Genomic DNA, 113,728 nt, shown 5'->3' with positions numbered 1-113,728 from the left:
GGGCAGGAGCTGGACACCTACGTGAAGAAGCAGGTCGCCGACTACAAGACCCTGGCCCGGGAATTCGGCCTGATCCAGTAACAAGAACGCTGCACGTCCTTGTGGGAGCGGGTTCACCCGCGAATGCGTCAGATCAGACGTCGCTGCTGTGACAACTGGCGCTTTCGTGGGTACACCCGCTCCGACAGGGTGCGCGTCGTCCCGAACCCTACCGAGGATGTCTTGATGATCCTGCAACGCATTTTCGCCCTGGCACTGCTGGCGGTGTGCGCGGCCCTGGCCGTGATGGCCTGGCCGTATCAGGCCGCATTTTCCTACGAACCTGTAGGCCCACGCGCCTACCCCCTGCTGATGCTCGGCCTGATGGGCGTGGCCCTGCTCTACCTGGCCTTTCGCCCAACGCCCATCGTGCACAAGGACGACGAGCCACCGCTGGACCGTGAAACCCTGGTCAAGATCAGCGCCTGCGTCGGCCTGCTGATCGTGTTCGCCAGCACGTTCGAGTCGCTCGGCTTCATCCTCAGCGCCGTGCTCGTCGGCGTGCCCATGGCGCGCCTGTATGGCGGGCGCTGGCTGCACAGCCTGATCGTGGTAGGCGCCATGAGCCTGCTGCTCTACTGGCTGTTCGACCGCGTGATGGATGTGCCCCTGCCCCTCGGCCTGCTGGACGTACTGGAGAACTGACACATGGATACCTTGAGCTACCTGGGCCAGGGCTTCGGCGTCGCCCTGAGTCCGTACAACCTGGTCACCGCCTTGACCGGCACCCTGATCGGCACCGTGGTCGGTCTGCTGCCGGGCCTGGGCCCGATCAACGGCGTGGCACTGCTGATCCCCATCGCCTTCGCCCTGGGCCTGCCGCCTGAGTCTGCGCTGATCCTGCTGGCCGCGGTCTACCTGGGCTGCGAGTATGGCGGACGGATCAGCTCGATCCTACTGAACATCCCCGGCGAAGCCTCCACCGTGATGACCACCCTCGACGGCTACCCCATGGCCCGACAGGGCTTGGCCGGCGTGGCCCTGTCGCTGTCGGCGTGGAGCTCGTTCATCGGCGCCTTCATCGCCACCTGCGGCATGGTGCTGTTCGCCCCGCTGCTGGCGAAATGGGCAATCGCCTTCGGACCCGCCGAATACTTCGTACTGATGGTGTTCGCCATCGTCGCCCTGGGCGGCATGGCCGGCGACAAACCGCTGAAGACGTTCATCGCCGCGCTGATCGGCCTGTTCCTGTCCAGCGTCGGCATCGACGCCAACAGCGGCGTTTACCGCTTCACCGGCGACAGCGTGCACCTGGCCGACGGCATCCAGTTCGTCGTGCTGGTACTGGGCCTGTTCTCCATCAGCGAGATCCTCCTGCTGCTGGAAAAAACCCACCACGGCCACGAAGCGGTCAAGGCCACCGGACGCATGCTGTTCAACCTCAAGGAAGCCGCCTCGGTGTTCATCGTGAACCTGCGCTGCGGCCTGCTGGGCTTTGTCATGGGCGTACTGCCCGGTGCCGGCGCGACCCTGGCCAGCGCCGTGGCCTACATGACCGAGAAACGCATCGCCGGCGACAAGGGCACGTTCGGCAAGGGCGACGCCCGCGGCCTGGCGGCCCCGGAAACCGCCATCGGCGCCTCCTGCTGCGGCGCCCTGGTGCCGATGCTGACCTTGGGCGTACCGGGTTCGGGCACCACCGCCGTGATGATCGGCGCGCTGACCCTGTACAACATCACCCCTGGGCCGCTGCTGTTCGAACAGCAACCGGACATCGTCTGGGGCCTGATCGCCTCGCTGTTCATCGCCAACATCATGCTGGTGATCCTGAACATCCCGATGATCCGCATCTTCACCCGCATCCTCGCGGTACCGAACTGGGCCCTGGTGCCGGTGATCGCCATCATCACCGGGATCGGCGTGTACGCCGTGCATGCCACCACCTTCGACCTGTTCCTGATGGTCGGCATCGGCATCATGGGCTACATCCTGCGCAAGCTGGATTTCCCGCTGTCGCCAATCCTGCTGGGGTTCATCCTGGGCGGGCTGATGGAGCAGAACCTGCGCCGTGCACTGTCGATCTCCAACGGCGAGTTGGGCATCCTCTGGTCGAGCCCGATCAGCATGGCAGTGTGGGTGCTGACCCTCTGCATGCTGACCCTGCCGTTGCTGCGCATCTGGCGTAAACGCAGCCTGCAGCGCCGGGCGATGGCCGATGCCTGATCGGTCGTTGCCGCTGTTCTGGGCCACCGGGCTGGTCGGTCTTGCTGGCGGGTTTCTTGCCAGCAAGGTCGGCTGGCCTTTGCCGTGGATGGTCGGCTCGCTACTGGCGATCATACTGATGCGCTGCCTGACGCCCTGGCAGCTGTCGGAGATCCCCAACGGTCGCAAGTGCGGGCAGTGGATCATCGGCATCGGTATCGGCCTGCACTTCACCCCGGCGGTCATCGAGCAGGTGGCCAGCCACTTTGCCCTGATCGTCTTCGGGGCCCTGATCACCACGTTGTCCGCCGCAATCAGCGTCTGGCTGCTCAGGCGCACCGGTGAGGACCGCGCCACGGCGTTCTTCGCCAGCATGCCGGGGGGCTCGGGGGAGATGGTCAACCTGGGCGCGCGTAATGGCGCGGTGCTCAGCCAGGTGGCTGCGGCCCAGAGCCTGCGGGTGCTGGCGGTGGTCCTGTGCGTGCCGGCGCTGTTCAAGTTCCTGCTCGGCGATGGCGTGCCACTGACCCATGTGGGCAGCGTCAGCTGGGGCTGGCTGGCACTGATCGCGCCGCTTGGCGTGTTGGCCGCGTTGATCTGGCAGCGCCTGCGCCAGCCCAACCCCTGGCTGTTCGGTCCACTGCTGGTGGCCGCTGGCGTGAGCCTGGCCGGCAACCTGCAAATCGCCTTGCCGCCCGGAGCGAGCCAGATCGGTCAGTGGCTGATCGGCAGTGGCCTGGCCTGCCACTTCAATCGGGCGTTCTTTCGCCGGGCGCCGTCCTTCCTCGGACGGACCTTGCTGGCGACCTTCCTGTGCATGTTGATCGCCGCCAGTGCGGCGTGGGTATTGAGCGTGATGACGCAACTGGACCTGCGCTCACTGACCTTGGGGATGATGCCAGGCGGTATCGCCGAGATGAGCCTGACGGCCGAGACCTTGCAGCTATCGGTGCCGTTGGTGACGGCGCTGCAGGTGATGCGGCTGTTGTTCGTGCTGTTTCTGGCCGAACCGTTGTTCCGGCGCTGGAACACGAGCCGAGCGTGACGGCGTGCAAACGTCTTCGCGGGTAAACCCGCGCCCACAAGACTGATCGCCAACCCTGTGGGAACGGGTTTACCCGCGAAGAAGACAACGCGCTTTTCAGAGTGGCGGCAAGGCCCAATCGATGGGCGCCAGCCCACGCTGCTCGAGGAAGCTGTTGGTCCGGCTGAAATGCCCGCAACCGAAGAAGCCCCGATACGCCGACAATGGCGACGGGTGAACCGACTTGAGCACCAGGTGCCGAGTGCCGTCGATCAGTTTCTGCTTACTCTGGGCATGAGAGCCCCACAGCAGGAACACCACATTCTCGCACTGCTCGCTGACCACCTGGATGACCCGATCGGTGAACGGCTGCCAGCCCGCGTTGGCGTGGGAGGCGGCGTTGCCGCGCTGCACGGTCATGGTGGTGTTTAGCAGCAATACGCCCTGCTCTGCCCAGCTTTGCAGGTAGCCATGGCTGGGGATGGGCAGATTGAGGTCGCGGTGCAGTTCCTTGTAGATGTTCACCAGCGACGGCGGCGTGGGCACGCCTGGTTGCACCGAGAAGCACAGGCCATGAGCCTGACCGGGGCCGTGGTAGGGGTCCTGGCCAAGGATCACCACCTTCACCTTGTCCAGCGGCGTGGAATTGAGCGCGTTGAAGATCAGCGGCCCCGGCGGGTAGATCTCCTTGCCAGCCGCATATTCCTCACGCAGGAACTCACGCAGCTTGTGCATATAGGGTTGGTCGAACTCGGCGCGCAACGCAGCCTTCCAGCCGGGTTCGAGTTTGATGCGATCGTCGTCAGTCATGGGGCCATCCGTAAACAATGGCGCGACACTAGGTAAGCCGTCCGGCCTTGTCAATCGATCCGACCGACGACCGTCATGATCGCCTGAGGGGTCCATACTTGTGCGATGACTACATGAGGTCGCCCATGTCCATTCAATGCGAGGTACTCACAGGCGCCGATGGCGCGCGCATCGGCATCGCCACCCTGGATGCGCCCAAGGCGCTCAATGCCCTGAACCTGCCAATGATCGAGGTGCTCGACGAGCGTCTGCACGCCTGGGCCAGCGACCCGGGTATCGTTTGCGTGCTGCTGCGTGGCAACGGCCCCAAAGCGTTCTGTGCCGGCGGCGATGTACGTGCGCTGGTTCAGGCCTGCCGCGACCATCCCGGCAGCGTGCCGCCGCTGGCGGCCACGTTCTTCGCCGCCGAATACCGGCTCGACTATCGCCTGCATACCTATCCCAAGCCCCTGCTGTGCTGGGGGCATGGCCACGTGCTCGGCGGGGGCATGGGTTTGCTGCAGGGTGCGGGGATTCGCATCGTCACCCCCAGCAGCCGGCTGGCCATGCCGGAAATCAGCATCGGCCTGTATCCGGACGTCGGCGCCAGCTGGTTCCTCGCCCGCCTGCCCGGAAAGCTCGGCCTGTTCCTTGGGCTGACCGGCGCACCGATCAACGCCCGCGACGCCCTGGATCTTGGCCTGGCCGACCGCCTGCTGGGCGAGCATCAGCAAGAAGCCTTGATCGAAGAGTTGCTGCAGTTGAACTGGCAGGAACAAACCGCCCTGCAACTGAACAGCCTGCTCAAGGCCGAACAGCACCGGGCCTGCGCCGACCTGCCCGAACCCCAGTGGCTGCCACGCCGGGCGCTGATCGATGAGCTGCTCGATGTGGCCGACCCTGCCGCTGCCTGGCGCGCGTTAGCCGATTTGAGCCGACATCACGACCCGCTGCTGGCCGAGGCCGGTCGCCGTCTGCACGAGGGTTGCCCGCTGACCGCGCATCTGGTGTGGGAACAGATCCGCCGAGCCAGGCACCTGTCACTGGCCCAGGTGTTCCAGATGGAATACACCATGAGCCTGAACTGCTGCCGCCACCCGGAGTTCAGCGAAGGCGTGCGCGCCCGCCTGCTGGACAAGGACAACCAGCCGCACTGGCACTGGCCGGACATCACCCAAGTGCCGGCCGCAGTGGTCGAGGCGCATTTCGCCAAGGTGTGGGAAGGGCGTCACCCCCTGGCTGATCTGGGGTGAAGCCCGCGCCTGCAGGCAGTGCGAGGGCCTGTTGCGCGCGGGCTTGGTCACGCGATCGGGCTTGGGGTCAATGATCAACGCCGCCAGTTACGGCCGTTGTCCCCATGTCCGTTATCGGGTCGCCGGTTGTTGTCCCCACGGCCATTGGAGTGCCAGCGGTCATTCTGAGGGCGGCGATTGTCGTTTCGGTAGTCATGACGGTCCCGATCGCGCCCATAGTCATAGCGCTGGCGATTGCCATAGTCGTTGCGCGGATTGCCATGCCATTGGTTCACCTGATGCCCCGGGTAAGGCCGGTAGTGGGGCGTGGGCGCCGGGCGGTAGTAACGAGGTGCGGGTTGATAGTAGCGAGGCGCGCTCTGGTAATAGCGCGGCTGGGTGATGTAGTAACGATCCTGACGGTAATAGCCCGGATAGTAGTCGCGGTCGTTCGAGTAATAGTCCGAGCGGTAGTGGCCCGAGCGGTAGTAACCGCCGTCCTCGTAGTAGGGGACGCAGGCGCTGGTGAGCAAGGCCAACAAGGCGATCAGCAGAATTCGTGGGTACATGGCGGCCTCCTGGACCGCGGGAGTGCCCGACACAGCGGCGCTGGCGAGCGTCGATGAACAAATGCATCCATCGACACCCAATAAGACCGTTGCGCCGGGGGCCAGTGCCATTTTCGCAATAAATTGAAACAGGTTGCCGACCACCGGAAACACCCTGTAGCCATTACCGGTAGAATGCCCTCACGTACACGCCGGGATCGAACCATGAACGACAAACAGCGCTGCCCCGCCTGTGGCGCCCTCAACCAGTGCAGCCTGGCTGATCCACGCACCGCCACGCAGCCCTGCTGGTGCTTCGCGGTGGCCATCGACCCCGCCGTGCTGCAGGCGCTGCCCGACGAACTGCGCGACCAGGCCTGCCTGTGCCCGCGCTGCGCACAGGTCGATGATCAGCTCAAGGCAGCGCGTCCCACGCCAAGCCGTTAGACTGCGCCCCTTTTTCGAACAGCCCGCCGCCATGCGCCTTGATCGCTTTCTCGCCAACCTGCCCTGTTACAACCGCCAGCAGGTCCGCCTGCTGCTGGTGCAACGGCGCGTGCGCGTGGATGGCCTGGCGGCCACCGACCCTCGCCAAGAGGTGCGCGAATTCAGCCGGGTGGAAGTGGACGAGCAGGTGCTCCAGGCCGGTCGCCCGGCGCGCTACTTGATGCTGCACAAGCCCAGCGGCTGCGTCAGCGCGACCCACGATCCGCAACACCCCACCGTGCTCGACCTGCTGCCGGCCGAACTGCGCGAGGACCTGCACATCGCCGGCCGCCTGGACTACAACACCACCGGATTGATGATCCTGACCAACGACGGTCAATGGTCGCGTCGCCTGACCCAGCCCAAGACAAAGCTGCCAAAGATCTACCACGTCCAGACCGAAGACGAGATCGGCGAACACTACGTGACCAAGTTTCGCGAAGGCTTTTACTTCGCCTTCGAAGACCTGACCACCCTGCCCGCCCAGCTGGACATCCTCGGCCCACGCCAGGCGCGACTGGCGATCGTCGAAGGCCGCTACCACCAGGTCAAGCGCATGTTCGGGCACTTCGACAACAAGGTGGTGGGGCTGCACCGGGAGCGGATGGGCAGTATCGGCCTGGATCCTGCATTGGCACCTGGTGAGTTTCGTGAGCTGACGCCGGAAGAAGTCGCCTCGGTCTGAAATCTGCGGCCCTGCATAGAGCGGTATAGACAGGTTCACCGCATCGATTTTCCCGTGACATCCCCCAAACGGCACTTGCGAGATCCCAACCCTGCTGCTTGAATCAAACTCGTCGGTCCGCATGTGACTTATCAGTCACGCTCGCAGTCCAAGACGCCTTTTGCCGGTCACCCAGGGTCTCGATGCCCCGGGACACGGCAAACCGCCCACCTAGAACAAATACCGTCGACGACCGTGCCATGGATCGACAAAAGGGCTCCCGGTTTCTCTTCCAGGCGTATGCCTACCTGTCATAAACAACGTGCACCCTAGGTCACGCGAATACCCTTTTTGCGCCAGGAGTCGATGACATGAGGCCAGAAATCGCTGTGCTTGATATCCAAGGTCAGTATCGGGTTTACACGGAGTTCTATCGCGCGGAAGCAGCCGAGAAGACGATCATCCTGATCAACGGATCGCTGGCCACCACGGCCTCTTTCGCCCAGACGGTGCGCAACCTGCACCCGCACTTCAACGTCGTGCTGTACGATCAGCCCTATGCCGGCAAGTCCAAGGCGCACAACCATCAGGAACGGCTGATCACCAAGGAGACCGAGGCGCACATCCTCCTTGAGCTGATCGAGCACTTCCATGTCGATCACGTGATGTCGTTCTCCTGGGGCGGTGCCTGTGCCCTGCTGGCGCTGGCGCACCAGCCGAGCCGGGTGAAGAAGGCGGTGGTCAGCTCCTTCTCGCCGATCATCAACGAGCCGATGCGCGATTACCTGGCGCGCGGTTGCCAGTACCTGGCCGCCTGCGACCGCTACCAGGTGGGCAATCTGGTCAATGACACCATCGGCAAGTACCTGCCGTCGCTGTTCAAGCGCTTCAACTATCGCCATGTGAGCAGCCTGGACAGCCATGAGTACGCGCAGATGCACTTCCACATCAACCAGGTGCTGGATCACGATCTGGAGCGAGCCCTGAGCTCGGCGCGCAACATCGACATCCCGGTGCTGTTCATCAACGGCGACCGTGACGAATACACCACCGTCGAGGATGCGCGGCATTTCAGCCAGCACGTGGGCCAGAGCCATTTCAGCGTGATCCGCGATGCCGGTCACTTCCTGGACATCGAGCACAAGAGCGCGTGCGAGGACACCCGGGCGGCAATGCTTGGCTTCCTCAATCCAACTCTGCGCCAACCCCGTCAACGCAGTCACTACGTACAGGGGCAGCATGCACTGGCTATCTGAGTGGTTCGGCGACGTCTAGCCCTTGTAGTCATCCGGGCTACACGTCGCCGACAGGCCTTTTTGCACACCCAGGCTTCTCATGACGGGCGTGTTCTGGTAAAAATGTCGGCCTCTGAAGCGGGTATAGTTTATTGGTAAAACTATAGCTTCCCAAGCTATTGAGGAGGGTTCGATTCCCTCTACCCGCTCCACCTCTGCTCTAACTCGTTGATTTTTCGAAAGTTCAATGAGCTCAGAGCCCGCAGTCGCGTGAGTCCTCCTACAAAGGGCTCATACCTTGGCACAGCGCAATAATCTCTACCGCCGTCCGAGCGGAATCTATGTCCTTCGCCTGACCGTCCCGGCACGCTTTCGCCTGGTGAAATGCACCTGGTGACGCCGATGCGCTGCCAGCCATGCTTTCACTTTATCGGTCTTGTGTGTCGCATAGCTGCCCATCACCAGATGGATGGGAATGTCCTCTGATACGTTGGCGTCCACTTCTTAGCAGTGTTGGGCGGGGCTTTTCGTTAACGCTTTAGGATAAGATCAATAAATTGTTAGCGTTTTTGAGCCTCCGTTAAAGGATTTCCATCATGCAGGTCGGTTTAAAGGCTCTCGCTGCGCAGTACGACATCTCATTGGCGCAACCCCTGCGCGTCGACTCCACGATCGGTGCAAGTCGCATGAGCCGCGACACCGGGGACCAGATCGAGAATCGCTATCCGGCGGCGTACCGCCCAAGTGACGACTTTGCCGGCCATTTCGAGTTTGGCCTCAAGTACGAAGAAATCCATCTGGAATTCTTCGCACGTCTGTTCGCCGTGACCGGCCCGCAGCCGATCGAGGCCTGGTGCAGGAGTGAGCCTTTTGGCCAGTACGCCCGCCGTACGGGCTTCCTCTATGAGTGGTTGACCGGGCGGCAACTGGACGTACCAGACGTAACCAACGGCGGCTACATCGACGCCATTGCAGCTGACCACTATCTCACCCGGACGGAGCCGAAACGCGTACGCCGCTGGCGCGTCAACAACAACCTGCCGGGAACTGTGGACTTTTGCCCTATGGTTCGCCGTACGCCGGCGATTCAGGAGGCGCTTCAGTTCGATCTTGGCGCCGAACTGAACGAACTGGACCGAACCTACGGCGCCGACATTCTTCTGCGGACAGCCAGTTGGCTGACCTTCAAGGAGTCACGCGCGAGCTTCCTGATCGAGAAGGAAGCGGACCAGGCAGACCGTATCCAACGGTTTGCCCACGTCATCGCCCAGTATTGCGGCCATATCCAGGACCCGCTGAGCGACAGGAGCCTGCACACGTTGCAAGCCGCAATCCTGGGCCACGATGCGTTCGGGCTCGGACTACGGCGCTCTCCGGTCTTCGTGGGCCAGGCCACTATGCGGGAGAACATCGTGCACTACATCGCGCCGCATTTCGACGACCTGGCGTCGATGCTTGAAGGCCTGAATGCGTTTGAGCAAGCAACGCGAGGAGCCGAGTCGCTTGCCCGTGCGGCGGTGCTCGCCTTCGGATTCGTCTACATCCATCCGATGCGAGATGGCAATGGGCGGATCCATCGCTTCCTGATCAACGACACCCTTGTTCGCGACAAGGCCATGCCAGACGGTGTGATCTTGCCAGTCTCGGCCACCATCACGAGTTCGGCCGAATTCCGCTCAGGCTATGACCGTGCCCTAGAGGTGTTCTCTCGCCCATTCATGCGACGGTACGCGACCTCCTATCGCTTTGGTGAGGTACTGACCTATGAGGACGGTACACAGAGCAATTTCATCTTCGATGACTACGACAATGCGCGATTTGCGTGGCGGTACCCGGACCTGACCGAGCACGTGATGTACACCGCTCGCGTCGTCGCACATACGGTTCGGGCGGAAATGGCCGAGGAAGCCAAAGTCTTGATGGTCTTCCAGCGTGCGCTGGAACAGCTCAAGGATGTCGTCGAGATGCCTGACCAGGACGCCAATCGAATCATTCGGTCCGTCAAGGAGAACAACTGGACGATTTCAGGAAAGCTCAAAAAGCAGTACCCCCAACTAGAGGACGAACGCCGGGCCACTCGCATAGTGGAGGCAGTCCGATCCGCATTTGAATATTGGGAAGTCAACGACGCTGGCGAGTGACGTCGTCTGGTCCGGTGTCACTTCGAGAACGCGGCTCTTGAAGTGACGTTCTAACGGCGCCGAGGTCCAAGAACCTTTCCCCAACTGTTCCGAATGAATCCGTCGGACTTCTGGAAGTAGACAGCCCAGAGGAGTGATGAGCCTCCGTTTTGCCTGCCCAAAACGTTAATTCTTGATAAAAAACGTTAACGTAGGAAGCGATCCACGCTAAAACGCTAACGGAGACTATCCTTCTTGCGCAGGAACGATGTAAATAAAAAAAGGCATGCCGGTGAAGGCATGCCCAAAGAACGGCGCCTGGATTACGCTGTGGGGCCAAGGCACCGCTGACTCAAGGGTGGTGCGCCGCGCCCTCAGGCGCCCTGGGTTTCCTGCCAGGCGTCATACAGGTCCTTGCCGCTGTCGCGCGCGGGCAGGTACACAAGCTTCATTTCACGCTCCTCCAGCGGACGGGCGATTTCCACATAGCCACGCTCGGCAGACAGATCGTACGGTTCGCCGTCCTCGTTGGAGTAGGCGTAATAGACCTTGCTGACACCAGCCAGGTACATGGCGGTCAGGCACATCGAGCAGGGGTAGCCGCTGGCGTAGACCACCGAACCACTCAGGTCGGTGCTGCCCAGGGCTTTGGCCGCGGCGCGCACCGCCTGCATTTCGGCGTGGGCGCTAGGGTCGCAGGTGGTGTCCACCTCATTGACCGAACGGGCAAGCACCTGGCCGTCCTTGACCAGTACGGCGCCGAAAGGCCAGTTCTTGCGCTCGCGCACGTTTTCCATGGCCAGGCGGATCGAGTCGATCAGGTAGGTTTCGCTGTTGGACATCTGTACGTCTCCTTTCGTGAGGTGGGGTTAGCTGCCGCGGTAGGTCGAAAAACTCCACGGCGAGCAAATCAGTGGCACGTGGTAGTGCTGAACGGGGTCGAACACCGTGAACCGCACCGGCACCACGTCAGTCAGTGCGACCTGGTCCTTGAAGTGCGCGCCGATGGCAAACCGCAGTTCGAAGTCCCCTGCCCTGGCCGCCTCGGCAGCCAGCATGGGGGCGTCGGTGCGCCCGTCGGCGTTGCTCACGGTACGGTTGAGCAGCTTCGGCGGCGTGCTGCCCAGGTCGTAGAGTTCGATCGGCACGCCGGCGATGGGCTTGCCCGTGGTGAGGTCCAGTACATGGGTGCTGATGCCTGCCATACGCGTCTCCAGATCAAGTAAGTAGGGGCCGGGACGAAGACTGACCTAGCTGCCGCGGTAGTAGCCGTAGTTCCAGGGCCCGAACTGCACAGGCAGGTGCAGGCGCTCAGCGGTACTGGTGATGCGGAAACGGACCGGCACCTTGGAGAGGAACGAAGGCGACGGCAGTTGCGCGCCCTTCATGCGGTAGTAGTCGTCGATGTGCAGCAGCAACTGGTAGTCGCCCACCTGGTAGCTGTCGTCGATCAACAGCGGCGCTTCGGTGCGGCCGTTCTGGTTGATCACCAGCTTCTGCAACAGCACCGCACGGTCCTGTTCCATGCGCGAGAACTCCACCTGAAGGCCGGTGGCGGCCGAGCCGTGGTAGGTGTCGAGGATATGGATGGTCAGCCGCGGGCTGACCCCATGCAGTGAAATCGGCCCGGCAGCCTGCGCGGGTTGTGCGCCCGCCTGGGAAGTGGCGAGGCCCTGGCGAGCCACCAGCAGGCCACCGGCCATGGCCAGTGTGCCCAGGACGAACTGCCGACGATTGGGATACCTGTTGTCACTCATGGATCAACCCTCCTTGCGACGCGCTTGAGCGATACCCACGATCACCAGCAGCGCAGCCAACAGCTCGATGGCGGCCACCAGGTACAGGCCCGGGGCAAGGCTGCCGGTGGCGTTCTTGATCAGCCCCAGCACATAGGGCGCGCCAAAGCCGGCAAGGTTCGAGACCGAATTGATCAGGGCCACGCCGATGGCCGCGGCGCTGCCGGCCAGGTACAGGTTGGGCAACTGCCAGAACACCGGGATCGCGCTCATGGTGCCGGCCAGCGCCAGGATCATCGCGGCCACGATCAAGGCCGGCATCACACCGGTGATGCCCAGCAGCGCCGCCATCACGGCCATCGCCACGGCGCCGACCGCCGCCGGTACGGCGAAGTGCCAGCGCACCTCCTTGTTGCGGTCCGAACGCGCGCCGTTGAGGATCATCCCGGCGGCGCCGAAGACGTAGGCGAACGCGGCGATCCAGCCAATCACCATGGTCGAGCCGAAACCTGCGTCACGGATGAGCGTCGGAATCCAGAAGGTCAGTGCCGAGTTGGCGCACAGCAGGCAGAAGAAGATCGCGATCAACAGCCAGACCTTCGGATTGCGGAACAGCTCGCGCCAGTCGTGCCCACGCTCGCCCAGCTCGCGGCGGTCTTTTTCCAGGACGTTGCCCAGCACCTGCTTTTCAGCGGCGGTGAGCCATTTGGCCTGCTCGGGGCGATCGGTCATGTAGAAGAACGCCACGATACCGGCCAGCACCGACGGGATGCCTTCGATCACGAACAGCCACTGCCAGCCATGCTGCCCGGCCACGCCGTCCATCGACGTCATGATGCTGCCGGCCAATGGCCCGCCGAGCACACCGGCGATGGCCGATGCCGACATGAAGGTGCCGAAGGCCTTGGCACGGCGAGAGCTGGGGTACCAGTAGGTGAGGTAGAGGATGATGCCCGGGTAGAAGCCAGCCTCGAAGGCGCCGAGCAAAAAGCGCAGGATGTAGAACTCGGTGGGGGTGGTGACGAACGACTGCAGGATGCAGATGATCCCCCAGCCGATGGTGATGCGCATGATGGTCTTCTTGGCGCCGATCTTCTGCAGCAAGGCATTGGACGGCACTTCGAAGAAGAAATAGCCGAGGAAGAAGATACCGGCACCCAGGCCGTAGACTGCTTCGCTGAATTTGAGCGAGTCGAGCATCTGCAACTTGGCGAAGCCGATGTTCACCCGGTCCAGCCAGGCCAACACCCACAGGATGCACAGGAAAGGAAGCAGCCTCCAGGAGACCTTGCGATACACGGCGTCTTCGGCACTGGACGTCGTGGGGCTATGGATTGACGCGTGCTGTTCGGTGACAGACATGGGTGACTCCTGCAAGGAATCGACCTACCAAAACCGGGAATGCGGCGCTTGGCAGCGCCTGCATCATCGGCTTTGAGGGCCGTATTTTTGTTGTGGACCTCCACCATAGGCCAGCATCAGGCGCACCAACATCGCTGGAGCGTTATAGGCCCCATAGCAAACACTTGGTGTTTCAGGTTTGAAGCCGTCTGTAGGACATGGCCGCTGTCTCACGGCCGCTTGCACAGGTGCTTGGCATTGCCGCTCGCGCGGCGCTGCCAGTAAAGTGAATTCGATAACAAGAACTTGCCCATTGCAGGAGCACCATGCGTAGCGATGAACCCTTGGACACCTACCTGCTACGTGTCCTGTGTACCCTGGTCGAGGAGCGTAGCGTTTCCCGTACCGCGATCCGCATGAACCAGTCCCAGCCAGCCCTGAGCACCGCGCTCAAGCGGTTGAGAAAGCTGTTCGGCGACCCGTTGTTGATCCGCGAAAAGAACGAGATGGTGCCGACCGAGCGCGCCCTGCAACTGGTGCAGGACGCCCAGGTCGCACTCCATGCGCTGGAAAAGATGCTCACCGCCGACGAAGCGTTCGAGCCGCTGCGCTCCGAACGCACCTTCACCATTGCCATGCCCGATTACCTGGCACCGCCGTTTCTCGCGGACCTGGTCCGGCGCTTTCGCCAGGCCGCACCCAAGTCCAGGCTGGTGACGCTGCCACTGGGTGCTGACTACGACTACGAGAAGGCCTTGTCCGAAGGCCAGGTGGACCTGGTGATCGGCAATTGGCCGACACCCCCTGAGCACTTGCACATGACGGTGCTGCTCGAAGACGAAGTGATCTGCCTGATGGCCCGGGACAACCCGCTGGCCAAGGCCGGCAGGCTTACGCCCGAGAGCTACATCAATGCCTCGCACCTGGTGCCCCTGCCCTACTCCAGCTCCCAGCGCGGAGTGGTGGAAAGCACGCTGGCCACCCTGCGCCTGAGCCGGGGCAAGCAAGTGTCCTGCCCGTATTTCACCCTCGCGCCGTACCTGGTGGGCGAATCGGACCTGATCCTGACCACCGCCCGGCATTTCGCCGCCTACTACGCCCGGCGCCTGCCGCTGGTCATCCAGCCTGCGCCTTTCGATTTCCCGCTGATGCGCTTCTATGCGCTCTGGCATCCCAACAAGCACCGCTCCAACGCCCATGTCTGGCTGCGCGGGCTGCTCAACGAAAGTGCCGGCGTGCTCAAGGCGATCGGCGCCAGCGCCTAGGCCAGGGAAGGTGGGCAGAATGCGTCGATTGTTATACGGCCCATAGAGCCAACCCCCTGTCGGGAGTGAAAACGGGGTTCCTATACTCAGGCCTCGTTTTCGGCTTCCTCAGGATTACTTTCGACCATGTCCCAGACCACCCCGCAAGCCACCCAACTCGCCGCGATCAATGCCATGGACAAGGCGCAGTTCATCCAGACGCTCGGCGATATCTTCGAACACTCGCCCGATGTAGCCGAACACGCCTGGGAGGCCCGGCCGTTCGCTACCGTGCAGGCGCTGCACGAAGCCATGATGGCGAGCATCAGCGCGAGAGACGTCGAGGCGCGCAAAGCCTTCTTCGACCGCCACCCGGAACTGTCCGCCGAGGCGGTACGCGGCGGCGGGCTGACCAGCGCCTCGGTCAGCGAACAGACCAGCGCCGGCCTGGATGCGCTGTCCCACGAAGAGGAAACCCAACTGCAGCAAATGAACCGCCAGTACCGCGAGCGCCATGGTTTCCCGTTCATCATCTGTGTGCGCCATTACACCAAGGCCGGCATTTTCTTCGAGCTGGAAAACCGCGTCGCACGCGAAACGCCGTTCGAGCTCGACTATGCCCTGAACCAGATCAAGGCCATCACTCGCGGGCGTCTGAACCAGCGCGTGGCGTGATCGCCAATCTGCCGTCGTGCTGAAAACCCGGGGGCTGCTATGCAGCCCTTTCGCGGCGCAAGGTCGCTCCTACCCATCCGGCGCGATCGTGGGAGGGTCCGCTGCGCGGCGCGTCGCAGGCTCCGCCAGCCTGCAGATTCCAAGCGCCCACACGCCAGTGGCGATGCTTGTCCACCTCCACGCCCCCGCGTTCCTTGACCTAGCCCATAGCCATCATCGGCCCAATCAGCTTGAATACTGCCCGTGGGAATCCGCTCGCAAGCGAAGCGGCTTCAGGACACTTATGCTGATCAGCATCCCGAAACATTTCCAAGGACGCGTACATGTTTCTCTCCCGCTGGCTACCGGGCCTGGCCAACCTGCTGCACTACCGCCGCGAATGGTTCCACGCTGACCTTCAGGCAGGGCTGTCAGTGGCCGCGATCCAGATCCCCATCGCCATCGCCTACGCCCAGATCGTCGGCCTGCCGCCCCAGTACGGGCTGTATGCCTGTGTGCTGCCGATGATCGTCTATGCCCTGGTCGGCAGTTCTCGCCAGCTCATGGTCGGCCCGGATGCCGCCACCTGCGCCATGATCGCCGGCGCCGTTGCGCCGCTGGCCATGGGCGACCCGCACCGCATCGCCGAGCTTTCGGTGATCGTCACGGTGCTGGTGGGCGTGATGCTGATCGCCGCCGGCGTTGCGCGGGCGGGCTTCATCGCCAGCTTTTTCTCGCGGCCCATCCTGATCGGCTACCTCAACGGTATCGGCCTGAGCCTGATCGCCGGGCAGATGAGCAAAGTGGTCGGGTTCAAGATCGAGGGCGACGGATTCATCCTCAGCCTGGTCAACTTCCTCCAGCGTCTGGGCGAGATCCACTGGCTGACCTTGGCCATCGGCCTGGTCGGCCTGGGCCTGCTGATCTGGCTGCCGCGACGCTACCCGCGCCTGCCGGCTGCGTTGGTGACCGTAGCGGTGTTCACCCTGCTGGCCGGGCTGTTCGGCCTCGACCGTTTCGGCGTCGCCATTCTCGGCCCGGTGCCGGCGGGCATGCCGGAGCTGGCCTGGCCGCAAAGCACCCTGGCGGAGAGCAAGAGCCTGCTGCGCGATGCCCTGGGTATCGCCACTGTCAGTTTCTGCAGTGCCATGCTCACCGCCCGCAGCTTCGCCGCCCGTCACGGCTATGCGATCAATGCCAACCACGAGTTCGTCGCCCTCGGCGTGAGCAACCTGGCAGCGGGGGTTTCCCAGGGCTTTGCCATCAGCGGCGCTGACTCGCGCACCGCGGTCAACGACATGGTCGGTGGCAAGAGCCAGCTGGTCGGCATCATCGCCGCCCTGGTGATTGCCTTGATTCTGCTGTTCTTCACCGCGCCCATGGCGTGGATTCCCCAGGCCGCCCTGGGCGCCGTGCTGCTGATGGCCGGCTGGGGGCTGATCGACGTGAAGTCCCTGGGCAAGATCTACACGCTCAGCCGTTTCGAGTTCTGGCTGTGCCTGCTCACCACCGCCGGCGTGCTCGGCCTGGGCGTGCTGCCGGGGATCATCTTCGCTGTGACCCTGGCCATCCTGCGCCTGCTGTACAGCATCTATCAGCCAACCGATGCCGTGCTTGGCTGGCTGCCGGGCGTCGAAGGCCAGGTCGACGTACGCCATCACCCCGAAGCGCGCACGGTACCGGGCCTTGTGGTGTATCGCTTCGACGACGCGATCCTGTTCTTCAATGCCGACTACTTCAAGATGCGCCTGCTCGACGCCGTGCAGGGCGAGACCAAGCCCCAGGCCGTGCTGTTCGACGCCGAGGCGGTGACCAGCATCGATGTCAGCGGCATCGCCGCCCTGCGCGAAGTGCGCGACACCCTTGCCGCCCAGGGCATCTACTTCGCCATCGCCCGCGCCCGCGGCAACTTCCTGCGCATGCTGGTGCGCTCGGGTATGGCACGGGAAATGGAAGAGAAGCTGCTGTTTGGCTCGGTGCGCGCAGGGATACGGGCGTACCGGGTGTGGCGCAACCGCACACGCCGACAGCCCGCACTCGAATCGTAAGCGGTTCATGGACGGCCCAGGCATTCGCAAGAGAGAGGCGCGCGTCCCGCATCAAGGCTACGGCATGCTAAAGTCCTGCGCGTTTCTCGCCTTGCCAATGGACCAGCCATGCCCTCTCTCGACGCCCATCTGCCCTCCTGGCAGGCGCTCAATGATCGCCACCCTTGCACCGCCCTGTTGCTGGGCAATGGCGCCAGTCGCGCCGTGTGGAAGCCGTTCGGCTATTTCTCGCTGTTCGAGGAGGCCCAACGGGTTCGTCACAAGGCCTTAGGCGTGAGTGACCAGGCGCTGTTCAAGTCACTGGGCACCGAACTGTTCGAGCCGGTGCTCAGCACCCTGAACACCACGGTGCGCGCCAATGCCGCGCTGGCCATCAACTCCACCGCGCCGCTGAATCGCTACTATTCGATCAAGGAAGCCCTGATCCACGCCACCCGCGCCGTGCATATCCCCTGGGCACTGATGCCGAGCAACACCCTGGCGACGATCAACCAGGCCCTGCGCAGCTACCGCAACGTCTACACCAGCAACTACGACCTGCTCCTGCCCTGGGCCGTGAGTCAGGCGCCTGAAGGTTTTGCCACGCTGTTCGACGAGCAGGGCTTCTTCGATGTGCGTCGCACCGCTAGCGAAGGCACCCGCGTCGTTCACCTGCACGGCGGCCTGCACTTGCTCAAGCTGCCCGACGGCACCACCCGCCAGCGCAGCGCCGAGTGCGCCGAGCTGCTCGATGGCTTTGCCGTGAACATTCCTGGGGAAGTGCCGCTGTTCGTCAACGAAAGCCGCAGCAAGGAAAAACTGCGCGCCATCCGCGCATCGGACTACCTGTCGTGGGGGTTGGGCCAACTGGCCGGGGAGCGCGAGGGCCTATGCCTGTTCGGCCAGCACCTGGACGCCAGCGATCAGCACCTGCTCGAGGCCATTCGCCAGGCCCGGCCCGCGCACCTGTCGATTGCCATCCGCCCCTTGAGCGAGGCGTCGATCATCAACCAGAAACAGCATTTCATGCAGCGCTTCGCCGACCTGCCAGGAACGCCCGTGCACTTCTTCGATGCCGCCAGCCACCCGCTGGGCAACCCCGCGTTGGCGGTTGCGGTGCCGGCGGAACACATTCGGCGCAGGTAGCGACGAAAGCCAGGGCGTCGCAGCCCTGGTAGGTCATAGGGCGATCAGCCCATCCTGGCGCAACAACGTCTCCAGGCAATGCTCCTTGACCCCATAGAACGCCTTGAGCTGCTCGATCTTCGCCAGCAGCGCGGTGTTGTCCGCAGCCTGCCGACGCTTGACCGCCAGGATCATCTTGTTCTTGTTGGTGTGCTCCAGCGAAATGAACTCGAACACCTTCGTCTCATAGCCGCAGGCTTCAAGGTAGAGGGCGCGCAGGCTGTCGGTGAGCATCTCGGCCTGCTGGCCCAGGTGCAGACCGTATTGCAGCATCGGCTGAAGCAGGCCAGGACTGTGCAGTTGCGGGCGGATCTGCTTGTGGCAGCACGGCGAGCACATGATGATCGCCGCGTTGCAGCGGATACCGGTGTGGATGGCGTAGTCGGTGGCGATGTCGCAGGCGTGCAGCGCGATCATCACCTCGATGGCCTCGGGCACCACGCTGCGCACGTCGCCGCATTGGAACTCAAGCCCTGGATGTTCCAGTTTCGCGGCGGCGGCATTGCAAAGCTCGACCATGTCCGGGCGCAACTCGACGCCGGTTACCTGGGCTTCACGGGACAAACTGTTGCGCAGGTAGTCGTGCATGGCGAAGGTCAGGTAACCCTTGCCCGAGCCGAAATCGGCCACTCGCAGGGCCTGGTCCGCCGCCAGCGGCGCGCTGGCCAGGGCATGATCGAAGACTTCGATGAACTTGTTGATCTGCTTCCATTTGCGCGACATCGACGGAATCAACGCGCCCTGGGCATCGGTCACGCCCAGATCGCGCAAGAACGGCCGCGACAGCTCCAGGTAGCGCTTCTTCTCCCGGTCATGGGCCACCGCAGTCTGTTCACGGGCAGGCTGGGCGACATGACGCTGGAGCATTGGCTTGCCTTTCTTGCTGAAACCCAACTGCACCTCGCCCTCGGCGGTGAACAGGTGGGCATTGCGAAAACTCTCGGGCAACAGCTCGGCCACCAGCGCTTGGGCTTGCTCCAGCGGCAGGTTGCGGGTGATGTCACGGGTCTGGTGACGATAGACCAGCGACAGGCAAGGCTGCCCCTTGACCACCAGGGGCTTGGCGATGATCCGCTGAAGGGTCTGGTCGGCGCCGACATGGCGCGCCAGCACCAGCTTGGCCAGGGTACCGGCCTGCAAGGCATCGGCCAGCAAAGCCAGGAACTGGGCACGCGCATCCGGCGCGGTGGTAGCGGAGGGAGTGGCGGACATGGGGGTGGGTGCCTCGAATCGCGGGGGGCGCATAGCGCGCAATGGCCGGCATTTTACGTCGATGCCCGGCCAGCGCGAAGCCTTTATCGATGGACGCGGCTCAGTCCAGGATCACCAGGCGGTTGGGCAGTTCATTGCGCGCGAAGGTCGGCGGCACGTGTTCGCTGAGCAGCTCGCCACACGCCTCGATGCAATCGACGAAACCCTGCAGGGTCTGGCCCTGGCACACCTGTTCGGTAAAGCGGGCGATGATGGCTTCCCATGGCTGCTCCGGCAGGTGCCGGGCAATGCCCTCATCGACCAGGATCTCCACGTGCCGCTCGGCCTCGCTGACGAAGATCAGCACCCCGGTGGCGCCGGCGGTGTGTTGCAGGTTGAGTTCGAGAAATTGTTGCCGCGCCAGGCCCGAGGCGCGGCGCTGGCGCAGCAGGCGGGGTACCAGGCGGCTGGCCAGGCGCGGGTTGCGCAGCAACAGGCACAGGCTGACGAAAGTCAGCACCTGGACCACCAACAAGCCGCGGACATCGGGCCAGCCCAGGGCCAGGTGCGCAAGGCCTGGTATCGCCAGCGCCAGCAACGCCGCCCACAGCAGCGGCAGGTAGGCGTAATCGTCAGCGCGCCGCGCCAGCACGGTCACCAGCTCGGCATCGGTGCGTTGCTCGGCCCGGGCGATGGCCTCCGCAATCTGGCGCTGCTCATATTCGTTGAAGACAGTCATGCCTTGGGTCTCTCGATCGTTCTTATTGTTGTTGTCCCGACAGCCGGTCGGCGGGAAGTGTATCTCATGATGCCCGTCATATAAGGCATAATCCGCCGCTGCATTGGACCAGGCAGGGCCGATCAGCCACGTGAAGCCCGGCGAACTGTACAACAATAGCCGCCAAGAAAACTCCGGCCGCGCACGTACCACCCTGGATACGGCACAGGCCACGACAATGGAATTGATGATGAAACTGTCTTTGCTGGGCCTGGCCATGGGCCTTGCCAGTCAGGCGGCACTGGCCGCCACTTCCGCACCGCCCCTGCAAGACAAGCAGGCCTTCATCGAGCACCTGATCGGCCAGATGACCGAAGCCGAGAAAATCGGGCAGTTGCGCCTGATCAGCATCGGCCCGGAAATGCCCCGCGAGAAGATTCGTGAAGAAATCGCCGCCGGCCGCATCGGCGGTACCTTCAACTCGCGCACCGCTCCCGAGAACCGGCCGATGCAGGACGCCGCCATGCGCAGCCGCCTGAAGATCCCGATGTTCTTCGCCTACGACACCATCCATGGCGAGCGCACCATCTTCCCGATCGGCCTGGGCCTGGCTGCGACCTGGGACATGGACGCTGTGGCCAAGGTCGGCCGCACCTCGGCCATCGAAGCGGCCGCCGACTCCCTGGACATGACCTTCGGGCCGATGGTCGATATCGCCCGCGACCCACGCTGGGGCCGCACCAGCGAGGGCTTCGGCGAGGACACCTACCTCACCTCGAAGATCGGCCAGGTGATGGTCAAGGCGTTCCAGGGCACCAGCCCGGCCGAGCCCGACAGCATCATGGCCATCGTCAAGCACTTCGCCCTGTACGGCGCAGTGGAAGGCGGGCGCGACTACAACACGGTCGATATGAGCCTGCCGAAAATGTACAACGACTACCTGCCGCCCTACCGCGCCAGCCTGGACGCCGGCGCAGGTGGGGTAATGGTGGCGCTGAACTCGATCAATGGCGTACCCGCCACCTCCAATACCTGGCTGATGAACGATCTGCTGCGCAAGGAGTGGGGCTTCAAAGGCGTGACCATCAGTGACCACGGCGCCATCCAGGAGCTGATCCGTCACGGCGTCGCCCAGGACGGCCGCGAAGCCGCCAAGCTGGCGATCAAGGCCGGCATCGACATGAGCATGAACGACACCCTCTATGGCGAGGAACTGCCCGGCCTGCTCAAGTCCGGCGAAGTGACCCAGGCCGAGCTGAACCAAGCTGTGCGCGAGGTGCTCGGCGCCAAGTACGACATGGGCCTGTTCAAGGACCCCTACGTGCGTATCGGCAAGGCCGAGAACGACGTCAAGGACTACTATGCCGACAGCCGCCTGCACCGCGCGGCCGCCCGTGACGTGGCACGCCGCAGCCTGGTGCTGCTGGAGAACCGCGAGCAGACCCTGCCGCTGAAGAAGGCCGGCACCATCGCCCTGGTCGGCCCCCTGGCCGACGCACCGATCGACATGATGGGCAGCTGGGCCGCCGACGGGAAACCGGAGCACTCGGTGACCGTACGCGAAGGCTTGCGTCGCGCGCTCGAGGGCAAGGCCAAGCTGGTCTACGCCAAAGGCTCGAACGTCACCGGCGACAAGGCCATCTTCGACTACCTGAACTTCCTCAACTTCGCCGCCCCCGAGATCGTCGACGACCCGCGCCCGGCCGCCGTGCTGATCGACGAAGCGGTCAAGGCCGCCCAACAATCGGATGTGGTGGTGGCAGTGGTCGGCGAGTCCCGCGGCATGTCCCATGAATCCTCCAGCCGTACCACCCTGGAAATCCCGGCGGTGCAGCGAGACCTGATCAAGGCACTGAAGGCCACCGGCAAGCCGCTGGTGCTGGTGCTGATGAACGGTCGCCCACTGTCGCTGGCCTGGGAGCGTGAGCAGGCTGACGCCCTGCTGGAAACCTGGTTCAGCGGCACCGAAGGCGGCAACGCCATCGCCGATGTGCTGTTCGGCGACTACAACCCGTCCGGCAAGCTGGCCATCACCTTCCCGCGCTCGGTCGGGCAGATCCCGATGTACTACAACCACATGCGCATCGGCCGCCCCTACACCCCGGGCAAGCCAGGCAACTACACCTCGCAGTACTTCGAGGAGCCCAACGGCCCGCTCTACCCGTTCGGCTATGGCCTGAGCTACAGCAGCTTCGAACTGTCCGACCTGTCGCTGGGCAGCCAACAGCTCAAGCGTGGCGGCACGCTACAGGCCAAGGTGACGGTGAAAAACACCGGCAAGCGCGACGGCGAGACCGTGGTCCAACTGTACGTGCAGGATGTCAGCGCTTCCATGAGCCGCCCGGTCAAGGAGCTGAAGAACTTCCAGAAACTGATGCTCAAGGCCGGCGAGTCGCGGACCTTGACCTTCCGCATCAGCGAGGATGACCTGAAGTTCTACAATGGCCAGTTGCAGCGGGTCGCGGAGCCTGGGCAGTTCAATGTCCAGGTCGGCCTCGATTCCGAGGCGGTGCAGCAGCAGAGCTTCGAGTTGCTGTGACAAAATCCGCCCACAGGGCTGCGCTCTGAGCCCAGCCCTGCGGGGGCGGGTTTACCCGCTCCCACAGGCCCCCGCAAATCAGCTAGTTTGGTGTTGCTCCCCGCGAACACACCCAGCACAGGCCAAGGATCAGCCGCATGCTATTTTCCTTCCGAACCTTGCGCCTGGCCTTGATCGTCCTGGTGATTGTCATCGGCACCGCGCTCAGCGCTGGCTGGGCGATGCACCAGGCCAAGCGCCAGTCGATGGAGACCGACGCGCGCCGGGCCAGCCAGCAACTGACCCTTTACGCCAATGCCCTGCACACCCTGATCGAGCGTTACCGAGCCCTGCCCGCGGTGCTGGCGCTGGATCCGGAGCTGATCGCCGCGTTGCGTGGACCGGTCACCGAACAGGTGCAGGACGCCCTGAACCACAAGCTCGAGCGCATCAACGGCGCCGCCAACTCCTCCACCCTGGAGTTGCTCGATCGTACGGGCCTGGCCATCGCGGCCAGCAACTGGCGCCTGCCGACCACCTATGTCGGCTCAAACTACGGCTTTCGCCCCTATTTCAAGCAGACCCGCAGCCAGGGCAGCGGCCGCTTTTACGCGGTCGGCGTCACCAGTGGCGTGCCGGGTTACTTCCTGGCCAACGCGGTCACCGACGAACAGGGGCGCTTCCTCGGTGCCATGGTGGTCAAGCTGGAGTTCCCCGAGCTCGAGCGCGAATGGCGCCAGGGCAGCGACATCCTGTTGGTCAGCGATGCCCGCGGCATCACCTTCATCGCCAACCAGGAAGGCTGGCGCTACCGCGAATTACGACCGATTTCTGCCGCCGACCGCGCCGACCTCGCCGAAACCCGCCAGTACGACAAACAGCCCCTGGTGCCCCTGCAGCACCAGGTACTGACCAACTTCGGCAGCAACAGCCACCTGAGCCGCGTACAGGGCCCGGAAGGCAGCATCGACTACCTGTGGGAGAGTCTGCCGCTGGACGCCGAAGGTTGGACCTTGCATTTGCTGCGCAAGCCTCAGGTCAGCGCAGAGGGGCGCAACGCCGCCCTGACCGCCGCCGCTATCTGGCTGAGCCTGGTGTTCGCTGCGCTGTTCGTCAGCCAGCGCCTGCGCCTGGCCCGCCTGCGCAAGCGCAGCCGCGATGAACTCAAACGCCTGGTCGAAGAACGTACCCGCGAGCTGCGCACCGCCCAGGAAGGCCTGGTGCAGTCGGCCAAGCTTGCGGCCTTGGGGCAAATGTCGGCAGCCCTGGCCCATGAAATCAACCAGCCCCTGACCACCCAGCGCATGCAGCTCGAAACCCTGCGCCTGCTGCTCGACCACGGCCGCTACGACGAGGCCCGCCAGGCCCTGGAGCCGCTGGAGCAGATGCTCACGCGCATGGCGGCGCTGACCGGCCACCTCAAGACGTTTGCCCGCAACAGCCCCGGCGGGCTGCGCGAGCGCCTGGACCTGGCCACCGTGGTCGATCAGGCCTTGCACCTGCTCGATGCCCGCCTCCGTGGCGAGGGCGTCGAAGTGGCGCTGTATCTGGCGCGGCCAGCATGGGTCCGGGGCGATGCGATCCGCCTCGAGCAAGTGTTGATCAACCTGCTGCGCAATGCCCTCGACGCCATGGCCGACAAGCGCTACAAACGCTTGGAGATCCGTATCGAGGCCGATGATGGCCACTGGCGCCTGAGCGTGCTCGACTCCGGCGGCGGCATCCCCCAGGCGGACCTGGCCAAGGTCTTCGATCCGTTCTTCACCACCAAACCCGTGGGTGAAGGGCTCGGCCTGGGCCTGGCGATCTCCTATGGCATCGTCCACGAAGCCGGCGGCCAGCTGCAGGCCGAGAACCTGCCCGGTGGCGCCCGACTAAGCCTTACCCTGCCCCGCGACCTGGAGCCTGTATGTTGAACTCGGTGATCGTCGTCGACGACGAAGCCAGCATCCGCACTGCGGTGGAACAATGGCTGAGCCTGTCGGGCTTCAGCGTGCAACTGTTCGCCCGCGCCGAAGAGTGCCTGGCCCAGTTGCCTGAGCACTTCCCCGGCGTCGTCATCAGCGACGTGCGCATGCCTGGCATGGATGGCTTGCAACTGCTCGAACGGCTGCAGGCGCAGGACCCCGACCTGCCGGTGATCCTGCTCACCGGCCATGGCGATGTCCCCATGGCGGTCGAGGCCATGCGCACTGGCGCCTATGACTTCCTGGAAAAGCCCTTCACGCCGCAAACCCTGCTCGGCAGCCTGCGCCGCGCCCTGGAGAAACGCCAGTTGGTGCTGGAGAACCGCCGGCTGCACCAGCAGGCCGATCTCAAGGCGCGTCTGGAAAACACCCTGCTGGGCATGTCCCAAGGCTTGCAAAGCCTGCGCCGGCAGGTGCTGGACCTGGCCAGCCTGCCGGTCAACGTGTTGATCCGCGGCGAAACCGGCAGCGGCAAAGAACGCGTGGCCCGCTGTCTGCACGATTTCGGCCCACGTGCCGACAAGCCCTTCGTCGCCCTCAACTGCGCGGCGATCCCCGAGACGCTGTTCGAGGCGGAGCTTTTCGGCCACGAGAGCGGCGCCTTCACCGGCGCCCAGGGCAAGCGCATCGGCAAGTTGGAATATGCCAATGGCGGCACGGTGTTTCTCGATGAGATCGAGAGCATGCCCCTGGCCCAGCAAGCCAAACTGCTGCGGGTGATCCAGGAACAGAAACTGGAGCGCCTGGGCGCCAACCAGAGCATCAGCGTCGACCTGCGCATCATCGCCGCCACCAAACCCGACCTGCTCGAAGAAGCCCGTGCAGGACGCTTTCGCGAAGACCTGGCCTACCGCCTGAACGTCGCCGAACTGCGCCTGGCGCCCTTGCGCGAGCGGCGTGAGGACATCCCGCTGCTGTTCGAGCACTTTGCCCGCGCCGCCGCTGAGCGCCTGGGCCGTACGGCCCCACCGGTGAGCGGTGGGCAGTTGGCGCAACTACTGGCCCACGACTGGCCAGGCAATGTGCGCGAACTGGCCAATGCTGCCGAGCGCCACGCCCTGGGCCTGGGCGCGCCGAGTGGCGAAGCCAACGCCGAAGGGCAATCCCTCGCTGGACAGATGGAGGCGTTCGAAGCTCAGTGCCTGCGCGCCGCGCTGCGTCAGTACAAGGGCGAGATCAAAGCGGTGATGGAGGCCTTGCAACTGCCCAGGCGTACGCTCAACGAGAAGATGCAACGCCACGGGCTGGCTCGAGAGGATTTTCTCGAGCGTGAATAGGCGGATTTTTGCCTAGCCACTTTTAACGATGAGCGGGAATCCGCTTACTTCTCCCCTGGATGGGCGCGGCTGCGCAGGCCCTCGCAGGGCGAGCCCGCTTCCATAAGGAGGCATGACGGCCTTTGAATCCGGGGGATATGGGCTGCGCGTGCGCCGTGAAGGGGCATTCGGGGCCTGCGATGCACACCTTTGGCATAGCTTCTGCAAAACCCTTCTCAAGCGCTTGACGCGCGCTCCACAAAAACAACGAGAAGGTATCCCCTGATGGATAACGCCACCACCCTGCCCACCGGGGCGGCCATTGCGCCCGCCGCGGAAAAAACCACCGCAAGCCGCCTCAAGTCGATCTTCAGTGGCTCCATCGGCAACATGGTCGAATGGTACGACTGGTACGTCTATGCGGCATTCTCGCTGTACTTCGCCAAGGCGTTCTTCCCGGCCGGCGACACCACCGCACAATTGCTCAACACTGCCGCGATCTTCGCCGTGGGCTTTCTGATGCGCCCGATCGGCGGCTGGCTGATGGGCCTGTACGCCGACCGCAAGGGCCGCAAGGCCGCCCTGATGGCCTCGGTCCTGCTGATGTGCGCAGGCTCCCTGGTCATCGCTCTGACCCCCGGCTACGAAACCATCGGCGTCGCCGCGCCGATCCTGCTGGTCCTGGCGCGCCTGATGCAGGGCCTGTCGGTAGGCGGTGAGTACGGCACCTCGGCCACCTACCTCAGCGAGATGGCCAGCAAGGACCGCCGCGGGTTCTTCTCCAGCTTCCAGTACGTGACCCTGATCTCCGGCCAGCTCATCGCCTTGGCAGTGCTGATCATCCTGCAACAGACGCTCACCACCGAGCAGCTGTATGCCTGGGGCTGGCGCGTACCCTTCGTGATCGGCGCGCTGTGCGCGGTGGTCGCCCTGTACCTGCGTCGTGGCATGGAGGAGACCAGCTCCTTCACCAAGAAGGAAAAATCCAAGGAAAGCCTGATGCGCACCTTGCTGCGCCATCCCAAGGAGTTGCTCACCGTGGTCGGCCTGACCATGGGCGGCACCCTGGCCTTCTACACCTACACCACCTACATGCAGAAGTACCTGGTCAACACCGTGGGCATGAGCATCAGCGACTCGACCACCATCTCGGCGGCCACCCTGTTCCTGTTCATGTGCCTGCAACCGGTGATCGGTGGGCTCTCCGACAAGATCGGCCGTCGTCCGATCCTGATCGCCTTCGGCGTCCTCGGCACCCTGTTCACCGTACCGATCCTCAGCACCCTGCACACCGTGCAGACCTGGTGGGGCGCCTTCTTCCTGATCATGGCGGCGCTGATCATCGTCAGCGGCTACACCTCGATCAACGCCGTGGTCAAAGCCGAGCTGTTCCCCACCGAGATCCGCGCCCTGGGCGTCGGCCTGCCCTACGCGCTGACCGTCTCGATCTTCGGTGGCACCGCCGAGTACGTGGCCCTGTGGTTCAAGAGCAACGGCATGGAAACCGGCTTCTACTGGTACGTCACCGGCTGCATCGCCTGCTCGCTGCTGGTCTACGCGACCATGAAGGACACCGCCAAGCACTCGCGGATCACCACCGACTGATCCTGCTCACGCGGTAAATGAAAAGGGGCGCTCCGGTTGACGGAGCGCCCCTTTTTCATGCCTCGGATAGCCGTGAGCCGAGGACTACGCGAGCCCTGACGGTGACAGCCTTCAAGAAACCTCCAACTCCCGGCGCGGCTCGCGGTTGTAGAACGACGCCATCAGGATCAGCACCAGCAAGACGCCCCCCAGCACCGCCGAAGAGCCCACCGTGCCGAAGTCCATCCCGCCTTTCTCGTGCGGCTTGGTCAGGAAGTCACCCAAGGTCGCGCCGAATGGACGGGTCAGGACGAACGCGACCCAGAACAGCACCACGCCTGGGATACGGGTCCAGTAGCGCGCCAGCACCACCAGGCCGATGGTGCTGCCGATCAGCAGCGCGCCGCCGGCGAAACCGAGGCCCGAGTCGTCCGCCAGGAAATCGCCCAGCGCGGTGCCCAGGGTGTTGGAAAACAGGATCGCCACCCAGTAGAACAGCTCGCCGCCGCGGTCCTTGATGCGGGTGACGTCCAGCGGGTTTCCGCTCAGACGCCAGAGGGCGAACGTCAGCAACAAAATGCCAATCAGGATGGCCGAACCTGCGGCATAACCCAGCCCCAGGGTGCGGTCCATGAAGTCGGACATCGTGGTGCCCGCGGTACTGGTGGACAGGATGACCAGCCAGTACAGCCAGGGGTTGTAGCGACGGGAGTAAAGCTGGGTGACCAGTGTCACCAGAAACACGCTGATCAACAGCAGCGAGCTCATGGCATAGCCGATGTTGAGGGTCATCGACAGCAAGTCGCCCGCCGTCTCGCCCAAGGTCGTAGCGCAGATCTTCATGACCCAGAAGGCCAAGGTGATTTGCGGAAGTTTATTCATTGTTTGCCGCTCCAGGGTTAAGTGGGCGCGATGCTGAGCGAGCGTCTTTGAAAAAACGGTTGGGGAAGCATGAAAAAAGCGTTCGTTCATCGAAGGTTTCATTTAACTCGGGATTAATGCCCGCCCCGCATCCTTGAACCCTGGAGATACCGTCGCGCGCCACGCCTCTGTCACAAACCCTCTCTGTGGGTTCCCAACGCAGAACGCGCGCCCTAACACATCTATTAATTCGATTTACATACGTTATTTTTTGCGCTTTTTAATCAAATTAATCGGCGTAGCATTGAACCCATAGAAACAAACAACCCGCGAATCTCACTGGAGCAACGACCATGAAAAGCAAACTGATCCTGACCCTGGCTCTGTCGGCACTGGCTACCGGTGCATTCGCCGAAGATGGTTTCGACCGGACCAGCGCCCACAGCTTCGCCGCCGCCCAGACCCAATCGGCGTCCTACGCAGAAGATGGTTACGACCGCACTGGCGCACAGCGCTTCGCCGAAGACGGCTACGACCGCACTGGCGCACAACGCTTCGCCGAAGACGGCTACGACCGCACTGGCGCACAACGCTTCGCCGAAGACGGCTACGACCGCACTGGCGCTCAGCGCTTCGCTGAAGATGGCTTCGACCGCACCAACGCCCACCGCATCAGCTGATCCGATGCGTGCGCCCCAGCCCGGCTTCGGCCGGGCTTGATCTTTTCCAGTGGGCTGGAGCCTTGGCACACTAGGCACCTCGTCCACAACAAGGAAAAGGCCTGCTGGCCTTAAGCAGATGTACTACTACGAACCCGCCAAAGGCCATGGCCTGCCCCATGACCCGTTCAATGCCATCGTTGGCCCCCGCCCTATCGGCTGGATCTCTTCCCAGGACGTGCAAGGTCGCCTCAATCTTGCGCCCTACAGCTTCTTCAACGCCTTCAATTACATCCCGCCGATCATCGGTTTCTGCAGCGTCGGGCGTAAAGACAGCCTGAACAACATCGAGCAGACCGGCGAGTTCGTCTGGAACCTGGCCACCCGAACGCTCGCCGAGCCGATGAACCAAAGCTGCGCGGCGGTGGCGGCGGATGTCGATGAGTTCGAACTGAGCGGCCTGACCCCGACGGCATCGCGCATCGTCGGCGTCCCTCGGGTGGGCGAAAGCCCGGTGGCCTTCGAATGCAAGGTGAGCCAGATCGTGCAACTCAAGCGCGCCGACCAGGCGCTGGTGCCCAGCTGGCTGATCCTGGGGGAAGTCGTGGCCGTGCACATCGCCGAGCATCTGCTCAAGGACGGCATCTACGACACCGCCGCCGCCGAGCCTATCCTGCGTGGAGGAGGCCCAGCGGACTACTTCGAACTGGGCAACCTGTTCAAGATGGCCCGCCCGCAGGTCTGATCAAAAGATCAGTTCGCCTTCCTCGCCCACGCCTTGAAGGCGCGCGAGTTCGGCACTGGCGGCCTCATCGGCCGCCATCGCACTTTTGAACACCTGGCCATCGAGCACTTTGTGAAAGCGCGGCGCGCCGCCCATGCCCAGGGCTTTTACCGCGATCGCCGCGTTGTAACCGCCGCCTTCCACCGGGACCATTGCCGAAACCGCTTCGAAGTGGGGGAATTCTCTACGTGCCATGCTGCAAATCCGCATCCGAAAAATCGAGGGTCGCCATTCTACCCTTCAATTGCGGATGAAGCTTACGGCTCTGTACCCACGAAAGGGGTTCCTACGGACCATCGACGCCCCTCAGGCAAAGGTATGCAGGTCCAGGCTGCTCACCACCTGTGTCTGCACCAGCTCGCCGAACACCTCGAGGGTCGGCGAGGCAAAGTAGCCGCTCATGGCCTGCTGATCGCGCCAACTGCCGCTGAGCAGCCACAGGTCGTCGTCGGCCTGGGACCGCTGTACGGTGAAACTCAGGCAACCCGGCGTACGCAGCGAAGGTTCCAGCAGGTCGCGCAGGCGCGCGCCCAGTTCCGCCGAACGACCGCTGCTGGCACGGATGAAAGCCAGGTGAGTGACCGGTTGTGGCTGGGTCATGAAGGATCTCCTTGAAGCAGGCGGACGGGAAAACCAGGCTGCCAAGGTTAGTGTCCCGCCCCCGCGCGACGTTAGGTCATTACTGCCGGTCGATTGCCTGATCCTGCCGCACTGCAGGATCAGGCAATCGACCGGCAGCTTTCGACTAGCGCCTGTCATTGCCCAAACCTATGCTGCGTCGGTCAGTAGAGGAAAACGCCATGCCCGCAACGCCCTTGGAACCCACGCTTGAGGCTCAGCGTCAGGAGCTGGCCGACCTCATCCGCCGCCATGTCGGCGAGCCCTCGGGAACGGTATCCGCTATCGATGACCTGTATCTGGTCAGCTACCGCGAAACCCAGCGCTCGATGCCTGCCCTGGCCCAACCAGCCCTGTGCATCCTGGCCCAAGGCAGCAAGACCTTGTTTCTCGGCGATGAACGCTACGCCTATGACCCGCTGCATTACATGGTGGTGTCGGTGACGTTGCCGATCAGCGGCGCGCTGCTCGAAGCCAGCCCCGAAAACCCGAGCCTGGGCCTTCGCATGGACATCGATCCGGCGCAGATCAGCCAGCTCATCGCCGAAAGCGGCCCGATGATGGTGCCCAACCTCCCGTCCGGTCGGGGCCTGTATGTGGAAAGGAGTGATCCGCAGTTGCTCGATGCCTTGCTGCGCCTGCTGCGATTGCTCGATTCGCCACGGGACATCCCGGTGTTGGCGCCGCTGATTCGCCGCGAGATTCTCTACCGGTTGCTGCGCGGTCCCCAAGGCCATCGCCTGTATGAAATCGCCCTGGCCAACAGCCAGACCCACCGCGTCTGCCAGGCCATCACCTGGCTCAACCGCCATTACCAGCAGCCGCTGCGCATCGAGGACCTGGCGCGGGAAGTGAACCTCAGCACCTCGACCCTGCACCACAGGTTCAAGGCCGTGACCTCGATGAGCCCTTTGCAGTACCAGAAGCAGCTGCGCCTGCAGGAGGCCCGACGGCTGATGCTCAACGATGGGTTGGAGGCGGCGGTGGCTGGGTATCGGGTGGGCTATGAAAGCCCCTCGCAGTTCAGCCGTGAATACAGCCGGCTGTACGGCGCACCACCGATTCGAGACGTGGCGCGGCTGCGGGCCAGCGCCAGCTGACCGCTGGCACAAGGAAGGCCGCGCACTATATGTAGGAGCGGGCTTGCCCCGCGATCGGCTGCAAGGCAGCCGCAAGCCCGGCGAGCAGGGTATGCCCGATGTATCGGGGCGGCAGGTTTTACGACCGCTTCGCGACCAATCGCGGCACAAGGCCGCTCCTACAGGGTACGCGCGGTTCTTGAGCCTCAGCCCACCACTGCGGCTTGCCACTGCGCCTGATCGACCTGGATCAAGGTCGGCCCTTTGCGCTCGACTGCGGCCTGCAACGCCGCCTGCAACTGCGCCACGTCTCCCACATTGCAGGCCTGCGCGCCGAGTGCCTGGGCCACACCGATGAAGTCCGGCGTATGGATATCCACCCCCACCGGCTCGATAGCCCGGTTGACCATGTACTTCTTGATTTCCTCGTACCCCTGGTTATTCCACAACAGCACGATCAACGGCACCTGGGCCTCCACCGCGCTGGCGAGCTCCGGCAAGGTGAACTGCAGGCCACCATCGCCGATCAGGCAAACCGCAGGCGAACGATCCGCTGCACGTTCGGCGCTGCCGAGCCAGGCGCCCATGGCGGCCGGCAAGGCATAGCCCAGGGTGCCGTAGCCGGTCGAGGCGTTGAACCAGCGTCGTGGCTGGGGCATATCCAGGGTCAGGTTGCCGGTGTACACCGGTTGGGTCGAGTCGCCCACCAGAATCGCCGTTGGCAGGGCTTCGAGAATGCCGGTGAGCAGGCGCGTCTGGCTCAGGGTCGGCTGGTCCCAAGTGCTGGCCAGATCCTTGCGCAGACGCTCTGCACGGGCACTGCCCCAGGCTGCGTCCAGCGCCGGTCGAGGTAGCGCGTGCAAGGCCGTCAGCAGGGCTTCGGCGGCTTGTTCGGCATCGGCGACCAGCGCCAGCTCCGGCAGGTAATTGCGCACGGTCTGGTCAGGGTCGATGTCGATGCGCAGCAAGCTGCCAGGGATTTCAAAGCCGCCCTTGAACGTCACGTCATAGTCGGTTTCGGCCAGCTCGGTACCGATGGCCAGTACCACATCGGCTTCAGCCACCAAGGCACGCGTTGCCACCAGCGATTGGGTCGAGCCGATCTGCAGCGGGTGGGTGGCCGGCAACAGGCCCTTGGCATTGATGGTCAGCGCCACCGGTGCCTGAAGGTACTCGGCAAGCTCTGCCAGTACAGGGCCCGCAGCCAGCGCACCGCCACCGGCCAGGATCAGCGGACGCTGAGCCTTGGCCAGGCGCTCAGCCATCAGCGCCACGGTCCGGGGCGCAGCCCCTGCACGCGCGGTACGTACAGGACGCGCCGGCAACAGGTGGTCGGCGGGCTCGACCAGCACGTCCAGAGGGATCTCGATATGCACAGGCCGTGGACGTGCGCCATCGAACACCGCGAAGGCGCGCGCCAGCACCTGGGGCAGGTCGTCAGCACTCATCAGGGTATGGGAAAACGCCGCCACGCCGGCAACCAGCGCGCCTTGGTTGGGCAGTTCATGGAGCTTGCCGCGGCCACCGCCGAGCTGCTCGCGGGACTGCACGCTGGAAATCACCAGCATTGGGATCGAGTCGGCGTAGGCTTGGCCCATGGCCGTGGTGATGTTGGTCATGCCCGGGCCCGTGATGATGAAGCACACCCCAGGTTTGCCACGGGTACGGGCATAGCCGTCAGCCATGAACCCGGCACCCTGCTCGTGGCGGGGCGTGATGTGGCGGATAGAGGAGCTCGCAAGCCCCCGGTAGAGCTCCACGGTATGCACGCCCGGAATCCCGAAAACATGGTCCACGCCATAGCCTTCGAGGAGATTGACCAATACTTCGCCGCAGGTTGCCATCGGATTTACCCTGGTTCTTGTTGAAATCTGTGTTTATGGAACCAAGGCGCGGCTATCGCCACAATGCAAAAAAACACATACTAGCCATGTCCCAGGATCATGGCTCACGTCAATGAAACGCCTCCCGCCCCTGCCCGCGCTGTACACCTTCCTGATCACCGCCCAACACTGCAACTTCACCCGTGCGGCCCAGCAGTTGCACATCACTCAAGGTGCGGTCAGCCGCCAGATCGCCGGCCTCGAAGAGCACCTTGGCTATGCGCTGTTCCAGCGCCAGGCGCGTGGCCTGAGCCTGACCCGCGAAGGCCAGGACTGGTTCCCACGGGTGCAGCAGATCTTCGCCCTGATCGAACAGGGCGTGCGCGAGGTGGGCAACCACAGCGCCACACTGCAGCTCAAGGCGCCCACCTGCGTCATGCGCTGGCTGCTGCCGCGCCTGATGGAATGGCAGGCGCTGCGCCCGGACGTGCCGGTGGAACTGACCACCACGGTGCAGCACGGCGTGGATTTTCGACGCGAAGGCTTCGACGCCGCCGTGGTATATGGTGCGCAGCCCAATGGGGGCTTGCAGGTGCGCAAGTTGTTCGATGAGCAATTGACGCCGGTGTGCGCGCCCTCCCTGCTCGCGGGGCCGCTGCCGCTGGCGCGCCTCGAGGACCTGTCCCGTCATATGCTGCTGCATCCGTCTCGAGATGAGCACGACTGGCGACTGTGGCTGCAAGCGGCCGGGGCCAGCGTCGAGCTCAATGGACCGCGCCAGCATTTCGAGACGCTGGACATGGCGATGGCCATGGCCTCCCAAGGCACGGGGGTGGCGATCGGCGATTGGGCGTTGGTCGGCGATGATCTGCGCAGTGGCAGGTTGTGCATGCCGTTCGGGCTGAAGGTGCTCACGGGCAAAGGCTATTACCTGGTCAGCCCTGCCCGGAGCATGCCGGCGGGGTTGGTCGAGTTGCTGGACTGGCTCGAGGCACGGGCCAGACCAGGCGACTCAGTAACCCACAGTGAAACGCGCCCGTGAATGGGCCGGATTCTCCAGCTCATCGATCATCGCGATGGCATAGTCGGCGAAGGTGATCCAGCTTTTGCCATCGGCGCCGATCAGCAGGTCATCCTTGCCCAGGCGAAAATGCCCACTGCGCGCACCTTCGACGAACTCGGCCGATGGCGAGAGGAAGGTCCACTCCAGACCCGACGTCTGACGCAGGGCGTCGAGAAAACGCACACCGGCACTGGCTTCTGCCTTATAGGCCTCAGGGAAATCCGGGCTGTCGATGACGCGCTGCCCAGACGGCAAAAGCAAGCTGCCTGCCCCGCCCACCACCAGCAAGCGAGCAACGCCCGTAGCCTTGACCGGCTCGATGATCGCCTCGGGCTCGATCGTGGAGAAATGCGCCGCGCTCAGGACGGCATCCGCCCCGGCCACGGCGGCCTGCAGGGCTGCACTGTCCTTGGCATCCAGCGCTTTGGTCGTAACCCCTTCGCGCCCGTTCAGCGTGGACGGGTCACGGGCGATGGCCACGACCTGATGACCCCGGCGCAGGGCCTCTTCCAGCAACTGGCTACCGGCACGGCCGGTGGCCCCGATGATTGCGATCTTGCTCATGGGAGACACTCCATCAGTTGAAAAGAATTACCACTGCATTTCGCCCTTGGCGACCTTGGCGCTGAGCTCCAGCGAACTGGCGTCGCCCAATTGTGGATAGCGCTGTTCCATGGCCTTGATCAACGCATCCGAATGGGCGGCCTTGGCCGCCTCGGCATCGAAGGCGCGGATGTAACCGGCGGTGAAACGCACAGCGTCCAGCGAGCGGCTGCTTTGCCCCAGGTAGTGGCCAGGGATCACCGTACGCGGGGCGAGTCGCTCGATGCGCTCGAGGGTCCCAAGCCAGTCGGCATGGGATTGAGCGGTCTGGGTGTCGGCCATCCAGACATGAATGTGCTCGGCCACGACCACACCACCGACCACAGCCTTGATCGACGGAATCCACACGAAGCTGCGGTCCGGTTGGGACCCCTCGAGACCGACGACTTCCAGCGCCTGCCCTTCCAGTTCCAGGCGATCACCCACCAGGACCTGCGGCACGACCAGTTTCGCGGGCTTGTCGCTGCCCATTTTCGGGCCCCAGTAGTCCAGCTTGGCGTCCATGGTCTTGCGGATATGCGCCACGGTGGCGGCCGAGGCGACCACTTGGGCTTTGGGAAACGCACGGGTCAGGGTATCCAGACCAAAGTAATAGTCCGGATCGCCATGGCTGACATAGATGGTGGTCAGTCGCTTGCCGCCTGCCTTCAAGCGCTGGACCAGCTGCTCGGCCTGGGCTTTGCCGAACTGGGCATCGACCAGGATGGCATCGTGTTCGCCACTGACGATCACCGAACTGACCGGAAAGATCGCATCATGGCCGGGGTTGTACACTTCAAGATGAAGGGGTTCGGCGGCCAGCGCCTGGCCGGCCAGGGCAAGACTGGCCAATACCAGGCTGCGCAGGGTGGTTATGAGCGACATTGGACATTCCTTGGTGGGAGAGTGAGCAACAGCATAGTTGCCCGATCCATCACAAAAAATGCGATGCTCAGACATAGTTTGTTTCTGAAATCGGGCAGATCATGGACCGTCTCAACGCCATGCGCGTCTTCGTTACGGTGGTCGATCTGGGTAGCCAGTCGGCCGCCGCGGATCACCTGCAACTCTCGCGACCGGTGGTGTCGCGTTATCTGGCAGAGCTGGAGGACTGGGTCGGCGCGCGCCTGATGCAGCGCACCACGCGCAAGCTCAGCCTGACGGCCGCTGGCCAGGAAACCTTGCCGCGCTGCCGTCAGTTGCTGGAGCTGGCCGGCGATCTGCAGGCCGCAGTACGCCAACCGGATGACGCCCCACGCGGCGAACTGCGCATCAGCGTCAGCACCTCGTTCGGCCAAGCCCAGTTGGTGGACGCGGTGGCCGAGTATGTGCGGTGTTATCCGGGGGTGAAGGTCGAGCTGCAGATGCTCGATCGCACGGTCAACCTGGTGGACGAGCGCATCGACCTGGCGATCCGCACCAGCAACGACCTGGACCCGAACCTGATCGCCCGGCGCCTGACCGTATGCCGCTCAGTCGTGTGCGCCGCGCCGGCGTACCTGGCCGAACACGGCCTGCCCCGGCAGGTCGAAGAACTGAGCCAGCACAACTGCCTGACCCACGCCTACTTCGGACACAGCCTTTGGCAATTCGAGGTGCAGGGCCGACACGTGGCTGTGCCGGTGCAAGGCAACATCAGCGCCAACGAGGCCATGACTTTGCAGAAGGCCGCGCTGGCCGGTGCCGGCATCGCCATGCTGCCGACCTACCAAGCGGCGGGTGCGCTACGCAGTGGAGAACTGGTGCGCTTGCTGCCCGAGGCGCGCCCGCGCGAGCTGAGCCTGAATGCGGTGTACACCTCACGCAAACACATGCCGGCAACCCTGCGCAGCATGCTGGATTTTCTCGCGCAGCGGTTCACCGATGAGCCGCAGTGGGATGAAGACCTCTGACCGCAGGCCTGTTCCCACCGTCACCGATCACTCTTCGACGCTCATGTACTCCTTGGCCCAGCGGATGTAATCCTCAGGCTGGGTGTAGGTGTGCGAGAGCTCGGTCGCGTTGAGGTTGTCAGACTTGTTCTGCTGCCCACGCTGCAGGCGCAGGCAGTCATAGGTGGCTTTGATGGCGGCGAAATAGGCGGCATGACCATCGACCACGATGCGCACCCCCAGGCTCGCCAGGCGCGCATCGTCACGCAGGTTCGGGTTACCGTAGCTGACCAGCATCAGCGGCACTGTGAGGTGTTCGGCGATCTGCTCCAGTTGCTCGAAATCCTTGACCCCGACCATGCAGATGCCGTCGGCACCAGCCTTCTGGTAGCTCTGGGTGCGATGAATGATTTCCTCGGTCGACAGCACGCCGGCATTGGTCCGGGCAATGATCGACAGCGCCGAATCGACCCGCGCCTCGATGGCCGCTCGGATCTTGCCCACGCCCTCTTCGACCGGAATCAGATCAGTGGACTTGCGACCGAACTGGGCCGGCAAGAGGGTGTCCTCGATGGTCAGCGCAGCGACACCGGCGCGCTCAAGTTCGATCACCGTGCGCATGACATTGAGCGCGTTGCCGTAGCCATGGTCGGCATCGGCGATCACCGGCAACTGTGCGACACGGCCAATGCGGGTGGCCTGCTCGACGAACTCACTCAAGGTGATCAGGGCGAAGTCGGGGGCGGCGAGCACCTGCAGCGAGGCCACCGAACCACCGAGGATGCCGACCTCGAAACCCAGGTCGGCGGCGATGCGGGCTGACATGGGGTCGAACACCGATGCGGTGTGATAGCACGAACCGGACGCAAGCAGTTCACGGAAGGCAAAACGCAGATCGTGGTGGGAAGCCTTGGGCATGATCACTCCGCAATAACAGGAAATTTGAACGGGCTGACTACCGACCCTTGAATCGGGTCTACCTGACCTGTTCCAACCGTCGCCATCAGGGCGGTCATGCTCGACATGCAGGCAGAGGAATAGAAGGTGTGGGATACAGCAGCATGAAATACGCAGGCAAATGACTGCACCATGCTGGTGCAAAGCCCGGATTTCAGCCGTTGAGGTCGGATCACGATATCACGCAGCCATGCGCTACTGGATGAATGCGCCAATGCCGATCTTGCATAGGGGATGCGCATAGTACATAGGAAGCTACGTAACTCAGCTACAATGCGGCCTTGTTCCGCGCTTGGCGTTCCTGTCGCCAACGCCCCACGAGCGACCACGACAAGGTATTTCCGTGACTGCCGCCCTGCCCCCCACTGTCCTGCGCACAGTCCTCACCGCCCTGATGCTGGCGATTTTTCTCGGTGCGCTGGACCAGACCATCGTCGCGGTCTCCATGCCGGCGATTTCCGCACAGTTCAACGATGTCGGCCTGCTGGCCTGGGTGATCTCCGGCTACATGGTGGCCATGACCATCGCCGTGCCCATCTACGGCAAGCTGGGCGACCTGTATGGCCGGCGACGCATGATCCTCACCGGTACGGCCTTGTTCACCCTCGCCTCGGTGGCCTGCGCCCTGGCCCAGGACATGCAGCAGTTGGTGCTGGCGCGCGTGATCCAGGGTATTGGCGCAGGAGGAATGGTTTCGGTGAGCCAGGCGATCATCGGCGACTTCGTACCGCCTCGCGAGCGCGGCCGCTACCAGGGCTATTTCAGCAGCATGTACGCCCTGGCCAGCGTCGCCGGCCCGGTCCTCGGCGGCTGGCTGACGGAGTACCTGTCCTGGCGCTGGGTGTTCTGGATCAACCTGCCCCTGGGTCTGTTCGCCCTATGGGCGATCCGTCGCGCCCTGACGGGCATGCCAGTACAACGCCGAGAAGCCCAGGTGGATTACCTCGGCGCGCTGCTGCTGATTCTGGGCCTGGGCAGCCTGCTGCTGGGCATCACCTTGGTCGGCCAAGGCCAGGCCTGGCTGTCGCCGCCGGTGCTGGCCCTGTTGGGCGCTGCCCTGCTGGGCCTTGTGTTGTTCATCGGCCATGAGCGGCGCTGCCCGGAGCCCCTGCTACCGCTCAAGCTGTTCGGCAACCGCGCGGCGGTGCTGTGCTGGTGTGCGATCTTCTTCGCCAGCTTCCAGTCGATCTCGCTGACCATGCTGATGCCCCTGCGCTACCAGAGCATCACCGGTGCTGGCGCCGACAGCGCCGCGCTGTACCTGCTGCCGCTGGCGATGGGCTTGCCCCTTGGCGCCTTCACAGGTGGGCGTCTGACCAGCCGCACCGGTCGCTATCGTCCGCAGATTCTCATCGGTTTCATCCTGATGCCACTGGCCATCCTCGGCATGGCCCTCACACCACCCCAATCGGCGCTGCTCGGGGCGGTGTTCATGCTGTTGACCGGGATTGCCTGCGGCTTGCAGTTTCCCACCTCGCTGGTGGGTACCCAAAGCGCGGTAGAACTGAAGGACATCGGTGTGGCGACCAGCACCACCAACCTGTTCCGCGCCCTGGGTGGTGCCATGGGGGTGGCCTGCATGTCCAGCCTGCTGCTGGCGCTGCTGCATCAAGGCGGTTTCGAGGCGCTGGGCAATCCGCTGTTGGGTAGCCTGCAGGCCGGCGAGCCAGACCCGCTGAGCCAGGCGCGACTGCTGCAAACCTTCCGCCACCTGCTGATGACCAGCGCCGCGCTGTCGCTCCTGGGCCTGGCCGCCGCCCTGGCCATGCCAGATCGGCAACTAAGAGGCCGGTGATGTCATCCGCCGGCACTGCAGCGGTATGCTGCGTACCATTAACTCCCCCTTAATAAAAGGGGGAAACACTTCATCACAATCATTCACAAAGTGTCATTTGCGCAAGGAAGGGCTCAAGCGCAGCATATCCAACCCTGTGTCGACCCACCGCTCGACATCGCGCAGCAGGTCGAAGCTGTCCGGCAGCAACAGCCAGCGCCCGATCAGGCCATCGACATAGGCGAACAAGGCGACAGCGGCACGCTGCACGTCGAGATCCTCGGGCAGTTGCCCGCGACGAACGGCATTGGCCATGGCCAGGGCGATGCCTTCGTGGCAATCCATCACGGCGCCCTGGCGCTGCTGGCGGATCTCGCACATGTCGTCGGTGAATTCACATTTATGGTGCAGGATCTCATTGATACGCCGGGTCCTGGCATCGAGCACCAGATCATTGAGCACCTGCAGCAACAAGGTGCGGATGCAGCCAAGCGGGTCGAGTTCATCCTCGCTCTCGCTGGCACGGGCCAGGTGGTCATGGGTTTCATGCAGGCTGTCCAGCAGTGCTTGGACCAGCTCGGCCTTGTTGTTGAAATGCCAATAGATCGCCCCGCGGGTCACGCCCGCCAGTTCAGCGATGTCGGCCAGGGTGGTTCGCGCAACCCCGCGCTTGTAGAAGGCCTTTTCCGCCGCCTCGATGATCTGGGCGCGGGTTTCCTGGGCTTCCTCTTTGGTTCGACGGACCATGGCAGCTCAACCTCATCACGACCCGCAGGCTCGACCGGCGCGCGGGGTTCAGGCCGGGGTCGCCTCTTTCAGGGCGTCTCCCGGGGAGTATTCGACGGATCCGCAACGCCCGCTTGAGGCTGATTGCGGTATTTACAAACAAGCATGAATGTAAGTATATTCGTTAGTAAGCTATTTATCCACCGGATAGCACCTTTTCTGAAAACACTTCAATTATTCTTGAGCGTCTCCCTGCTCTAGCGACCCGAGGATCCTATGCAATTCAAGCCAGCCGTCACCGCCCTGGTTTCCGCCGTCGCCCTGGCAACCCTGCTAAGTGGCTGTAAGAAAGAAGAAGCAGCGCCTGCGGCGCAGGCTCCTCTGGTGGGCGTTGTCACTCTCCAGCCCCAGGCCTATACCCTGACTTCCGAGCTGCCAGGGCGGACCACCGCCTTCCGCGTCGCCGAGGTCCGCCCGCAGGTCAACGGCATCATTCTCAAACGCCTGTTCAAGGAAGGCAGTGACGTCAAGGAAGGTCAGCAGCTGTACCAGATCGACCCGGCCGTCTACGAAGCCAACCTGGCCAACGCCCAGGCCAACCTGCAGGCCACCCGTTCGCTGGCCGAGCGCTACAAGCAGCTGATCGACGAGCAGGCTGTCTCCAAGCAGGAATACGACGACGCCAATGCCAAACGATTGCAGGCCGAGGCTTCGCTCAAGAGCGCCCAGATCGACCTGCGCTACACCAAGGTCCTGGCGCCGATCAGCGGCCGTGTCGGTCGCTCCTCGGTCACCGAAGGCGCACTGGTGAGCAATGGCCAGGCTAACGCGATGGCCACTATCCAGCAGCTCGATCCGATCTACGTCGATGTCACCCAGTCCACCGCCGAGCTGCTCAAGCTGCGTCGTGACCTGGAAAGCGGCCAGTTGCAGAAGGCCGGCGAGAACGCCGCCTCCGTCCAGCTGGTGCTCGAGGACGGCAGCCTGTTCAAGCAGCAAGGTCGCCTGGAGTTCTCCGAAGTCGCGGTCGACGAGACCACCGGCTCGGTGACCCTGCGTGCCATCTTCCCCAACCCCGAGCACACCTTGCTGCCGGGCATGTTCGTCCACGCCCGCCTGAAGGCCGGGGTCAATGCCAACGCCATTCTGGCGCCGCAGCAGGGCGTGACCCGTGACCTGAAAGGCACCCCCACCGCCCTGGTGGTCAACCAGGAGAACAAGGTCGAACTGCGCCAGCTCAAGGCCAGCCGTACCCTGGGCAGCGACTGGCTGATCGAGGAAGGCCTCAACCCGGGCGACCGCCTGATCACCGAAGGGCTGCAGTTCGTGCGTCCAGGTGTCGAGGTCAAGGTCAGCGAAGCCACCAACGTCAAGAAGCCGGGCAGCCCAGACCAGGCCAGCACTGCGAAAGTAGACGCCAAAGCGGAGTAAACCATGTCGAAGTTCTTTATCGATCGCCCGATCTTCGCCTGGGTGATCGCCTTGGTCATCATGCTGGTCGGCGCGCTCTCCATCCTGAAGCTGCCGATCAACCAGTACCCGAGCATCGCGCCTCCGGCCATCGCCATCGCCGTGACCTACCCGGGCGCCTCGGCGCAGACGGTGCAGGACACCGTGGTGCAGGTCATCGAGCAGCAGCTCAACGGTATCGACAACCTGCGTTATGTGTCCTCGGAGAGCAACTCCGACGGCAGCATGACCATCACCGCCACCTTCGAACAGGGCACCAACCCTGACACCGCGCAGGTCCAGGTACAGAACAAGCTGAACCTGGCCACCCCGCTGCTGCCGCAGGAAGTGCAGCAGCAAGGTATTCGTGTCACCAAGGCAGTGAAGAACTTCCTGCTGGTGATCGGCCTGGTGTCCGAAGACGGCAGCATGACCAAGGACGACCTGTCCAACTACATCGTTTCCAACATGCAGGACCCGATCTCGCGGACTGCTGGTGTAGGTGACTTCCAGGTGTTCGGTGCCCAGTACGCCATGCGTATCTGGCTCGACCCGGCCAAGCTGAACAAATTCCAGCTGACCCCGGTCGATGTGCGCAACGCGGTCAGTGCGCAGAACGTGCAGGTCTCTTCCGGCCAGCTCGGTGGCCTGCCGGCCATGCCGGGCACCCAGCTCAACGCCACCATCATCGGCAAGACCCGCCTGCAGACCGCCGAGCAGTTCGAGAAGATCCTGCTCAAGGTCAACAGCGACGGCTCTCAGGTGCGCCTGAGCGATGTCGCCAAGGTCGGCCTGGGCGGTGAGAACTACGCCATCAGCGCCCAGTACAACGGTTTCCCGGCCTCGGGCCTGGCGATCAAGCTGGCCACCGGCGCCAACGCCCTGGATACCGCCAAGGCGCTGCGCAAGACCATCAGCGACCTGGAGCCGTTCTTCCCGCCGGGCGTGAAGGCCGTGTTCCCGTACGACACCACTCCGGTGGTCACCGAATCCATCAGCGGTGTGATCCACACCCTGATCGAAGCGGTGGTCCTGGTGTTCCTGGTGATGTACCTGTTCCTGCAGAACTTCCGCGCCACCATCATCACCACCATGACCGTACCGGTGGTGTTGCTGGGTACCTTCGGCATCCTCGCCGCCGCGGGCTTCAGCATCAACACCCTGACCATGTTCGCCATGGTCCTGGCCATCGGCTTGCTGGTGGACGATGCCATCGTCGTGGTGGAGAACGTCGAGCGGGTCATGTCCGAGGAGGGCTTGCCGCCCAAGGAAGCGACCAAGCGCTCCATGGAGCAGATCCAGGGTGCACTGGTGGGTATCGCCCTTGTGCTGTCGGCGGTACTGCTGCCGATGGCGTTCTTCGGCGGTTCCACTGGTGTGATCTACCGTCAGTTCTCCATCACCATCGTCTCGGCCATGGGCCTGTCGGTGCTGGTGGCGCTGATCTTCACCCCGGCCCTGTGCGCCACCATGCTCAAGCCGCTGAAAAAGGGCGAGCACCATGTGGCCAAACGCGGCTTCTTCGGCTGGTTCAACCGCAACTTCGACCGCAGCGTACAAGGCTACGAGCGCAGCGTCGGCGGCATCCTGCGCAACAAGATCCCGTTCCTGCTTGCCTACGCCCTGATCGTGGTCGGCATGATCTGGCTGTTCATGCGCATCCCCACCGCGTTCCTGCCTGAAGAAGACCAAGGCGTGCTGTTCGCCCAGGTCCAGACTCCGGCCGGCTCCAGCTCCGAACGCACCCAGGTGGTGGTCGACCAGATGCGCGAGTACCTGCTCAAGGACGAAGCTGACACCGTCTCCTCGGTCTTCACCGTGAACGGCTTCAACTTCGCCGGCCGTGGCCAGAGCTCGGGCATGGCATTCATCATGCTCAAGCCATGGGACGAGCGCTCGGCGGAAAACAGCGTGTTCAACCTCGCTGCCCGCGCCCAGAAACACTTCTTCAGCTTCCGTGACGCCATGGTGTTCGCCTTCGCGCCACCTGCGGTACTCGAACTCGGCAACGCCACCGGCTTCGACGTGTTCCTCCAGGACCGCGCCGGTGTCGGCCACGCGAAACTGATGGAAGCGCGCAATGAGTTCCTGGCCAAGGCCGCCCAGAGCAAGGTGCTCAGCGCGGTGCGTCCGAACGGCCTGAACGACGAGCCGCAGTACCAGCTGACCATCGATGACGAACGTGCCAGCGCCCTGGGCGTGACCATCGCCGACATCAACGCCACCCTGTCCATCGCCCTGGGCGGCAACTACGTCAACGACTTCATCGACCGCGGCCGGGTCAAGAAGGTGTACATCCAGGGCGAACCTAGCGCCCGGATGAGCCCGGAAGACCTGCAGAAGTGGTACGTGCGCAACGGCGCGGGCGAGATGGTGCCGTTCTCCTCCTTCGCCAAGGGTGAATGGAGCTACGGCTCGCCGAAGCTCTCGCGCTACAACGGCGTGGAAGCGGTCGAAATCCTCGGTGCCCCGGCGCCGGGCTACAGTACCGGTGAGGCCATGGCCGAGGTCGAGCGCATCGCAGGCGAACTGCCGGCGGGCATCGGCTACTCCTGGACCGGCATGTCCTACGAGGAAAAACTCTCCGGCTCGCAGATGCCGGCACTGTTCGCCCTCTCGGTCCTGTTCGTGTTCCTGTGCCTGGCGGCCCTGTACGAAAGCTGGTCGATCCCGATCGCCGTCGTGCTGGTCGTACCGTTGGGTATCATCGGTGCACTGATCGCCACCAGCATGCGCGGGCTGTCCAACGACGTGTACTTCCTGGTCGGCCTGCTGACCACCATCGGCCTTGCAGCGAAGAACGCGATCCTGATCGTCGAATTCGCCAAGGAGCTGCACGAGCAGGGTCGCAGCCTGTATGACGCGGCCATCGAGGCCTGCCGCATGCGTCTGCGTCCAATCATCATGACCTCGCTGGCGTTCATCCTCGGCGTGGTACCGTTGACCATCGCCAGCGGCGCAGGCTCGGGCAGCCAGCACGCCATCGGCACCGGGGTGATCGGCGGTATGATCAGTGCGACCGTGCTGGCCATCTTCTGGGTACCGCTGTTCTTCGTAGCAGTGTCGTCGCTGTTCGGCAGCAAGAAGCCTGAATCCGACGCCACCCCTGAAACTACTCGTTATGAGGCTGGGCAATGACCAAGTCTTTGTTATCCCTGGCGGTAACCGCTTTCATCCTCGGCGGCTGCTCGCTGATCCCTGACTATCAGACCCCGGAGTCGCCGGTGGCTGCGCAGTGGCCGCAAGGCCCTGCGTACTCGCCGACCCAGTCGGCCGACGTGGCCGCCGCCGAGCAGGGCTGGCGTCAGTTCTTCCATGATCCTGCGTTGCAGCAGTTGATCCAGACCTCGCTGGTCAACAACCGCGACCTGCGCGTCGCCGCCCTGAACATCGACGCCTACCGGGCCCAGTACCGCATCCAGCGGGCCGACCTGTTCCCGGCGGTATCGGCCAATGGCAGCGGCAGCCGCCAGCGGGTACCGGCGAACATGTCGCAGACCGGCGAAGCGGGCATCACCAGCCAGTACTCGGCAACCTTGGGCGTCAGCGCCTATGAACTGGACCTGTTCGGCCGTGTGCGCAGCCTGACCGAGCAGGCCTTGGAGACCTACCTCTCCAGTGAGCAGGCCCGCCGCTCCACGCAGATCGCCCTGGTCGCCAGCGTGGCCAACGCCTACTACACCTGGCAGGCCGACCAGGCGCAGCTCAAGCTGACCGAAGAAACCCTCAAGACCTACGTCGAAAGCTACAACCTCACCCGCCGCAGCAATGAGGTGGGTGTGGCGTCGGCGCTCGATGTGAGCCAGGCTCGCACCGCCGTTGAAGGCGCGCGGGTCAAGCTGGCGCAGTACCAGCGCCTGGTCGCACAGGACCTGAACAGCCTGACCGTGCTGCTGGGCACTGGCGTGCCGGCCGACCTGCCGGCACCGCTTCAGCTCGACGCCGACCAGCTGGCCGAGGTCCCGGCCGGCCTGACGTCGGACCTGCTGCAACGTCGTCCGGACATCCAGGAAGCCGAGCACCTGCTCAAGGCCGCCAACGCCAACATCGGCGCTGCCCGCGCCGCGTTCTTCCCGAGCATCAGCCTGACCGCCAACGCCGGTACCCTGAGCCCGGACATGGGCGGGCTGTTCAAGGGCGGGTCGGGCACCTGGCTGTTCCAGCCGCAGATCAACCTGCCGATCTTCAATGCCGGCAGCCTGAAAGCGAGCCTGGACTACTCGAAGATCCAGAAGGACATCAACGTCGCCAAGTACGAGAAGACCATCCAGACCGCCTTCCAGGAAGTCTCCGATGGCCTGGCGGCACGCAAGACCTTCGAGGAGCAACTGCAGGCCCAGCGCGACCTGGTGTCCGCCAACCAGGATTACTACCGCCTGGCCGAGCGTCGCTACCGCATCGGGATCGACAGCAACCTGACCTTCCTCGATGCCCAGCGCAACCTGTTCAGCTCGCAGCAATCGCTGATCAACGACCGGCTCTCGCAGCTGGTCAGCGAGGTCAACCTGTACAAGGCCCTCGGTGGTGGCTGGTACGAGCAGACCGGGCAGGCCAATCAGCAGGCTTCGGTGGACACACCGAAAAGCTGATCGCCCCAGCAGCAACATCAAGCCCACCCTTGCGGTGGGCTTTTTCATGGCAGTCCAGCCTTCTTTGCGGTTAAACCCGCTTCCACAGGTGTTACGCCGCTCTCAAAAACGCCGCTGTGCCCGTGGGTTTACCCGTGAAGAGGCGCGCTCTGGCAGCATAAATTAACCACTGCGAACATTCCGTTCGATTACCGCCCTGTTCCGCTTCGAGCGAATTGCCTCGCCCCCGGCTTCCCCCGCACCATCGCCCACGCAACGTTGCACACGCTCTCACAAAAAGACGCCAAACCCTGCGGCCCGCACCCGCAGCGCACCGGCTCGCCCGAATAAAAACAAGAGATCCGCAACCGATGAGCATTTTGCAACCCGCACGCCAACTGCTGCCCGGCCTGTTGGCCTTGTCCTGCGCCCTGCCCTCCCTGGCCGCTGAAAGCGGTTTCGTGGAAGGTGCCAAGGCCACCCTCAACCTGCGCAACTTCTACATCAATCGCAACTTCGTCGACCCGGCCAACCGCCAGGGCAAGGCCGAGGAATGGACCCAGAGCTTCATTCTCGATGCCCGCTCCGGCTTCACCCAAGGCACCGTCGGTTTCGGCCTGGATGTGCTCGGGCTGTATTCGATCAAGCTCGATGGCGGCAAGGGCACGGCCGGCACCCACCTGCTGCCCGTGCATGACGACGGCCGCCCCGCCGATGATTTCGGCCGCCTTGGCGTGGCGCTCAAAACGAAGGTGTCGCAGACCGAACTGAAGGTCGGCGAATGGATGCCGGTGCTGCCGATCCTGCGTTCGGACGACGGCCGCTCATTGCCGCAGACCTTTCGCGGCGGCCAGCTCACCTCCCAGGAGATCGCCGGGCTGACCCTGTACGCCGGCCAGTTCCGTGGCAACAGCCCGCGCAACGACGCCAGCATGGAAGACATGTCGCTCAATGGCCGCACCGCCTTCACCTCCGATCGCTTCAACTTCGCGGGCGGCGAATACACCTTCAACGACAAGCACACGATGGTTGGCCTGTGGAACGCCCAGCTCAAGGACATCTACCGCCAGCAGTACCTCAACCTGGTACACAGCCAACCGCTGGGCGACTGGACCCTGGGCGCCAATCTCGGCTACTTCGTCGGCGGCGAGGACGGTGCCGAGCGTGCCGGCGAACTGGACAACCGCACCGCCTCGGCCATGCTCTCGGCACGCTACCAAGGCCATACGCTCTACGTGGGTTTGCAGAAAGTCAGCGGTGATGACGCCTGGATGCGCGTCAACGGTACCAGCGGCGGCACCCTGGCCAACGACAGCTACAACTCGAGCTTCGATAATGCCAAGGAGCGCTCCTGGCAGGTGCGCCACGATTTCAACTTCGTCGCCCTCGGCGTGCCCGGCCTGACCTTGATGAACCGCTACATCAAAGGCGACAACGTGCAGGCAGGCGGTGTCACTGACGGCAAGGAATGGGCACGGGAAACCGAGCTTGCCTATGTGGTTCAGGCCGGCACGTTCAAGGACCTGTCACTGAAATGGCGCAACTCCACCATGCGCCGGGATTTCAGCACCAACGCATTCGACGAGAACCGCCTGATCATCAGCTATCCGCTGAACCTGCTATAGCCAGGCCCGGCTTCTTCGCGGGTAAACCTGTTCCAGCAACGATCACCACCCGCTTTGTGGGAGTGGGTTACCCGCGGATCGTTCGACCGCCATTAAATAGCTATATGGAATAATCAAATCAAATAACATTCTTTGACGCTATATATGATGACCCGCTAAAACCGAGCCCTGATCTCGCACCAGAGCCCGAACATGGACCTTCGCCAACTGCGCTACTTCATTGCCCTGACCGAACACCGCAGTTTCGTTCGCGCCGCCGAAGCCATGGGCATCACCCAGCCGGCCTTCAGCCGCGCCATCCAGGGGCTGGAACAGACCTTGGGCTGCCCCCTTGTCGACCGCGCCAGCAAGGCCCTTCAACCCACCCCTGAAGGACAGGTCGTACTGCAACATGCCAGGCGCCTGGTCCAGGGGGCCGCGCAACTGAGCAACGATGTACTGCAGATGACCAAGCTCGACGCTGGCGAGCTGCATTTCGGCAGTGGGCCGGCGCTCGCCGCACGCCTGGTGCCTGAGGCCCTGCGGTATTTCATCCAGGCGCACCCAGGGATCCGCACCTGCTTGCAAGTGGAAAACGCAGAACGCCTGGGCCAGGCCCTGCGCCGTGAGCACATCGAGTTCTTCGTCGACGATATCCGCCCCTTCGAGGCCGATCCATACTTTCATACCGAGCCGCTGACACCCCGCCCCGGGTTGTTCTTCTGCCGCCCCGGTCACCCCTTGCTGGCCAAGGACAGCCTGTCGACCAATGACCTCTTCGCCTACCCACTGGCCAGCGCCCTGCTCGTTCCCGGGGTGCGCAAGCGGCTGGCGAACTTGAGCGGGCGCAGCGATTTCACGCCTCACCTGCAAACCGAGCACTTGGCCGTGCTGCGCAGTGTCGTGCTGGCCACCAACGCCATTGGCAGTGCCAGCGAAGAGGCGGTTGTCGAAGACCTCGCCGCCGGGCGTCTGGTCCGGCTGCACTGGCGCAACCTGCCGCCAGGGCTGGAGGTGCTGAGTGTGCGCTGCGGGGTGGTCAGCCGCAGCGGCTACCGGCTTTCGCCCGCGGCTCGGGCGATGATCGAGACCCTGGTGCGGCTCGACACGCCCGCCCAGCCATCTGCCCGCAGCCTGGGATAGCGTCATTCGCTGCGGTGATGGCAGGCCATCACCTGCACCGGGTTCCGACCCTGATGGCCGGGCGCTATGCTCAGCATGACGCCCTTTCGCGGGAGAGGGAGCAACTGTCTGGCTGCGCAGCGTCTTCTTCACGGGTGAACCCGCTCCCAAGGATTCTCCAGTGCCCTCAGTTATCACCGCGATACCCGCGAATGAACCGGGTCAAGTACAAGCCAATCAGGCCCCAGGGAGGAACCACCATGAAGACCCTAGTCGACCACCTGAGCCAGTACGCCAGCTATCACCGCGACCCACGCAACATCGCCACCCACTTCGTCGGGATTCCGCTGATCGTGCTGGCGGTGACCATTCTGCTGTCACGCCCCGGCGGATCGATGGCAGGTTTATGGCTGTCCCCCGCGCTGCTGGTCGCTGCCGCCTCGGTGTGGTTCTACCTGCGCCTGGATGTGCGCTTCGGGCTGGTCATGGGCGCGTTGCTGGGGGTGTGCCTGTGGATTGGCCAGGCGCTCGCGGTCCAGGCTACCGGGCTGTGGCTGAGCGCCGGGCTCGGTGCCTTCGTGGTGGGTTGGATCATCCAGTTCGTCGGCCATTATTACGAAGGCCGAAAGCCGGCATTCGTGGACGATATCAGCGGGCTGATCATCGGCCCGCTGTTCGTGGTGGCGGAGCTGGCCTTCATGCTGGGGCTGTGTCCAGCGCTCAAGCGCGCCGTGGAAGCCAATGCCGGGCCCGTAGCGGTGCGGCACAAGAAAACGGCAGTGCGATAACACCAAGAGCCGCTCCAGATACAGCGCCGGGCCTGTAGGAGCGGCCTTGTATCGCGATGGGCTGCAACGCAGCCCCCTTTCTCTCACTGGCGAGACTCTACCCCCAACTCATCCCACACCGACTCGGCCAGGTGGAAGGTGGCATTGGCTGCCGGGATCCCGCAGTAAATCGCACTCTGCATGATCACCTCCTTGATCTCTTCGCGTGTCACGCCGTTGTTGGCGGCCGCGCGCAGGTGCAGCTTGAGCTCATCGTTACGGTTCATGCCGATGAGCATGGCGATGGTGATCAGGCTGCGGGTATGCCGGGGCAAGCCCGGGCGGGTCCAGATATCGCCCCAGGCATGGCGGGTGATCATTTCCTGGAACTCGCCATTGAAGTCGTTGAGCTTCTCCAGGCTGCGGTCCACATGGGCATCACCGAGCACGGCGCGGCGCACCTGCATGCCAGCGTCGTAGCGTTGTTTCTCATCCATCGGAGGATCCTCAGCAGGCCAGCAGAAAATCGAGCACCCGACGGGTGAACGGCGCGCCGATCTCGACATTGGACAGGTGCGCCGCGGCAAACTCCACGTACGCCGCCCCCGGGATCTGCGCCTGCATGAAGCGGCCATGCGCCGGCGTGGTCACCGCATCCGCGGTACCCGCGACGATCAGGGTCGCTACCTTCACCCCTACAAGTTGCTCACGAAAGTCCGCATCACGCACTGCCGCGCAATTGGCGGCATACCCCGCAGGCGAAGTCTGCGCCAGCATCTGGCAGATACGTTGGGCCTGTTCGGGCTGGGCCTGGGCAAAGCCTGGGGTGAACCAGCGGGCGATGGAGGCATCGCGCAGGTCGACCATCGTCTGCTGGCCGCCCTTGAGCACGGTGTCGATTCGGGTGTTCCACACCTCGTCGTTGGCGATCCTCGCAGCGGTGTTGCACAGGGTCAGGCTAAGCAGACGGTCGCCGGCATTCACACCCAGCCACTGACCGATCAGGCCGCCCATGGACAGGCCGACGAAGTGGGCCCGCGGGATATCCAGCGCATCGAGCAACGCCAGCACGTCACGGCCGAGCTGTTCGATGCGATAAGGACCCTCGGTGACCTGCGAGCCGCCGTGGCCACGGGTGTCGTAGCGCAGCACGCGAAAATGCCCGGTCCACGCCGGGATCTGCGTGTCCCACATGTGCAGGTCGGTACCCAGCGAGTTGGACAACACCAGCACCGGGGCGTGCTCTGGGCCGTCGAGTTGATAGTTCAATACGCCATCGGCCAGTTGCAGTTGCGCCACAGCGGTCTCCTTCAGGCAGTGAAACGTTGATGTTCGGCCACGGCACGCGCCACCCAGACGCGGGCCTGGCCCAGGTAATGGGCTGGGTCGAGCAGGCGGTCGAGTTCTTCCGCGCTCAGTTCGGCGCTGATCTGCGCATCCTCCCCCAGCACCGCGCGCAGATGGCGTTGTTCGGCCACCGCGCGCTGGCAGCAGTGCTCCAGCAGATGGTGGGCGCGATCACGCCCCAGGCGCTGGGCCAGGACGATGCTCACCGCCTCAGCCAGTACCAGGCCCTGGGTCAGATCCAGATTGCGGCGCATGCGCTTGGCATCCACCTCCATGCCATCGGCGATCACCTGGGCCTGGCGCAGGGCGCCGGACACCAGGCAGCAGATTTCCGGCAGGGTTTCCCATTCGGCGTGCCACAGGCCCAGGCTGCGCTCGTGCTCCTGAGGCATGGCCGCGAACATCGTGGACACCAGGCCCGGCACCCGTGCGGCGGCGCCGATCAGCACTGCCGCGCCCACCGGGTTGCGTTTATGCGGCATGGTCGAGGAGCCGCCCTTGCCCGGCGCGGAGGGCTCGAACAACTCCCCCGCCTCGGTCTGCATCAGCAGGCTGACATCGCGCCCGAACTTGCCCAGCGTGCCAGCCACCAGCCCCAGCACCGAGGCGAACTCCACCAGCCGATCGCGCTGGGTGTGCCAAGGTTGCTCGGGCAGGCTCAAGCCCAGTTCCCCGGCCACCCCTTCAGCCACCGGCAAGGCCTTGCTGCCCAAGGCCGCGAGGCTGCCGGAGGCACCGCCGAACTGCAGGCACAGCAGGCGCGGACGCAACTCTGCAAGACGCTGACGATGGCGAGTCAATGCGCCCAGCACCCCGGCCAGCTTCATGCCCAGGGTGACCGGCGTCGCGTGCTGCAGCCAGGTGCGCCCCACCAAGGGCGTATCGGCATGCAGCAGGGCCTGGCGGGCCAGGGTCTCGGCCAGCCGGACAAGGTCGGCCTCGATCAGCGCCAGGGCATCGCGCAATTGCAGCACCAGCCCGGTGTCCATGGCGTCCTGGCTGGTCGCCCCCAGGTGCACGTAACGCTCGGCCTCGGGCACGCCGCTGGCGATCACTTTGCCCAAAGCCTTCACCAAGGGGATCGCCGAGTTGCCCGCCGTGGCGATGGCCTCGGCCAGGGCACGGGTGTCATAGCGTTCGGCGTGGCAGGCAGTCTCGATGGCCGCCACGGCGCTGTGCGGCACCAGCCCGACGGCCGCTTCGGCGCGCGCCAGGGCCGCCTCGAAATCGAGCATGCCCTGCAGGCGGCCACGGTCACAGAAGATCTCGCGCATGGCGGGCGCTGTGAAGTAAGCGTCGAAGAGCTGGTTGGTCATGCAACGTCCTTAATGATCATGGTGCAGATACGCTGCCTGTTTCGGCAGGCGCAGGCTGAACAGGAAGGCCACCGCCATCATGGCGGTCACGTACCAGTAGAAGGTGTTCTCCATCCCCAGGGTTTTCAAGCCCAGCGCCACGTACTCGGCCGATCCGCCGAACACCGCATTGGCCACCGCATAGGCCAGGCCAACGCCCAGGGCCCGAACCTGTGTGGGGAACATCTCGGCCTTCACCAGGCCACTGATCGAGGTGTAGAAACTGACGATGCACAGCGCCAGGCTCACCAGCACGAAGGCCAGGAACGGGCTGGTCACAGTCTTGAGCGCCATCAGCAGTGGCACCGTGAACACCGTGCCCAAGGCGCCGAACAGCATCATCGAGTTACGCCGGCCAATGCGGTCGGACAACATGCCGAACAGCGGCTGCAGGATCATGAACAGGAACAGCGCCCCGGTCATCACGAAACTGGCGCTCTTGGCGTTCATCCCGGCGGTGTTGACCAGGAATTTCTGCATGTAGGTGGTGAAGGTGTAGAAGATCAGCGAACCGCCGGCGGTGTAACCCAACACGGTGATGAACGCCGCGGCGTGATTGCGAAACAGCCCGCTGATGGTGCCGGCTTCTTTGTCCTGGCGGGTTTCGGCGCTGCTGGTCTCTTTCAGCGAGCGGCGCAGCATCAACGAGATCAGCGCGGCGATGGCACCGACCACGAAGGGAATGCGCCAGCCATAGGCGCGCAGTTCGTCTTCGGTCAGCAACTGCTGCAGGATCACCACCACCAGCACGGCCAGCAACTGCCCGCCGATCAGCGTGACGTACTGGAACGAGGCGAAGAAGCCGCGCTGCCCGCGCAATGCCACTTCACTCATGTAGGTCGCGGTGGTGCCGTATTCACCGCCCACCGACAGCCCCTGGATCAGCCGCGCCAGCAACAGCAGGGCCGGCGCCCAGGTGCCGATGCTCGCGTAGGTCGGCAGGCAGGCGATGATCAGCGAGCCGCCGCACATCATCAGGACCGAGATCATCAGGGAATTCTTGCGACCGTGGCGGTCGGCCAGACGGCCGAAGATCCAGCCACCGATCGGACGCATCAGAAAGCCTGCGGCGAACACCCCGGCGGTATTGAGCAACTGCACGGTGGGATCGTCCGAGGGGAAGAAGGCCGGGGCGAAGTAGATGGCGCAGAAGGCATAGACATAGAAGTCGAACCATTCCACCAGGTTGCCCGAGGAGGCACCGACGATGGCGAAGATGCGCTTACTGCGTTCCTCGCCTGTGTAGTAGCTAGAGGTCATGACGTGCTTACTCCTAGAAGGTCACTGCTAAGTCTAGACACACCCAGTAACAATCTCGTTCCGCTGTCCTGCCTGCACCTGGCTGATTCCAATCGTGGGGCAATGGTTCAACAGGGTCCCGGCGTTGTGCTCCAGCTCAGGCCCATTCGCGGGTAACCCACAGGTTCAACGGTGAGCCTGTAGGGGGGTACCCGCCGAATGGGCCGAACCTGCCGGACGTCACCCGATCACACGCGTTCGATCGCCAAGGCCAGCCCCTGCCCTACGCCAACGCACATGGTCGCCAGGCCCTTGCGCCCGCCGCGCTTCTCCAGTTGATGCAGCGCGGTCAGCACCAGACGAGCGCCGCTCATGCCCAGCGGATGGCCCAAGGCGATGGCACCGCCGTTGGGGTTCACCTGCGGGGCATCGTCCGCGATACCCAGCTCGCGCAGTACGGCCAGGCCCTGGCTGGCGAAGGCTTCGTTCAACTCGATGACATCGAAATCCGCCACCGCGATGCCCAGTCGCTCGCTCAGCTTGCGCACCGCTGGCACCGGGCCGATCCCCATCACCCGAGGCGCCACACCGGCACTGGCCATGCCCAGCACCCGCGCACGCGGGGTGAGGCCATGCTTTTTCACTGCTTCAGCCGACGCCAGGATCAGCGCAGCCGCACCGTCGTTGACGCCCGAGGCATTGCCAGCGGTGACGGTCTTGTCCGGGCCGTTGACCGGCTTGAGCTTGGCCAAGGCCTCCAAAGTGGTCTCTGGGCGCAGGTGCTCGTCCTGCTCGACCAAGGTCTCGCCCTTCCTGTGAACGATACGCACCGGCACGATCTCTTCGGCGAAGAACCCTGCCGCCTGGGCTGCCGCTGCCTTCTGCTGGCTACGCTGGGCGAAGGCGTCCTGATCGGCGCGCGAAACCTGGTAATCGTCGGCCACGTTGTCGGCGGTCTCGGGCATGGCATCCACGCCGTACTGGGCCTTCATCAGGGGGTTGATGAAACGCCAGCCGATGGTGGTGTCCTCAAGCTTCATGTTGCGCGAGTAGCCGCTCTCGGCCTTGCCCATGACGAACGGGGCACGGGACATCGACTCCACGCCGCCTGCGATCGCCAGCTCCATCTCACCGCTGGCGATGGCACGGAACGCGGTACCGACCGCATCCATCCCCGAGGCGCACAGGCGGTTGAGGGTCACGCCCGGAACGCTCTGCGGCAGGCCGGCCAGCAGCAGCGCCATGCGCGCCACGTTGCGGTTGTCTTCGCCAGCCTGGTTGGCACAGCCCAGGAACACCTCGTCGAGCTGCGACCAGTCAACCTGCGGGTTGCGCTCGATCAGCGCCTTGAGCGGCACCGCCGCCAGGTCGTCGGCACGCACGCCGGCCAAGGCGCCACCGAAGCGGCCGATCGGGGTGCGGATGGCGTCGCAGATGAATACGTCACGCATCAGGCTTCTCCTGCGGTCTGACCATGGGCGGCGGCGGTGCGGGCTTCCAGGTCGCGCAGTGCGCCCAGCTCGACCTCGGTGGGGGCATCGGTAGTCTGCACACTGTCCGCGAAGCGGATCTGCCAACCGGTGGCGGCGACGATCTGCTCGCGGGTCACGCCGGGGTGGATCGAGGTGACCACGAACTCGTGGGTGCCGGCTTCCGGCTCCATGATGCACAGGTCGGTGATGATGCCGACCGGGCCATCGCCCGGCAGGCCCAGGCGTTTGCGCGAATCGCCGCCCTCGCCGTGACCGACCGAGGTGATGAAGTCCAGCTTCTCGACGAAGGCGCGAGGCGACTGCTTGAGGATGATCAGCACCTGCTTGGCGGAGCCAGCGATCTCCGGCGCGCCGCCTGCACCCGGCAGGCGGGTCTTGGGCGCGTGGTAATCACCGACCACGGTGGTGTTGATGTTGCCGAAGCGGTCGACTTGGGCTGCGCCGAGGAAGCCCACATCGATACGACCACCTTGCAGCCAGTAGCGGAAGATCTCGGCAGTAGGCACCACGGTATCGGCGGTTTCGGCCAGCTCGCCATCACCAATCGACAGCGGCAACACGCTGGGCTTGGCACCGATCGGGCCGGATTCGTAGATCAGCACCACGTCTGGCGAGGATGTCAGGCGCGCCAGGTTGGCGGCCTTGGACGGCAGGCCGATACCCACGAAGCAGACCGCACCGTTACGCAGGCGACGGGCCGCGGCGACGGTCATCATTTCGGAAGTGGAATAGCTCATTGCGCAGCCTCCGCGGTGCTGGCCAGCTTGGCCTTGAATTCATTGAAGTCGGCGGTGCCACGGATATAGGTGTCGATCCAGGCAGTGAACGACTCACGGTTGCGGGCGATCGGGTCCCAGGCCTGGTAGAAGCGGTTGTCGCGCTCGTAGTAACCATGGGCATAGGACGGATGGGCACCGCCCGGCACCAGGCATACGGCACTGAGCGCCCAGGTCGGCAGGACACAGGCATTCATCGGCGCCTGCAGGTCATCGACGATCTCCTCGACGGTAACGATGCAACGCTTGGCCGCCAGAGCCGCTTCCTTCTGCACACCCAGGATGCCCCAGAGCAACACGTTGCCCTTGCGGTCGGCCTTCTGGGCGTGGATCACGGTGACGTCCGGACGCACCGACGGCACGGCGGCGAGCACTTCCCCCGTGAACGGGCAGGTCACGCTCTTGATCAGCGGATTGACCTTGGGCAGGTCGGAGCCTGCGTAGGCGCGCAGCACGGCAAACGGCAGACCCGAGGCCCCCGCGACGTAGGCGTTGGCCAGGTCAGCGTGGCTGTGCTCTTCGATTTCGATGGCGTGAGGCCACTGTTTTTCCACCGCATCGCGCAGACGGTGCAGCGAGCCCACACCGGGGTTACCGCCCCAGGAGAAGATCAGCTTGCGCGCGCAACCGGCACCGATCAACTGGTCGTAGATCAGGTCCGGAGTCATGCGCACCAAAGTCAGATCCTGCTTGTTCTGACGGATGATCTCATGGCCGGCGGCGGTCGGGATCAGATGGGTGAAACCTTCGAGGGCGACGGTATCGCCATCCTGGATGAATTGCTTCACGGCGTCGTGAAGCGAGAGGATTGCTGCCATTGGAGACTCCTGGTCAGGACGAGTCGGGTCAGGGAGCAGCGGGCCGATGCATCGCTGCGATGGGCTCAGATTAAGGAGGTGGGCGGGGCGCTTACAATCCGATAATCGCACTTTTGTTCGATTATCGAACCGTTTGTTGTTCTGCTATCCATTCGTCCCAGACCTTAGCGCACGCCCCCTCCTGAGCGATCAGGTCGCGTCGGCGTGGCTCACCAGCCCCTTCACCACCACGCCCACGGTGGCCAGTGCCGCCGGCACCAGCAGCGCGGTCAGCACCTGCTCGAAATTCCAGCCAAGCCCCAGCAATGTCGCGCCACTCCAGGCGCCGAGGATCGCGCCGAACCGACCGATGCCGAGCATCCACGACACCCCGGTGGCGCGCCCTTGAGTGGGGTAGAACCGCGCCGCCAGCGAGGGCATGGCCGATTGCGCGCCGTTGATGCACATGCCCGCCACCAGCACCAGGGTCGCCAGCAGCGTCATGTTGCCCAGGCTCTGCCCTACCGCGTAGGCAAACACCCCCGCCAACAGATAGAACAGGCCAATGACCTTGTGCGGGTTGAAGCGGTCCATCGCCCAGCCCACGCCCACTGCGCTGAGCACACCGCCGAACTGGAACAACGCACCGATGAACGCCGCCTGCTCCATGCTCGCGCCACTGTCACGCATGAGCGTTGGCAACCAGCTGGTCAGCAGGTAGACGATGACCAGCCCCATGAAATAGGTCAGCCAGAGCAATACCGTGCCCAGGCCATAGGTACCGGAGAAGATCACCGCGAACACGTTGCCGGCCGCCACCGCCTTTTGCTCCGGCACGCTGAAGCTGGACGCCTCGGCCACCTTGGCGGGGGCAATCGGAGCCAAGGTCTTGCGGACCTTGTCGATGCCGCGATTACGCACCACCAGAAACCGCGCGGACTCCGGCAACCACACCAGCAGCACCACGGCCAACAACAACGGCAGCACGCCACCGATCACCAGCAGGCTATGCCAGCCGTAGGCCGGGATCAGCTTGGCGGAAATGAAGCCACCACCAGCCATGCCCAAGTTGAAGCCACAGAACATGCTGGTCACCAGCAGCGACTTGAGTCGCTCGGGGGTGTATTCGGAGAGCAGCGTAGTGGCATTGGGCATGCCAGCGCCCAGCCCCAGGCCGGTCAGAAAACGCAGCACCAGCAGTTGATCGACGTTGGTGGCATAGGCCGAGGCCAGGCTGAAGCCGCCGAATACCAGTACGGCGCCGACCAGAACGCCCTTGCGCCCGAAGCGGTCAGCCAAAGGTCCGGAACCCAGGGCACCGAACACCATGCCGATCAGCGCAGCGCTCATCACCGGGCCAAGGCTTGCGCGGTCGATGCCCCATTCTTGGGACAGGGCCGGAGCGATGAAACCCATGGCAGCGGTATCCAGACCATCGAGAAAGACGATCAGAAAGCACAGGATCACCACCCGCCATTGATAGCGGGACAATGGCTGGTCATTGATGAAGGATTGGACGTCGAGGCAATTTCCGACAGCGGTTTGCGGTTTATTCATTGTTGTTGTCCGGAAAATGAGGCGCAGGCAGGCCACTGCACACAGGGCATGCGCAGGGAGCAGGATAAGCGAATGAGTCGGTGAATCAGCCGGAAAGCGGCGACGCTGCTGGCGGGTGCGGCCGCGACAGCGAAAGGACAGTGCTCATGGGTGCGTCTCGATGTTGTTATTGTCCGGTCGGCAAACCGACCGCTGCGAAAGACATTAATCAGCCCATCGGGCGTGCGCAATTCGCGGGAAACGAGACTGTGCGTTTATCGAACGGGAAACGCGCCGAACGGTTCGGCCCTGCATCGTGAAGGGGCCGCAAGCGGCCCCACCACGCTATCCAAACAACTGGTGACAGAGGTCCCGGCTGGCCGCCAGCAAGATGGGCAAGAAGCGCTGTTCCAATTCGCTGCGCGTCACTCGCCCCACGTGGGTACTGACGTTGAGGGCTGCCAGTACCTGCCCGGAGGCGTCATAGATCGGCACGGCGATCGAACGCAGCCCCTGCTCCAACTCTTGGTCCACCACGCACCAGCCCTGGGCACGCACCTGCTGGATGCAGGCGAACAGCGAGTCCGGATCGTGCAGGGTTCGACTGGTGCGAGCCTTGAGGTCGGCGCGCTCGAGGTATTCCCAGAGGCTCGCATCGTCCAGCGCCGCCAGCAGGATTCGCCCCATGGACGTGCAGTAGGCCGGCAAACGGCCTCCCACCGACAGATCGACCGAGATCAACCGCTCCACCGTGGCCGAACGGGCGATATAGAGAATGTCGTCGCCTTCGAGCGTCGCCATGTTGGCCGCCTCGTGCAACTGATCGCTGATACGGTCCAGGTAAGGCTGTGCGGACACGGCCAAGGGTGTCGAGGAAAGATACGCATGCCCCAGGGTCAGGACCTTGGGTAGCAGCGAGTAGGTACGCCCATCGGTGGTCGCGTAGCCCAGCTTGATCAGGGTATGCAGGCAGCGGCGCACCGCCGCCCGCGGGATCTCGGTGCGATGGCTGATCTGGGCGATGGTCAGATGGCGCTTGCGCTCCTGGAAGGCTTGGATGACCGCCAGTCCACGGGCCAGGGACGTCATGAAGTCCGGGTCACCGGTGAACGCCTGGATACGCTTGGCGGGCGAGGCCACGATCGGCGGGGCCAGCGCAGGCGCTGCGGTACGTCCTGGCTCCGAATTGGCGGAGGCCTTGTCCTGGGTTTCTTCGCTCATGGTGAACCTCAAAAAAAACGGTCGCTTGTGCGATTATCGAACCAACGGCCGATAATCGCAATTGACCGCTGACACTTTTACTTATACCTTTCTCCTGCCACATGTGGCTTCTTTGGAGAGACTGGTCAGGTACCCACCGTAGAAGTCCCCAGGCAACGGCCTCGTTACTCACGAGGCCGTTTTTGTTTTTCTTGTTGTTCGCCCGAACTTTCATGGGCGAGCCCGCCTCGAACTTTCACGGTCGATTTGATTATCGCCGTTGTGCCTATCCATAACTTTGAATGTTTTGGCACGTGGCGCTAAAGAATGATGGCCATTGACTTGTCGATTGCTATAATCAAACTCGCTGGCCGGATCGCTCATTCAGAACGACCGCCTCCGGCGCCTCCTTCGAGCCGCCGCCAGCAAGCCAGGTGCAGGGCTCAGGGCCTACTCCCCGTTAATCCAAGTGCCATGTACCTCATGGATCCTGTCGCTGCGACAGCATGTTCGCCTTGGTGACGTAGCCGTCTGCATAACTTTGCAGAATGAAGGCCAAGGCAAAATTTCAACCTATTCGGGTATTACTGTGACGAAAGAAGAACTGCGCGCGGAACTCGAGCGCCAGGCTGAACGTTACAAGGAAGTATACGGTGGTGAAGTCACCACCTACGCCGCGCAATCGGAACCGGAGCGCAAACCATGGCGCAAGCGCGCCACTGTCCAAGACCAGGTCTTCGCCCAAGAGCTGGAAAAAATGGAAAAGGAACTGCGCAGCGAGCACACCTGACCCGGTGTGCCTTGTGAAGCGACGCACCACCGCCTGAAGGGTATTGGTGCGCGCTGGGGTTTTGACTGAAGCGACATGGATGAAATGGAATTACACAAATTTCATACAACCGTTTGAATCACTCCATATTTTCATGATTCCGGGCTTTTCCTGGTTTTTTACGGTTTTTTACCGATTTTAACCACGCAAAAACCCGCCAACCTCACCTCTACCGGCAGCATCCACGAGGGTTTGTCAGCCTCGTTGATCTGTCGTGGGGGCATCGATTGCCAAGGTTTTCTGGCATAATCGCGCCCCCCTATGACCGCCAGACAACCTTCATGATCGATTTATTCAGCGGACTGGATGCGTGGGTGCTGGTGAGCTTGCTGCTCGCTCTGACCTTCGTGCTCGCATTCGAGTTCATCAATGGCTTTCATGACACCGCCAACGCGGTAGCCACCGTCATCTATACCAAAGCCATGCCACCGCACCTGGCCGTATTCTTTTCCGGGGTGTTCAACTTCCTTGGGGTTCTGCTCGGCGGCGTCGGGGTGGCCTATGCCATCGTCCACCTGTTGCCAGTCGAACTGCTGATCAACGTGAACACCGGACACGGGCTGGCCATGGTCTTCTCGTTGCTGGCCGCGGCCATCACCTGGAACTTGGGCACCTGGTACTTCGGCATTCCCGCTTCCAGCTCCCATACGCTGATCGGCTCGATCCTCGGCGTGGGCCTGGCCAATGCCCTGCTCAACGACATCCCGCTGGGCGATGGCGTCAACTGGCAGAAGGCGATCGACATCGCCATGTCGCTGGTGGTCTCGCCCATGGCTGGCTTCGCCGTCGCGGCCCTGGTGCTGATCGGTCTGAAATGGTGGCGCCCGCTGTCGAAGATGCACAAGACACCGGAACAGCGCCGCAAGCTGGACGACAAGAAGCACCCACCCTTCTGGAACCGTCTGGTGCTGGTGATTTCCGCGATGGGCGTCAGTTTCGTGCACGGTTCCAATGACGGGCAGAAAGGCATCGGCCTGATCATGCTGGTACTGATCGGTATCGTTCCTGCCAAGTTCGTCCTCGACCTGAACAGCACCACCTACCAGATCGAGCGCACCCGCGACGCGACCCTGCACATGAGCCAGTTCTACCAGCGCAACGCCGCCACCCTGGGCGAGTTCCTGGCACTGGGCAAGGCCAAGTCGACCGACCTGCCGGAGCAGTTCAGCTGCAACCCGCAGCAGACCGAGCCAACCATTGCCGCCCTGCAATCGTCGCTGCACGGTGTCACCGACTACCGCGACCTGAGCGCGGAGAAGCGCGTCGAAGTCCGTCGCTACCTGCTCTGCCTGGATGACACCGCCAAGAAGGTCGGCAAGCTCCCAGGCCTGGAAAGCCGTGAAAAGGCCGACCTCGAGAAGCTGCGCAAGGACCTGACCGCCACCACCGAATATGCACCGTTCTGGGTGATCGTGGCCGTCGCCCTGGCCTTGGGCCTGGGTACCATGGTCGGCTGGAAGCGCGTGGTACTGACCGTTGGCGAGAAGATCGGCAAGCAGGGCATGACCTACGCCCAGGGCATGTCGGCACAGATCACCGCGGCTTGCGCCATCGGCATGGCCAACGTGTTCAGCCTGCCGGTCTCGACCACCCACGTATTGTCGTCGGGTGTGGCCGGTACCATGGTCGCCAACAAGAGCGGCCTGCAAGGCGGCACCGTGAAGACCATCCTGCTGGCCTGGGTCTTGACCTTGCCAGCCTCGATGGGCCTGGCCGCCGGCCTGTTCTGGTTGGCCTCCAAGGCCATCGGCTGATCGATACCGCTTGTAATGAAAAAGGCGCCTTCTCAGACTGTGTGAAAACCTAGCAATCTGCCCGGCCCTTTAAGAGAATGCTCCATATCGAAAGATACGGAGCATTTTTCGTTATGGCCTACATACAAGGAGAGTCCCGCAGTCAGACCAGCCTGTTCCCGGTCTCGCTGGAGGAATTGATCCCTGAAGATCACCTCGTACGGGTCATCGACCTGTATGTCGCCAAGCTGGATCTGGGTCAGCTCGGCTTTGAGAAAACTCAGCCCAAGGCCACCGGGCGCCCCGCCTACGATCCCGCCGATCAGCTCAAACTCTACCTTTATGGCTATTTCCAGCGCATTCGTTCGTCCCGTCGCCTGGAAGCTGAATGCCAGCGCAACATCGAAGTGATGTGGCTGATCAACCGGCTTAAACCCGACTTCAAGACCATCGCCGACTTCCGTAAGAACAACAAAGCTGCGTTCGTCACGACGTGCCGGGCTTTTGTGCAGTTCTGCCGAACTGCCGGTTTGATTGCCGGTGACCTGGTTGCCATTGACGGGAGCAAGTTTCAGGCAGTCGCTTCCGCGCGACGCCATCTGAACTTGAATCAGCTCAAGCGTCAGGACGAGAAGCTGGATAAGCGCATCGCCCAATATCTGGCTGACCTGGATGCCGCTGATAAGACTGAGGGCGAGCAGGTGGTAGATCGCACTGCGATCAAGGCAGCCTTGGCGGAGCTTGAGGCCAAGCAGCAAGACAATCGCAGTTGCCAAGCCTTGATGCAATCGATGGGGCTGGAGCAATTCAACGCGCACGAAAGCGATGCCCGAATGATGCGCACGCCCAAGGGGGCGCGTGTTGCCTATAACGTGCAGACTGCTGTCGACGCAGAACACTGCCTGATTTTGCATCACGAAGTGACGCAAGAAGGTGATGACCGCAAGCAGCTCGAACCCATGGCTAAAGCAGCCAAGGCCGAACTTGGGCAAGACGCTCTGACCGTGACAGCGGACATGGGCTACTCAAACGGCCAGCAGTTCCAGGCGTGTGAGGACGCCTCCATTACTGCGTACGTGCCGCCAAACCGAACCTCGAACCCAGGCGGAGAGGCATTGTTCGAGCGCAAGGACTTTACCTACGACGCTGAACAGGATCGCTATCAGTGCCCGGCAGGTCAGTGGTTAACTTTGAAGCAACGTTACAAGGGCGACCGGATCTACCAGGCAGCAATCAGCGACTGTGCTGGATGTGCGCTGAAAACCCAATGTACGACGGCCAAGCGCCGCTACGTCTCGCGTCACGCACAGGAGGAGGCCTTTGAACGAATGGCGAAGCGGATGCAACTGCATCCGGAAATGATGGAGCTACGTAGATCCACCGTGGAACACCCATTTGGCAATCTTAAACAATGGCTATTTGGGAACGGGCGCTTCCTGCTGCGACAACTCGAAGGGACAAGGGCTGAGATGGCTCTGGCCGTGACCGCATACAACCTCAAGCGGGCGATCAGCGTACTGGGTACCAAAAAAATGATGCAGTTGATGGGCTGAAGAGCCTTTTTTCAGCACAAAAACAAACGCCCCGAACAAGTCGGGGCGTTTGGTCTAAGGCCTGTCAGTGTGTTTTCACACAGTCTGTTCTGGCGCCTTTTTCATGTATTTCCGTTTCTCCGTGCCCCGTGACTGACTAGCGTCGCTTGCCGCCCAGCAGCGAACCCATCAGCCCACGCACCAACTGGCGCCCCAACTGATTGGCCGCCTGACGCACCGCCGATTTGATCGCCTGCCCCGCAGCGCTCTGCAAAAACTCGCCGGCCTTGTCGGCAAAGCTTTCCTCATCGGCCTTGGGCTGCGGCGCGGGCTCTACCGGCTCGCCCTTGCGAGCGGTCAACATCTCGTAGGCTGACTCACGGTCGACCGGTTTGTCATAACGCCCCGCCAATGGCGAAGCTGCAACCAGCGCCCTGCGCTCGGCCTCGGTCAATGGCCCGATGCGCGATTGCGGCGGCGCCACCAGTACCCGCTGGACCATTTCCGGCGTGCCCTTATCCTGCAGGGTACCCACCAGCGCCTCGCCTATACCCAACTCGGTCAACACAGCAAGTGCATCGAACGCAGGATTGGGGCGGAAACCGTCAGCCACGGCCCTGAGCGACTTCTGCTCCTTGGCGGTGAACGCACGCAGCCCATGCTGGATACGCAAACCCAACTGCGCCAACACCGCATCGGGCAAGTCCCCTGGCGACTGCGTGACGAAATACACCCCTACGCCTTTGGAGCGGATCAGCCGCACCACCTGCTCGAGGCGGTCCTGCAAGGCCTTGGGAGTGCCGTTGAACAACAGGTGCGCCTCGTCGAAGAACAACGCGAGCACCGGTTTGTCGGCATCGCCGCGCTCGGGCAACTGCTCGAACAGCTCGGCCAGCAACCACAAAAGGAATGTGGCATAGACCTTCGGCGCCTCATGGACCAGCCGACTGGCATCGAGCAAGTGGATACGCCCTCGCCCGTCGCGGTCCGGGCGCAACAGGTCCTCCAGTTGCAAGGCCGGCTCGCCGAACAGGGCCTCAGCGCCCTGCTGTTCCAGGGTCGCCAGGCGACGCAGCAGGGCCTGGGTAGAGCCGGTGGTCATCAACGCACTGTCCTCACCCAGCAATTGCGGGTTGTCCTTCAGGTGCCCAAGCAACGCCTTGAGGTCCTTGAGGTCCAGCAGTAACAGCCCTTCGCGGTCGGCCAATTTGAACGCCGCGTACAACGCGGCCTGCTGGCTGTCGGTCAGTTCCAGCAAGTTGCCCAGTAGCAGAGGCCCCATTTCGCTGAGCGTCGTTCGCAAGGGATGACCCGACTCCCCCGCAATATCCCACAAGGTCACGGGATAAGCCTGAGGGTGATGCCCCAGCCATGGCATCCCGGCAATACGTTCGGCCACCTTGCCCTGGGGGGCACCCGCCGCCCCCAGGCCACACAGGTCGCCCTTCACATCAGCGGCGAACACCGCAACACCCGCATCGCTGAAGACCTCGGCCAGGCGTTGCAGGGTCACGGTCTTGCCCGTCCCTGTGGCACCGGCAACCAGCCCATGGCGGTTGGCCAGGCGCATGGCTTGGCTCACTGGCTGGCCATCAGGCCCCGCCCCTACAACTATTTGCGAAGTATCCGACATCTTCTTTCATCCTCTATTCAAGCTTTGCCGCCTAACGGCCGATACCCCGTGGTGATACTCACTCTGAAAAACAGAAACATCCCGAAAAGGACCTCCGGCGATTGTTGCACTGTTTTCAAGCTGCCTTCGTGCGAACGACCCGATAAAAACCTTAGCGGACCACGCCATGAACAAAAGCCTACGTTTTAGCCACAAGATTCTCTTGGCGGCGTCTTTGATCGTGATACTCGCCTTCAGCCTGTTCACCCTTTACAACGACTATCTCCAGCGTAATGCGATTCGCGCCGATCTGGAGAGTTATCTGGCTGAAATGGGCGAGTCCACCTCGACCAACATTCGCAACCTGTTCGATGGCCGAATCAAGCTGGTGGAAAACCTGTCGCAGAACATCGCACAGAATCCGGCCAATGCCGAAACCTTCATGGGCCAACAGGCTCTGCTGTCGAGCTTCCTCACCGTCTACCTGGGCAAGGTCGACGGCGGCTTCAGCGTACGCCCCGACTCCAAGATGCCCGATGGCTACGACCCTCGCGTGCGCCCCTGGTACAAGGACGGCATGAACGCCAGCGGCGCCATGCTGACCGAACCCTACATCGACCTGACCACCAACAAGATGGTCATCGGCATCCTCAGCAAGGTCTCGACCAGCGTCGGCGTGGTCGGTGGCGACCTGGCCCTCGATGGCCTTGTGGACATCATCAATTCGCTGGACTTCGGCGGCATGGGCTATGCCTTCCTGGTCAATGACCAAGGCAAGATCCTGGTGCACCCGGACAAGGAACTGGTGATGAAGTCCCTGTCGGACCTGTTCCCACAGCAAACGCCCAAGCTTTCCGGCGAGCTGACCGAAGTCGAGTCCGACGGTAAGGCACGTTTGCTGACCTTCACCCCGATCAAGGGGCTGCCTTCGGCCAACTGGTACATCGGCCTGTCGGTGGATAAAGACAAAGCCTTCGCCATGCTCAGCACCTTCCGTACCTCGGCGGTGATCGCGACGATCGTGGCGGTAGTCATCATCATCGCCCTGCTGGGCTTGTTGATCCGCGTGCTGATGCAGCCATTGCACACCATGACCCGCGCCATGGAGGACATCGCCGAGGGTGAAGGCGATCTGACCAAGCGCCTGCAGATCCACCAACACGATGAGTTCGGCATCCTCGGCACAGCCTTCAACCGCTTCGTCGAGCGTATCCACGGCTCGATCCGCGAAGTGTCCTCGGCCACTGAGCAAGTCAACGAAGTGGCCCTGCGGGTAATCAGCGCCTCCAACTCGTCGATGACCAACTCCGACGAGCAGGCGAACCGCACCAACAGCGTCGCCGCCGCCATCAACGAGCTGGGCGCCGCCGCCCAGGAGATCGCCGGCAATGCGGCCCAGGCCTCTCAGCACGCCACCTCGGCGCGCCTGCTGGCCGAAGAAGGCCAGCAGGTGGTAGAGCGCAACATCGAGGCGATGAATCGCCTGTCCGACCTGATCGTCACCTCCAGCGCCCACATCGAGACGCTCAACAACAAGACCGTCAACATCGGCCAGATCCTCGAGGTGATCACCAGCATCTCCCAGCAGACCAACCTGCTGGCGCTCAACGCGGCGATCGAAGCTGCCCGTGCCGGCGAGGCTGGCCGCGGCTTCGCCGTGGTCGCCGACGAAGTGCGCAACCTCGCCCACCGCACCCAGGAATCGGCGCAGCAAGTGCAGAACATGATCGAGGAGCTGCAGGTCGGCGCCCGTGAGTCGGTCGAAACCATGGGCCAGAGCCAGCGCCACAGCCAGGACAGCGTAGAAATCGCCAACCAGGCCGGCGAGCGCCTGGACAGCGTGACCGTGCGTATCGGCGAGATCGACGGCATGAACCAGTCGGTGGCCACCGCCACCGAGGAACAGACTGCCGTGGTCGACTCGATCAACATGGACATCAACGAAATCAACATGCTCAACCAGGAAGGCGTCGAGAACCTGCAGGCCACACTGCGCGCCTGCTCGGACCTGGAACAGCAAGCCACCCGCCTCAAGCATCTGGTCGGCAGCTTCCGCATCTAGTGCTTCAAGCGGCAAGCTTCAAGCAGCAAGAAAAGCCGGCGGGGCACCGCTGATTCTTGCAGCTTGAAGCTTGAGGCTGACCGCTGCCTCCCTCCGATCGAACAAACTATCCTTCAGTAAGGTCAACCTTTAGGCGCGTCATCGCCTGCTCATCGCAGCCCGATGACAGACCCGAAGACGATCCCGGAGGGATGCTGATCGTGCACATCGCTGACATCACCATGTTCTACGCCCCGGCCAGCGGCGGCGTACGTACCTATCTTGATGCCAAACATCGCCGACTCGACGCCAGGCATGGCGTGCGTCACAGCCTCTTGATCCCCGGCGCCAGCGCCTCCGATGCCGACGGCATCTACCAGGTGCCAGCACCGCCTCTGCCTTTTGGCAACGGCTACCGCTTTCCGGTGCGCCTGGCCCCTTGGTGCAACGTGCTGCGACGCCTGCAACCTGACCTGATCGAAGTCGGCGACCCCTACCTCACGGCCTGGGCCGCCCTCGAGGCGCGGCGCAAGCTCGACGTGCCGGTGATCGGTTTCTACCACTCCGACCTGCCGCTGCTGGTGAGCAACCGCATGGGCAACTGGTTCACCCCGAACGTCGAGGCCTATGTCAGCAAACTGTATGGAAACTTCGACCGGGTGCTGGCTCCCAGCCAGGTGATGGCCGACAAACTCTGTCGGCTAGGCGTCAAAGACGTGCATGTACAGCGCCTGGGGGTCGACCTGTGTACCTTCAACCCCGAACACCGGGATCCAGGCCTGCGCGCCGAGCTCGGAATCCCCGACACCACCCGCCTGTTGGTATTCGCCGGACGTGGCTCGCGGGAGAAGAACCTACCGGTGCTGCTCGACTGCATGACACGCCTGGGCCGCCACTATCATTTGCTGCTGGTGGGCTCGAACATGCCTGCCAACGTGCCGGACAACGTCAGCGTCATCGACCATTTCTGCCCTCCTCAAGCGGTCGCTCGCCTGTTCGCCAGTGCCGACCTGCTGGTGCATGCGGGCGATCAGGAAACCTTCGGCCTGGTCATCCTCGAGGCCATGGCCAGCGCGCTGCCGGTGGTGGCCGTACGTGCCGGCGCCTTCAGCGAGATCATCGATGAACGCTGTGGACGCCTGTGCACGCCCAACGACGCCCACGCCATGGCAACCGCCGTACGCGAAACCTTCGAGGCCGGTGTACGTCGGCTGGGCACCCAGGCGCGTCGCCATGTCGAGCAGCACTACGCCTGGGACCGTGTGGTCGATGGCCTGCTGGAACACTACCAGGCCGTGCTCGGCCACCAGCCGCAGGTACGCGCCCATGGTTGACGCAGACGCCGCGCCGCGCAGCCTGATGCTGGTGCTGCACGACGTCGCGCCCGAAACCTGGCCGGACTACCAGCCGTTCGTCCAAGCCGTGGACCGCCTGGGCAACGTGCCCATGACATGGCTGGTCGTACCGGACTTCCACCACCGCAACCCCCTGTCCCGCTCGCCGACCTTCTGCCGCCTGCTCGAGCGACGCCTGGCCCAGGGCGACGAACTGGCCCTGCACGGTTACTTCCATGCCGACGACGGGCCAGCGCCGCGCAGCGCCCGCGAATTCTTCATGCGCAGGATCTACACCTACGAAGGCGAATTCTATGGGCTAGACGAGGCCGAGGCCTTGCTGCGCCTGGAGGCGGGCCTGGAAGTGTTCGACCGCCACGGCTGGCCCGTGGCCGGCTTCGTCGCTCCAGCCTGGTTGATGAGCGAGGGCACTCGCCAGGCTCTGCGCCGGTTGCCGCTGCGCTACACCAGCACACCCCAACACCTCTATCGCCTGCCGGAGTTCACCGCCATCGAGGCCCCGGGGCTGGTGTGGAGCGCCCGCAGTGCCTGGCGACGAGGGCTTTCGCGAATGATCTGCGATTGGCAAGGTCGTCGCTGGCGCAACGCGCCCACCTTGCGCCTGGGCCTGCATCCTGTGGACATGCGCCATCGTGCCGCTCGCGAATACTGGCTACAGACCCTGCAAACGCTGCTGGCGCAAGGCCGCCAACCGTTGACCAAATCCGCCTGGCTGGCGCGACAGGCCCAGGCATGAACCGCCTGGGCTGGCTGGGCTTGGCGCTGTTGCTGGCGTTGCTGGTCCCCACCTTGCTCGGTGGCAGTGATCTGCTGACGCGCCTGCGCGCCTTCGCCCCGAGCCTGATGGCGGTGCTGTTGGGCATGATCCTGCTGTGCTGGGTCATCAATGCCGTGCGCCTGCGTCTGTTGCTCGGCCAGCAAGGTGCCCGGCTCGGTCGGGTGCGCAGTCTGGGGGTGGTCATGGCCACCGAATTCGCCATCTGCACCACGCCGGGCGGCAGTGGTGGGCCACTGACCCTCATGGCGCTGCTGGCGCGCGAACGCATCGGCCCAGCGCGCAGCGGCGCGGTGTTCGCCATGGATCAGTTGAACGATCTGGTGTTCTTCTTCTGCGCGATGCTGTCGATTGCAGGCTATGCCCTGTTCCACAGCCTGGGGCACACCCAACAGAGCATGCTGCTGGGCAGTGCCCTGCTGTTGTGTTCGGCGCTGGTGGGAATTCTTGCGTTGCTGCGCTACCGGCGCGCGGCGATGCGGCTAAACGGCCGGCTGCTACGCCGGCTAGGCGTGCCGGCGCGGCGCAGATGGCGGTGGGCGCGCAAACTGTTGCGTTTCGTCCATGCCCTGACAGACACCTGGCGCCTGCCCAAGCGCATCCTGCTACTGGTTTTCAGTTTGACCTGCGTGCATTGGAGCCTGCGCTACAGCGTGCTGTACCTGGTCCTGCGGGGGCTGGGAGTGGAGCTTTCGTGGATCCCGAGCTTTCTGGTGCAGATCCTGTCGCTCAGCGCCGGGCAGTTCAGCCTGCTGCCAGGCGGCGCCGGGGCCGCCGAGTTGACCTCAGCGAGCCTGCTGGCCCCGCTGGTGGGCAGCTCGACGGCGGCCGCGGCGATCCTGATCTGGCGCGCGGTCACCTACTATTTCTATCTGATCGCCGGGGGCCCGGTGTTCGTCTGCCTGCTGGCGCGTCCATTGCTGGAGCGCTGGCGTCGACAGGCGGGTTGAGCTGGCGCCAAAGTTCGGCCGCCCCCGGAAAGGGAGTGCCGACTTCGTCGCCCAAGGCCTGGAGATCGAAGCGGGCGAGGCAACCCTCGCCCACGGTCGGCGGCACCTGGGCCGCGGCCTTGTCGCGAGGGTCAGCCATCGCGTCGCCCGCCGTCGGCCTTAGTCGAACACCACGGTCTTGTTGCCATGCACCAGGACGCGATCTTCCAGGTGATAGCGCAGGCCGCGGGCCAGGACCATCTTCTCCACGTCACGACCGAAACGCACCATGTCTTCGATGCTGTCGGCGTGGGTGACGCGCACCACGTCCTGTTCGATGATCGGACCGGCGTCCAGCTCTTCGGTGACATAGTGGCAAGTCGCGCCGATCAGCTTCACACCGCGCAGCGCCGCCTGGTGGTACGGCTTGGCGCCGACGAACGAGGGCAGGAAGCTGTGGTGGATGTTGATGACTTTTTCGGCGTATTCCTGGCACAGCTGCGGCGGCAGGATCTGCATGTAGCGCGCCAGCACCACCACGTCGGCCCCATGCTCCTGGACCAAACGCGAGACCTCGGCAAAGGCCGGTTGCTTGTCCTTCGGATCGACCGGCACATGGAAGAACGGAATGCCGTGCCACTCGACCATGCTGCGTAGGTCGTTGTGGTTGGAGATCACGCAGGGGATGTCGCAATCGAGCTCGTCGGTGTGCCAGCGGTGCAGCAGGTCGGCCAGGCAGTGGGATTCGCGGCTGGCCATCAGCACCACGCGTTTCTTCTGGGCCGAGTCGGTGATCCGCCAGGTCATGGAGAACTCTTCGGCGATCGGCGCGAACGCCTCGCGGAACGCTTCGATGCCAAATGGCAGGGATTCGGCGCGGATCTCATGGCGCATGAAGAACCAACCGCTCTGCTCATCGGAGTGGTGGCTGGCTTCGTTGATCCAGCCGTTGTACAAGGCCAGGAAATTACTGACTTTTGCCACGATGCCGACACGGTCGGGGCAGGCAATCACCAGTCGATAGGTGCGCATGAAGGAGACTCCGGAAACTTCGCAAAGGCGCACATTCTAGCGGCCTGCCAGGAAAAACGCAGTAATGATTGCCTCCGCTACAGTACACACACGCGAGACGCGAGGGGCAAACGTGCCAATTGAGCCGCTCACGTAGGAAATGATGAATTTGTCAGACGATATGTAAATTTTTCTTAACCAAATGCCTGCAGTGTCCCACGCCAATTAACAGTTTATTGCCTTTTTAATTGTTTACTTGAGAGTATCGCCTGTCTATTATTGGCCCGAACTGTTTCTCTTGAACATTGCACTAAGGACCACTCCATGTCCCTGATCAACGAATACCGCGCTACCGAAGAAGCCATCAAAGAACTTCAGGCCCGCCTGGCCAACCTGTCGCAAGATGACAAACTGAAGAAAGAACTGGAGTTCGAAGGCAAGCTGCGCGCACTGATGGGCGAATACTCCAAGTCCCTGCGTGACGTGATCGCCCTGCTGGATCCAGAGTCCAAACTGAGCAAAGCACCACGCGGTGCGACCAAGACCACTGGCACCAAGCGTGCTCGCAAGGTCAAGCAATACAAGAACCCGCACAATGGCGAAGTGATCGAAACCAAAGGCGGCAACCACAAAACCCTGAAAGAATGGAAAGCCAAATGGGGTGGCGACGTGGTTGAAGGTTGGGCAACCCTGCTGGACTGATTGACCACAGGCTGCCTCTTGCACGCCCAATAAAAAACGCCGGCACATTGCCGGCGTTTTTTATTGGGCTCCCCGCCCTAGCGTTGATACTGCGTTTTCAACCGCTGGACATGGGCCTGCCAGGCCTCCAATACACCTCTTCCAGCAGCGTCCGCCGTCGCCAAGGCGCTCTGGCAAGCCTGCTCGAAATCACCCAGCGTGTTGGGCGCGCCCAGGCGCGGGTCGCTCAAGCGCTGCTGGCAGAACAAGAACCAGCGTTGCCGCTCCTCGGCATTCAAGGTGTCGGCGAAGTTTCTTGCCCGGTAACGGAATAAAAGCTCCGACATTCTGGGGTCATCGAACATCCAGTGCCCGTGGCCCAATTGCGCAGGTTCGAGGGTGCGCACTTGTTCACACAGGCGACGATCCCGGTCCCCCAGAAAACCGTCATATAACTGTTGCTCAGGATCCTCACTGGGCGCGAACTCATCGCCGCTGTAAATGCCCTCGAGCTTTTCCTGCCAAATAGGCTGTTGCTCGGCCAAGTGTTCCCCACGGCGTTGCAACAGCGACATCTCCAGACTCAGCCGCTGCTGATCTACAGGGCGCAATACCGACAACGGCGCCACGACCGGGCAACGATTGATGTGCACCAACTTCAGCGGAACGGGTAATTGTCCATCAGGCAATTCGTCACGCCGGGTATACAAACGTTGTCGTAATGTTTCTGTGGTCTCTTGCAATAGCGGCAAGGTATCCAGGTGCAGGTCGCACACAATCAGTGCATTCCGATTACGCGGGTGCCAGGCCAATGGCAATACCACACCCAGATAATTACGCTCTGCAGAGAAACGGCCGGATACATGTACCAGCGGCTGCAAAAGACGAATCTGCTCCATCACCTTGTGCTTGCTGCGCAACTGGAACAACCAGTCATATAACTTGGGTTGCTTCTGGCGAATCAGGCGAGCCAGGGCGATCGTGGCCCGTACGTCGGAAAGCGCCTCGTGGGCGTGGCCATGGTCGATGCCGTTGGCCTTGCTCAGCAGTTCCAGGCGCAGACTGGTGCGGCCATCCTGCTGCGGCCAGACGATGCCCTCCGGGCGCAAGGCATAGGCGGTGCGCACCACGTCGATCAGGTCCCAGCGGCTGTTGCCCCCTTGCCACTCACGGGCGTAGGGCTCGAAGAAATTGCGGTAGAGGCTGTAGCGAGTGACTTCGTCATCGAAGCGCAGGGTGTTGTAACCCGCGCCACAGGTGCCGGGACGGGCCAGTTGCGCGTGGACCCGGGTCATGAATTCGGCTTCGCACAGGCCATCACGCTCCAGTTGCGCGGGCGTGATGCCGGTGACCAGGCAGGCGGCAGGATGCGGCAGGATATCGTCGCTGGGGCGGCAATAGAGGCTGATGGGCGCCTCGATCTCATTGAGTTCAAGGTCCGTGCGTACACCGGCGACCTGCAGCGGGCGGTCGCAGCGTGGATTGATGCCGGTGGTTTCGTAGTCGTGCCAGAAGATGCTGGAGCTCACGGGGTCTTCCTGTAACAAGGTCGACCAGAGTCTAGCGATCTGACAGGCCGGTTCGCACCCTCGATTTCGATGCGGCGCGTTGCCGAAGGCTCAGGCGGAGGCGTTGATCGGGCGAAAGCTGAAGTAATTTCGCAGCGCCCGGACGAAGTCGTCATACTCCCGCGGCGGCTGCAACAGCATGAAGCCGGCGTCATAGTGACCGGGCGTCTGATCTTCACGGCACCACAGGCAACTGGCGGTGAGATTGATGCACTGCACCCCGCCACCGGCCATGGGCAGGCGCAGTTGCAATTCGAAATCCGGCCCCACCAGCACCGGCAGATGGCTGATCAACATCATGCCGTCTTCGGAGGCATTGCCCAGGTAGCCGATCTGCTGGTCGGTGAACCGGTTGTAGACCTTGAGGACACAAGGCAACTGGTGGCGTTCTATATGGCGTTGGATAAACATGGCGTGGCGCGATCCGTACCTGATGCCAGGAAGACAAGGTACTGGCGGTGAACGTTACATCTTGTTAACAGATTAGCTCAGCGCGACTTCGCATTTCCATGAAATCAAGAACACCTTGGTGTTAACGCCAAGGTGTACCGGTCGCAGGCGACGCTACCGCCGACTCGCCCCGCAGATGCCCGAGCTGCTCGAGGGTCTGTAGGCGCGCCTTGGCGCGATAGGCGTACTCGTTCTGTGGATAACGCTGGATCAGGTACTGGTAGGTCTGGGCCGCGTCCATGTAGAGCTTCTGGCGCTCCAGGCACTGGCCACGCAACATCGAGACTTCCGGATGGATGAACGGGCGCGCACGGCTGGTACGGTCCACCTCCGACAGCTCCAGCATCACGCGCTGGCAATCGCCCCGGTCATAGGCACGGTAGGCGTTGTTCAGGTGATGGTCCATCGACCAGCGGGTGCAGCCGACGACACTGGCCGCGACGGCTAAAACGATCAGGGCTCGCATGGGGGATCTCCTTTGATGGACAGTGTATCGGCCTGGCGCGGCAAATCTTCACACGTATGTGCAAGCATACCTCGACCGTTCAAACGCCACCCTGACACGCGGTGAGGTAGTGCAACGGAACAATGACTACAGCGATATTCAGGAGTAGCCTTTCGCTGCGCTTCACTATAGGAGTCTGTGCATGACCATCCGCCGTACCAAAATCGTCGCCACCCTTGGCCCCGCCAGCAATTCACCGGAAGTGATCGAACAACTGATCCTCGCCGGCCTGGACGTGGCACGCCTGAACTTCTCCCACGGCACTCCAGACGAGCACAAGGCCCGCGCCCGCCTGATCCGCGACATCGCTGCCAAGAATGGCCGCCACGTCGCACTGCTGGGCGACCTGCAGGGTCCCAAGATCCGCATCGCCAAATTCAGCAACAAGCGCATCGAATTGAAGATCGGTGACAAGTTCACCTTCTCCACCGCCCACCCGTTGACCGAAGGCAACCAGGACATCGTCGGTATCGACTACCCCGACCTGGTCAAGGACTGCGGCGTTGGCGACGAACTGCTGCTCGACGACGGCCGCGTGGTCATGCGCGTCGAGACCGCCACCGCCGATGCCCTGCACTGCGTGGTGATCATCGGTGGCCCGCTGTCCGACCACAAAGGCATCAACCGCAAAGGTGGCGGCCTGACCGCCCCGGCCCTGACCGAAAAAGACAAGGCCGACATCAAACTGGCCGCGGAAATGGACCTGGACTACCTGGCCGTCTCCTTCCCGCGTGATGCCAGCGACATGGAATACGCCCGCAAGCTGCGCGACGAAGCCGGCGGCACTGCCTGGCTGGTGGCCAAGATCGAACGCGCCGAGGCCGTCGCCGACGACGAGACCCTGGACAACCTGATCGCCGCCTCCGACGCGGTGATGGTCGCCCGTGGTGACCTGGGTGTGGAAATCGGCGACGCCGAGCTGATCGCCATCCAGAAGAAGATCATCCAGCACGCCCGCCGCAACAACAAGGCGGTGATCGTCGCGACCCAGATGATGGAGTCGATGATCCAGAACCCGATGCCGACCCGCGCCGAAGTCTCGGACGTGGCCAACGCCGTGCTGGACAACACCGACGCGGTGATGCTCTCCGCCGAGAGCGCCGCCGGCGCCTACCCGATCGAAGCGGTCCAGGCCATGGCTCGGGTCTGCCAGGGCGCCGAGAAGCACCCGACCAGCCAGAAGTCCAGCCATCGCCTGCACACCACCTTCGAGCGCTGCGACGAGAGCATCGCCCTGGCCGCGATGTACACCGCCAACCACTTCCCAGGCGTCAAGGCGATCATCGCGCTGACCGAGAGCGGCTACACCCCGCTGATCATGTCGCGCCTGCGTTCGCACGTACCGATCTACGCCATGTCGCCGCACCGCGCGACCCAGGCCCGTGCGTCGCTGTTCCGCGGCGTCTACCCGATCGCCTTCGATCCGGCCTCGTTGCCGGCCGAAAAGGTCAGCCAGGCAGCGGTCGACGAACTGCTCAAGCGCGGCCTGGTGCAACAGGGTGACTGGGTGATCCTGACCAAGGGCGACAGCTACCACACCATCGGTGGCACCAACGGCATGAAGATCCTGCACGTAGGTGATCCGCTGGTCTGATGTCGTCAGACCCTGGGGCCGCTACGCGGCCCATCGCAACAGGAGGGCAACCCCCTCCTGTTGTTCACTCAAGCATGCTCGGTGAACACATCGGCAAACACCTGGTTTCTCGGCACCCCGGCAATGAACAGCCGCCGCGCGAACCGCTCCACGCTCCCCGGTGCGCCACACAGCAGCGCCACGGTCTGTCGCGACGACGGACGCAACCCCGCCAACGCTTCCTCTACCCGATCCGCCACCACCTGTTGCACGTCCAGCTGTGGATAACGGCTCGCCAAGGCCTCTAGTCCCTCAGCCAGGTAGTGCCCCTCATCATCGCGCGCCACATGCAACACCTTGATCGCCCCCTGATGCCCCTGACGCAACGCCTCGCGCAGGATGCCCCACAACGGTCCCAGGCCCGTCCCCGCCGCGAGCAGCCACAGCGGCCGCTCCTGCCAGTCCGCGTCGTAATGCAAGGCTGCGCCCCTGAGCTCGCCCAAGCGCAGCTCATCCCCAACGGCCAGTTGCCTGGCCTTGTCGCAAAAGGCGCCCGACAGGCGGCAGTCCAGGTGAAACTCCAGGAACGCGTCCTCGCCTGGCAGACTGGCCAGCGAATAAGGCCGTGCGACGCCGTGCAGCCACAGCACCAGATGCTGGCCCGCCTGATAGCGCAGAGGCCGCCCGGGCTCAAGACGCAAACGCAAGACGTCACCGAACCAGTCGAGCTCGCAGACCCGCGCGGGCAGGCCATCGCTCAGCGGGTCGAAGACCGCAACCCGCAGATCGCCACTCACCCGACACTGGCAGGCCAAGCGCCAGCCCTGCTCGCGTCGCTCGCGGTCCAAAGCCTCGGGCATGGCATCCTCGGGTTGCCCTTCCAGGCAATGCACCAGGCAGGCGTGGCAACTGCCGGCGCGGCAGCTGTAGGGCACGGCGTAGCCAGCGTCATTGAGGGCGTCGAGCAGGTTGCTGGCGGCCGGCACGGTCCAGCGCTGCTCGCCGACGCGAAGTTCGGGCATGATCGAGACGTCTCCACACATCACTGCGCCCACTCTAGGGCTTGGCCGGCAATTCAGCAAAAAGGATGCCCGCACGCTGCCGACCTTGGTCCAGACCACACGCAGGTGTGCCGGGCACCGATGCGCGCTATACTGCCGCGCCCTTTTGCGTCGGCCACTGCCTGCCGGCGCGCCTTGCAAGGTGTTTCGACGCGCTGGTCGGCTGTGTCGGAAGAACCTTTTTGAATGTTCCCGTCTTTAAGAGGAGCGCGCTGCATGACCGTGATCAAGCAAGACGACCTGATTCAGAGCGTTGCCGACGCCCTGCAATTCATCTCGTACTACCACCCCGTCGATTTCATCCAGGCGATGCACGAGGCTTATCTGCGTGAAGAGTCGCCCGCTGCGCGCGACTCCATCGCCCAGATCCTGATCAACTCGCGCATGTGCGCCACCGGCCACCGCCCGATCTGCCAGGACACCGGTATCGTCACCGTGTTCGTGCGTGTGGGCATGGACGTACGCTGGGACGGCGCCACCCTGAGCGTCGACGACATGATCAACGAGGGTGTGCGTCGCGCCTACAACCTGCCTGAAAACGTCCTGCGCGCTTCGATCCTGGCTGACCCCGCCGGTGCCCGCAAGAACACCAAGGACAACACCCCGGCCGTCATCCACTACTCCATCGTTCCCGGCGACAAAGTCGAGGTCGACGTCGCAGCCAAGGGCGGCGGCTCGGAGAACAAGTCGAAGATGGCCATGCTCAACCCGTCCGACTCGATCGTCGACTGGGTCCTGAAGACCGTTCCGACCATGGGCGCTGGCTGGTGCCCGCCTGGCATGCTGGGTATCGGCATCGGCGGCACCGCCGAGAAAGCCGCGGTCATGGCCAAGGAAGTGTTGATGGAATCCATCGACATCCACGAACTCAAGGCCCGTGGCCCGCAGAACCGCATCGAGGAACTGCGCCTGGAGCTGTTCGAGAAGGTCAACCAGCTGGGCATCGGTGCCCAGGGCCTGGGCGGCCTGACCACCGTGCTCGACGTCAAGATCATGGACTACCCGACCCACGCCGCCTCGCTGCCGGTCTGCATGATCCCCAACTGCGCCGCCACCCGTCACGCCCACTTCGTGCTGGACGGCTCCGGCCCGGCCGAGCTGGAAGCCCCGTCGCTGGACGCCTACCCGGAAATCGTCTGGGAAGCCGGCCCAAGCGCCCGTCGCGTCAACCTCGACGCGATCACCCCGGAAGAAGTCGCCAGCTGGAAGCCGGGTGAGACCCTGCTGCTCAACGGCAAGATGCTCACCGGTCGCGACGCTGCGCATAAGCGCATGGTCGAGATGCTCAACCGCGGCGAAGAGCTGCCGGTCGACCTCAAAGGCCGCTTCATCTACTACGTCGGCCCGGTCGATCCGGTCGGTGACGAAGTGGTAGGCCCTGCTGGCCCGACCACTGCGACCCGCATGGACAAGTTCACCCGCCAGATCCTCGAACAGACCGGCCTGCTGGGCATGATCGGCAAGTCCGAGCGTGGTCCGACCGCCATCGAGGCGATCAAGGACAACAAAGCGGTGTACCTGATGGCCGTCGGCGGCGCTGCCTACCTGGTGGCCCAGGCGATCCGCAAATCCCAGGTCCTGGCCTTCGCCGAACTGGGCATGGAAGCGATCTACGAGTTCGAGGTCAAGGACATGCCGGTCACTGTCGCGGTGGACAGCAACGGTGAGTCGGTGCACATCACCGGTCCCGCCCTGTGGCAAAGCAAGATCGCCCAGAGCCTGGCGGTCGAAGTGAAGTAAGCCTGATGTAGCAGCGGCGCCCGTTTCGCGGGTAAACCCGCTCCCACAGGAGGCCCACTGATCCTGAAAACAGTGGCGTTCTTGTGTGAGTGGGCTTACCCGCGAAGGGGCCGCAACTGTTCTATCCAATTCTGTCGAACTGCTCTGGCCAGTCCCTGCGGGTAAACACCTGCCCTTCCTGCCTCACCCGCCTCACCTGCTGCAAATCCACCTCGCACATCAGCCACTGGCTGGTTGCAGGGCACCATTCATTGCTCTGTGCGATCACCCCATCTCCTGGCATACCATGATCCGGCGGCACGAACAGTCCTGCCCTTCCGATATTCTCGTCAAGCGCCGGCGACCAAGGCGCCGTGCCCACCGTGGGGCTTTGTAGCACCGCGATCTGATTTTCCAGTGCTCGGGCCTGGGCGCCGATGCGTACCCGGTGATAGCCAGCCTCGGTGTCGGTGCAGCTTGGGGCCAGAATCAAGTCGGCGCCCCTTTCGGCCAGGTGCCGGGCAAGCAAGGGAAACTCGTTGTCGTAACAGATCAGGATGCCCAGCCGCCCCAAGGCGGTGTCGAACACCTTGAGCCCTTCCCCGGCAGCGATGTCCCACTGCTCGCGTTCGAAGCGCGTCATGATCAGTTTGTCCTGATAGCCCATCACGCCGTCAGGACCGAACAACCAGGCGCGGTTGCGGTAGCGGCCGTCGGCCTCACGCACCGGCAGGCTGCCCGGCTGCAGATAGATTCCCCAGCGCCGGGCGATTCCCTCGCACAAGGCCATCCAGGGTTCGACCAGCGGCTGGATGCCCGCGATCGAGCCCTTCAGGTCGCTCCGTTGCTCGGGGGGTAACTGGCCACTGAGGACCAGCCCCGCATACTCCGGCAGCAGCAACAACTGCGCCCCCGCCTCGACGGCCTCGGCGCACAGGCCCTGGAGATGCTCGGCGTAGGCCTCCCAGGTCTCATGCAGCTCGATGGCGTACTGGCAGGCGGCGAGGCGGATCATATAGGTAGTTCCTTGAGCCAGAACGACATGATCTTCGCTGACGCCTGCTTCTCGTCGAGGTCGCGCCAGGCATAGGTAGTGCGCAACGAAGGCTCGTGCAGGAAGCCTCGATTCCGCCAGAAGCCATGCAGGGGCTTGTAGTCCGACGGTCTCCTGGGATGGCCGGCCGGGCGTTCGACCGCACAGAAGGCGCAGTAGTCGAATTCAGCGAGCTTGTGGGCATAGGACTCGCGCTCGATGAAAAAGCGCACACCCAGGCCCTGGCCACGGTAGGCCGGCAATAGCACCGACTCGCCAAAGTAGTAGACGGTGGCCGGATCACGCCCCTGCGCCAGGAAAGGTTGCTGGAACTCAGGCGTTTCGTCACTCAAGGGCAGGCCCGTGGAAGCGCCCACAACCTTGCCCTGGTCGATGGCCAATACCGCCAGGCTGCGCCCGGAACGGGCGTAGGTGGAGAGATAGTCGGCCTCATATTCCGGCGTACCGTCATAAAGGTAGGGAAACTCGCGAAACACCGAAAGGCGCAGGCGAGCGAGGTCATCGATGTAAGGCGCAATCGCGGCGCCGTGCAACAGGCGGATTTCCATGCTTAGCGGTCGTTTTGTCGATGTGGATGACGCGCTCGGCTAAGCCGGGCTTGAGGGGAAACCCTATCATCCGGCCCAAACCATCCCCTTTCCCGTACACGACAGGAACATTGCCATGACCGCTACCGAACTTGTGAACGCTTACTACGCAGCCTTCAACGCAGGCGACATGCCGACCTTTCTCGGCCTGCTCAGCGAGGATGTGATTCATGACATCAACCAGGGTGAGCGGCAGATGGGCAAGGCGGCGTTCGCGGCGTTCATGGACAAGATGAACCGCTGCTACCGGGAGCGTCTGGCGGACATCGTGGTCATGCAGAATGCCGACGGAAGTCGCGCGGCGGCGGAGTTCACCGTCCATGGGGAGTATCTGGCCGACGACGAAGGGCTACCGCCGGCCAATGGGCAGACGTATGTGCTGCCGGCGGGGGCGTTCTTCTATATCCATTGTGGGAAGATTGCTCGGGTGACCAATTACTACAACTTGAATGATTGGGTTGAGCAGGTAGGTTGAGTTTTTTGAGGGGCGTGTGAATATCCAATGTTGGTGGGGGCGCTGATGGCGCTTTTCGCACTTACGGCGACCTACTTTTGCTCTTGGGCAAAAGTGACCCGCCGTAAGGGCGCAACGGTGAGTCAGCGTCAACAACTCAAATGAATGAACCCACCAACACGGACCTGGCCCAAAAAACTACCCAAGCACCCGCAGAAACGCCGCCAACCAGGCAGGATGCGCCGGCCAGGCAGGCGCCGTCACCAGATTCCCATCCACATGCGCCTGGTCCAGAGCGATATCCACAAACCGCCCCCCCGCCAACCGTACCTCAGGTGCACACGCCGGATACGCACTGCACTCACGCCCCTCCAGCACACCTGCCGCCGCCAGCAACTGCGCCCCGTGACACACCGCCGCGATCGGCTTGCCCGCCTGGTCGAAGGCCTTGACCAACGCCAGCACCCGCTCATCCAGGCGCAGGTACTCAGGCGCTCTGCCCCCAGGAATCAGTAACGCGTCATACCCCTCGGCACGCACCTGCACGAAATCGAAGTTCAGGGCGAAATTGTGCCCTGGCTTCTCGCTGTAGGTCTGGTCCCCCTCGAAGTCATGGATCGCCGTGCGCACCGTCTGTCCAGCCAGTTTCTCAGGGCACACCGCATGCACCGTATGCCCGACCATCTTCAGCGCCTGAAACGGCACCATCACTTCGTAGTCCTCGACGAAATCACCCACCAGCATGAGAATTTTCTTGGCCGTCATCGCATCCACTCCTTGCGTTGCATAGGAACAATCCTTGCACGATAACCCGCTTTGCTGGATCCGACTAAGCCAATCGGCACAGAGCCCGTCGAATGGTTTCCGACCCAGCAGCTTGCCTGCAGTGCGGTAGTTATATATCTCCACGCCGCTCGGAACGCCCACTTTAATGAGTCGAAATTCCCATACAGGTCAGACTCGTGATCCGCACAATGCAAGCCAATCAATGGCTCCGACGCTTCCGCATCGACATTACTTCCAACTCGAACCGCCTCTATGCCAATGGCCGACAACAAGTCAAAGTCAGCATCACGCTAGAAGCGCGTGAGGGGCAAACCATTAGTTCAGCGTCACTGAACAGCCTAAGGCTCTTCGTACTTGATGACGATGGCGCTGTTATAGACCTCACACATACAGACACAGCAAACACGGGTCTGAAAGCGGCCACCAGGCGCGATGAACGATTCGAGTACCATGCGCACCCCCCACAGATACACACGAGGTCCTTGAGCAGATCGTTGAGTAGCTCGCTCAAGGTGCTACGCCGTCACTTCTATGTGTCCTCGACGCTTCCGGGCGGCACGCTCAGTAGGCTTCATGCCCGCATTCAGAAAGATGACGACACCTGGTTCGATACGCTTGTGGCCCCCTTCGTATCGTCGGTAGAGATCGAATCGATTTCTCCGCTTCGCCTGGACGAAACCCATTTCGAACTGGACAGAGAGGATGCGCATGACCATGAGAACTACGACCTTGATCTCTGGTACCTGCGTTTCATTAATCCCAACTTCCGGATTGTGGCCAACAGAAGTCTGAAATGTCCCGGTGGCAGGCACTTCTCCATCCAGTCCACAGGCTATACCTCCACGACAACCGTGGGCCAAATTCATTACATCTCGAAAATCCATACGCTTCATGCTTTCGATATCGGCAAACCGCCGCACTGGTATTCCCTGGGCCGCAAGTTTCATATCGCGCTGAATGCTAAACCAGGGGCCATGACGCTGCTCTATGCACGATTGACCGTCAGACAGAGAGTGGTCATCGGCAAGCGATACGAAAGTGTCTGGGCGGTCATCGACCAGCACGGCAACGAACATATGGTCAAATTTCGCCCCACGGATGACGGCAAGCGAATCGGCTTCACCACGAACTTCTGAAGCCGCGCTCACCGACACCCGATCTCTCGACACGAGTTCCCATGACTGATACTCCATTTCACTCCCAGGCGAGCAACTTCTTCGACTGCCTCAAAACCGGTGTGGACAACCGCACCGGCCAGTTCACCCTCGCTTTGGTCTTGCCGCTCCCCCCCGCCAATCACCTCTGCGGCCCCGCGCTTTCGCTAAACCTGGCCTTCAACACACTCGGCTCGATGAGTGACAGAGGGTATGGCCAAGGGTGGAACCTGGGGCTGTCCGAGCTTTACCTCGATCAAGAGACCACCCGACTTACCCTGACATCAGGTGAACAGTTCGCCATCGACATGGACACCTCCAGCTTTGCCATCGACCAGCCTTTGAGGTTTCTCGACCAGAAGCTCGAAACATTGCAACTGTTGCAACAAGCTGACGGCAGCCTGAAGGTGGAGAAGAAAAACGGCGAAAGCGAAATACTCCGCCAGCAGCAATCCAGCCCACGATTTCTGGTCGAGGAAATGCGCTCAGCCGAAGGCCGCCGGTTGTTTCTTGATTGGCAGCCGTTCGGGGATAACGACTGCATGCTCCAGCAGATCCGAGATGAGCAGCGCACAATACTACTCCTCGAAAAGAACGACGACGCAGTGCATCTGACGTTGAATCCGGGTACAGCGCAGTCCGCCACATTACGCCTGCTGATGAGCAACGATCGGCTTACGCAGATCCAGCTACCCGATATCGCCCCCTCCTTCGAAATCGAATACGACACCCTTGAGCTCGATCGTAAGGCACGGTTACTGCTACCCGCCAAACTACGCAGCCCCCTGGGTTCGACAGACATCGTGCACTGGGCAACAGGCAAGGAAGGTCATCACCTGCCGCCGGGAAGCCCATTCCCCTATCTGCCGCGCGTAGCGTCCTGGACGCATTCGGCAGGAGCGCCTCACAACGAGCTGAACCGAAGTTACACCTGGGTAGGTGACAGCAATTTTCTGGGTTTCGGCAGCGACCAGGCATTCGTCTGGGACATTGGCCGGGACAATCTGTACCAGACCAGCCACGACTATCAGTATCAAGTCATCGAGACCATGACCGACGCGCTCGGTCAAACGCTTGGCACAACCAGCCGTACCTGGAATCACTTTCATTTGCTGACCGAAGAACGCTCCCAACGCGGCCAGTGTGAAGTCCTCACTCTGATGACCTACGGCATCGACCCGGTACTCGAGTGGCCACAGCAGTCCGTCAGCTGTCAGTTGCCTCATCAGGTGACTACCTGCTACCGGGACCATAGCCGCGAAAACGCCATTCGCAGTGAAATCATCACCTACCGGTACGATGCGTTCGGCAACATCGTGGAAGTCCATTATCCCAACGGCGTCCAGGAATACAGCGAGTACTATCCCGCCCAAGGCAGTGAAGGCTGCCCCGCCGACTCGCTTGGCTTGGTGCGGCATCTGAAATGCAGAACCGTGGTACCCGCCCCCGGCAAGGGCGAAGCGCCTACCCTCGGCTACCGCTACACCTACCAGACATTGCCGTCACTGCTCGAAAGTGCGCCCGCGCATCTGGTGATCGCTAGCGAAGAATGCTTCGCAGTGCAGGACGATCGGGTACTGCAGCGAACGGAGCACAGCTATGTCAGCGAACCCGGAGCCCTCTATGCACGGGAGCGCCAAAGCGTCACCTACCTCGGAGGCAAAACCACCACCACGCGTTACGACTACCAGCTCACGAAAAACGAACTGATTATCAAGACCACTGTCATTGGCTTCGAGAATGATGACGAGAACAGCGCAAGCCAAACCAGCGCACAGTCGCTATTGACCGGCCAGACCACCTGGGAACGAGACCGAAATGCAACGATCAATCGCTACCAGTACGATGTGATCGGGCGCATCGTGCGCACCACGAATGCTGTCGATACCCCCTTCCAGACAATACGCACCGCCCGCTATCACCTGCACGACGGCGTGGTCGGCCACGCTTCCATGAGTACGCTGCACAGCAGCGTCATGATCGAACAGACCGATGTCCATGGTTGCCGACAGCGTCAATGGCTCGATGGCGATGGCCGTGTCGTGATGATGGAAAAGGAGGACCTCGATCATGCACCCGGCACGTTCCGGGTGGTTTCTCGCCAGGAATATGACGCCTTGGGACGGCTGGTCAGCCAGACCCAGCAAGACTGGCTGGGTGAGAACGCCACCCAGCCACTGGTCTTGACCTGGACCACGGTGTACGACGATTGGGGACAGCCTGCGCTGAGCACCAGCCCGGAAGGGATTGAGCATCACCACCAAAACGACCCTGTCACGCGGCGCAGTGAACACTGGCAGTCGGCAGGACAATGGGTAGGGAGGAAGCTGGCAGTACGCCATGACTCGTCAGGAAATCCGATCGAACAGCAGCACTTGACGCCCGATGGCAAGCGGGTTCGTACCCTCACGCAGGTACGGGATGGGTTGGGCAGGACCATCGAAGAGCGGATAGAGACAGACGACGTGCCGGCGATCATCACCCGCATGCGTTATGACGACCACGGCCGCCTTTGCGAACGCGTACTGGCAGACGGCACTGTGCTGTCATGGACCTACGCTGCCCACAGCAATGGCCCGCACGTCGAAACCATGATGGTCACCCCGCAAACGGAGCAGGTGCCTGGCCTTCCCCTTCGGGCAGGTCACCAGACATTCGACGGTCTCGGGCGCCAACTGTCAGTCGAGGTCGGTGGACGTACAACCCGCCACCACTATCGTCCAGGCCAGATGCCACCCGTAGCCACGACCCTGGCCGATGGCAATCGCGTGGCCTTCCGCTATGAACCTTCATTAGGCAATGCGCTGATCGTCAGTAGGGTCGCAGGGCAACCCCGCGAACGACTGACCTACCACGAGCGGCACTACCAACCAACGCAGGCCGAGGGGGAACTCGGCCGTCAACAATGGCGTTTCACCCCATCTGGAAAACCGCAACATGACATCTGGACGGTCGACGGCCAGACACACGAGACACACTGGCAATACTCATTGAACGGGCTGCTGCTTGGCTTCACCGATGCAGCAGGTATCCAACACCAACGGATGCATGATGCATTCGGACGTCTAGCCAGCATCAAGGCCGACCGCACAAGAACATCCTTCACCTACGATGCCCTCTCGCGACCGGCGACCCTCACCACCGAGGACCTTGTCGGCGACCGGGTTATGAACGTGCAACTGGACTATGACAGCCTGGGTCGCGAGAGTCGCCGAACCTTCAGCGTGACCGAGGGGGAACAACGTCAAACCTTTTACCAGACCTTGGTCTATTCCCCCCTCGACCAACTGCTCACACGTACCTGGCAGGAGGATGGGCGCAAAACCGAAGAACACTTCGCCTATGATCTTCGCGGTCGCCTGGTGCACTACCGCGCCGATGGCGAGATGGCACCGCAGGACCCATTTGGTAACGTTATCGTGGAGCAGCGCTTTCGCTTCAACGCGGTCGATGGCCTGCAAGAAGTGCACAGCACCTTCGCCGATGGCACCGACGACACTGCCCTTTTCCGCTTCGCCGAAACCGACCCAACGCAGGTCGTGTCGATAACCCATACCCACCCCAGCTGGCCGGCCAAGATCGATCTAAGCTACGACGCCTGTGGCCGGCTGGTCCACGACAGCCTCGGCCGCCGCATGACGTGGAACAGCCAGGACCGGCTGACCAGCGTGCGCTACCAGCAAAGCACCTGCCATTACCGCTACAACCCCAGTGGCCAGCTGTGCGACCGGGTGCTTGATGGCACCCTCATTCGCAGCTTCTACAGCGGGGCGCAGCTGACCCACCAGCTCCATCAAGGTGAGCAGGTGGAGATGATGAGCGATGGAACCACCCTGTTTGCGTTGAACAAAGTGGCCGAAGGGGTACAGCAGAGCATCCTGCTCGGATGCGATGGCCAGGGCAGCGTTCGACTGGAGGCAGGTGCCGAGCTGCACAGCCGTCGATATAGCGTCCATGGCGCAGATTCCGACCCGGCAGCCGCACGGAACACCGCATTCGGCTATTGCGGCGAGCAGCACGAGCCGCTGACTGGCTGGATCATCCCAGACGCCTATCGCCCCTACGATCCTGTGCTGATGTGTTTCCTCTGCCCCGACAACGAAAGCCCGTTTGGCCGCGGTGGCATCAACCCCTACACCTACTGTGGTGGCGATCCGGTTAACCGTGTCGATCCGGATGGCCATAGCTGGGTCAGTTGGGTGGCGGCCGCTGCGGGCGTAGCCATCAGCCTCGCCGTCACTGTGTCCAGCATGGGCAGTGCTGCCCCGGCCATCGCAGCAATGTTCACCAAAGGCATCATCAGCTTCAATGGAATACTGGCGGTCGCAACGGCAACGCTCAACTCCATTTCCTTGGGCACCGGTGTCGCCGCCCTCGCGCTGGAAACCAGCGGCAAGGATGAACAAGCCGCCAGCGTGCTCGGCTGGATCTCCCTCGGTACCGGCCTGGCCAGCAGCTTGACCAGCATGATGACAAAGCCGACCCAGCCGAAGGCGCTCACTCGCAAGATGGCCCTTCGTGCACGTACCTCTCCTGTCACCAAACCGGTCCGTAAGTGGTATGCCAGCGAAGTGTTGTTCGAGAAAAACTATCTGGACCATGACGTGTCCTGGCACAGCAACTTCCTGGGCAAGGGGTACCAGGCATTCGAGACCCACGGCAGTCCGTTTGGCCATCTGATGAACAGCAAGGGGAAGATGGTTGATCCATTGGAGGTCACACTCAAGGAAATCGCACCTCGCCTAGGAGACGTCGATGCGAATGTGCCTCTGTTCCTGCTGGCCTGCGAAGGCGGCAAGAGCGGAGCCGCGCAGCGCGTGGCGGACGTGCTCCGACGTCCTGTGTATGGGTATGACAAGGTGATCACGCTCTACGATATCAACATGGTCCAGCGCTTTACTCGTCAAGGCTTTGCGCCAACGGTCCCGATGCAGAAAATTTCCCCGTGGCGGCGGTTCCTGGGCGAAACCGGCCCGTTCAAACTCCATCCGAGCTATGAAGACGCCACCGGAAAGATCTACCACCCGAGATGACAGCCGCGGTCGGTACTCATCCGCTACCTCGCGCTGTCAGTCGCGACGATTGAGCAGATTGACCACCAGCCGGTCGAGCCACCCCCACAGACGCTGCTGCAGCCGACGCCAGAAAGGCCGGGCATGCCAGCGCGCCAGGTCGACTTCCTGGCTGAGGGCGAAGTCTCGCTCGAAGCTGGCGAGCACCGCAGCCGTCAGGGGCGGGTCGAGGGCTTCGACGTTGGCCTCGAGGTTGAAGTGCAGGTTCCAATGATCGAAGTTGCACGACCCCACACTGACCCAGTCATCCACCAGCACCATCTTCAAGTGCAGGAAGCACGGCTGGTACTCGAAGATTCGCACACCAGCACGCAGCAGACGGGGGTAGTAACGGTGCCCGGCGTAACGCACCGCAGGGTGATCGGTGCGGGGGCCGGTGAGCAGCAGGCGAACATCGATGCCCTTTTGCGCCGCACGCCGCAGGGAGCGGCGCACGCTGAAGGTCGGCAGGAAGTACGGCGTGGCCAGCCAGATGCGCCGCTGGCCACTGTTGAGCGCACGCACCAGCGAGTGCAGGATGTCCTGATGCTGACGGGCGTCGGCATAGGCCACCCGGCCCATGCCCTGCCCTTGGACCGGCACCCGCGGCAGGCGGGGCAGGCCAAAGCCCTCGGCCGGGCGCCAGGCGGTGCGACGGTTGTTGGCGTGCCACTGACGATCGAACAGCAGTTGCCAGTCGGTGACGATGGGGCCTTGCATCTGCACCATCACTTCGTGCCATTCGCTGGTATCGCCGCCCGGTGTCCAGAATTCATCGGTAACTCCCGTGCCGCCCACCACCGCCCAGCACTCATCGACCAGCAACAGCTTGCGGTGGTCCCGGTACAGGTTGCGAACCCCACGTCGCCAACGTAGGCGGTTGTAGTAACGCATGTGTACACCCGCCGCCTCCAGCCGCTGGCGTAACGCCGAGGGGAAGGCCAGCGAGCCGTAGTCGTCGAACAGGCAGCGTACGCGCACGCCACGAGTGGCAGCCTGCTCCAAGGCCTCGACCACCGCCTCGGCACAGGTGCCGGCTTCGACCAGGTACAACTCCAGGTCCACCTGGAATTCGGCGCGCACGATCGCCAGAAGCATGCGCGGAAAGAACTCGGGGCCGTCGATCAGCAGTTCGAACTCGTTGCCATCCCGCCAGGGGAAGACCGGCCCCGGCATGTCAGCGGGCGGAGAAGATCAGCACCGCGCTCACCGGCACCGATGGGCTGATGGAAGCAACACCGGAAAGCTTGCGCAGGGTCGCCAGGCCCGGTAACAGATCGAAGTCCTCGGCGCGCAGCATCAACGGCTCCAGGGTCACCACCTGGAAACGCCGCTCGTCCAGGCGGGTGGCCAGGAGCAAGGTGTTGTAACGGTGCGACTGCCCATGCAGGGTCACGGTCACCGGCAGGCGAAGCTCTACCTGGGCGCCATTGGCCAGGTCGTTGATCGGACGCAGATCGATCTTCGCCTGTACCAAGGCCTCAGGGAACTTGGCGACCTCGAACAACTCGTTGCTCATGCGCTCGTCACGCAGCGGGATGCCGCCGCTGACCGAATCCATTTCGATGCTCACCTGGGCATTGCCTTTACCGTCGACCTTGCCATGGAACACCAGAAAGCGGTGTACCTCAGACGTATCGCCGTTCTTGCTGGTGACGAAAGACAAACGCGAGGACTCACCATCCAGGTGCCAGTTGGCATGGGCGGGCAGGCACAAGGCCAGGAACAGGGCAGGCAACAGGCGGGGCAGCTTGAACATGTGAAATCTCGTATAACAAGGCCGTCAACCTTACCCGCCCGCCGTTACGGCAGCAAGCGGCAGCCCTCCCGTGGCCCCACCCAGGCAGCTTGGTTACGACGCCCCAGGCCTTCGGCGAGCACCTGACGCTGCACACTGTCCTCCTCCAGCCTGCCCAGAGGCAGGTATTGCTTCACATAGTCCCGGCAATACGCCTCGTCGAAGCCCATGACAAAGCGGCACGAGCAATACTCCTTGGCCGAGTACGCCGAGAGGATGCCCGGAAAGTCCGCCAACGCCTGGCGCTCGTGCCACACCCACGCCAGCAACACCACCACCAGCGACAGCGCGACGCGCTTCATCTCCCCTCCCCGGTCACGGCCGCCAGCACTCGCTTGAGCAGTTCGTTGTGCTGGTAGGTGCCGTCGCGGTCATCGGCGTAGCGCACGATCACCAGCTTCTGCGACGGCACCACATAGAGCGCCTGCCCCCAGTGGCCAAGGGCGGCGTAGGTGTCCTGCGCAGCGTCCGGCCAAGGCGCCGGGTGGCCCGGCAACGGCTGGTTGAGCCACCAGTGGCCACCTGGATTGGCCTCGCCCGGGAGCGCCTCGGCCCGTTCGAACAACTGCCGGTTGAACGCCACCCATGCCCTTGGCAGGAGTTGTCGCTCCTGCCAGCGCCCGTCACGCAGCATCAGCAGACCGATGCGGGCCAGGTCCCGGGCACTCAGGTAAAGGTAAGACGAGCCGACGAAGGTGCCGGCTCCATCACGCTCCCAGACAGCACTGCGGATCCCCAAGGGCTCGAACAACGCCCGCCACGGGTAGTCGTCGTAACCACCCGGCGCCAGCATGCCGCGCAAGGCCGCGGCCAGCAGGTTACTGTCGCCGCTGGCGTAGCGAAAGCGCTCGCCCGGTGCCACCTCGGCCGGCAACGCTGCAGTAAAAGCGGCCATGTCGCCACGGCCACGGGTATAGAGCATGGCCACCACCGAGGATTTGAGCGGCGCGTACTCGTAGTCTTCCTGCCAGGCCAGGCCACTGGCCCAGTGCAACAGGTCGATGATGCGCAATTCGGAATGCGCCTGGAGAGCAGGGTAGTAACGCGAGGCCGGCTCATCGAGGGCAAAACGCCCTTCGCCATACGCCACCCCCAGCATGCAGGCCAGCACGCTCTTGCTGATCGACCAGGTCAGGTGGGCAGTGTCGGCACGGGTGGGCGCGACGTAGCGCTCATAAAGGATGCGCCCGTCACGGATGACCAGCAGCGCATCGCTGCGCACGCCCGTGCGACGGGTCTCGTCGCGGACAGGAAAGGCATAGGCTTCGACCGCGTGCCAGTCGATGGTCGAAGGTTCGCGCTGCCAGTCCGGGCCCGGCCAGGGTTCGGCCCAGGCTGAAACGCTCACCCATGCAAGGATGCACAGCAATGTCCCCAGCCTGCCCATGGCTGCCCCTCATGTTACTGGACGGGCGAGCCTGCCAGGCTTTCATGACAATCCGACGGCGGCCCAGGCTTTGTGCAAGCGCTTCTCCCGCGCCGCCGTGGCCAGCGCCAGTACGCCCTGGTCGCGCTGCCACAACTGCATCCAATGGGGTGGCCCGCTGGTCAGGGCTTGGTCGATCGCGTCGCGCAGCGCATGGAACTGGGCGAACAGCCCGCCCAACAGCAAGTGGCAGGCGGCGCTGTCGGCACACTGCCTGCTGCCCTCAGCGCACCCACCCAGCAGCCCCAGCAAACGCAGCCGCAGCTCCTGGGGCCAGGCGCTTTCCTGACCGACGCCGTACAGCCAGGCCACCAGGGCGGCGAGTACGTAGAGGTCTTCCAACGAACGGAAGGGTTTGACGTAGGCATCCCAGCCATCACCGGCGAGCAGTTCGCAGGTGGCCTGGCGCAATTGCAGGCGCGCATGCCCGACCTCGGGCATCAACGGCAAGGTGGGCAAGGCCTCCAGCGTCACCCCGGTCTCACCGGGGTAGACCACCGCCAGTTGCAGCCGGGGTTTCTCCCCCTCGGCTTCACTGCGCGCCGCCACCAGCAGCCATTCGGCGTCCAGCCCGGCGGTGACGAAATCCTTGCTGCCGGTCAGGCGCAGGTTGTCGAGCCGGGTCTGCATGTCCGCCGGGCGCACGCTGCGCCGTTCGGTGGCGCACAAGGCGCCCAGGCTGGCCGGAGCACTGGGCCAGAGCACACGCAGGGCCGCCTGGTAGCCGATCAGAAAAGCCAGCCCCGGCGTGGCCACCGCCCGGCCACCCAGCACCGCCAACTCGAAGGGCGAGACCTGCCCGAGACGTTCGAGCAGGGCGGCATGGCCTTCGCCCAGGCGCTGGGCTTGAGACTGTCGATAGGGGTCGTTGAGACGTTGCAACCAGGGCATCGCAGGCTCCTCGTCAGGGGTTGTCACGCAAGCATCACCAAAGCGTCACGGGGGTGACACCGCGCCTACCTAGGCTGACTTTGCACAACAAAGTCGACCGGCCGCAACCCTTTGGCTGGCTTATGGAGACTCGCAATGACTCGGATCGCACGCTCTGGCGACAACAGCACTGAACGCCGTCTGCAAGCCGAACGCCTGGTCGGTGCCGCAGCCCTGCAGGAAGCACAGGCCTTGCGTTTCAAGGTGTTCAGCGCCGAATTCCAAGCCAAGCTCAAGGGCGCGGAACTGGGCTTGGACATGGACGACTACGACATTCATTGCCGCCACATCGGCGTGCGTGACCTGGCCACCGGCCAACTGGTCGCCACCACCCGCCTGCTCGATCACCAGGCCGCCAGCAGCCTGGGACGCTTCTACAGCGAAGAAGAATTCAGCCTGCATGGCCTGCTGCAACTGCAAGGGCCGATCCTGGAACTGGGCCGTACCTGCGTCGACCCTGCCTACCGCAACGGCGGCACCATCGCCGTGCTCTGGGGCGAACTCGCCGAAGTGCTCAACGAAGGCCGCTACAACTACCTGATGGGGTGCGCCAGCATCCCCATGCAGGATGGCGGCGTGCAGGCCCATGCCATCATGCAGCGCCTGCGCGAACGCTACCTGTGCACCGAGCACCTGCGCGCCGAACCAAAGAAACCACTGCCGATCCTGGCCCTGCCGAACAACGTCATCGCCGAGATGCCGCCGTTGCTCAAGGCCTACATGCGCCTGGGCGCGAAGATCTGCGGCGAGCCCTGCTGGGACGAGGACTTCCAGGTCGCTGACGTGTTCATCCTGCTCAAGCGCGACGACCTCTGCCCGCGCTATGCCCGCCATTTCAAGGCGGCGGTCTGATGCCTGGCCTGCGGGCGTTCGCCCGCCTGACGCGCCTGTTGCTGGTATTGGTGCTGGGCATTGCCATGGCCAGCACCATCGCCCTGGGTGAACGCCTGGGTCTTAAGGCATCCTGCGAACGCCGCCAGCGCTGGACCTGCCTGTTCATGCGGCGCCTGGTCGCCGCCCTGCCCTTCGAGGTCCGCGTGGTGGGGCCGGTGCCACGACGATCGATGTTGTGGGTCAGCAACCATGTGTCCTGGACCGACATTCCCCTGCTTGGCATGCTCACGCCGCTGTCGTTCCTGTCCAAGGCCGAAGTGCGCCACTGGCCGTTGGCCGGTTGGCTGGCGGAAAAAGCCGGCACCCTGTTTATCCGCCGTGGCGGTGGTGACGGCCAGCGTCTGTCCCAGCAGATCGGCCACCAACTGAGCCTGCAACGGCCACTGCTGATCTTTCCGGAAGGCACCACCACCGACGGCCGCGCCCTGCGCACCTTCCATGGCCGGCTGCTGGCCGGCGCCATCGACCAGGGCGCACCGGTGCAACCAGTGGCGATCCAGTACCTGCGCGAGGGTCAACCGGACCCGATCGCGCCGTTCATCGGTGACGATGACTTGGTATCTCATTTGATGCGCTTGTTCCGCGAGCCACGAGGTGAAGTGATCATCCAGTTGCTCGAGCCGATCCCCAGCCTAGGCAAGGAGCGGGCCGTGCTGGCGTTCCAGGCGCAGCAGGCGGTTCACCTGGCGCTGTATGGGGCCGATGAGCCTGAAACGGCGCCGCGGCGGCAAGCGAAGGCCGCCTGAGCCTTGTGGCAGCTCGATCGGCCTTTTCGCGGGTGAACCCGCTCCTACAGGTCCAGCGGCGGCAGTCAGAGCAGCGGAAAACCTGTGGGAGCGGGTTTACCCGCGAAAAGGCCCGCACCGTCGTATGAACGTTCACCTACTCGCCAGCGCAAAAGCCTGCAACTGCGGATAGAACTCACGAAAATCCGCCAGCAGCGGCTCGTACAACGTCTCCAACTCCCCCATCACCCCGTCCATGCCTTCAGGCCGTGACAACCGCCGGGCAATACCTCTGAACACCTGCTCCAGCGTGTCGAAATCCCCATAGGCGCCCAACCAGTCGTCCGCGGCCATGAACGGCGCGATATGCGCCAGCCGCCCGGGCAGTGCCGGCTCGGCAAGCAGGACGCGGTAGAAATCTCCGGTGAAGGCACTGAGCGGCTGTTCGGCGTAATCCTCCCAGTGCCGCGCCAGGCAATGGTCGAAGAACACATCCAGGACGATCCCGGCAAAACGTCGCCGTTCACGGGGGAAGCGCGCCAGTGCCGCCAGTACCAGCGGGTGGCTGTCGGTATAGCTGTCGATGTGACGATGCAGGCGGATCGAGGCCTCGAGGGCTGGCGGGAAACGCCCTTGCAGCGAGCCTTTGACGAAATCGCCATAGAGGCTGCCGAGCAGTTGTTGCGGCTCATGACCGCCAAGGTGCAGGTGTGCGAGGTAGTTCATGGCGCCCAGTCTAGCACTCGCGCCACCCATATCGTTATAACGCGATATAGCGATTCGCGCTCAGTTCAGAACCTCTTCATATTTGTATATCGCGAAATACCGATTTATATTTCGCTCCATCGCGATATAACGCTACACACCACGAGTCCCACCATGCCTCTTGATCTCGACGAAATAATAAAAGCCCTCTCCCACCCGGTACGGCGAGAAATCCTCACCTGGCTGAAGGACCCGGCCGCGCAGTTCCCTGACCAGCAACACAGCACCGAATACGGCGTCTGTGCCGGGCAGATCGACCAACGCTGCGGCCTGTCGCAGTCGACCGTCTCCGCCCACCTGGCCACCTTGCAGCGCGCCGGCCTTATCAGCAGCCAGAAGATCGGCCAGTGGCACTTCTTCAAACGCAACGAGGACACCATCCGGGCGTTCCTCCAGCAGATGAGCCAAGAGCTCTGACAAGGACCTTGCAATGCCTCTTTCCCTGATGATCCTGGCGCTCAGCGCCTTCGCCATCGGCACCACCGAGTTCGTCATCATGGGCCTGCTGCCTGATGTGGCGCAGGACCTGGGCGTGACCATCCCCGGTGCCGGCTGGCTGGTGACCGGCTACGCCCTGGGCGTGGCCATCGGCGCACCGTTCATGGCCCTGGCCACCGCGCGCCTGCCACGTAAGGCCGCACTGGTGACGCTGATGGGCGTGTTCATCGTCGGCAACCTGCTGTGCGCGGTCGCCGCGGACTATGACCTGCTGATGTTCGCCCGGGTGGTGACCGCCCTGTGCCACGGAGCGTTCTTCGGCATCGGCTCGGTGGTCGCCGCAAGCCTGGTACCGGCCAACCGCCGCGCCTCGGCCGTGGCATTGATGTTCACCGGTCTGACCCTGGCCAATGTACTCGGCGTGCCCTTGGGTACCGCCCTGGGCCAGGCCGCCGGCTGGCGCTCGACCTTCTGGGCCGTCACCGCCATCGGTGTGATCGCGTTGATCGGCCTGGTGCGCTACCTGCCGCTGCAGCGCCAGGAAGAGAAAGTCGACATGCGCGCCGAGCTGGGCGCCCTCAAAGGGGCTGGCATCTGGCTATCGCTGAGCATGACTGTGCTGTTCTCGGCCTCGATGTTCGCCCTGTTCACCTACGTGGCGCCCCTGCTTGGCGATGTCACCGGCGTATCGCCGCGGGGCGTCACCTGGACCTTGCTGTTGATCGGCCTGGGCCTGACCGTGGGCAACATCCTCGGCGGCAAGCTCGCCGACCGCCGCCTGGGGGCCACCCTGGTGGGTGTGTTCGCCGCCATGGCAGTGGTGTCCACGGCCCTGAGCTGGACCAGCACGGCCCTGGTGCCTGCCGAGATCACCCTGTTCCTCTGGGCCACCGCCGCCTTTGCCGCCGTGCCTGCCCTGCAGGTCAACGTGGTGACCTACGGCAAGGCCGCACCCAACCTGGTTTCGACCCTGAACATCGGCGCCTTCAACCTGGGCAACGCCCTGGGCGCCTGGGTCGGCGGCAGCGTCATCGCCCACGGCTTCGGCCTGACCCGCGTGCCCTTGGCCGCGGCGGCCCTGGCGGTCCTGGCGCTGATCATCACCTTGATTACCTTCAGCCAGCGCGGCGGCAATGCCGAACTGGCCACCGCTTCCAACTGACCCACGCGAGGCTACGCCAATGACCACGCTTTTCGATCCGATCACCCTGGGCGACCTGCAGCTGCCCAACCGCATCATCATGGCCCCGCTGACCCGGTGCCGCGCCGACGAAGGCCGGGTGCCCAACGCCCTGATGGCCGAGTACTACGTGCAGCGCGCCAGCGCCGGGCTGATCCTCAGTGAAGCCACCTCGGTGACGCCCATGGGCGTCGGCTACCCCGACACTCCCGGCATCTGGTCCGACGAACAGGTGCGCGGCTGGACCAATGTCACCAAGGCCGTGCACGGGGCTGGCGGGCGTATCTTCCTGCAGCTGTGGCACGTGGGACGTATCTCCCACGCCAACTACCTCAACGGCGAGCTGCCGGTGGCCCCGAGTGCGATCCAGCCCAAAGGCCACGTCAGCCTGATCCGCCCGATCACTGAGTACCCAACGCCGCGCGCCCTGGAAACCGAAGAGATCGCCGACATCGTCGAGGCCTACCGCACCGGTGCCGAGAATGCCAAGGCTGCCGGTTTCGATGGCGTGGAGATCCACGGCGCCAACGGCTACCTGCTCGACCAGTTCCTGCAAAGCAGCACCAACCAGCGCACCGACCGCTATGGCGGCTCTCTGGAAAACCGTGCGCGTCTGCTGCTGGAAGTGACCGACGCAGCGATCGATGTATGGGGCGCCAACCGTGTAGGCGTGCACCTGGCGCCACGGGCCGATGCCCATGACATGGGCGATGCCGACCGTGCCGAGACCTTCAGCTATGTCGCTCGGGAGCTGGGCAAGCGCGGCATCGCGTTCATCTGCTCGCGGGAGAAGGAAGCCGACGACAGCATCGGTCCACTGATCAAGGAAGCGTTCGGTGGCCCGTACATCGTCAACGAGCGGTTCGACAAAACCAGCGCCAATGCGGCACTGGCCAGCGGCAAGGCCGACGCAGTGGCCTTCGGCATCCCGTTCATCGCCAACCCCGACCTGCCCGCCCGTCTGGCCGCCGATGCGCCGCTGAACGAGCCGCATCCGGAGACCTTCTACGCCAAGGGGCCGGTGGGCTACATCGATTATCCGCGGATGTGATTCAAACGCCTGGGGCCGCCTTGCGGCCCTTTCGCGATACAAGGCCCCTCCTGCATGTATCGCGAGGGGCTGTCAGGGCCGGGCGTTGATCTGCTGCTGCAGGTTCTGGATCTGGCTCTGCAAAGTATTGAGGTTGCGGGTCACCTGGCTGCGGAAGGCATCGAACTCCTGCACCGAGGCGCCACCGGCGCTGGGTGCCGGGCGGTTGTCGATCTGGCTCTTGAGCACCAGTACATCCTGTTCCAGGCTTTCGATCGCCGCACTCGGGTTGCCCTGTTTCTTCAGGCTCGCCACTTCGCTGCTCAGGTTCTTGAGCTGACCGTCGAGCTTGCCGCCGTCCAGCTGGCCGGACTTGAGCGCGGCCAACTCGCCATTCACCGCCTTGAGCTGCGCCTGCAACTGGCTCTGAAGCTCCGCCACAGCCTTTTGCTGTTCACGGGTATCGGCCAGCACCTGCTCCAGACGTTTGCCCAGATCACCTGCCTGGCCCGCCACGCCTTGCTGCTGCTTGCTCTGCTCGGCCAGGCTCGCCTTCAGTTGGCGGATTTGCAGTTTCAGGGCCTCGCTGCCGGTGTTGACGCTGGACTCGCTGGCGTCGACCTTGCCGCTGATCGCCTGCAGACGGCCGGCCGCTTCCTCGCTGATCCGGGCGAAGCTCTCCTGGGTCGCCACCAACTGCTGCTCCATCAGCGAGATCTGCTGAAAACTCCACCATCCCAGGCCCGCCAAGGCGATGACCGAGGCCCCCAGCAGTGCCCACAACGGGCCCGTGCTGGCCGGACGCACGGCCTTGCGTCGGCTCTGCGCCACGTGCGCCGGGAGCAGTTCATCATCATCCGGGGTACCGGCACGCAGGGTCGGCACGTCGTCGAAATCGTCGAAGGGGTCATTACGCATGGAGGCTTTCAACCACAGTAATAGCAAAGAGGCATGAGTATAAACCGCCTAAGCGGCGCACTGATGACCATTATCCGCGCCCGGGGTTCACTGCTGGCCGGGCACGTTCTTCCACCAGGCGCAGAATTCATCCAGCGCGGTCCACAGGCTGACCTTGGGCCGGTAGTCCAGGTGTTGCCGCGCGCGGCTGATATCCAGGGTGAAATCCTTGCTCATCATCTGCGCGCCCAGGCGCGACAGGGCCGGTTGTGGGCGGCCAGGCCACAGCAGGCAGGCGGCTTCGTTCAATGCGCCCAGGCTGTAGGCCAGGCCATAGCCACGGTAGCGGGTGACCTGGGGCAGTTGCATCTGGCGCATCACGTAATTGATCACATCCCACAGCGGCAGCGGCTGGCCGTTGCTGATGTTGTAGGCCTGGCCAAGCGCCTGTTCGTCGGCGAACAGGGCGCCGAGCAAGGCTTCGTTGAGGTTGTGCACACTGGTGAAGTCGACCTTGTTCAGGCCATTGCCGATGATCGCCAGGCGACGTTTGCGCTGCAGTTGCATCAGCCTCGGAAAGAACGCCGCATCGCCCGCGCCGGTGACCCGCTGCGGCCGCAAGGCCAGCACCTCCAGGCCGAACTCCTGGGCGCCGAAGACCTTCTGTTCGGCCAGACGCTTGGTGGTCGCGTAGTGGTCATGAAAGCGACGAGGCAACGGCTCCTCACGAATGTCCAGGCGCGCGGAGCCATTGAAGTACACCGACGGCGACGACAGGTGCACCAGGCGCCGCACGTGTTCCTTCAAACACCCTTCGACCACGTTCTCGGTGACCACCACGTTGCCCTGGTGAAAATCCTGGTAACGGCCCCAGTGGCCGGTGGCGCCAGCGCAATGGACCACGGCATCGACACCCTGGCACAGCCGCCGGGCCAGTTCGGCATCGCTTAGGTCGCCAGGGATGAACTGGGCCCCGCGCTTGACCAGGTGCTCCACGCCGTCGGCGCGCCGGCCATTGACCCGCACCTCCAGGCCCTGCTCCAGGGCAAAGCGCGCAAAGCGCCCGCCGATGAAGCCGCTCGCACCGGTGACCAGAATTCGCATGTAACACTCCGCCTTGCCAGATTACAGATGCAGCTGACGTCGCCCGCGCCTACAAGGGCACCAGCCAGCTCGATGCGGTCTGACGCAGGTGCTCGGTCAACTGAGCGAGCAACTGCCCGCCATTGCGCCAATGATGCCAGTACAACGGCACATCGATGGGGGTATCGGTGCAGATTTCCACCAGCTGGCCGCTGGCCAGTTGCTCGCGGGCCTGCAGCTCAGGCACCAAGCCCCAGCCCACACCAGCCTCGGTCATACGCAGAAAACCTTCGGATGAAGGGCACAGGTGGTACAGGAAACTGCCCTCGATCCCCAGCGAAGCCAGGTAGCGGTGCTGCAGGAAATCATCCGGGCCGTACACAACGGCGGGGATGCGTGCCAGGCGACGCGCCTCGAAGCCCTGGGCAAAATGCCGCGCCATGAACGCAGGGCTTGCCAACGCCCGGTAGCGCATGGCCCCCAACAGCAGGCTGCGCGCGCCGGCCACCGGCCGCTCGCTGCCACACAGACAGGCCGCCACTTCGCCCGCGCGCATGCGCTTGAGACCGACCTCCTGGTCTTCGACCACCAGGTCGAGCAAGACCTGCTGCCCCGCGCAGAAGTCCCCCACCGCACCGGCCCACCACGTCGCCAGGCTGTCGGCATTGAGGGCAATGCGCAGGCGCTCGGGCAGGCCTTCTTCATCCAGTGCCGGCACCTGACGCTGCAGGTCACGTTCGAGCAGGCGTACCTGCTGCACGTGGTTGAGCAACTGTCGGCCCACCTCAGTGGGGCTTGGGGGTGTGGCCCGCACCAGCACGGGCTGGCCGACCCGCGCCTCGAGCAGCTTGATGCGTTGGGAAATGGCCGATTGCGACAGGCCCAGAACCTGGGCGGCACGTTCGAAACCGCCTTGTTCGATGACGGCAGCGAGGGCGGCGAGCAGCTTGTAGTCGAACATCGATTTCTCTAATGCCAGATCAGCTTTATTTGTTTTTCTTATACAGGGCATTTCCTCACAATGGCCAGCATCTTCTTTGGCAATCAACGCCGACGCTTCGTCGGCGTCAGTGGAGTGTTCCTGTTATGTGGCAAAGCTATCTGAACGGCATGCTGGTGGCCTTCGGCCTGATCATGGCCATCGGCGCACAGAATGCCTTCGTCCTGGCCCAGAGCCTGCGGCGCGAGCATCACCTGCCGGTGGCCGCGCTGTGCATCGTCTGCGATGCCATTCTGGTGGCCGCCGGGGTATTCGGCCTGGCCACGGTGCTGGCCCACAACCCCACCCTGCTGGCGGTCGCGCGCTGGGGTGGCGCGGTGTTCTTGATCTGGTACGGCGCCAAGGCACTGCGCAGCGCGTGCTCCAAGCAGAGCCTGCAACATCAGGAAGGCCAGGGCATGCGTTCGCGCCGCGCAGTGCTGCTCAGCGCCCTGGCAGTGACCCTGCTCAACCCGCACGTCTACCTCGACACCGTCCTGCTGATCGGCTCGCTGGGGGCCCAACAGACCGTGCCGGGCGCCTACGTCGCCGGTGCCGCCAGTGCCTCGCTGGTGTGGTTCTCGACCCTCGCCCTGGGCGCGGCCTGGCTCGCGCCCTGGCTGGCCCGCCCGACTACTTGGCGCCTGCTGGACCTGATGGTAGCGGTGATGATGTTCGCCGTGGCCGCCCAATTGATCTTCACCTGACAGCAGCATCGCCCATCCGTCAGCCAGGTTTGAGCACATGGGAACCTCTATTCCCTATGTTTGTTGCGTGGTTATGCGCAAGGGCCGGTGCTATGATCCAGCCCTTGCGTCGCAAAGCGTGCCAAACGCGCTGACGCACATCGGGCCGCCCGTGATCGGCCTTGCGCAAACCGCGAACAGACCTGAATCAGGAGATCCACCATGGCTTTTGAATTGCCGCCGCTGCCGTACGCCCACGATGCCCTGCAGCCGCACATCTCCAAGGAAACCCTGGAGTATCACCACGACAAGCACCACAACACCTATGTCGTGAACCTGAACAACCTGGTCCCAGGCACCGAATTCGAGGGCAAGTCCCTGGAAGACATCGTCAAGACCTCCTCGGGTGGCATCTTCAACAACGCCGCTCAAGTCTGGAACCACACCTTCTACTGGAACTGCCTGTCGCCAAACGGCGGCGGCCAGCCGACCGGCGCCCTGGCCGATGCCATCACCAAGGCTTTCGGTTCCTTCGACAAGTTCAAGGAAGAGTTCACCAAGACTTCCGTCGGCACCTTCGGTTCCGGCTGGGGCTGGCTGGTGAAGAAGGCCGACGGTTCCCTGGCCCTGGCCAGCACCATCGGCGCCGGCTGCCCGCTGACCAGCGGCGACACCCCGCTGCTGACCTGCGACGTCTGGGAGCACGCCTACTACATCGACTACCGCAACCTGCGTCCTAAGTACGTCGAGGCGTTCTGGAACCTGGTCAACTGGGCCTTCGTGGCCGAGCAGTTCGAAGGCAAGACCTTCAAGGCCTGATGCCTGGGTAACCTTCGATCCAAGAAATCCGACGCTCAGGCGTCGGATTTTTTTTGCACAGGATTTGCCAACGGCGCGCCTTGCACGTAAACCCGCTTCGCCGTCGCTTGCCCCCACCCGATAGCGCGCTAACATCAATCATCTGGAAAGTTGATACAGCGCACTCAAGTCGCCAGTCCTTACAACCGATATATTGCCAACGACAGGATGAATGACGGCCATCACCTGCCGCGACAATCGGTCGATAGTGTATTGCCAAGGGTAATGGCAAAATAATGGCGCGCGCATGGATTAAGGAAACCCCATTGAAGCTGGAATTTCGGAACAGCTTGTCGGTCAAGTTGCTCAGGGTCGTGCTGCTCTCGGCGCTGGCTGTCGGCGTCGTCCTCAGCTGTGCGCAGATCGTCTATGACGCCTACAAGACTCGTCAGTCCGTCAACCACGACGCCCAACGCATCCTCGACATGTTCCGAGACCCTTCTACCCAGGCGGTCTACAGCCTTGACCGGGAGATGGGCATGCAGGTCATGGAAGGCCTGTTCCAGGATGCTTCCGTGCGCGCGGCTTCCATCGGCCACCCTAACGAAACCATGCTCGCGGAAAAGTCCCGCCCGCTGCAGGACATGCCTGCGCGCTGGCTCACCGACCTGATCCTCGGCCAGGAACGCACCTTCACCACCCAACTGGTCGGCCGCGGCCCCTACAGCGAATACTACGGTGACCTGAGCATCACCTTGGACACCGCCACCTATGGCGAAGGCTTTCTGATCAACGCGGTGATCATCTTCATCTCCGGCGTGCTACGCGCGCTGGCGATGGGTCTGGTGTTGTACCTGGTCTATCACTGGCTGCTGACCAAGCCGTTGTCCAAGCTCATCGAGCACCTCACCCAGATCAATCCCGACCGCCCCAGCCAGCACGAGATCCCGCTGCTCAAAGGCCACGAGAAGAACGAGCTGGGGCTGTGGGTCAACACCGCCAACCAGTTGCTGGCCTCCATCGAACGCAACACCCACCTGCGTCACGAGGCCGAGAACAGCCTGCAACGCATGGCCCAGTACGACTTCCTCACCGGACTGCCCAACCGCCAGCAGTTGCAACAGCAACTGGACAAGATCCTCGTCGATGGCGGCCGCCTGCAGCGCCGGGTCGCGGTGCTGTGCGTGGGCCTGGATGACTTCAAGGGCATCAACGAGCAATTCAGCTATCAGGTCGGCGACCAACTGCTGCTGGCCCTGGCCGATCGCCTGCGCGCCCATAGCGGCCGCCTCGGCGCCCTGGCGCGGCTCGGTGGCGACCAGTTCGCCCTGGTCCAGGCCGACATCGAACAACCCTACGAGGCCGCCGAGCTTGCCCAGAGCATCCTCGACGACCTGGAAATGCCCTTCCCGCTGGATCACCAGAACATCCGCCTGCGCGCCACCATCGGCATCACCTTGTTCCCCGAAGATGGCGACAGCACCGAAAAACTGCTGCAAAAAGCCGAGCAGACCATGACCTTGGCCAAGGCCCGCTCCCGCAACCGCTACCAGTTCTATATCGCCAGCGTCGACAGCGAGATGCGCCGGCGCCGCGAGCTGGAAAAGGACCTGCGCGAAGCCCTGCCGCGCAACCAGCTGTACCTGGTGTACCAACCCCAGATCAGCTACCGCGATCATCGCGTGGTCGGCGTCGAGGCCCTGCTGCGCTGGCAGCACCCGGAACTGGGCATGGTGCCGCCCGATCAGTTCATCCCCCTGGCCGAGCAGAACGGCAGCATCATCGGCATTGGCGAGTGGGTGCTCGACCAGGCCTGCCGCCAATTGCGCGAATGGCACGACCTGGGCTTCAGCGACCTGCGCATGGCCGTCAACCTGTCCACCGTGCAGTTGCACCACAGCGAATTGCCACGGGTGGTCAACAACCTGTTGCAGATCTACCGCCTGCCACCGCGCAGCCTGGAGCTGGAGGTGACCGAGACCGGCCTGATGGAAGACATCAGCACCGCCGCCCAGCACTTGCTGAGCCTGCGTCGCTCCGGGGCGCTGATCGCCATCGATGACTTCGGGACCGGCTACTCCTCGCTCAGCTACCTGAAGTCCTTGCCGCTGGACAAGATCAAGATCGACAAGAGCTTCGTCCAGGACCTGCTGGACGACGATGACGACGCCACCATCGTCCGGGCCGTCATCCAGCTGGGCAAGAGCCTGGGCATGCAGGTGATCGCCGAAGGCGTGGAAACCGCCGAGCAGGAAGCCTACATCATCGCCCAGGGCTGCCATGAGGGGCAGGGCTATCACTACAGCAAGCCGCTGTCGGCTCGCGAACTGACGGCATTCCTCAAACACGCGCAGCGCAACCAAGTCACGGCGTTCTGACCCCACCACCACGCGATTGCGAAAGCGACCCTTGCGCATCAATCGCGCACATGCCCCTTTACACAAAATGCAAATCTTTCGCATTATGTTGCGGTTTCGCAGGCCACACTGTCCAACCACACGACGCAGGATACCTACAATGATTCGAATGCCTCTGGCCTCCGCCAGTCTGCTGGCCATCGCCATCGCCCTCGCCGGTTGCGGTGAGAGCAAGGATGACAAGGCTGCCGCGCCGCAAGCCCAGGCACCGGCTGCCGCCAGCGCTACCGCAGCGCCCGGGGCTGTCGACGAAGCGGCCGGCAAGGCCGTGGTCAAGCACTACGCCGAGATGGTCCATGCCGTCTACAGCGACTCGCTGAGCACCGCCAAGACCCTGCAGACTGCCATCGACGCGTTCCTGGCCAAGCCCAACGACCAGACCCTGAAGGCTGCGAAAGACGCCTGGGCCGCTGCCCGCGTGCCGTACCTGCAGAGCGAAGTGTTCCGCTTCGGCAACACCATCATCGACGACTGGGAAGGCCAGGTGAACGCATGGCCCCTGGACGAAGGCCTGATCGACTACGTCGACAAGAGCTACGAGCACGCCCTGGGCAACCCGGCGGCCAGCGCCAACATCATCGCCAACACCGAGGTACAGGTCGGCGAAGAGAAGGTCGATGTCAAGGACATCACGCCAGAGAAGCTGGCCAGCCTGAACGAGCTGGGCGGCTCCGAGGCCAACGTCGCCACCGGCTACCATGCCATCGAATTCCTGCTCTGGGGCCAGGACCTCAACGGTACCGGCCCAGGCGCTGGCAACCGCCCGGCTTCGGACTACCTGGAAGGCCAAGGAGCCACCGGCGGTCACAACGAGCGCCGTCGTGCCTACCTGAAGGCCGTGACCCAACTGCTGGTCCAGGACCTGGAAGAAATGGTCGCCAACTGGGCGCCTAACGTCAGCGACAACTACCGCGCCAAGCTGGAAGCCGAGCCAGTGGCCGATGGCCTGCGCAAGATGCTGTTCGGCATGGGCAGCCTGTCGCTGGGCGAACTGGCCGGTGAGCGCATGAAGGTCTCTCTGGAAGCCAACTCGCCAGAAGACGAACAAGACTGCTTCAGCGACAACACCCACTACTCGCACTTCTACGACGCCAAGGGCATCCGCAACGTCTACCTGGGCGAGTACACCCGCGCCGACGGCTCCAAGCTGACCGGTCCGAGCTTGTCGGAGCTGGTAGCCAAGGTCGATCCGGCCACCGACGCCACCCTCAAGGCGGACCTGGAAGCCACCGAGGCGAAGATCCAGGTCATGGTCGATCACGCGCTCAAAGGCGAGCATTACGACCAACTGATCGCTGCCGACAACGCTGCCGGCAACCAGATCGTGCGTGACGCCATCGCCTCCCTGGTCAAGCAGACCGGCGCGATCGAGCAGGCCGCTGGCAAGCTGGGCATCGCCAACCTGAACCCGGACACCGCCGATCACGAGTTCTGATCCTTAAAGCAGTGGTTCGACAGAGGCGGCCTTTGGGCCGCCTTTTTCTTGACCGCGAAAAATCCATGCCGCAGACCCGAGCCAACGAAAACCTGACACCGATTTCATCAAGGCAATTGCAAATTGCTCTTATTCAAATTCCGTCACCCTGCTAAGCTTGCACGCCGGTTTTTTAGCACTCACCCAGGATCCTCGATGCCCGCGTCGCTGCTCCGACTCTCCCCCCTGCTACTGGTCGCCGCCCTGGCCGCCTGTGATGACGCCCCGCGTTTCACCCAGGCCGAGCCCGACGAAGCCCTGTCCGCAGGCAAGGCCACCGTGCAGCGCAGCGACCGCAACGCGTTTTCCCTGCCGTCAGCCAACCTGTCGCCGCAGCGGCGCCTGGACTTCAGCGTCGGCAACAGCTTCTTCCGCAATCCCTGGGTGATTGCTCCCTCCACCACCACCGCCCGTGACGGCCTGGGCCCGTTGTTCAACACCAACGCCTGCCAGAACTGCCATGTGCGCGATGGGCGCGGCCACCCACCCGAGCCCGACGCCAGCAACGCGGTCTCGATGCTGGTGCGCCTGTCGATTCCCGATCAGCCGCAGTACGCCAAGGAGATCGAACGCCTGGGCGTGGTGCCGGAGCCGGTGTATGGCACGCAACTGCAGGACATGGCCGTCCCCGGCGTGGCGCCGGAGGGCAAGGTGCGGGTGGCGTACACCACCCAGACCGTCACGTTCAAGGACGGCCATACGGTCGAGCTGCGTCGTCCGGCACTGCAGATCACCCAGCTCGGCTATGGGCCGATGCACCCCGAGACCCGTTTCTCCGCCCGGGTGGCACCGCCGATGATCGGCCTGGGGCTGCTCGAAGCGATCCCCGAGGCCGCGATCCTGGCCAACGCCGATCCGGACGACCGCAACGGCGATGGCATCCGTGGGCGCGCCAACCAGGTGTGGGACCAGGCCATGAACAGGACCGTACTCGGTCGCTTCGGCTGGAAGGCCGGGCAGCCCAACGTGAACCAACAGAACGTCCATGCCTTTGCCGGCGACATGGGCCTGACCAGCACCTTGCAACCGGTCGATGACTGTACCCCCGCCCAGCTCGATTGCCTGGCCGCGCCCAACGGCGACGGCGCCGGCGGTGAGAAGGAAGTCAGCGACAACATCCTGCGCCTGGTCACCTTCTACACCCGCAACCTGGGCGTGCCGGCACGTCGCGACGTCGGTGCGCCCCAGGTACTGGCCGGCAAGAATCTGTTTTTCCAGGCTGGCTGCCAGGGCTGCCACACCCCGCAGTTCACCACGGGGCCCGACACCCACGAACCCGAACTGGCCAACCAGGTGATCCGTCCGTACAGCGACCTGCTGCTGCACGACATGGGCCCGGACCTGGCCGACAACCGCAGCGAATTCAAAGCCTCCGGGCAGGACTGGCGTACCCCGCCCCTGTGGGGTATCGGCCTGACCGAAACGGTCAGCGGCCACACCCAGTTCCTGCATGACGGTCGCGCCCGCAACCTGCTCGAAGCCGTGCTCTGGCACGGTGGCGAAGCCGAGGCGGCGCGCAACCATGTACTGACCTTCAATGCCGAGCAACGCACCGCGCTGCTGGCCTTTTTGAACTCACTTTAACGCGCAAGGAGCCGGGCATGTTCCGACCCAAACTGTTGTTCACCAGCCTCGCCGCACTCGCCCTCGGTGCTTGCTCGCCCCAGGACCCACAGGCCGTGACTTCCGCCGCCATCGCCAAACAGGTGATCCTGCCGACCTACAGCCGTTGGGTCGAAGCCGACCGCCAGCTCGCCGCCAGCGCCCTGGCTTACTGCGAAGGCAAGGCGTCCCTCGAAACCGCCCGCACCGACTTCCTCAACGCGCAAAAGGCCTGGGCCGAGCTGCAACCGCTGTTGGTCGGCCCCCTGGCCGAAGGCAACCGCGCCTGGCAAGTGCAGTTCTGGCCAGACAAGAAGAACCTGGTCGGCCGTCAGGTCGAGCAGTTGGTAGCCGGCGACAAGCCTATCGACGCCGAGGCTCTGGGCAAGGCCAGCGTCGTGGTCCGTGGCCTGTCCGCGTACGAGTACATCCTGTTCGACAGCAAGCCGGACGTCGCAACGCCCGAGCAGAAGGCCCGCTACTGCCCGCTGCTGGTGGCCATCGGCGAGCACCAGAAGGCCCTGGCCGAAGAGATCCTCAAAGGCTGGAACAGCACCGATGGCATGCTCTCGCAGATGACCAAGTTCCCCAACCAGCGCTACGCCGACTCCCATGAGGCGATCGCCGACCTGCTGCGTGCCCAGGTCACCGCCCTGGACACCCTGAAGAAAAAACTCGGCGCCCCAATGGGCCGCCAGAGCAAGGGTATTGCCCAGCCACTGCAGGCCGAAGCCTGGCGCAGCCAGTCCTCGCTCAAGAGCCTGGAAGCCAGCCTCAAGGCCGCCCAGGCGGTATGGGTCGGGGTCGACAACCAGGGCCTGCGCGCTCTGCTGGGCAAGGACCAGGCTGCCCTGGCGCAAAAGATCGACGACGCCTACGCCGCCTCGCTCAAGCTGCTGGAGGCCAACCACAAGCCGTTGGGCGAACTGCTGGCCGACGACGCCGGCAAACAGACCCTCGACCAGATCTACGACAGCCTCAACGCCGTCCATCGCCTGCACGAGGGCGACCTGGCCAAGGCGTTGAACATCCAGCTGGGCTTCAACGCCAACGACGGTGACTGATCATGCTGCGACGCCAGGCCCTCAAACTCGGTAGCGTCGTGCTCAGCGCCCTCACCCTGGGCGGCTGGAGCCTGTTTCGCAACAACGGCAGCGAACCTCTGCTGCTCTCGGCGCGCGACGATGGCGACGGTCGGCACTATGCCGTCGGTTACCGGCTGGACGGCACCCAGGTATTCGCCACCCAGGTGGCCCAGCGTTGCCATGACATCATTAACCACCCCCAGCGCCCCATCGCCCTGTTCGTGGCTCGTCGCCCAGGTACCGAAAGCTACCTGATCGACCTGCGTGACGGGCGCCTGCTGCAGACGCTCACCTCGCAAGCGGACCGGCACTTCTACGGCCATGCGGTGATTCACAGGAGCGGCGAATGGCTGTATGCCACCGAGAACGACACCACCGACCCCGGGCGTGGCGTGCTGGGCGTCTACCGCTTCGAGGGCGATCGCGTGGTCCATAGCGGCGAAATCCCTACCCACGGCATCGGCCCGCATCAGGTGTCCTGGCTGCCGGACGGCGAAACCCTGGTGGTGGCCAATGGTGGTATCCGCACCGAGGCCGAGAGCCGCGTGGAAATGAACCTCGATGCCATGGAGCCCAGCCTGGTGCTGATGCGCCGCGACGGCACCCTACTGAGCAAGGAAACCCTCGCCCAGCAGATGAACAGCGTGCGCCACCTGGCCATCGGCAGCGACGGCACCATCGCCGCCTGTCAGCAGTTCATGGGGGAGGCCCACGAGACCGCCGAGCTGCTGGCGATCAAGCGCCCGGGCGAGCCATTCAAGGCCTTCCCCGTGCCTGAGCGTCAGCTGCAGTCGATGGCCCAGTACACCGCCAGCGTCGCCATCCACAGCGACCTGCGCCTGGTGGCGTTGACCGCACCGCGGGCCAACCGCCTGTTCATCTGGGACCTGGACAGCGGCGCAGTCAGGCTCGACGCACCGATGCCGGACTGCGCAGGCGTGGGCGCGGTGAAAGACGGTTTTGTGGTCACCTCCGGTCAAGGGCGTTGCCGGTTCTACGATTGCCGCAAGGCCGAGCTGGTCGGCCAGCCGATGAACCTGCCGTCCGGGTTCTGGGACAACCACCTGCACCTGGCCTGAACCACGGGGCTGCGTTGCAGCCCCGATGGACTTAACTGACCGCCAGGTCTATTCGCCCTTTCCTCATCGTCTGAAAACAGGCAATACTTCCTTCATCCGCACGTGGGCAGGATCGCCCGTTGTCGTGCCATACGAACAACACTATCCAAGGAACCGGACTATGCTGCGCCGCCGCATGCTGATCATGTTGGCCGTGGTCCTGCTGATCGTACTGACCCTGGGTGGCATCAAGGCGTTCTCGATCTACAAGCAGATCCAGATGTTCTCCGCACCGAAACCACCGGTCAGCGTAGCTGCGGCGGTGGCTGAACAGCGCCAGTGGCAGGAGCGCCTGCCGGCGGTCGGCAGTCTCAAGGCGTTCCAGGGCGTGGAGTTGAGCCTGGAAGTGGCCGGCACGGTCAAGTCGCTGCACTTCGAGTCGGGCCAGAAGGTCAAGGCCGGCCAGCTTCTGCTGCAACTGGACCATGACCAGGAGACCGCGCTGCTGGGCACCGCACAGGCCGACCTGGGCCTGGCCAAGGTGGATTTCGGCCGAGGCAGCCAATTGGTCGGCGATTCGGCGATCTCCCGCGGCGAGTTCGATCGCCTTACCGCCCAGTACCGACGCAACCAGGCGGTGGTCGACCAGCTCAAGGCCTCCCTGGCCAAGAAAAGCATCAGCGCTCCCTTCAGCGGCACCATCGGCATCCGCCAAGTGGACGTGGGCGACTACCTGGCCAGCGGCACGGTGATCGCCACCCTGCAGGACCTCTCCAGCCTCTACGTCGACTTCAACGTGCCCGAGCAGGCCCTGCCGCAGTTGAGCCTCGGCCAGCAGGTGCTGGTGCAGGTGGCGGCCTATCCGGGTCAGACCTTCCCCGCCAGCCTGAGCGCCATCAACCCCAAGGTCGAGGAAAGCACCCGCAACCTGCTGCTACGCGCCACCCTGGCCAATCCCGATGGAAAATTGCTGCCAGGCATGTTCGCCAGCCTACTGGTGCTGCTGCCTGACCCTCACCCTCAGGTAGTGGTCCCGGAAAGCGCCATTACCTACACGCTCTATGGCAATTCGGTGTACGTGGTGGCCGAGAAGAAAGACAAGAGCGGTCAGGTGGAAAAGACCACCGACGGCCAGCCGCAACTGGTCGCCGAACAGCGCACGGTCAAGACCGGCGAACGTCGCGATGGTCTGGTGGTGGTGGGCGAAGGCCTCAAGGCCGGCGAACAGGTGGTGACTGCCGGCCAGCTGAAGCTCACCCCTGGCGCGGCCATCCGCATCAGCGCGGACAAAGCCCTCCAGCTGGACGGCCAGCGCGCCCCCGGCGCCGACTGATCAGGAGGCTGGCATGGCGTTCACCGACCCGTTCATCCGCCGCCCCGTCCTGGCCAGCGTGGTCAGCCTGTTGATCCTGCTGCTGGGTTTCCAGGCCTGGAGCAAGCTGCAGATCCGCCAGTATCCGCAAATGGAAAACGCCCTGATCACGGTGACCACCGCCTACCCCGGCGCCAACGCCGAGACCATCCAAGGCTACATCACCCAGCCCCTGCAACAGAGCCTGGCCAGCGCCGAGGGTATCGACTACATGACCTCGGTGAGTCGCCAGAACTTCTCGGTGATCTCAATCTACGCACGCATCGGTGCCGACACCGACCGCCTGTTCACCCAACTGCTGGCCAAGGCCAACGAGGTGCGCAACAAGCTGCCACAGGACGCCGAGGACCCGGTGCTGAGCAAGGAGGCCGCCGACGCCTCGGCGCTGATGTACATCAGCTTCTACAGCCAGCAAATGAGCAACCCGCAAATCACCGACTACCTCTCGCGGGTTATCCAGCCCAAGCTGGCCACTTTGCCAGGCATGGCCGAGGCGGAAATCCTCGGCAACCAGGTGTTCGCCATGCGCATCTGGCTGGACCCTGTGAAGCTGGCGGGCTTTGGCCTTGCGGCCACCGACGTGACCAACGCGGTGCGCCGCTATAACTTTCTCTCCGCCGCCGGCGAAGTGAAGGGCGAATACGTGGTCACCAGCATCAACGCCACCACCGAGCTCAAATCCGCCGAGGCATTCGCCAAGCTGCCGCTCAAGACCGTTGGCGACAGGCGCGTGCTGCTGGGCGATGTAGCCCGGGTGGAAATGGGCGCGGAGAACTACGACACGGTCAGTTCCTTCGATGGCACGCCCTCGGTGTACATCGGCATCAAGGCCACGCCCGCCGCCAACCCGCTGGAAGTGATCAAGGAAGTGCGCCGGATCATGCCGACGCTGGAAGCGGAGCTGCCCTCGAACCTCAAGGTCTCCATCGCCTATGACGCCACCTTGTTCATCCAGGCCTCCATCGACGAGGTGATCAAGACCCTCGGCGAGGCCGTGCTGATCGTCATCGTCGTGGTGTTCCTGTTCCTCGGCGCCCTGCGCTCGGTGCTCATCCCGGTGGTGACCATTCCACTGTCAATGATCGGCGTGCTGTTCTTCATGCAAATGATGGGCTATTCGCTGAACCTGCTGACCTTGCTGGCCATGGTGCTGGCGATCGGCCTGGTGGTGGATGATGCCATTGTCGTGGTGGAGAACATCCACCGGCACATGGAAGAAGGCAAGACGCCCTTCGAGGCCGCGCTGGAAGGCGCCCGGGAGATCGCCATGCCGGTGGTGTCGATGACCATCACCCTGGCGGCGGTCTATGCCCCCATCGGTTTTCTCACGGGCCTGACCGGCGCGCTGTTCAAGGAGTTCGCCTTGACCCTGGCTGGCGCAGTGGTCATCTCCGGCATCGTCGCCCTGACCCTGTCGCCGATGATGTGCGCCCTGCTGCTGCGCCACGAAGAGAACCCCAGCGGCCTGGCCCATCGCCTGGACGTGCTGTTCGACGGTCTCAAGGTCCGTTACCAGCGCCTGCTGCACGCCACCCTGAACAGCCGGCCGGTGGTGCTGGTGTTCGCCGTGATCGTCCTGTGCCTGATTCCCGTACTCCTGATGTTCACCCACAACGAACTGGCCCCGGATGAGGACCAGGGGGTGATCTTCATGATGAGCAACGCGCCCCAGACCGCCAACCTGGACTACCTCAACGCCTACACCGATGAGTTCACGCCGCTGTTCAAGACGTTCCCCGAATACTACTCATCGTTCCAGATCAATGGTTTCAACGGCGTGCAGAGCGGCATCGGCGGCTTCCTGCTCAAGCCCTGGAACGAACGCGAGCGCACCCAGATGGAGCTGTTGCCGCTGGTGCAGGCAAAGCTTGAGCAGATCGGCGGCCTGCAGATCTTCGGTTTCAACCTGCCGTCGCTGCCCGGCACGGGCGAAGGCCTGCCGTTCCAGTTCGTGATCAATACCGCAGGCGATTACCCTGCCCTGCTGGACGTGGCCCAGCGGATCAAGGCGCGCGCCCAGGCGTCGGGCAAGTTCGCCTTCCTCGACATCGACCTGGCGTTCGACAAGCCCGAGGTGGTGGTGGACATCGACCGGGCCAAGGCCGCGCAGATGGGCGTGTCCATGGATGATCTGGGCGGTACTCTGGCCACGCTGCTGGGCGAGGGGGAAATCAACCGATTCACCCTCGAAGGACGCAGCTACAAAGTCATCGCCCAAGTCGAGCGGCCCTATCGAGACAACGCCGGCTGGCTCAGCAACTACTACGTGAAGAACGATCAGGACCAACTGCTGCCCCTGTCGACCCTGATCACCGTCAGCGACCGCGCCCGGCCCCGACAGCTCAATCAGTTCCAGCAGCTTAACTCGGCGATCATCCAGGGCTTTCCACTGGTCAGCGTCGGCGAGGCGCTGCAGACCGTACAGGCGATCGCCCACGAGGAGGCGCCGGAAGGCTTCTCGTTCGACTATGCCGGTACCGCACGGCAGTTCGTCCAGGAAGGCAGTGCGCTGTGGGTCACCTTTGGCCTGGCGCTGGCGATCATCTTCCTGGTGCTGGCGGCGCAGTTCGAGAGTTTCAGGGACCCGCTGGTGATCCTGGTCACGGTGCCCCTCTCCATCTGCGGGGCATTGCTGCCGCTGTTCCTCGGGGTCTCGAGCATGAACATCTACACCCAGGTGGGGCTGGTGACGCTGATCGGCCTGATCAGCAAGCACGGCATCCTGATCGTCGAGTTCGCCAATCAGTTGCGCGAGCGCATGGGCGTGGATGCGCGCGAGGCCATTGAAGTGGCCGCCGCCATACGCCTACGGCCGGTGCTGATGACCACGGCCGCCATGGTGTTCGGCATGGTGCCGCTGATCCTGGCCACCGGGGCTGGT

General features: G+C 63.4%; 99 protein-coding genes, 1 tRNA gene and 2 pseudogenes (2 of these 102 running past the window's edge). 58 read left to right on the top strand and 44 right to left on the bottom strand.

The genetic code is table 11. From position 1 onward, the window contains the following. The 4 genes from ACNFCH_RS01300 to ACNFCH_RS01285 all read left to right on the top strand — a co-directional run. Positions 1–81 carry the final stretch of a Bug family tripartite tricarboxylate transporter substrate binding protein gene (locus tag ACNFCH_RS01300; RefSeq protein ID WP_196163146.1) on the top strand. 900 nt of this gene lie to the left of the window's left edge, so 81 of the gene's 981 nt are visible here — the last part of the coding sequence; the start codon falls outside the window, past its left edge; the stop codon is at positions 79–81. A gap of 144 nt (positions 82–225) precedes the next feature. Next, on the top strand, positions 226–684 hold the full coding sequence (locus ACNFCH_RS01295) for a tripartite tricarboxylate transporter TctB family protein (protein WP_337157802.1): 459 nt from the start codon (positions 226–228) through the stop codon (positions 682–684). 3 nt (positions 685–687) lie between these two features. After that, complete coding sequence (locus ACNFCH_RS01290; protein ID WP_337157803.1) at positions 688–2,202, top strand: tripartite tricarboxylate transporter permease; 1,515 nt, start codon at positions 688–690, stop codon at positions 2,200–2,202. Beyond that, on the top strand, positions 2,195–3,226 hold the full coding sequence (locus tag ACNFCH_RS01285; RefSeq protein WP_337157804.1) for an AbrB family transcriptional regulator: 1,032 nt from the start codon (positions 2,195–2,197) through the stop codon (positions 3,224–3,226). The genes ACNFCH_RS01290 and ACNFCH_RS01285 overlap by 8 nt, the downstream gene beginning before the upstream one ends. Positions 3,227–3,322: 96 nt before the next feature. Here ACNFCH_RS01285 and ung read toward each other — a convergent pair whose 3' ends face one another. Continuing rightward, positions 3,323–4,015 carry a uracil-DNA glycosylase gene (gene ung, locus ACNFCH_RS01280; RefSeq protein ID WP_337157805.1) on the bottom strand — a complete coding sequence of 231 codons (693 nt, stop codon included), beginning with the start codon at positions 4,013–4,015 and terminating at the stop codon, positions 3,323–3,325. Positions 4,016–4,140: 125 nt separating this feature from the next. Here ung and ACNFCH_RS01275 point away from each other — a divergent pair, with 125 nt between their 5' ends. Further along, positions 4,141–5,247: an enoyl-CoA hydratase/isomerase family protein gene (locus ACNFCH_RS01275; RefSeq protein WP_337157806.1), complete on the top strand. Its 1,107-nt coding sequence runs from the start codon at positions 4,141–4,143 to the stop codon at positions 5,245–5,247. Between the two features lie 74 nt (positions 5,248–5,321). Here the strand turns inward: ACNFCH_RS01275 and ACNFCH_RS01270 are convergent, their stop codons facing one another. Then, positions 5,322–5,795: a hypothetical protein gene (locus ACNFCH_RS01270; RefSeq protein WP_416742116.1), complete on the bottom strand. Its 474-nt coding sequence runs from the start codon at positions 5,793–5,795 to the stop codon at positions 5,322–5,324. Positions 5,796–5,999: 204 nt separating this feature from the next. Here ACNFCH_RS01270 and ACNFCH_RS01265 point away from each other — a divergent pair, with 204 nt between their 5' ends. The 4 genes from ACNFCH_RS01265 (at position 6,000) to ACNFCH_RS01250 (ending at position 8,371) form a co-directional block, all read left to right on the top strand. Next, complete coding sequence (locus ACNFCH_RS01265; RefSeq protein ID WP_337157808.1) at positions 6,000–6,221, top strand: cysteine-rich CWC family protein; 222 nt, start codon at positions 6,000–6,002, stop codon at positions 6,219–6,221. Between the two features lie 31 nt (positions 6,222–6,252). Further along, positions 6,253–6,945 (top strand): 16S rRNA pseudouridine(516) synthase, encoded by a 693-nt coding sequence (locus ACNFCH_RS01260; RefSeq protein ID WP_337157809.1) that lies wholly within the window; start codon positions 6,253–6,255, stop codon positions 6,943–6,945. Positions 6,946–7,295: 350 nt separating this feature from the next. Next, positions 7,296–8,180: an alpha/beta fold hydrolase gene (locus ACNFCH_RS01255; RefSeq protein ID WP_337157810.1), complete on the top strand. Its 885-nt coding sequence runs from the start codon at positions 7,296–7,298 to the stop codon at positions 8,178–8,180. Between the two features lie 117 nt (positions 8,181–8,297). Then, positions 8,298–8,371 (top strand) — tRNA-Gly (locus ACNFCH_RS01250). Positions 8,372–8,537: 166 nt separating this feature from the next. Here ACNFCH_RS01250 and ACNFCH_RS01245 read toward each other — a convergent pair. After that, positions 8,538–8,663: pseudogene (locus ACNFCH_RS01245) on the bottom strand (IS630 family transposase); the annotation flags it as partial. Between the two features lie 92 nt (positions 8,664–8,755). On the opposite strand from ACNFCH_RS01245, the gene ACNFCH_RS01240 reads away from it, so the two are divergent. Then, positions 8,756–10,300 (top strand): Fic family protein, encoded by a 1,545-nt coding sequence (locus ACNFCH_RS01240; RefSeq protein WP_337157811.1) that lies wholly within the window; start codon positions 8,756–8,758, stop codon positions 10,298–10,300. Positions 10,301–10,653: 353 nt separating this feature from the next. Here ACNFCH_RS01240 and ACNFCH_RS01235 read toward each other — a convergent pair whose 3' ends face one another. The 4 genes from ACNFCH_RS01235 to ACNFCH_RS01220 are packed head-to-tail and all read right to left on the bottom strand — an operon-like array spanning position 10,654 to position 13,377. Next, a complete protein-coding gene (locus ACNFCH_RS01235; RefSeq protein ID WP_337157812.1) occupies positions 10,654–11,121 on the bottom strand; it encodes a nucleoside deaminase in 468 nt (155 codons plus the stop codon). 27 nt (positions 11,122–11,148) lie between these two features. Then, positions 11,149–11,484: a hydroxyisourate hydrolase gene (gene uraH, locus ACNFCH_RS01230; protein ID WP_337157813.1), complete on the bottom strand. Its 336-nt coding sequence runs from the start codon at positions 11,482–11,484 to the stop codon at positions 11,149–11,151. Positions 11,485–11,529: 45 nt separating this feature from the next. After that, the gene (gene uraH, locus ACNFCH_RS01225; protein WP_337157814.1) at positions 11,530–12,036 is read right to left on the bottom strand and encodes a hydroxyisourate hydrolase; all 507 of its coding nucleotides are present in this window, start codon (positions 12,034–12,036) and stop codon (positions 11,530–11,532) included. Between the two features lie 3 nt (positions 12,037–12,039). Then, entirely contained in the window at positions 12,040–13,377 is a 1,338-nt protein-coding gene (locus ACNFCH_RS01220) for an MFS transporter (protein ID WP_337157815.1), read from the bottom strand. 305 nt (positions 13,378–13,682) lie between these two features. On the opposite strand from ACNFCH_RS01220, the gene ACNFCH_RS01215 reads away from it, so the two are divergent. From ACNFCH_RS01215 to ACNFCH_RS01200, 4 genes are all read left to right on the top strand, one after another. Next, positions 13,683–14,621: a LysR substrate-binding domain-containing protein gene (locus tag ACNFCH_RS01215; protein WP_337157816.1), complete on the top strand. Its 939-nt coding sequence runs from the start codon at positions 13,683–13,685 to the stop codon at positions 14,619–14,621. A 126-nt stretch (positions 14,622–14,747) separates the two neighbouring features. Beyond that, a complete protein-coding gene (gene uraD, locus ACNFCH_RS01210; RefSeq protein WP_337157817.1) occupies positions 14,748–15,275 on the top strand; it encodes a 2-oxo-4-hydroxy-4-carboxy-5-ureidoimidazoline decarboxylase in 528 nt (175 codons plus the stop codon). Positions 15,276–15,598: 323 nt separating this feature from the next. Next, positions 15,599–17,302 carry a SulP family inorganic anion transporter gene (locus ACNFCH_RS01205; RefSeq protein WP_337157818.1) on the top strand — a complete coding sequence of 568 codons (1,704 nt, stop codon included), beginning with the start codon at positions 15,599–15,601 and terminating at the stop codon, positions 17,300–17,302. Positions 17,303–17,410: 108 nt separating this feature from the next. Next, the gene (locus ACNFCH_RS01200; RefSeq protein WP_416742115.1) at positions 17,411–18,427 is read left to right on the top strand and encodes a DUF4917 family protein; all 1,017 of its coding nucleotides are present in this window, start codon (positions 17,411–17,413) and stop codon (positions 18,425–18,427) included. Between the two features lie 33 nt (positions 18,428–18,460). Here ACNFCH_RS01200 and ACNFCH_RS01195 read toward each other — a convergent pair whose 3' ends face one another. Both ACNFCH_RS01195 and ACNFCH_RS01190 read right to left on the bottom strand, forming a co-directional pair. Then, a complete protein-coding gene (locus ACNFCH_RS01195) occupies positions 18,461–19,678 on the bottom strand; it encodes a class I SAM-dependent methyltransferase (protein WP_416742114.1) in 1,218 nt (405 codons plus the stop codon). Between the two features lie 100 nt (positions 19,679–19,778). Next, complete coding sequence (locus ACNFCH_RS01190) at positions 19,779–20,396, bottom strand: TPM domain-containing protein (RefSeq protein WP_337157821.1); 618 nt, start codon at positions 20,394–20,396, stop codon at positions 19,779–19,781. A gap of 226 nt (positions 20,397–20,622) precedes the next feature. Between ACNFCH_RS01190 and bglX the strand changes: the two genes are divergently transcribed. From bglX to ACNFCH_RS01170, 4 genes are all read left to right on the top strand, one after another. Then, positions 20,623–22,914 carry a beta-glucosidase BglX gene (gene bglX / locus ACNFCH_RS01185; RefSeq protein WP_337157822.1) on the top strand — a complete coding sequence of 764 codons (2,292 nt, stop codon included), beginning with the start codon at positions 20,623–20,625 and terminating at the stop codon, positions 22,912–22,914. 137 nt (positions 22,915–23,051) lie between these two features. Then, positions 23,052–24,809, top strand: a complete 1,758-nt coding sequence (locus tag ACNFCH_RS01180; protein WP_416742113.1) for an ATP-binding protein — start codon at positions 23,052–23,054, stop codon at positions 24,807–24,809. Beyond that, entirely contained in the window at positions 24,803–26,137 is a 1,335-nt protein-coding gene (locus tag ACNFCH_RS01175; RefSeq protein WP_416742112.1) for a sigma-54-dependent transcriptional regulator, read from the top strand. Before ACNFCH_RS01180 ends, ACNFCH_RS01175 begins: the two co-directional genes overlap by 7 nt. A 264-nt stretch (positions 26,138–26,401) precedes the next feature. Continuing rightward, positions 26,402–27,721 carry an MFS transporter gene (locus ACNFCH_RS01170; RefSeq protein ID WP_416742111.1) on the top strand — a complete coding sequence of 440 codons (1,320 nt, stop codon included), beginning with the start codon at positions 26,402–26,404 and terminating at the stop codon, positions 27,719–27,721. Positions 27,722–27,832: 111 nt separating this feature from the next. On the opposite strand, the gene ACNFCH_RS01165 is transcribed toward ACNFCH_RS01170, so the two are convergent. Next, positions 27,833–28,582, bottom strand: a complete 750-nt coding sequence (locus tag ACNFCH_RS01165) for a hypothetical protein (protein ID WP_196163129.1) — start codon at positions 28,580–28,582, stop codon at positions 27,833–27,835. Positions 28,583–28,914: 332 nt separating this feature from the next. Between ACNFCH_RS01165 and ACNFCH_RS01160 the strand changes: the two genes are divergently transcribed. Then, a complete protein-coding gene (locus ACNFCH_RS01160) occupies positions 28,915–29,241 on the top strand; it encodes a hypothetical protein (protein WP_070093798.1) in 327 nt (108 codons plus the stop codon). A gap of 118 nt (positions 29,242–29,359) precedes the next feature. Next, positions 29,360–29,965, top strand: a complete 606-nt coding sequence (locus ACNFCH_RS01155) for a flavin reductase family protein (protein WP_196163127.1) — start codon at positions 29,360–29,362, stop codon at positions 29,963–29,965. Here the strand turns inward: ACNFCH_RS01155 and ACNFCH_RS01150 are convergent, their stop codons facing one another. Both ACNFCH_RS01150 and ACNFCH_RS01145 read right to left on the bottom strand, forming a co-directional pair. Then, positions 29,966–30,199, bottom strand: a complete 234-nt coding sequence (locus ACNFCH_RS01150) for a hypothetical protein (protein ID WP_196163126.1) — start codon at positions 30,197–30,199, stop codon at positions 29,966–29,968. It lies immediately after the preceding gene. Between the two features lie 111 nt (positions 30,200–30,310). Next, entirely contained in the window at positions 30,311–30,604 is a 294-nt protein-coding gene (locus ACNFCH_RS01145) for an antibiotic biosynthesis monooxygenase family protein (protein WP_337157826.1), read from the bottom strand. A 200-nt stretch (positions 30,605–30,804) separates the two neighbouring features. On the opposite strand from ACNFCH_RS01145, the gene ACNFCH_RS01140 reads away from it, so the two are divergent. Then, entirely contained in the window at positions 30,805–31,722 is a 918-nt protein-coding gene (locus tag ACNFCH_RS01140) for an AraC family transcriptional regulator (protein ID WP_337157827.1), read from the top strand. A 185-nt stretch (positions 31,723–31,907) separates the two neighbouring features. Here ACNFCH_RS01140 and ACNFCH_RS01135 read toward each other — a convergent pair whose 3' ends face one another. Continuing rightward, positions 31,908–33,545, bottom strand: coding sequence for a 5-guanidino-2-oxopentanoate decarboxylase (locus ACNFCH_RS01135; RefSeq protein WP_337157828.1), 1,638 nt, complete (start codon positions 33,543–33,545; stop codon positions 31,908–31,910). Positions 33,546–33,657: 112 nt separating this feature from the next. Here ACNFCH_RS01135 and ACNFCH_RS01130 point away from each other — a divergent pair, with 112 nt between their 5' ends. Next, entirely contained in the window at positions 33,658–34,566 is a 909-nt protein-coding gene (locus ACNFCH_RS01130) for a LysR substrate-binding domain-containing protein (protein WP_416742110.1), read from the top strand. On the opposite strand, the gene ACNFCH_RS01125 is transcribed toward ACNFCH_RS01130, so the two are convergent. Beyond that, entirely contained in the window at positions 34,537–35,151 is a 615-nt protein-coding gene (locus ACNFCH_RS01125) for an NAD(P)-dependent oxidoreductase (protein ID WP_337157830.1), read from the bottom strand. The genes ACNFCH_RS01130 and ACNFCH_RS01125 overlap by 30 nt on opposite strands. Positions 35,152–35,178: 27 nt before the next feature. Beyond that, a complete protein-coding gene (locus ACNFCH_RS01120; protein ID WP_416742109.1) occupies positions 35,179–36,054 on the bottom strand; it encodes an MBL fold metallo-hydrolase in 876 nt (291 codons plus the stop codon). A 101-nt stretch (positions 36,055–36,155) separates the two neighbouring features. Between ACNFCH_RS01120 and ACNFCH_RS01115 the strand changes: the two genes are divergently transcribed. Further along, positions 36,156–37,061, top strand: a complete 906-nt coding sequence (locus tag ACNFCH_RS01115) for a LysR family transcriptional regulator (RefSeq protein WP_337157832.1) — start codon at positions 36,156–36,158, stop codon at positions 37,059–37,061. Between the two features lie 27 nt (positions 37,062–37,088). On the opposite strand, the gene ACNFCH_RS01110 is transcribed toward ACNFCH_RS01115, so the two are convergent. Continuing rightward, positions 37,089–37,958 (bottom strand): isocitrate lyase/PEP mutase family protein, encoded by an 870-nt coding sequence (locus tag ACNFCH_RS01110; RefSeq protein WP_196163118.1) that lies wholly within the window; start codon positions 37,956–37,958, stop codon positions 37,089–37,091. 382 nt (positions 37,959–38,340) lie between these two features. Between ACNFCH_RS01110 and ACNFCH_RS01105 the strand changes: the two genes are divergently transcribed. Next, on the top strand, positions 38,341–39,792 hold the full coding sequence (locus ACNFCH_RS01105; RefSeq protein WP_337157833.1) for an MDR family MFS transporter: 1,452 nt from the start codon (positions 38,341–38,343) through the stop codon (positions 39,790–39,792). A gap of 93 nt (positions 39,793–39,885) precedes the next feature. On the opposite strand, the gene ACNFCH_RS01100 is transcribed toward ACNFCH_RS01105, so the two are convergent. Continuing rightward, positions 39,886–40,518, bottom strand: coding sequence for a TetR family transcriptional regulator (locus ACNFCH_RS01100; RefSeq protein WP_337157834.1), 633 nt, complete (start codon positions 40,516–40,518; stop codon positions 39,886–39,888). A 255-nt stretch (positions 40,519–40,773) separates the two neighbouring features. On the opposite strand from ACNFCH_RS01100, the gene ttgA reads away from it, so the two are divergent. From ttgA to ACNFCH_RS01070, 6 genes are all read left to right on the top strand, one after another. After that, complete coding sequence (gene ttgA / locus ACNFCH_RS01095) at positions 40,774–41,928, top strand: toluene efflux RND transporter periplasmic adaptor subunit TtgA (RefSeq protein WP_196163116.1); 1,155 nt, start codon at positions 40,774–40,776, stop codon at positions 41,926–41,928. A 3-nt stretch (positions 41,929–41,931) separates the two neighbouring features. Continuing rightward, positions 41,932–45,084: a multidrug efflux RND transporter permease subunit TtgB gene (gene ttgB / locus ACNFCH_RS01090; protein ID WP_416742108.1), complete on the top strand. Its 3,153-nt coding sequence runs from the start codon at positions 41,932–41,934 to the stop codon at positions 45,082–45,084. Then, positions 45,081–46,535: an AdeC/AdeK/OprM family multidrug efflux complex outer membrane factor gene (locus ACNFCH_RS01085; RefSeq protein WP_416742107.1), complete on the top strand. Its 1,455-nt coding sequence runs from the start codon at positions 45,081–45,083 to the stop codon at positions 46,533–46,535. Before ttgB ends, ACNFCH_RS01085 begins: the two co-directional genes overlap by 4 nt. A gap of 350 nt (positions 46,536–46,885) precedes the next feature. Continuing rightward, positions 46,886–48,139: an OprD family porin gene (locus ACNFCH_RS01080; protein WP_337157836.1), complete on the top strand. Its 1,254-nt coding sequence runs from the start codon at positions 46,886–46,888 to the stop codon at positions 48,137–48,139. Between the two features lie 192 nt (positions 48,140–48,331). Continuing rightward, positions 48,332–49,261 (top strand): LysR family transcriptional regulator, encoded by a 930-nt coding sequence (locus ACNFCH_RS01075; protein WP_337157837.1) that lies wholly within the window; start codon positions 48,332–48,334, stop codon positions 49,259–49,261. Between the two features lie 239 nt (positions 49,262–49,500). Beyond that, positions 49,501–50,028 carry a DUF962 domain-containing protein gene (locus ACNFCH_RS01070; protein WP_337157838.1) on the top strand — a complete coding sequence of 176 codons (528 nt, stop codon included), beginning with the start codon at positions 49,501–49,503 and terminating at the stop codon, positions 50,026–50,028. Positions 50,029–50,111: 83 nt separating this feature from the next. Here ACNFCH_RS01070 and pcaC read toward each other — a convergent pair whose 3' ends face one another. The 9 genes from pcaC to pcaR all read right to left on the bottom strand — a co-directional run bounded on the left by pcaC (position 50,112) and on the right by pcaR (position 59,771). Then, positions 50,112–50,504 carry a 4-carboxymuconolactone decarboxylase gene (gene pcaC, locus ACNFCH_RS01065; RefSeq protein ID WP_070093782.1) on the bottom strand — a complete coding sequence of 131 codons (393 nt, stop codon included), beginning with the start codon at positions 50,502–50,504 and terminating at the stop codon, positions 50,112–50,114. Positions 50,505–50,514: 10 nt separating this feature from the next. After that, positions 50,515–51,306, bottom strand: a complete 792-nt coding sequence (gene pcaD / locus ACNFCH_RS01060; protein ID WP_416742105.1) for a 3-oxoadipate enol-lactonase — start codon at positions 51,304–51,306, stop codon at positions 50,515–50,517. Positions 51,307–51,317: 11 nt separating this feature from the next. After that, positions 51,318–52,670, bottom strand: a complete 1,353-nt coding sequence (locus ACNFCH_RS01055) for a 3-carboxy-cis,cis-muconate cycloisomerase (RefSeq protein WP_416742104.1) — start codon at positions 52,668–52,670, stop codon at positions 51,318–51,320. Between the two features lie 9 nt (positions 52,671–52,679). Beyond that, positions 52,680–53,969, bottom strand: coding sequence for an MFS family transporter (locus tag ACNFCH_RS01050; protein ID WP_337157841.1), 1,290 nt, complete (start codon positions 53,967–53,969; stop codon positions 52,680–52,682). Positions 53,970–54,196: 227 nt separating this feature from the next. Further along, on the bottom strand, positions 54,197–55,402 hold the full coding sequence (pcaF, locus tag ACNFCH_RS01045) for a 3-oxoadipyl-CoA thiolase (protein ID WP_416742152.1): 1,206 nt from the start codon (positions 55,400–55,402) through the stop codon (positions 54,197–54,199). Continuing rightward, entirely contained in the window at positions 55,399–56,178 is a 780-nt protein-coding gene (locus tag ACNFCH_RS01040) for a CoA-transferase subunit beta (protein WP_196163107.1), read from the bottom strand. The genes pcaF and ACNFCH_RS01040 overlap by 4 nt, the downstream gene beginning before the upstream one ends. After that, complete coding sequence (locus tag ACNFCH_RS01035) at positions 56,175–57,035, bottom strand: CoA transferase subunit A (protein WP_416742103.1); 861 nt, start codon at positions 57,033–57,035, stop codon at positions 56,175–56,177. Before ACNFCH_RS01035 ends, ACNFCH_RS01040 begins: the two co-directional genes overlap by 4 nt. Before the next feature lie 189 nt (positions 57,036–57,224). After that, the gene (locus tag ACNFCH_RS01030; RefSeq protein ID WP_337157843.1) at positions 57,225–58,571 is read right to left on the bottom strand and encodes an MFS transporter; all 1,347 of its coding nucleotides are present in this window, start codon (positions 58,569–58,571) and stop codon (positions 57,225–57,227) included. A 324-nt stretch (positions 58,572–58,895) separates the two neighbouring features. Next, positions 58,896–59,771: a pca regulon transcriptional regulator PcaR gene (pcaR, locus tag ACNFCH_RS01025; RefSeq protein ID WP_230392792.1), complete on the bottom strand. Its 876-nt coding sequence runs from the start codon at positions 59,769–59,771 to the stop codon at positions 58,896–58,898. Positions 59,772–60,339: 568 nt separating this feature from the next. Between pcaR and ACNFCH_RS01020 the strand changes: the two genes are divergently transcribed. The 3 genes from ACNFCH_RS01020 to ACNFCH_RS01010 all read left to right on the top strand — a co-directional run bounded on the left by ACNFCH_RS01020 (position 60,340) and on the right by ACNFCH_RS01010 (position 63,865). Continuing rightward, positions 60,340–60,540: a hypothetical protein gene (locus tag ACNFCH_RS01020; protein WP_196163104.1), complete on the top strand. Its 201-nt coding sequence runs from the start codon at positions 60,340–60,342 to the stop codon at positions 60,538–60,540. Between the two features lie 320 nt (positions 60,541–60,860). Continuing rightward, positions 60,861–62,333: an inorganic phosphate transporter gene (locus ACNFCH_RS01015; protein WP_196163103.1), complete on the top strand. Its 1,473-nt coding sequence runs from the start codon at positions 60,861–60,863 to the stop codon at positions 62,331–62,333. Positions 62,334–62,446: 113 nt separating this feature from the next. Continuing rightward, a complete protein-coding gene (locus ACNFCH_RS01010) occupies positions 62,447–63,865 on the top strand; it encodes an IS1182 family transposase (protein ID WP_416742102.1) in 1,419 nt (472 codons plus the stop codon). A 136-nt stretch (positions 63,866–64,001) separates the two neighbouring features. Here ACNFCH_RS01010 and ACNFCH_RS01005 read toward each other — a convergent pair whose 3' ends face one another. After that, entirely contained in the window at positions 64,002–65,477 is a 1,476-nt protein-coding gene (locus ACNFCH_RS01005) for a helicase HerA-like domain-containing protein (protein ID WP_416742101.1), read from the bottom strand. A 166-nt stretch (positions 65,478–65,643) separates the two neighbouring features. On the opposite strand from ACNFCH_RS01005, the pseudogene ACNFCH_RS01000 reads away from it, so the two are divergent. The 5 genes and pseudogenes from ACNFCH_RS01000 to ACNFCH_RS00980 all read left to right on the top strand — a co-directional run. Then, positions 65,644–66,660 (top strand): annotated as a pseudogene (locus ACNFCH_RS01000) (cache domain-containing protein); the annotation flags it as partial. Between the two features lie 93 nt (positions 66,661–66,753). Next, positions 66,754–67,518 (top strand): methyl-accepting chemotaxis protein, encoded by a 765-nt coding sequence (locus tag ACNFCH_RS00995; RefSeq protein WP_372340684.1) that lies wholly within the window; start codon positions 66,754–66,756, stop codon positions 67,516–67,518. Between the two features lie 191 nt (positions 67,519–67,709). Next, entirely contained in the window at positions 67,710–68,831 is a 1,122-nt protein-coding gene (locus ACNFCH_RS00990; protein ID WP_416742100.1) for a glycosyltransferase family 4 protein, read from the top strand. After that, positions 68,824–69,588: a DUF2334 domain-containing protein gene (locus ACNFCH_RS00985; protein WP_416742099.1), complete on the top strand. Its 765-nt coding sequence runs from the start codon at positions 68,824–68,826 to the stop codon at positions 69,586–69,588. Before ACNFCH_RS00990 ends, ACNFCH_RS00985 begins: the two co-directional genes overlap by 8 nt. Beyond that, positions 69,585–70,577, top strand: a complete 993-nt coding sequence (locus ACNFCH_RS00980) for a lysylphosphatidylglycerol synthase transmembrane domain-containing protein (protein WP_337157848.1) — start codon at positions 69,585–69,587, stop codon at positions 70,575–70,577. The genes ACNFCH_RS00985 and ACNFCH_RS00980 overlap by 4 nt, the downstream gene beginning before the upstream one ends. A 159-nt stretch (positions 70,578–70,736) precedes the next feature. On the opposite strand, the gene purU is transcribed toward ACNFCH_RS00980, so the two are convergent. Then, complete coding sequence (gene purU / locus ACNFCH_RS00975) at positions 70,737–71,588, bottom strand: formyltetrahydrofolate deformylase (protein WP_070094647.1); 852 nt, start codon at positions 71,586–71,588, stop codon at positions 70,737–70,739. A gap of 303 nt (positions 71,589–71,891) precedes the next feature. Here purU and mvaT point away from each other — a divergent pair, with 303 nt between their 5' ends. Beyond that, positions 71,892–72,269, top strand: a complete 378-nt coding sequence (mvaT, locus tag ACNFCH_RS00970; protein WP_070094648.1) for a histone-like nucleoid-structuring protein MvaT — start codon at positions 71,892–71,894, stop codon at positions 72,267–72,269. Between the two features lie 77 nt (positions 72,270–72,346). Here mvaT and sbcB read toward each other — a convergent pair whose 3' ends face one another. From sbcB to ACNFCH_RS00955, 3 genes are all read right to left on the bottom strand, one after another. Further along, positions 72,347–73,777, bottom strand: a complete 1,431-nt coding sequence (gene sbcB, locus ACNFCH_RS00965) for an exodeoxyribonuclease I (protein WP_416742098.1) — start codon at positions 73,775–73,777, stop codon at positions 72,347–72,349. 90 nt (positions 73,778–73,867) lie between these two features. Next, positions 73,868–74,227, bottom strand: coding sequence for a PilZ domain-containing protein (locus tag ACNFCH_RS00960; protein ID WP_196163094.1), 360 nt, complete (start codon positions 74,225–74,227; stop codon positions 73,868–73,870). Positions 74,228–74,348: 121 nt separating this feature from the next. Then, positions 74,349–74,732, bottom strand: coding sequence for a tetratricopeptide repeat protein (locus ACNFCH_RS00955; protein WP_196163093.1), 384 nt, complete (start codon positions 74,730–74,732; stop codon positions 74,349–74,351). Positions 74,733–74,913: 181 nt separating this feature from the next. Here ACNFCH_RS00955 and pyk point away from each other — a divergent pair, with 181 nt between their 5' ends. Beyond that, positions 74,914–76,365, top strand: a complete 1,452-nt coding sequence (pyk, locus tag ACNFCH_RS00950; RefSeq protein WP_196163092.1) for a pyruvate kinase — start codon at positions 74,914–74,916, stop codon at positions 76,363–76,365. 68 nt (positions 76,366–76,433) lie between these two features. On the opposite strand, the gene ACNFCH_RS00945 is transcribed toward pyk, so the two are convergent. Further along, positions 76,434–77,366: an iron-sulfur-binding ferredoxin reductase gene (locus ACNFCH_RS00945; protein ID WP_337157850.1), complete on the bottom strand. Its 933-nt coding sequence runs from the start codon at positions 77,364–77,366 to the stop codon at positions 76,434–76,436. 255 nt (positions 77,367–77,621) lie between these two features. Here ACNFCH_RS00945 and ACNFCH_RS00940 point away from each other — a divergent pair, with 255 nt between their 5' ends. Continuing rightward, positions 77,622–79,145: a fumarate hydratase gene (locus tag ACNFCH_RS00940; RefSeq protein WP_070094654.1), complete on the top strand. Its 1,524-nt coding sequence runs from the start codon at positions 77,622–77,624 to the stop codon at positions 79,143–79,145. 121 nt (positions 79,146–79,266) lie between these two features. Here the strand turns inward: ACNFCH_RS00940 and ACNFCH_RS00935 are convergent, their stop codons facing one another. Beyond that, positions 79,267–80,139: a carbon-nitrogen hydrolase family protein gene (locus tag ACNFCH_RS00935; RefSeq protein WP_337157851.1), complete on the bottom strand. Its 873-nt coding sequence runs from the start codon at positions 80,137–80,139 to the stop codon at positions 79,267–79,269. After that, complete coding sequence (locus tag ACNFCH_RS00930) at positions 80,136–80,726, bottom strand: GNAT family acetyltransferase (protein ID WP_337157852.1); 591 nt, start codon at positions 80,724–80,726, stop codon at positions 80,136–80,138. The genes ACNFCH_RS00935 and ACNFCH_RS00930 overlap by 4 nt, the downstream gene beginning before the upstream one ends. Positions 80,727–80,841: 115 nt before the next feature. Here ACNFCH_RS00930 and ACNFCH_RS00925 point away from each other — a divergent pair, with 115 nt between their 5' ends. After that, positions 80,842–81,240 (top strand): nuclear transport factor 2 family protein, encoded by a 399-nt coding sequence (locus tag ACNFCH_RS00925; RefSeq protein ID WP_337157853.1) that lies wholly within the window; start codon positions 80,842–80,844, stop codon positions 81,238–81,240. Between the two features lie 177 nt (positions 81,241–81,417). On the opposite strand, the gene ACNFCH_RS00920 is transcribed toward ACNFCH_RS00925, so the two are convergent. After that, entirely contained in the window at positions 81,418–81,984 is a 567-nt protein-coding gene (locus ACNFCH_RS00920; RefSeq protein WP_070092394.1) for a DJ-1/PfpI family protein, read from the bottom strand. A gap of 209 nt (positions 81,985–82,193) precedes the next feature. On the opposite strand from ACNFCH_RS00920, the gene ACNFCH_RS00915 reads away from it, so the two are divergent. Then, positions 82,194–83,141: a hypothetical protein gene (locus ACNFCH_RS00915; RefSeq protein ID WP_416742097.1), complete on the top strand. Its 948-nt coding sequence runs from the start codon at positions 82,194–82,196 to the stop codon at positions 83,139–83,141. A gap of 41 nt (positions 83,142–83,182) precedes the next feature. After that, positions 83,183–88,192, top strand: coding sequence for an RHS repeat domain-containing protein (locus ACNFCH_RS00910; protein WP_416742096.1), 5,010 nt, complete (start codon positions 83,183–83,185; stop codon positions 88,190–88,192). Positions 88,193–88,228: 36 nt separating this feature from the next. Here ACNFCH_RS00910 and ACNFCH_RS00905 read toward each other — a convergent pair whose 3' ends face one another. The 5 genes from ACNFCH_RS00905 to ACNFCH_RS00885 are packed head-to-tail and all read right to left on the bottom strand — an operon-like array spanning position 88,229 to position 92,325. Then, the gene (locus tag ACNFCH_RS00905) at positions 88,229–89,386 is read right to left on the bottom strand and encodes a phosphatidylserine/phosphatidylglycerophosphate/cardiolipin synthase family protein (protein ID WP_337157856.1); all 1,158 of its coding nucleotides are present in this window, start codon (positions 89,384–89,386) and stop codon (positions 88,229–88,231) included. Between the two features lies 1 nt (position 89,387). Further along, positions 89,388–89,969, bottom strand: coding sequence for a YceI family protein (locus tag ACNFCH_RS00900; RefSeq protein ID WP_337157857.1), 582 nt, complete (start codon positions 89,967–89,969; stop codon positions 89,388–89,390). Positions 89,970–90,013: 44 nt separating this feature from the next. Then, positions 90,014–90,310, bottom strand: coding sequence for an amidase (locus ACNFCH_RS00895; RefSeq protein WP_337157858.1), 297 nt, complete (start codon positions 90,308–90,310; stop codon positions 90,014–90,016). Beyond that, complete coding sequence (locus ACNFCH_RS00890) at positions 90,307–91,386, bottom strand: serine hydrolase (RefSeq protein ID WP_337157864.1); 1,080 nt, start codon at positions 91,384–91,386, stop codon at positions 90,307–90,309. The genes ACNFCH_RS00895 and ACNFCH_RS00890 overlap by 4 nt, the downstream gene beginning before the upstream one ends. A gap of 51 nt (positions 91,387–91,437) precedes the next feature. Further along, on the bottom strand, positions 91,438–92,325 hold the full coding sequence (locus tag ACNFCH_RS00885; RefSeq protein WP_416742095.1) for an acyl-CoA dehydrogenase: 888 nt from the start codon (positions 92,323–92,325) through the stop codon (positions 91,438–91,440). Positions 92,326–92,460: 135 nt separating this feature from the next. Here ACNFCH_RS00885 and olsB point away from each other — a divergent pair, with 135 nt between their 5' ends. Then, complete coding sequence (gene olsB / locus ACNFCH_RS00880; RefSeq protein WP_337157860.1) at positions 92,461–93,216, top strand: L-ornithine N(alpha)-acyltransferase; 756 nt, start codon at positions 92,461–92,463, stop codon at positions 93,214–93,216. After that, positions 93,216–94,004, top strand: a complete 789-nt coding sequence (locus tag ACNFCH_RS00875) for a lysophospholipid acyltransferase family protein (protein WP_416742094.1) — start codon at positions 93,216–93,218, stop codon at positions 94,002–94,004. The genes olsB and ACNFCH_RS00875 overlap by 1 nt, the downstream gene beginning before the upstream one ends. 132 nt (positions 94,005–94,136) lie before the next feature. Here the strand turns inward: ACNFCH_RS00875 and ACNFCH_RS00870 are convergent, their stop codons facing one another. Further along, entirely contained in the window at positions 94,137–94,709 is a 573-nt protein-coding gene (locus ACNFCH_RS00870; RefSeq protein WP_337158606.1) for an ACP phosphodiesterase, read from the bottom strand. A 153-nt stretch (positions 94,710–94,862) separates the two neighbouring features. Between ACNFCH_RS00870 and ACNFCH_RS00865 the strand changes: the two genes are divergently transcribed. From ACNFCH_RS00865 to ACNFCH_RS00855, 3 genes are read left to right on the top strand one after another with little or no spacing between them, the layout of a single operon-like run. Continuing rightward, positions 94,863–95,165, top strand: a complete 303-nt coding sequence (locus ACNFCH_RS00865; RefSeq protein WP_337158605.1) for a helix-turn-helix transcriptional regulator — start codon at positions 94,863–94,865, stop codon at positions 95,163–95,165. Positions 95,166–95,178: 13 nt separating this feature from the next. Next, on the top strand, positions 95,179–96,348 hold the full coding sequence (locus ACNFCH_RS00860; protein ID WP_337158604.1) for an MFS transporter: 1,170 nt from the start codon (positions 95,179–95,181) through the stop codon (positions 96,346–96,348). A 19-nt stretch (positions 96,349–96,367) separates the two neighbouring features. After that, positions 96,368–97,417, top strand: coding sequence for an alkene reductase (locus tag ACNFCH_RS00855; protein ID WP_416742093.1), 1,050 nt, complete (start codon positions 96,368–96,370; stop codon positions 97,415–97,417). Positions 97,418–97,489: 72 nt separating this feature from the next. On the opposite strand, the gene ACNFCH_RS00850 is transcribed toward ACNFCH_RS00855, so the two are convergent. The 3 genes from ACNFCH_RS00850 to ACNFCH_RS00840 all read right to left on the bottom strand — a co-directional run bounded on the left by ACNFCH_RS00850 (position 97,490) and on the right by ACNFCH_RS00840 (position 100,337). Further along, positions 97,490–98,314, bottom strand: coding sequence for an ATPase (locus tag ACNFCH_RS00850; RefSeq protein ID WP_337158602.1), 825 nt, complete (start codon positions 98,312–98,314; stop codon positions 97,490–97,492). A gap of 87 nt (positions 98,315–98,401) precedes the next feature. Then, a complete protein-coding gene (locus ACNFCH_RS00845; RefSeq protein ID WP_337158601.1) occupies positions 98,402–99,397 on the bottom strand; it encodes an NAD-dependent epimerase/dehydratase family protein in 996 nt (331 codons plus the stop codon). 49 nt (positions 99,398–99,446) lie between these two features. Continuing rightward, a complete protein-coding gene (locus tag ACNFCH_RS00840) occupies positions 99,447–100,337 on the bottom strand; it encodes a LysR family transcriptional regulator ArgP (RefSeq protein WP_070092381.1) in 891 nt (296 codons plus the stop codon). Positions 100,338–100,462: 125 nt separating this feature from the next. On the opposite strand from ACNFCH_RS00840, the gene ACNFCH_RS00835 reads away from it, so the two are divergent. The 9 genes from ACNFCH_RS00835 to ACNFCH_RS00795 all read left to right on the top strand — a co-directional run. Continuing rightward, complete coding sequence (locus tag ACNFCH_RS00835) at positions 100,463–101,062, top strand: LysE/ArgO family amino acid transporter (protein WP_337158600.1); 600 nt, start codon at positions 100,463–100,465, stop codon at positions 101,060–101,062. 201 nt (positions 101,063–101,263) lie between these two features. Continuing rightward, a complete protein-coding gene (locus ACNFCH_RS00830; RefSeq protein ID WP_070092379.1) occupies positions 101,264–101,860 on the top strand; it encodes a superoxide dismutase in 597 nt (198 codons plus the stop codon). 305 nt (positions 101,861–102,165) lie between these two features. Beyond that, complete coding sequence (locus ACNFCH_RS00825; RefSeq protein ID WP_416742091.1) at positions 102,166–104,217, top strand: putative bifunctional diguanylate cyclase/phosphodiesterase; 2,052 nt, start codon at positions 102,166–102,168, stop codon at positions 104,215–104,217. Between the two features lie 139 nt (positions 104,218–104,356). Continuing rightward, positions 104,357–105,691 (top strand): imelysin family protein, encoded by a 1,335-nt coding sequence (locus tag ACNFCH_RS00820; protein WP_337158598.1) that lies wholly within the window; start codon positions 104,357–104,359, stop codon positions 105,689–105,691. 195 nt (positions 105,692–105,886) lie between these two features. Next, complete coding sequence (locus ACNFCH_RS00815; protein ID WP_416742090.1) at positions 105,887–107,314, top strand: di-heme oxidoredictase family protein; 1,428 nt, start codon at positions 105,887–105,889, stop codon at positions 107,312–107,314. 17 nt (positions 107,315–107,331) lie between these two features. Next, positions 107,332–108,396 carry an imelysin family protein gene (locus ACNFCH_RS00810; protein WP_337158596.1) on the top strand — a complete coding sequence of 355 codons (1,065 nt, stop codon included), beginning with the start codon at positions 107,332–107,334 and terminating at the stop codon, positions 108,394–108,396. 2 nt (positions 108,397–108,398) lie between these two features. After that, positions 108,399–109,496 (top strand): DUF1513 domain-containing protein, encoded by a 1,098-nt coding sequence (locus ACNFCH_RS00805; protein ID WP_416742089.1) that lies wholly within the window; start codon positions 108,399–108,401, stop codon positions 109,494–109,496. A gap of 160 nt (positions 109,497–109,656) precedes the next feature. Next, positions 109,657–110,808 carry an efflux RND transporter periplasmic adaptor subunit gene (locus ACNFCH_RS00800; protein ID WP_337158594.1) on the top strand — a complete coding sequence of 384 codons (1,152 nt, stop codon included), beginning with the start codon at positions 109,657–109,659 and terminating at the stop codon, positions 110,806–110,808. Between the two features lie 13 nt (positions 110,809–110,821). Beyond that, positions 110,822–113,728, top strand: the 5' portion of a protein-coding gene (locus tag ACNFCH_RS00795; protein ID WP_416742088.1) for a multidrug efflux RND transporter permease subunit. The gene runs 126 nt beyond the window's last position; only the first 2,907 of its 3,033 coding nucleotides appear in the window; it begins with the start codon at positions 110,822–110,824; the stop codon falls past the right edge of the window.

The organism is Pseudomonas sp. NY15354, assembly GCF_048068075.1.
In the GTDB taxonomy this organism is placed as follows: Bacteria; Pseudomonadota; Gammaproteobacteria; order Pseudomonadales; family Pseudomonadaceae; genus Aquipseudomonas; species Aquipseudomonas guariconensis_C.
This window is presented reverse-complemented; position numbering and strand designations above follow the sequence as displayed.

Bases quoted from the DNA above. Each gene is read 5' to 3' on its own strand.
- ACNFCH_RS01295 (WP_337157802.1), top strand. From the start codon at position 226: ATGATCCTGCAACGCATTTTCGCCCTGGCACTGCTGGCGGTGTGCGCG.
- ACNFCH_RS01290 (WP_337157803.1), top strand. From the start codon at position 688: ATGGATACCTTGAGCTACCTGGGCCAGGGCTTCGGCGTCGCCCTGAGT.
- ACNFCH_RS01285 (WP_337157804.1), top strand. From the start codon at position 2,195: ATGCCTGATCGGTCGTTGCCGCTGTTCTGGGCCACCGGGCTGGTCGGT.
- ung (WP_337157805.1), bottom strand. From the start codon at position 4,015: ATGACTGACGACGATCGCATCAAACTCGAACCCGGCTGGAAGGCTGCG.
- ACNFCH_RS01275 (WP_337157806.1), top strand. From the start codon at position 4,141: ATGTCCATTCAATGCGAGGTACTCACAGGCGCCGATGGCGCGCGCATC.
- ACNFCH_RS01270 (WP_416742116.1), bottom strand. From the start codon at position 5,795: ATGTACCCACGAATTCTGCTGATCGCCTTGTTGGCCTTGCTCACCAGC.
- ACNFCH_RS01265 (WP_337157808.1), top strand. From the start codon at position 6,000: ATGAACGACAAACAGCGCTGCCCCGCCTGTGGCGCCCTCAACCAGTGC.
- ACNFCH_RS01260 (WP_337157809.1), top strand. From the start codon at position 6,253: ATGCGCCTTGATCGCTTTCTCGCCAACCTGCCCTGTTACAACCGCCAG.
- ACNFCH_RS01255 (WP_337157810.1), top strand. From the start codon at position 7,296: ATGAGGCCAGAAATCGCTGTGCTTGATATCCAAGGTCAGTATCGGGTT.
- ACNFCH_RS01240 (WP_337157811.1), top strand. From the start codon at position 8,756: ATGCAGGTCGGTTTAAAGGCTCTCGCTGCGCAGTACGACATCTCATTG.
- ACNFCH_RS01235 (WP_337157812.1), bottom strand. From the start codon at position 11,121: ATGTCCAACAGCGAAACCTACCTGATCGACTCGATCCGCCTGGCCATG.
- uraH (WP_337157813.1), bottom strand. From the start codon at position 11,484: ATGGCAGGCATCAGCACCCATGTACTGGACCTCACCACGGGCAAGCCC.
- uraH (WP_337157814.1), bottom strand. From the start codon at position 12,036: ATGAGTGACAACAGGTATCCCAATCGTCGGCAGTTCGTCCTGGGCACA.
- ACNFCH_RS01220 (WP_337157815.1), bottom strand. From the start codon at position 13,377: ATGTCTGTCACCGAACAGCACGCGTCAATCCATAGCCCCACGACGTCC.
- ACNFCH_RS01215 (WP_337157816.1), top strand. From the start codon at position 13,683: ATGCGTAGCGATGAACCCTTGGACACCTACCTGCTACGTGTCCTGTGT.
- uraD (WP_337157817.1), top strand. From the start codon at position 14,748: ATGTCCCAGACCACCCCGCAAGCCACCCAACTCGCCGCGATCAATGCC.
- ACNFCH_RS01205 (WP_337157818.1), top strand. From the start codon at position 15,599: ATGTTTCTCTCCCGCTGGCTACCGGGCCTGGCCAACCTGCTGCACTAC.
- ACNFCH_RS01200 (WP_416742115.1), top strand. From the start codon at position 17,411: ATGCCCTCTCTCGACGCCCATCTGCCCTCCTGGCAGGCGCTCAATGAT.
- ACNFCH_RS01195 (WP_416742114.1), bottom strand. From the start codon at position 19,678: ATGTCCGCCACTCCCTCCGCTACCACCGCGCCGGATGCGCGTGCCCAG.
- ACNFCH_RS01190 (WP_337157821.1), bottom strand. From the start codon at position 20,396: ATGACTGTCTTCAACGAATATGAGCAGCGCCAGATTGCGGAGGCCATC.
- bglX (WP_337157822.1), top strand. From the start codon at position 20,623: ATGATGAAACTGTCTTTGCTGGGCCTGGCCATGGGCCTTGCCAGTCAG.
- ACNFCH_RS01180 (WP_416742113.1), top strand. From the start codon at position 23,052: ATGCTATTTTCCTTCCGAACCTTGCGCCTGGCCTTGATCGTCCTGGTG.
- ACNFCH_RS01175 (WP_416742112.1), top strand. From the start codon at position 24,803: ATGTTGAACTCGGTGATCGTCGTCGACGACGAAGCCAGCATCCGCACT.
- ACNFCH_RS01170 (WP_416742111.1), top strand. From the start codon at position 26,402: ATGGATAACGCCACCACCCTGCCCACCGGGGCGGCCATTGCGCCCGCC.
- ACNFCH_RS01165 (WP_196163129.1), bottom strand. From the start codon at position 28,582: ATGAATAAACTTCCGCAAATCACCTTGGCCTTCTGGGTCATGAAGATC.
- ACNFCH_RS01160 (WP_070093798.1), top strand. From the start codon at position 28,915: ATGAAAAGCAAACTGATCCTGACCCTGGCTCTGTCGGCACTGGCTACC.
- ACNFCH_RS01155 (WP_196163127.1), top strand. From the start codon at position 29,360: ATGTACTACTACGAACCCGCCAAAGGCCATGGCCTGCCCCATGACCCG.
- ACNFCH_RS01150 (WP_196163126.1), bottom strand. From the start codon at position 30,199: ATGGCACGTAGAGAATTCCCCCACTTCGAAGCGGTTTCGGCAATGGTC.
- ACNFCH_RS01145 (WP_337157826.1), bottom strand. From the start codon at position 30,604: ATGACCCAGCCACAACCGGTCACTCACCTGGCTTTCATCCGTGCCAGC.
- ACNFCH_RS01140 (WP_337157827.1), top strand. From the start codon at position 30,805: ATGCCCGCAACGCCCTTGGAACCCACGCTTGAGGCTCAGCGTCAGGAG.
- ACNFCH_RS01135 (WP_337157828.1), bottom strand. From the start codon at position 33,545: ATGGCAACCTGCGGCGAAGTATTGGTCAATCTCCTCGAAGGCTATGGC.
- ACNFCH_RS01130 (WP_416742110.1), top strand. From the start codon at position 33,658: ATGAAACGCCTCCCGCCCCTGCCCGCGCTGTACACCTTCCTGATCACC.
- ACNFCH_RS01125 (WP_337157830.1), bottom strand. From the start codon at position 35,151: ATGAGCAAGATCGCAATCATCGGGGCCACCGGCCGTGCCGGTAGCCAG.
- ACNFCH_RS01120 (WP_416742109.1), bottom strand. From the start codon at position 36,054: ATGTCGCTCATAACCACCCTGCGCAGCCTGGTATTGGCCAGTCTTGCC.
- ACNFCH_RS01115 (WP_337157832.1), top strand. From the start codon at position 36,156: ATGGACCGTCTCAACGCCATGCGCGTCTTCGTTACGGTGGTCGATCTG.
- ACNFCH_RS01110 (WP_196163118.1), bottom strand. From the start codon at position 37,958: ATGCCCAAGGCTTCCCACCACGATCTGCGTTTTGCCTTCCGTGAACTG.
- ACNFCH_RS01100 (WP_337157834.1), bottom strand. From the start codon at position 40,518: ATGGTCCGTCGAACCAAAGAGGAAGCCCAGGAAACCCGCGCCCAGATC.
- ttgA (WP_196163116.1), top strand. From the start codon at position 40,774: ATGCAATTCAAGCCAGCCGTCACCGCCCTGGTTTCCGCCGTCGCCCTG.
- ttgB (WP_416742108.1), top strand. From the start codon at position 41,932: ATGTCGAAGTTCTTTATCGATCGCCCGATCTTCGCCTGGGTGATCGCC.
- ACNFCH_RS01085 (WP_416742107.1), top strand. From the start codon at position 45,081: ATGACCAAGTCTTTGTTATCCCTGGCGGTAACCGCTTTCATCCTCGGC.
- ACNFCH_RS01080 (WP_337157836.1), top strand. From the start codon at position 46,886: ATGAGCATTTTGCAACCCGCACGCCAACTGCTGCCCGGCCTGTTGGCC.
- ACNFCH_RS01075 (WP_337157837.1), top strand. From the start codon at position 48,332: ATGGACCTTCGCCAACTGCGCTACTTCATTGCCCTGACCGAACACCGC.
- ACNFCH_RS01070 (WP_337157838.1), top strand. From the start codon at position 49,501: ATGAAGACCCTAGTCGACCACCTGAGCCAGTACGCCAGCTATCACCGC.
- pcaC (WP_070093782.1), bottom strand. From the start codon at position 50,504: ATGGATGAGAAACAACGCTACGACGCTGGCATGCAGGTGCGCCGCGCC.
- ACNFCH_RS01055 (WP_416742104.1), bottom strand. From the start codon at position 52,670: ATGACCAACCAGCTCTTCGACGCTTACTTCACAGCGCCCGCCATGCGC.
- ACNFCH_RS01050 (WP_337157841.1), bottom strand. From the start codon at position 53,969: ATGACCTCTAGCTACTACACAGGCGAGGAACGCAGTAAGCGCATCTTC.
- ACNFCH_RS01040 (WP_196163107.1), bottom strand. From the start codon at position 56,178: ATGAGCTATTCCACTTCCGAAATGATGACCGTCGCCGCGGCCCGTCGC.
- ACNFCH_RS01035 (WP_416742103.1), bottom strand. From the start codon at position 57,035: ATGGCAGCAATCCTCTCGCTTCACGACGCCGTGAAGCAATTCATCCAG.
- ACNFCH_RS01030 (WP_337157843.1), bottom strand. From the start codon at position 58,571: ATGAATAAACCGCAAACCGCTGTCGGAAATTGCCTCGACGTCCAATCC.
- pcaR (WP_230392792.1), bottom strand. From the start codon at position 59,771: ATGAGCGAAGAAACCCAGGACAAGGCCTCCGCCAATTCGGAGCCAGGA.
- ACNFCH_RS01015 (WP_196163103.1), top strand. From the start codon at position 60,861: ATGATCGATTTATTCAGCGGACTGGATGCGTGGGTGCTGGTGAGCTTG.
- ACNFCH_RS01010 (WP_416742102.1), top strand. From the start codon at position 62,447: ATGGCCTACATACAAGGAGAGTCCCGCAGTCAGACCAGCCTGTTCCCG.
- ACNFCH_RS01005 (WP_416742101.1), bottom strand. From the start codon at position 65,477: ATGTCGGATACTTCGCAAATAGTTGTAGGGGCGGGGCCTGATGGCCAG.
- ACNFCH_RS00995 (WP_372340684.1), top strand. From the start codon at position 66,754: ATGACCAACTCCGACGAGCAGGCGAACCGCACCAACAGCGTCGCCGCC.
- ACNFCH_RS00990 (WP_416742100.1), top strand. From the start codon at position 67,710: ATGCTGATCGTGCACATCGCTGACATCACCATGTTCTACGCCCCGGCC.
- ACNFCH_RS00985 (WP_416742099.1), top strand. From the start codon at position 68,824: ATGGTTGACGCAGACGCCGCGCCGCGCAGCCTGATGCTGGTGCTGCAC.
- ACNFCH_RS00980 (WP_337157848.1), top strand. From the start codon at position 69,585: ATGAACCGCCTGGGCTGGCTGGGCTTGGCGCTGTTGCTGGCGTTGCTG.
- purU (WP_070094647.1), bottom strand. From the start codon at position 71,588: ATGCGCACCTATCGACTGGTGATTGCCTGCCCCGACCGTGTCGGCATC.
- mvaT (WP_070094648.1), top strand. From the start codon at position 71,892: ATGTCCCTGATCAACGAATACCGCGCTACCGAAGAAGCCATCAAAGAA.
- ACNFCH_RS00960 (WP_196163094.1), bottom strand. From the start codon at position 74,227: ATGTTTATCCAACGCCATATAGAACGCCACCAGTTGCCTTGTGTCCTC.
- ACNFCH_RS00955 (WP_196163093.1), bottom strand. From the start codon at position 74,732: ATGCGAGCCCTGATCGTTTTAGCCGTCGCGGCCAGTGTCGTCGGCTGC.
- pyk (WP_196163092.1), top strand. From the start codon at position 74,914: ATGACCATCCGCCGTACCAAAATCGTCGCCACCCTTGGCCCCGCCAGC.
- ACNFCH_RS00945 (WP_337157850.1), bottom strand. From the start codon at position 77,366: ATGCCCGAACTTCGCGTCGGCGAGCAGCGCTGGACCGTGCCGGCCGCC.
- ACNFCH_RS00940 (WP_070094654.1), top strand. From the start codon at position 77,622: ATGACCGTGATCAAGCAAGACGACCTGATTCAGAGCGTTGCCGACGCC.
- ACNFCH_RS00935 (WP_337157851.1), bottom strand. From the start codon at position 80,139: ATGATCCGCCTCGCCGCCTGCCAGTACGCCATCGAGCTGCATGAGACC.
- ACNFCH_RS00930 (WP_337157852.1), bottom strand. From the start codon at position 80,726: ATGGAAATCCGCCTGTTGCACGGCGCCGCGATTGCGCCTTACATCGAT.
- ACNFCH_RS00925 (WP_337157853.1), top strand. From the start codon at position 80,842: ATGACCGCTACCGAACTTGTGAACGCTTACTACGCAGCCTTCAACGCA.
- ACNFCH_RS00920 (WP_070092394.1), bottom strand. From the start codon at position 81,984: ATGACGGCCAAGAAAATTCTCATGCTGGTGGGTGATTTCGTCGAGGAC.
- ACNFCH_RS00915 (WP_416742097.1), top strand. From the start codon at position 82,194: ATGCAAGCCAATCAATGGCTCCGACGCTTCCGCATCGACATTACTTCC.
- ACNFCH_RS00910 (WP_416742096.1), top strand. From the start codon at position 83,183: ATGACTGATACTCCATTTCACTCCCAGGCGAGCAACTTCTTCGACTGC.
- ACNFCH_RS00905 (WP_337157856.1), bottom strand. From the start codon at position 89,386: ATGCCGGGGCCGGTCTTCCCCTGGCGGGATGGCAACGAGTTCGAACTG.
- ACNFCH_RS00900 (WP_337157857.1), bottom strand. From the start codon at position 89,969: ATGTTCAAGCTGCCCCGCCTGTTGCCTGCCCTGTTCCTGGCCTTGTGC.
- ACNFCH_RS00895 (WP_337157858.1), bottom strand. From the start codon at position 90,310: ATGAAGCGCGTCGCGCTGTCGCTGGTGGTGGTGTTGCTGGCGTGGGTG.
- ACNFCH_RS00885 (WP_416742095.1), bottom strand. From the start codon at position 92,325: ATGCCCTGGTTGCAACGTCTCAACGACCCCTATCGACAGTCTCAAGCC.
- olsB (WP_337157860.1), top strand. From the start codon at position 92,461: ATGACTCGGATCGCACGCTCTGGCGACAACAGCACTGAACGCCGTCTG.
- ACNFCH_RS00875 (WP_416742094.1), top strand. From the start codon at position 93,216: ATGCCTGGCCTGCGGGCGTTCGCCCGCCTGACGCGCCTGTTGCTGGTA.
- ACNFCH_RS00870 (WP_337158606.1), bottom strand. From the start codon at position 94,709: ATGAACTACCTCGCACACCTGCACCTTGGCGGTCATGAGCCGCAACAA.
- ACNFCH_RS00865 (WP_337158605.1), top strand. From the start codon at position 94,863: ATGCCTCTTGATCTCGACGAAATAATAAAAGCCCTCTCCCACCCGGTA.
- ACNFCH_RS00860 (WP_337158604.1), top strand. From the start codon at position 95,179: ATGCCTCTTTCCCTGATGATCCTGGCGCTCAGCGCCTTCGCCATCGGC.
- ACNFCH_RS00855 (WP_416742093.1), top strand. From the start codon at position 96,368: ATGACCACGCTTTTCGATCCGATCACCCTGGGCGACCTGCAGCTGCCC.
- ACNFCH_RS00850 (WP_337158602.1), bottom strand. From the start codon at position 98,314: ATGCGTAATGACCCCTTCGACGATTTCGACGACGTGCCGACCCTGCGT.
- ACNFCH_RS00845 (WP_337158601.1), bottom strand. From the start codon at position 99,397: ATGCGAATTCTGGTCACCGGTGCGAGCGGCTTCATCGGCGGGCGCTTT.
- ACNFCH_RS00840 (WP_070092381.1), bottom strand. From the start codon at position 100,337: ATGTTCGACTACAAGCTGCTCGCCGCCCTCGCTGCCGTCATCGAACAA.
- ACNFCH_RS00835 (WP_337158600.1), top strand. From the start codon at position 100,463: ATGTGGCAAAGCTATCTGAACGGCATGCTGGTGGCCTTCGGCCTGATC.
- ACNFCH_RS00830 (WP_070092379.1), top strand. From the start codon at position 101,264: ATGGCTTTTGAATTGCCGCCGCTGCCGTACGCCCACGATGCCCTGCAG.
- ACNFCH_RS00820 (WP_337158598.1), top strand. From the start codon at position 104,357: ATGATTCGAATGCCTCTGGCCTCCGCCAGTCTGCTGGCCATCGCCATC.
- ACNFCH_RS00815 (WP_416742090.1), top strand. From the start codon at position 105,887: ATGCCCGCGTCGCTGCTCCGACTCTCCCCCCTGCTACTGGTCGCCGCC.
- ACNFCH_RS00810 (WP_337158596.1), top strand. From the start codon at position 107,332: ATGTTCCGACCCAAACTGTTGTTCACCAGCCTCGCCGCACTCGCCCTC.
- ACNFCH_RS00805 (WP_416742089.1), top strand. From the start codon at position 108,399: ATGCTGCGACGCCAGGCCCTCAAACTCGGTAGCGTCGTGCTCAGCGCC.
- ACNFCH_RS00800 (WP_337158594.1), top strand. From the start codon at position 109,657: ATGCTGCGCCGCCGCATGCTGATCATGTTGGCCGTGGTCCTGCTGATC.